Here is a 115,343-nt window from a genome sequence, read left to right on the forward strand (position 1 = left end):
GTCTAGTTTTGAGAGCACCAGTTCTCAATAGTGTGGTGGCGATAGCCTGAAGGATACACCTGTTCCCATGCCGAACACAGCAGTTAAGCTTCAGCACGCCAAGAGTAGTTGGGGGATCGCCCCCTGCGAGGGTAGGACGTTGCCACGCTATTTTATTCCGGCATAGCTCAGTTGGTAGAGCACCTGACTGTTAATCAGGTTGTCGACGGTTCGAGCCCGCCTGCCGGAGTCATAATTTAAGTAATGCCGGCTTAGCTCAGTTGGTAGAGCATCGGTATCGTAAACCGAGGGTCGGGGATTCGAATTCCTCAGCCGGCATCTATTCAACTGAGAGAAAACACTAACGCAAAAGCGTTAGTGTTTTTTTGTCGTTAAAGAATCAAAGCAAGTACCTATATAGTAAGCACATAAACAAGTAACAGTAGGGATTTTACAATTGGTATAGATGTTAAAAGCTCATAAACTAGGCTTATATAATATTATTTACACTTGTGGTATATGTAAAATGGTGGTAACCTAAAAACAATGTAAGCGCTAATACATAACGCGAAAAATTTTGGAGGTAAAATATTATGACAACTGCATTGATTATCTGTTCTAGTGGAATTACGAGTCAATTACTTCAAGAAACCGCCCAGCGATATACTGAAGCTTACCATGCTAACATCACATTTGAGGCAACCAGTTTCGCTGCAGCTAAAAAGGACGGTTTAGAAAATGCGGATTTAGTTTTAGTTGCGCCACAGGTTGGTTGTAACTATGTAAACCTAAAGCAAATTAATCCGCGTTTAGAAAAAATTCCTGATAATATTTACGCTTGGGTCAATGGTGAAAGCTTGGTTAAATTTGCCATGACAGAATTAGATAAGAATAAAGTTGCTGGTTAAATTAACGTACGACAAAGTCCGATAAATAAACTTTTTTACTAGACATCATTCTAGAATAATCGCTATTATCCAGTGTTTTATGCCTTGAATGAGATTGCGTTAGAGCCATTCGGGCGTATAATACTCCATATGTTTCAATTAGAATATTATGAGGAGCGGGACTTCCGCTCCTTTAATCATCACTTCGGTAAATAAATGGTATTGCTTAAGTGAGAGACGTCTGGAGGTTTTTTTTTGGATAACCAAGGAAACAATCAATTAGATCGTTCTTTCTTCGGTCAGCCACGTGGCTTATCTACGCTGTTCATGACTGAAATGTGGGAACGGTTCAGTTACTATGGTATGAAAGCAATTTTGATCTACTACATGTACTTCTCAATTGCAAAGGGTGGACTTGGCATGGACAAGGGGCTTGCCGCCTCAATCATGTCGATTTATGGGTCATTAGTTTATTTATCTTCAGTACTCGGTGGCTTTTTGAGTGACCGAATCTGGGGTAGCCGTAAAACCGTGTTTTACGGTGGTGTTTTGATTATGTTTGGTCATATTTGTCTGTCTTTACCAGCGGGTAAAATTGGGCTATTTTTCTCTATTTGTTTAATTACCATTGGTACTGGTTTACTGAAGCCAAACGTTTCTGAAATGGTTGGTACTTTGTACACACCAGAAGATACTCGTCGTGATTCTGGCTTCACCATTTTTGTTTTTGGGATTAACTTAGGGTCATTAATTGCACCAATCGCAGTGCCAGCAATGTGGTCGACATTTAACTTCCACGCTGGTTTCTCATTGGCTGCGATTGGTATGTTCTTTGGCTTAGTATCGTACTGGTACGGCGGTAAGAAGTATCTGAGTGCCGATTCACTGTATCCAGATGATCCGCTGGAACCAGGGGATGCTAAAAAGTTATCATTCCGTACAACTTTGGGTGTTATTGCCTTTGCTCTAGTATTACTGATTATGTACGTTTTTGGTGCGTTCAACATTGCCAACTTTATTACACTGCTCAGTATTATTGCGGTTGTCACACCAATTGTTTACTTCACGGTTATGCTGACAAGCAAGAAAACTACCAAGCATGAACGTTCACGTGTTTGGGCATACGTGCCATTATTTATTGCCGCAGCGATTTTCTGGGCAATTGAGGAACAAGGGATGGTCGTGCTGGCGTTGTTTGCACAAGAACAGACTAACAACACCGTTCACATTTTTAACTGGGTCATTCACATTAATCCAGCTAACTACCAGTCATTGAACCCACTATTTATCTTAATTTACACGCCAATCTTTGCTACTATGTGGACGAAGCTGGGTAAGAAACAGCCTTCATCACCTGCTAAATTCTCCATGGGGATGGTTGTTACTGGGTTCTCATATTTATTGATGGTGATTCCAGTCGCAATGTTTGGACCATATGCAAAAGTTAGCCCATTTTGGTTAGTTGGCAGTTGGGCAATTGTTGAAATCGGTGAATTGCTGATCTCGCCAATTGGCCTCTCAGTAACGACAAAATTGGCGCCAAGAGCGTTTCAGTCATCAATGATGAGTATGTGGTTCTTAGCTGATTCAGCTGGACAAGCTGTTAACTCACAAATCGTTAAATTCTACACACCTGGGAATGAGGCTGTTTACTTCGCCGGCAATGCACTTGTTGCCATTGCTGCTGGTATTGTTCTCTTCTTCATGATTAAGCCAATTAAACGCTTAATGGAAGGTGTTCTATAAACTAGTTCATTCAAAGTTGTGTTACGATACCCTCGTAACACAACTTTTTTAATAGGAGCAAGATGATGGTTAAAGTTGCAATGGTGAGTGATATTCACCTGGACATTAATAAAGTGGACGTTGAACAGGCCCTTAAACAGCAAAGCAAGTGGTTGGTGGAAAACCAAGTAGGGGTTTACTTAATTGCCGGAGACTTATTCAACCACTTTAACCGGTCATTGTCATTTACAGAAAGGTTGCAAAAAATGACCCCTAACACCATTATTAGATTCATTGCTGGGAATCATGACATGGTTAATGATATTAGTTATGATGAACTGCAGCAGGACCTGTCGGCAACTTATCTTCACCGAAAACACTTTGATATTCCAAACACTGACTGGCGGATCATTGGTAATAATGGCTGGTATGATTATTCGTTCTCGTCTGTACTGCATCGGCCTGACGCTGAATTTTTGAACTGGAAGCGCGCGTATTGGATCGATGGTGCTATTGAACAGCCGATGAGTGATCCAGCAAGACTGAAACAAGAATTACGGGTGATTGAAAAACAATTGGAGCAGGCACGGATGGATCATAAACGGGTGTTATTCATGACACACTTTGTACCACGAATTGAATACTTAAGAATAACGTCAGACAATCGGTTTTGGAATATGGCTAACGCTATGTTAGGCAGTGTTCAAACAGGGTATCTTCTGGCTCAATATCACGTTAAATACGTCTTGTTTGGTCATATGCATATTCACCCAGCTCCCAGAGAACTTAATGGTGCAATTTATTTTAATCAAGCAGTGGGGTATGGTACTGCCAGGAGACACGAATGGCTGACCGATAATTTTCACTCTGAATGGTTGAGACGCGTACGCATAATCAATTTAACCAATAAAAGGGTGTAAAAGTCATTTTTTGTGAGAAATAACGGTAAACCAGCTTGACGAGGCTGATTGGTTTTTGGTATTATAATTAAGTTGATTTATGGTAAATCAATTATGGATGGGTAGCGAAGTCTGGCTAAACGCGGCGGACTGTAAATCCGCTCCTTCGGGTTCGGTGGTTCGAATCCACTCCCATCCATCTCTTATTGGGCTATAGCCAAGTGGTAAGGCAACGGGTTTTGATCCCGTGATGCGCTGGTTCGAACCCAGCTAGCCCAATCAACCAATTATGTGTTGACTGGATATACAAAATGCTGTATAGTTATTGATGTTGTTTTCGTTTCAAATTATGGATGGGTAGCGAAGTCTGGCTAAACGCGGCGGACTGTAAATCCGCTCCTTCGGGTTCGGTGGTTCGAATCCACTCCCATCCATCTCTTATTGGGCTATAGCCAAGTGGTAAGGCAACGGGTTTTGATCCCGTGATGCGCTGGTTCGAACCCAGCTAGCCCAATCAATTTACTAAAGAAGCTCACCGGCTGTTTGGCTGGTGAGTTTTTTGCTATTTTCAGACTGGTATCATCAGAAATTGATTAAGTTTTAGAAAATCTGTGGCTTAACTGAATCTTTGATATAATGTAATTAACGTCATTACAGTAAAATTCAGACTTTTAGGAGTGATACTTATGAAGATTGGATTCATTGGTGTTGGCGGTATGGCGCAGGCGATTGTAACTGGTCTGCTTAAGCAAACCCAACTTGCTCCGTCAGATATATTGATTCATAGTGCCCATGCTTCGACTTATGAAACTTTTGCTAAGAAAACGGGGGTTACCGCAACTGGGTCTAACGCTGAGGTAGCCAAGACCAGTGACGTCGTTGTCTTAGCTGTAACACCTAACGTGGCAACACCCGTCTTGCAGGAGATTAGAGATCAGCTTGATCCAAAGACAAAAACGTTGATTTCCATCGTTGCTGGATTATCACTGGAACGGTTAGAAGAGCTGGCGGGCTATGATTTACCAATTCTTCGTACACTTCCTAATTTAAACGTTGCGATTGGGGCGGGGATGACAGCAGTTCATGCCAATGAAAATCTAACTGGAGAGGCTAAAGAACAGGCGGTTAAATTGTTCGATGACATCGGCAGCACGGTGACTTTACCCGAAGCAGATTTTGCGACTTTTTCAGCTCTCGCGGGTTCCAGCCCAGCATACGTATACTTCTTTATTGATAGTTTAAGCCGTGCGGGTGTCAAACACGGACTAACCAAAGCAGCAGCAACTAAGATTGCTGCACAAGCAGTGATGGGTTCAGCCGAAATGGTCCTGAATTCTGATGAAAATCCCTTTGGCTTGATTGACCAGGTCTCCTCACCGGGCGGCAGCACCGTAGCTGGTTTGCTGGCAATGGAAGAAGCCGGGTTCATGACCTCAGTTGTAAAGGGGATTGACGCCACGATTGACCGGAACAACGCTGAGTAAAGCTGCTCTATAGCGTCAACTCGGTAAATAAAACGCGATTCAACACCGATGCAACAGGCTTGCAACATGGTCTATACCAGTATATAATAAACCCGTAAACTTAATCGAGTACATGAGAGTTGATTAGGAGGAAGAGTTTATGAGTATCGTGTTGAAACACGCGACAATTTACACCGGTGAAGACGTCATTACGGATGGTTATATTCGGTTTGACAAAACCATTGAGGCAGTTGGTTCGATGAATGATTATCGGGCACAACCTCATGATGAAGTTAAATTTGTGAACGGTAAGGTAATTGTTCCTGGATTCATTGATGTTCATACCCACGGTGGATATGGCTTTGATTCGATGGACGGTGATGCTGATCAGATTAATGAAATGGTTAACCACATGGTTAAAGAAGGGATTACCACCGTGTTCCCTACAACCATGACGCAGTCAAATGATAATATTGCCCACGCCATGACCGGGATCAAAGAAGCGGCCAAAGTTAATCCAGTTATTAAGGGCATTCACCTTGAAGGACCGTTTATTGCGGCCATTTACAAGGGTGCTCAACCAGAGAAGTACATCAAGGATCCGGATGTTTCGTTGCTGGATCATTGGAATGAACTTTCTGGCGGCATGGTTAAGTTAATTACTTATGCACCAGAAGACGAAGGGTCAAGAGCCTTTGAAGATTATTGCTTAGCTCATAACATTGTTCCGTCAGTCGGTCATAGTAACGCTACCCGGGCACAGATGCTTGCTAGCCGCGCAACCCACGTTACCCATTTGTACAACGCTCAACGGGAATTTAAGCACCGTGAACCAGGGGTTACTGGTCATGCTATGCTTGAAGATAATATGTATGCTGAGCTGATCTGTGACGGCTTCCATATCGTTCCAGATATGATTAAACTGGCTTATGAACAAAAGGGGCCGCACCGGATCGAATTAGTGACTGATTCGATGCGTGCTAAGGGCATGCCTGAGGGGATTAGTGAACTTGGCGGTCAAAAAGTGATCGTCAAGGATAAGCAGGCCCGTCTTGAAACCGGTAATTTAGCCGGTTCGGTACTGCGCTACGATGATGCTTTCCGTAACGTAATTGCCTTTACTGGCTGCGCTATTGAGGATGCCGTTCAAATGGCGTCGGTTAACCAAGCTGAGGAATTTGGCTTAACTCAAAAGGGAAAGCTGCTGCCTGGACTTGATGCTGATTTAAACATCTTTGATCGGGCACTTAATTTGCAAACAACCTATAGTTATGGCCGCGAATTTGACGCGAGTCAAACTGATTAGTTAGGTAAGAAAGGTCGTAAATCTTATGGGATCACCTGTATATATTCAAATTCATAATGAGATCAAGAAAGCAATCGAAGCCGGCAAGTGGTCTGTTGGCGATCGGATTCCCTCGGAACGTGAGTTAGCTGTTCAATTCCACGTTAGTCGAATGACACTCCGACAAGCTATTCAGACGCTGGTTGAAGAAGGAATTTTGGAGCGCTTTGTTGGCTCAGGTACTTTCGTCGCTAATCAAAAAGTACAGGAAAAGATGTCAGGGGTCACTGGATTTACCGATCTAATGCTTGCTCAAGGTAAACAACCTTCCAGTAAGACAATTTCTTACCACGTGATGAGCCCATCACTAAGTGAAAGCGAAAAGCTCAAGCTTAAAGATGATACTCAAGTTCTCCGAATGGAGCGGGTTCGTTATGGGGATGACGTGCCGATTAGTTTTGAAGTGGCAACCATTCCGCTAGAAATTGTGGAGGGACTCTCAAAACAAGAAGTTTCTGAATCACTGTACCGAACCCTGGAAACCAAAAAAGGGTTGATTCCCGGTCACGCTAAACAAATGGTCTCCGCTTCGTCCGCATCAGAAAGAATTGCGGAATACTTGGACATTAAACGCGGTGATGCTATTTTACGATTACGGCAAATTTCGTACTTGCAGGATGGCCGGCCGTTTGAATATGTTCGGACTCAGTACGTTGGGGAACGATTTGAATTTGTACTAGAAAAATAATAAAGAACCTAGGAACGATCATATGACCGCTTCTAGGCTCTTTTCGTACACAAAGTTATTTTTGATGATGTGCTGATTCTTTAACGGTTTTTAAGTAACGAGGCAGTACCATCATCCGTTTTAGGCGAGTGGGTTCGGTGATCAGCCGGTAGAACCATTCTAAATGATGCTGCTGAAAGAACTTTGGTGCTCGCTTGGTGTGTCCGCTAAGAACGTCAAAGCTGCCGCCGACTCCCATCCATAAACCGTTGTTTTGGTGACGGTAATCAGCAATTAGCTGTTCTTGTTTGGGAAAGCCGACTGCTAAGAAAACCATGTCAGGGTGAGTGTTAGCAATATCGTTAGCAATGGGTGCGAAATCATCAAAATAACCATCGTGAGTGCCCACTACGTTTAGATCCGGATACCGGGCTGTCACAACGGCTTTGACATCAGTAATCACCTCCGGCTTAGCTCCAACTAGATAGACGGATTTATGCTGCTCATTACCCCATTTGAGTAACGCTAACATGGTATCATAGCCAGTAATTCGTTCGGTCATTGGCTCACCAAGAATTTCCGCGCCCTTTAGGATACCAATTCCATCAGGAGTGATGTAGTCCGCATTTTCCAGGATGTGCTGGTAGTTAGAATCGGTTCGAGCGTACATGACAATCTCTGGGTTCGCCGTGACAATAAACGTATTCTGACGCTGATTAATGCGAGCTTCTACTGTCGTTAAAAAGGCGGCTTGAGTTGTATTGATAAACGGAACGTTTAAGACCTTGATTAAGGGGAATTCTTTAGACATAATAACCATCCATTCTAGAAATAATTTAAAAAATATCGGTTTAACTGACGATAATTCGGATTAATGATAGAATAGTTCTGATAAGCACAAATATCAATCAATCGAAGGGGTTACAGACATGGCAAAGCAGTATCCAGATGATAGCACAACTTTGCATACGGATGCATATGAATTAAGCATGATCCAAACTTACTTTGCAAAGGGAATTCAAAATAAGCGGGCTATTTTCGAAGTTTATTTCCGCGATATGCCTTTTAAAAACGGATTCGCTGTTTTTGCGGGACTAGAACACATTGTTCATTATATCGAAAATTTGCACTTTTCAAAAACTGATATTGACTATTTAAAAGAAGCAACGGATTATTCACCTGAGTTTCTTAACTATTTGAGTGAGTTTAAGTTTAAAGGGACCATTCGCTCCGCAGCTGAAGGCGAGCTGGTTTACAGTAATGAACCAATGATGCAAGTTGAAGGTCCATTGGCTGATTGTCAGTTGATTGAAACGGCTGTGCTGAATATTGTGAACTATCAAACGCTGATTGCAACCAAAGCTGCCCGGATTCGTTCCGTGGCTGGTAATGACGGCATCATGGAATTTGGAACACGCCGAGCACAGGAATTTGACGCTGCAATTTGGGGGACTCGGGCAGCTTATATCGGAGGCTTTGATGCGACTTCAAACGTTCGTGCTGGTAAAATGTTTGGTATTCCAATCAGCGGAACCCACGCTCATGCACTGGTACAAACTTATGGCAATGATTATGCTGCGTTTCGGGCTTATGCGGAAACCCATAAAGATTGCGTTTTTTTGGTTGATACTTACGATACCATTAAAAGCGGAGTACCCAGTGCGATTCGGGTGGCTAATGAAATGGGTGACCAGATCAATTTCTTGGGTGTTCGAATCGACTCTGGTGATATGGCTTACCTGTCAAAACGGGTTCGCGAGCAGTTAGACGAGGCTGGTTATAAGGATGCCAAAATCTATGCGTCAAACGATTTAGACGAAAAAACCATCATGTCATTGAAGATGCAACGGGCCAAGATTGACGTTTGGGGTGTCGGTACAAAACTGATCACCGCCTTCGATCAGCCTGCTTTGGGTGCGGTTTATAAGATGGTTTCCATCGAAAGAAATGGTAAAATGGAAGATACCATCAAACTGTCCAACAACGTTGAAAAGGTTTCAACCCCTGGGCGAAAACAAGTTTGGCGGATTACCAAAAAGGAAAGCGGTAGATCCGAAGGCGATTACGTTGCGCTTTCTAGTGAAGATCCACGACAGCAAGATGAACTGTACATGTTCCACCCCAACTACACGTATATCAACAAAACAGTGACTGAATTCGAGGCACGGCCAATTTTGCAGACCATTTACGATAAGGGCCGGTTAGTTTATCAGTTGCCAGAATTAGTTGATATTAAGAAACGATGCTCAGAGACGTTAGATAATCTTTGGCCAGAGTACAAGCGGGATCTGAATCCGCAAAAGTATCCGGTCGATTTGTCACAGAAGCTTTGGGATAACAAGATGAATTTGATTAAAGAAATCCATGAATACATCAAAAAATTAGATTTTGATAATGAGTAAGAGGATGAAACGATGAGAGAACTACAGCAAAAAATTATCGCGGCTTTGAAGGTTCAGCCTCAAATTGACCCTGAAGCAGAGATTAGACGCAGTGTTGACTTTTTAAAGGCATATTTAAAGAAGACTGGCTTAAAAACGCTGGTATTAGGTATTTCTGGCGGTCAGGATTCGACTCTGGCCGGTAAGTTATCAGAAATGGCTGTAACGGAACTCCGTGAGGAAACTAATGATGACAGTTACCAGTTCATTGCGGTTCGTTTACCATACGGCAAACAGGCGGATGAATCTGATGCCATGGCAGCCATCGACTTTATGAAAGCCGATCAGGTTGACCGCGTCGATATTAAAGCAGCTACGGATGCAACCGTAGCAGCGGTTGAGGCTAATCAGGAAACCATCTCCGATTTCAATAAGGGAAACATTAAAGCGCGTCAACGGATGATTGCCCAGTTTACGATTGCCGGTGCTAATCAGGGCGCCGTTGTGGGAACCGACCATGCTGCTGAAGCGGTGACCGGCTTTTACACAAAGTTTGGTGATGGTGCTGCTGACATCACACCAATTTGGCGGCTAAATAAGCGTCAGGGCAAACAGCTGCTTGAAGTGCTGCATGCACCGAAGCATCTGTATACCAAGGTACCTACAGCGGACTTGGAAGACAATCGGCCAGCATTGCCTGACGAAGTTGCACTTGGTGTTCATTACGACGACATCGATGATTATCTAGAAGGTAAAACAGTTTCAGACAAAGCGGCAGAAACAATTGAAAGCTGGTACTTAAAGACCCAGCATAAGCGTCATTTACCCGTGACGGTATTTGACACTTTTTGGAAGTAAGCTTCACGAGACTGCATGATACGATGAGGGAGTAATCGGCAGAATCTTCTGTGACCAACCCGTCAGCAAGGGATACTGTCTCCGGGAAGGTCTTAATCGATGAGACTTATAACGAAAATAACAGGTTTCATAAATAACAGGAGGATTTTATATGACAGACAAACCATGGTACCAGCAGACAACGGATGAATTGTTCACTAATTTAGATACGCAGGAACAAGGACTCACCGAAGCGGCTGTTAAAGAGCGACTGGAGAAATACGGCGAAAATAAATTAGAAGCTAAACGTCAAACGACGTTATTAGAAAAATTCATTGCCCAGTTTAAAGATTTTATGATCATTGTGCTGATTGTTGCCGCAGTGATTGCTGGTGCAACTGGCGAGTTAGTTGATGCGTTAATTATTTTAGCGGTGGTCGTATTGAACGCTATTTTTGGTGTTTTTCAGGAATCAAAAGCTGAAGATGCCATCAATTCATTGCGTGAAATGGCGGCGCCAGTCGCTCACGTTGAGCGTCACGGACAGGTTATCACGGTTAAAAGTGATGAACTGGTGCCTGGCGATATTGTCCACTTAGAGGCTGGTGACATCGTGCCCGCTGATATTCGCTTAGTCACGGCCAACGTGATGAAGGTCGAAGAGGCAGCACTGACTGGTGAGTCGGTGCCGGTTAACAAGACCAGCGATGTGCTGGATGAGGATGATTTAGCGCTGGGTGACCGGGACAATCTGGTTTACATGACAGCCAATATTACCACTGGTCGCGGTACCGGTGTCGTTGTGGCTACCGGAATGCAGACTGAGGTTGGTCAAATTGCCGGTATGATTGAAGATACTGCAGAAACTAAGACGCCGTTGCAGGACAACCTGAATCAGTTGGGTAAGTGGCTGACGATATTGATTTTAGCCATTGCGGTCTTAGTTTTCGTGATTGGTATGGTTCGTGGCGAGGAAACATTAATTAATATGCTGCTGACAGCCATTTCTTTAGCCGTAGCGGCTATTCCAGAGGGACTGCCAGCTATTGTCACAATTACACTGGCACTGGGCACACAGCGGATGGCAAAGCGGCATGCGTTGATTCGAAAATTGCCGGCTGTGGAAACTCTGGGGAGTACAGACATTATTGCCTCGGATAAAACCGGGACGCTGACTCAAAACAAGATGACGGTCGAACAGCTGTATGAAAACGGTCAGCTCGTCGATGCTAAACAGCAGAAGGTTGATTTAACGGATCCGCTGGCGTTAGCAATGCTATTGAACAACGATAGTAAATTTACTGACGATGGTTTAGCAGGGGATCCCACGGAGACAGCTCTAATCCAGTACTATCTGGATCAGGATGAACCGGCAGCTGCAACCATTAGTAATAATAAGCGGGTCGGCGAGATTCCGTTTGATTCCGAACGGAAATTAATGTCGACTTTCAACTCGGACCAGACTGGTAGCGTGACCCAATACGTTAAGGGGGCACCAGATCAGTTATTGAAGCGAGTGGATCGCATCCTCATTAATGGCGAAGCGCGGAGTATTACGGACGCTGATAAGCAGCAGATTATGACCACTAACCATCAGTTAGCGACCCAAGCGCTACGGGTTTTAGCGTTTGCTTATAATCAGGTTGATTCAGTGCCAACTGATTTGAGCAGTGAAACAGCCGAGCAGCACTTAATTTTTGTCGGTTTAATTGCCATGATCGATCCGGAGCGGCCAGAAGTCGCTCAAGCGGTTGCTGAAGCACATTCAGCCGGTATTCGGCCAATTATGATTACCGGTGATCATCGGGATACCGCGACGGCCATTGCAAAGCGGCTGGGTATTTTAGATGAAAATAGCAGTGCTGATCAAGTCATTACTGGAGCTGAACTGGATAAACTCAGCGATAAAGAATTTGATCAGAATGTTGATCAGTATTCAGTTTATGCCCGGGTGGCACCTGAGCATAAGGTGCGAATCGTGAATGCCTGGCAAAAGCGTGGTAAAGTGGTGGCGATGACGGGTGACGGCGTGAATGATGCACCGGCCTTAAAAGCCGCGGATATTGGTGTTGGTATGGGAATTACGGGTACTGAAGTGTCAAAGGGTGCCAGTGATATGGTACTAGCGGACGATAACTTCTCCACCATCGTTGTTGCGGTTGAAGAGGGACGCAAAGTCTTCGCTAACATCCAAAAAGCATTGCAGTACCTCTTGTCTGCTAACATTGGTGAAGTTCTAGCACTGTTCGTGATGACGCTGTTAGGGTGGCAAATTTTGGCACCAGTGCAGATTCTCTGGATCAACCTGGTGACTGATACTTTTCCAGCAATCGCACTTGGCTTGGAACCCGCAGAACCAGATATTATGAAACGCAAGCCAAGGGGACGGTCATCGAATTTCTTATCCGGTGGTGTGTTCGGCAACGTGCTGTATCAAGGACTGCTGGAAGGGCTGATGACACTTGGTGTATACGATTTATCCCTACAGTTCCCAGTTCATGCCAGTGAGCAGTTAGCTCATGCTGATGCCCTCACAATGGCTTTTGCAACACTTGGCTTGATTCAGCTGTTTCACGCTTTTAACTCTAAGTCGATTCATGAATCAATTTTCAAAGTTGGTCTCTTTAAGAACCGCTCGTTAAACTGGGCGATTCTGACGGCGTTCTTATTATTAGCAATTACAATTGTTGTCCCCGGCTTCAACACCGTTTTCCACTTAACGGAGCTTAATTTGCTTCAGTGGGGAGTTGTCTTTAGTGCCGGTATTCTGATGATTGCAATTGTCGAAATCGTCAAGGTTATTCAACGGCGGTTTGAGAAATAGGAGGAATTTCAATGAAACCCAAAACAATGGCAAGTTATTTACCTGCTTTAAGCAAAGTGATTGAAGATACTGAAAAAACCGGTTCGGATATGAACCCTGATTTTGAAAAATTGCGTCAAGCAATTGATGATAAAACGGTTGCTGATTTGGGAACGGAAACACTGACTGACATTAAGTCAACTTTCCAAAAGGGTACGGATGCCTACACTGAGAACTTGAACCGGCTTCAGCAGGCTTCAGTTCCCGTCCGAATCTTGGGAAAACACAAACAGTTAGTCGCTGCTTACCGGAATTACGCTCAAGCTTGTCAGGCAATGGTTGATGCCATCGATGCTGATGCTCAGACGGTAAACGTTGAAGCCTTTAATGATTCTGAACACGAACAAGAAAACATGATGTCAAAAATCACCTCCGCAGCACAGCGAATTATGGCAATGGTGATGTAAAAAGGAATTGATAATAGAGCGTGTGGCCGTATCATCAAAGGTTGCACGCTCTGTTTTTGTGGCTTTGATTTGATGACTGCATGGTATAATGAATTCACTACACGTAAGGATGTTGAATAATGGAAACTGAAACGTTAAAACTGATTAAACAGGCACTCCCAGCCTATAAAAGCCATCAAATCGACGTGACGCTGGATTTATTAAATGATAATAATACAGTGCCGTTCATTGCCCGGTACCGAAAAGAAATGACTGGTAATCTTGACGAAGTTGAGATTCGAGAAATTCAGGATGAAGCTCACCGAATCAGTAAGCTGCAGCAGCGAAAGCAGGAAGTTCTGAACCAAATCTCCGAACAAGGGAAATTGACGCCTAAACTGTCGGTAACTATTAATGCTGCAACTCAAATGCAGCAGGTCGAAGATTTGTATTTGCCTTATAAGCAAAAACGGCGAACCAAAGCAACCATTGCTAAGGACGCCGACCTCTATCCGTTAGCACAGTGGGTTTTGCAATTTAAGGCGGCAGACATTGAAACGGTGGCGGATCAGTACACAAACGAGCAAGTGCCGGATCTGGATAGTGTGCTGGACGGGGTTCATGAAATCCTTGCTGAAGCCATTGGCGAACGAGCTGGGTTCCGTGAATGGGTTCGGCACTACACGCAGCATAACGGAATTTTGACCAGTAAATTAAAGCGTAATGGTCAGGAAAAGGATGAAGATCAGGTTTATCATATTTACTATGACTTTCAATCCGCTTTGAAAAAGCTAAGCCCATACCAAACTCTGGCTTTGAACCGCGGTGAAAAAGCGGGTGTTTTAACCGTTAAAATTAGCGTTGATACAGCAGCGATTGAGCGGTATCTGAAGTTTCAATTAATTGGCCGCCATCAGGGCCCATCGGTTGCCATCGTTGAGTCAGCATATCAGGACGCCTATAAACGGTTCATTGGTCCCGCTATTGAACGTGAATTGCGGCGGTCACTGACAGAAACCGCCCAAGCTCATGCCATTCAAGTCTTCGGTAATAATCTGTACCATCTGCTGATGCAAGCACCGCTGAAAAATCACGTGGTGATGGGCTTTGACCCGGCATATCGAACCGGCTGTAAACTGGCAATTATGGACGGTAACGGCAAGTACCTAGCTAAGCAGGTGATCTATCCGCATAAGCCGGCCTCAGCTACTAAGCGTGCACAGGCTATGCCAGCGTTTATCAAATTATTAAACGATTACCAAGTTGATATGATCGCCATCGGTAATGGAACGGCCAGCCGTGAATCCGAGCAATTTGTGGCGGAAGCCATTAAGCAGGTCGAACGAGATGTGAGATACACTATTGTCAATGAAGCGGGTGCTTCGGTTTATTCTGCCAGCGCGGTGGCCCGTGCGGAATTCCCCAACTTTAACGTTGAGGAACGTTCTGCGGTCAGCATTGGCCGCAGACTGCAGGATCCGTTGGCTGAACTGGTAAAAATCGATCCTAAATCCGTGGGTGTTGGTCAGTATCAGCATGATGTCCCGGAAAGCGGCCTCGATGAGCAGCTGAACCGGGTAGTTGAAACGGCAGTTAACCAAGTTGGCGTTGATTTGAACCGTGCCAGTGTCGAATTGTTGGCACATATTTCAGGTCTTTCAAAACAAACCGCAATCAACATCGTGGCTTATCGAGAAGAAAATGGCAGCTTTAGCAGTCGGCCAGAACTTAAACAAGTGCCACGACTGGGACCTAAGGCTTACGAACAGTCGGTTGGCTTTTTGCGGATCATTAACGGTAAAAACGTGTTGGATAACACTGATATTCACCCCGAAAGTTATCCGGTTGCCAAACAAGTGTTAGCTAGCTTGGGCTTAAAATTGAGTCAGGTGGGAACGCCAGCAATGGCATCGGCGTTGGAAAACATTGATGTTAAAGGGCTAAGTCACCAGTTAAATGTCGGAACAGCGACACTGCAGGACATTTTGAAGAGTCTTCAACGGCCAGGACGTGACCGCCGTGATGAGATGCCTGCACCAATTTTACGGACGGATGTTTTACAGATAAGCGATTTGAAACCAGGCATGAAACTGCAAGGCACCGTCAGAAACGTGGTGGACTTCGGCGTTTTCGTTGATATCGGGGTCAAACAGGATGGTCTCGTGCACATTTCACATCTATCAAAATCGTACGTCAGCAATCCGGCTGCGATTGCTTCAGTGGGTGACATCGTGACGGTGTGGGTCCTTGAAGTTGATGAACAGCGGCACCGGATTCAGTTAACCATGGTGGCGCCAAATGACTGATCGAGAATTGCAGCAGTTAGTTGAACGCATTTCGTTGCAGTCATTTGGTAAACCGTTTAGGCATACAGCGGTTTTTAACGGCCGGTTGAAAACTACCGGTGGCCGGTATCATTTGCAGGACCACCATATTGATATTAATCCGCGGATGCTGACGATGTTTGGTGAAGCAACGTTGGAGGGAGTCATCAAGCACGAGCTGGTGCATTATCACCTCCATCTAGCTGGCCAATCCGGTCAGCACCGAACCAAGGCGTTTAAACAGCTGCTGCGAGCTGTTGGCGGTTTGCGTTACGCACCACGGCAGCCCCAGCAGGCTAAGCCAGCTAAATATCTAATTTATCGCTGTGAACAATGTGGTCAGATATACCAGCGGAAACGGCGAATCAATACACAAAAATTTGTTTGCGGTAAATGTCACGGTAAATTAATGTTTCAAAAAACGATCATTCAAAATAACCGCTGAATTAAGTAAGCGGGATTGAAATTTAAATTAATGTACTTGATAATAGTTAGTGAAAACTGAGATTGTTTCTACGAAGTGACAATTCAGTATTGGAGGGTTAATTTATGGGTAAAATTGTTATTCGAGTTCCAGCGACATCGGCTAATTTAGGGCCGGGATTTGATTCTATCGGCGTTGCGCTGCATTTATACCTGACTGTAATTGTGGAAGAAAAAACGGAAGAGTGGCGTGTGAACCATGCCCTGGGGCCGGATGTACCAAACGACAAGCAAAATTTGATCGTTCAAGCAGCGTTAGCAGTGAACCCCAAGCTTAAGCCTCATCAGCTCACTGTGATGTCAGATATTCCCGTTGCCCGTGGCCTTGGGAGCTCTTCTACCGCTGTGATTGCGGGGGTTAAAATTGCGAATGAATTAGGCGAAATGGATCTTTCGTTAGCTGATCAAGTGACCATAGCCGCAAAGATAGAGGGACATCCAGATAACGTTGCACCTGGATTACTTGGCGACGTTGTTGTTTCTGACTATGATGGAGAAAGTGCTACAACCGTTAAATTAGGAATGCCAGAAGGGTTAAAGATGCTGGCGTTTATTAAAAATGAATCATTATTAACATCTGAAAGCAGAAAAGTGCTTTCGGATGAACTTCCTCGTAAGCAAGCGGTTGTTGGCAGCAGTGTTGCCAACGTCATGGTTGCGGCCCTTGCGACTAATAATTGGGAATTAGCTAGTCACATGATGGAACGCGATCAATTTCATGAAATTGCCCGGACAAAGTTGGTTCCGGAACTGCCGATGATTCGTGAAACAGCCCATAAGTTTGGCATCTATGGTACTTATCTAAGCGGTGCTGGGCCTACGATTGGCACCTTTGGCACGGAGCCTCAGCTGATCGTTTTACGACAGAAATTATCAGATATGGACGTGAAGGGCAGCCTACGGATTTTTGATATTGACCGGCAAGGCGCAACGGTAAATGCAGAGTAAATATGAATATTTTCCAAATAACCATTGAAAACAAGTTATAATTCTGGTATATTATTTCTTGTTGATGCGGCCATGGCGGAACTGGCAGACGCGCAAGATTAAGGATCTTGTCGGGGTTTTCCCGGTGGAGGTTCGAGTCCTCTTGGCCGCATACGTAAACTCGGAATGATTGACCAGTTTTGGTTAAGTATTCCGATTTTTTTTATTGAATCTTTTTTCGGAGGTCACAATTAATGAAAAATTTTATTTTTGATGTGGATGGCACCTTACTGGATACTGAAGCAATGTATATGAAAGCCCTGGATAAGGTCCTCCGTCAGCACCAAATTAAGCACCCTTACAGTGAGTTAGTCCGAACGTTTGGAATTACTAGTCTTGACGCGCTTAAGCAACTGAAAGTGCCAGCAGATCTCATTCAGACGATTCTGAATGAATGGGCACAGACGATTCCAGAATTTCAACCTTTAACTCACGTTTATGATGGTATCGAAGAAATGCTTTCAGGCTTAAACCAGCAGCCAGGGGTACAGCTCGCTATTATGACGTCAAAACAGAACTATGAGTTTAAACGTGACGTGACCCCGCTTGGACTGGACCAGTACTTTAGTCAGTTTGTGTTCTTTGAGGATGCTAAACGGGGTAAGCCAGCGCCGGATCCTATTTTGGTGGCAATTGATCGCTTAAAAGCAGATCCTGAGGAAACCGTTTACATTGGTGACACTAAATATGATCTTCAGGCAGCTCATGCTGCTGGCATTAAATGCGGTCTGGTTACCTGGCAAAACGGTCCAGTTCAAAAAATTGAGGGTGCAGACTATGTGTTTGCAGCACCGAAGGAAATCCTCACCTTGGCTCGCTAGTTTTGTTAAACGGAAAAGCATGAGTTGGGCCAATGTGCTATGATGATACCAAATGAGCGTAATTAAAAATGCTAAAAATTTTTTTGTTGAATGATGAGGAGGCAATGTCGTGATTGCCATTGTGATTGCCAGCCACGGTGATTTAGCTGAGGGACTTCTGCAGTCTGCAACAATGATTTTTGGGAAGCAGACAAACGTTGCAACTGTGATTTTTAAAGATCGAGAAACATCCGATGACTTAATGATTAAATTTAAAACCGCACTTAGTAAGTTTGATGCTGCGGATTCAGTGTTATTTTTAGTTGACCTATGGGGTGGGTCACCATTTACTGTTGCCGGGCAAATTGTTAGTCGGCAACCCGAACAGATGGCCATGATTTCAGGGGTCAATTTACCGATTCTGATGGACGCGTTTACCATTCGGGACCAGCCACTAGATAAAGTAGTAGCACACTTAGAAAGAAGCGGTCAAAAGGGCATCCGGCATTTTGAACCGGAGACACATAACGAAGGGGAATAACCGTTATGACAATGGATATCCAGTTAGCACGTATTGGCAGCCGCCTGTTACCGAGTCAAGTCGCTCGCGGATGGGTTAAAGTTACCATGCCTAACCGAATCCTAGTGGTATCGAATCGGGTGGCAAAAGACCCTCTGCGGCGGACTTTAATTCTCCAGTCCGCACCATTGGGAATTGAAGCTAACGTACTGACCATCAAAAAGATGCTAGCTATCTATCAGAACTCCCGCTTTGATAAGTTTCGTCCCATACTGCTAACTGAAACTGCTAAAGACATGGCTAAACTGGTTAAAGGCGGTATCAATCTCAGCGAGGTTGGTATTAATTTAGGTATTCTGGCCTTTCAAGACGGGATGAAGATGCTAATGGACGGTGTCGCCGTTGATAAAGACGAAGCAAAGGCCCTACGTTACTTAACTACGGACGCGAAGTTAAAGGTAGTCGTTCAAGAAAAGCCGACCGATAAACAAAGGGATATCAAACCATTTTTAGATCAACTGACTTTTTAAAATGACATCAAAAAAAGAGCTTAGCGCAAGGCGCTAAGCTCTTTAATTATTAGTAGCCTGAACTATTACTCGATGACGTATAGTTACTGTCGTCACCAGTACCGGTAGAACTTGATGATAATTTGGAAGATTCGTTCAGATCTAATGTGTGGCGAATGTTATTTGAAACTTTTTGTAATTCTGAAAGCGGGGCTACCTGGTAAGAGACGCCGTTAATCATGGCGTCCTGCCCCTGTAATGTCTGTGATTTAATATGGTGACTAGCATTACCATACTTCGTCCGAATAGCCAACATGTCGTTAAACGTCATATCCGTTTTCATATTACCGTTTAATGACGTTAAAATTTGCTTATAGCGCGGAATCGAAGTAATCCCAACACCCTTAACAACTAACTTTTGAAGGACTTGTCGCTGACGTCTTTGACGGCCGTAATCACCCAGTGGATCTTCTTCACGCATTCGTGAATAATCCAAGGCTTCTTTACCATTGAGGTGGATTTTTTGACCCTTAACCACGTTGGCATTGCCATAGTGGAAGGTCATTGGTGGAACGACATCAACCCCGCCAACGGCGTTGACCATTCTTTCCAGCCCGCCCATGTTAACGATAGCGTAAAAATCAATTGGAATATCCAATAGATTTTCGACGGTCGAAACTGAGGCTGCTGGGCCGCCAATGGTGTAGGCGGCGTTAATCTTTTCGTACGGCTGTGAATCTCCCTTTACTTGAACCCGGGTATCACGAGGAATACTGGTGAGGTACGCCGTTTCTTTTTTAGGGTTAATGGTGGCAACAATCAAGGTATCTGTTCGGCCAACATCATTTCTGCCTAGGGCACCAGTATCGGTTCCCATTAAGAGAATGGAGAAAGGCTTGCCTTGCTTAATAACGTCATCGACATTTCTAAGTTTATTGGTTTGACCAGCTTGAAAAGTGTTATCAAAAGTTTTCTTAGCCTGATTATAGGCGTGGTAGCCATAAGCGATTCCGCCAGTAAGCAGGATCAAGACTACGATCAGAATGCTCCAGAGTAAACCGCGGTGCTTTTTTCGACGTTTAAAGTGTGAATAATCACTGCGTCGTGTTGGTTGGTTATTTTGATTTGGATCGAAATTATTTGATGCCATTAGTTTCCCTCGCCTCTGTAAAATCTCTTTGCATTATAGGTCTAATTGTTAAAGTCGTGTCAATTTTAAATGAAGCTTAAGTCGTTTTTAAGAAAAAGGTCAGACATTTATTCGCCTAACTGTACTATTACATCACAAATTATGGTTCCCGTAAACCGTATAATGAAGAAAGCTATCTTTACTGCCAAAAAATATTCGTCCAGTGAATGCAGAGGATGATGTTATTTAGAAGGTTGTGAAGTCAACGTTATAGAATTATGCTATAATGAATATTAATTTTTGATGTGAAAGAGGGGTTAACACACAATGTTGCTATTATTCGCCCGAAGCGTTGCGGGCGTAGTTGAAATTCTTTTAATGATTGCGTTAGGTTACCTTCTGACTAATCTCGGCTGGTTTAACGAATCAGCTAGTAAATTAATTGCTCGATTAGTGACTCAGGTAGCCTTGCCAGCATATATGGCATACACCATTACCAGCAAGTTTACGTTTAAGCGGTTAGTTGAAACGTTGCCAGACTTGCGTTTCCCAGTAGTCTCAATGATGATCCTATTTGGGATTTCAATCATTGTCGCTAAAGTTCTACATATTAGGGAAAGTCATCGCGGACTTTTCGAATCAATGTTTTTTAATTCAAATACGGTGTTTGTCGGTCTGCCCGTTAACGTGGCATTATTTGGTGCTGCCAAAAGTTTACCGTACGTTCTGGTTTACTACATGGCAAACACCACGATTTTTTGGACTTTAGGAGTTTACTTGATCCAGCGTGATGGTCAGGGTGATTACCACTTTAGTCTAGGTCAGACCCTTAAAAAGGTTTTCTCACCGCCATTGCTAGGGTTCATGGTTGGTGTGGTATTGGTCCTGCTGAAAATTCAACTACCCAACTTTATCATGGCAGATTTGAATTACATTGGCGGCTTGACCGTACCGCTTTCCATGATTTTTATTGGGATTGCGATTGCTAATGTTGACCTGCACGACTTAACGATCAACCGCGGCAGTTTAGGTATCCTCTTCGGCCGGTTTATTCTGGCGCCTGCTTTAATGGCACTTCTGGTTTTGCCTACGGGTATGCCGGTGATGATGAAGCAGGTTTTCATTATTCAATCAGCGATGCCGGTAATGACTAATGCACCCGTTGTGTCGAAACTTTACGGGGCTGATTCGAGCTTTGCGGCGGTTATGGTAACTGAATCAACGCTGCTGAGTTTACTGGTTATTCCAATTTTGATGCTGCTATTAAATGCGGCTCATTAAATTTAATTTAGGGATCTCGACTTAATGGCGGGGTCCCTTTATTGAATTTAGCGCCGGTGATATACTGTTATGTGAATGTAAGAGCATGAGAAGAGAGGATCAGGTTTATGGTTAAATTAGTCATTTTGCGCCATGGCGAAAGTCAAGCCAATCGCGATGGCGTGTTTACTGGTTGGAGTGACGTGCCGCTGACGGAAAAGGGAATCAACCAGGCGCATCAAGCCGGAAAAGCCATTAAACAGACAGGACTGCAGTTTGAACACTTGCATACCTCCATGTTGAAACGGGCAATCATGACGGCTAACATTGTGCTGGGCGAAATTGACCAGTTATATATCCCGGTAACGAAATCCTGGCGTCTGAATGAACGTCACTATGGCGCGTTACGCGGCAAAAAGAAGGCTACGGTAAAAGCCGAAGTCGGTGAAAAACAGTTTAAGCTTTGGCGGCGTAGTTATCATGTGGTACCGCCACTGTTGGACAAGCCTGATCAAGATCCGCGATACATTCCCTTAGGTGTGACGGAGCCAAGGGGCGAAAGCCTTGAAATGGCCTATGATCGTCTGATGCCATACTGGCAGGATGAAATCGCACCGCGGTTGCTGGACGGACACAATCAATTAGTGGTTGCCCACGGGAGTACGTTGAGAGCGCTGATTAAATATATCGACCGCATCAATGATTCAGATATTGATCATTTGGAGGTTCCAAACGGTGTCCCCATTATTTATGATTTTGATACCAAACTTAACGTAGTTACTAAAAAAGAGCTAAGTTAAAGGGCAGAAAGTCGTTTGAGTTCAAAAAACAGCCTGATTATCAGTCGGCTATGACTGATAATCAGGCTGTTTAAATTTAAGCGATTAAGCGAGTGCACCCATTGGATCCCATGGTGCTAAGACGGTTGGTGCTTCTTTTTGCGCCTTGCGCAGTTCAGGACTAAGGTACTTCTTGTTAACAACAACTTGGTAGCAGTATTCTTCCATCCAGCTGTCGCTCATCACGAAGTAGCCTTTGGTGCCTACTTTTTCACCCCAGCTGTTTTCAACTTTCCACTTGGTCGGTTTGCCGTCAACCAGATCAACACCGGTGATAACCATGGCGTGGGTCATCAGACTTTCACCGTAATCCAAGCGTTCTGCCTTCGTCATGGACAGGTCCATGTCCAGCAGGTCGTTCTTGTTGTAAGCGTTGGTGTCCATGATTCCCTTTTGACGGTCTGAACTTTGGCCAACATCGCAGCCGAACCAAACACTTTGACCATCTTTCAACTGGGCGATGGCGAGCTGCTTGAAATCGTCCATGGTGACGTTTAAGTGTTTGACCTCACGGCCGCCAACAACGTTACCCAGCATTTCAACGGTATAAGTTTTGTTGTAGGGCTTATCCGAAGTGGGCGAGTTGATGATGGAAACGTAATCGGTCAAGTTCCAGCCAACGTATTTATCGTAAAACGACTTTGGCGTTAAACCACGGTCGAGGTGGTAGTTCTTGTCGTCATCGCGATATTCAAAATCAAATTTCTGTGCGGGTTCACCTAACGTGTAGCAAAGCAGCCGGTAAACTTCGCCCAGCATCTTGTCGCGGGCAGCCGTAATTTCATCATCGCTGGCACCTTTGGCCGTTAAGCCACGGAGAGTAACGGCATCCTTACGTAGCTTCTTGTTCAAAGTACTGTTTAGTTCGCTTGATTTGGAACTATTATAGGTTTCAGGCATGACTGACTTTGGTACGATACCATACTTTTCAATAATGGCGCATAGCATGTCCCATTGACCGCCATCCTGTTGTGGTGTGGCCATGAGAAAGGCCACTTTACGGCTGGTCAATGGCTGATCAGCGGTATCCAAAACGTTTTGGTAAAAGTAGTTCGCCTTTTCGAATTTATCCCAGAAGTTAGTGTAGTTTTGAGAGAGTTCAAAATCGCTAAGATTGAATAGGTCAGCTAGATGATGGCGCATGGTGTTTAACGCCGCAAACATCCAGCAACGGCCACTTTGCTTTTGATTGGCTACTTTGCCAGTGTCTAGCTCTACGGAAAAAACGGGCGTCATATCAGTGTCCGAAGCAAAATCGGCACTGGTAGCTAGGATACCTTGATGGGAAACGGCACGTTCCACCACTTTGGCATCCTTACGGTCGTTAAATAAAGTCTGATAACGGGTAATTTGATCACTGCTGATTGCAGCTGTTTTATCATTACTCAAATGGATCACACTCCTTCTCGTTTCATAGTCATTATTGTACAACATTTACCGGTGAAAGTGAGCTTACTATGAGCAACTTTTGGGGTGTTTTCCAGCCCCTTTATAGTGTAAGATAAAACACATGCATGAAAGGGGATAATGACATGACACGAGGGTTTGAAATTGTTTCTTCATACGTTAATGAAGGACTGCATATACCGTACCGAGCAACTAAACGAGCGGCAGGATACGACTTCGAAAGTGCCGTTGATTTTAAAGTACCAAGCATCTGGAAAATGAATTTTTTAAAGGTACTGTGGGCGATTCGTCATCAAGAAAACGTTGATGACAGCACACTTCAACGAGCTAAGAAGATTCTTAAACCGTTTTTAATTCCAACGGGGATTAAAGCTTATATGGGCGACGACGAGGTTTTGATCTTAGCCAACCGCTCCAGTAACCCACTTAAGCGCAGTTTGGTGATTCCTAATGGGATCGGTGTTATCGATGCCGACTACTATAATAACGACAGCAACGAGGGCGAAATTTTTATGCAAGTCCTTAATTTTGGGTTAACGGATGCCAAGATTGCTAAGGGCGACCGAATTGGTCAGGGAATCTTTATGCACTACTTAACGGTTGATGGTGAACAAAAGCCGCAGCAGGAACGGCAAGGCGGTTTTGGTTCTTCAGGCAAGTAATTAAAAAGAATTTAAGCTCAGTGGTCTAAGCCTGCAAAAGGTTTAGACTATGCTAAAATAAGATTGGTTAGTATTAGTCAAAGTGTTACCGGAAAGGATTGAATCGATTGGCGAAGGAAAAGACACAGTTTGTCTGTCAGGAATGCGGTTATCAAGCACCCCGCTTTTTGGGCCGCTGCCCTAATTGCGGCAAGTGGAATACGTTCGTTGAAGAAGTGATCGCGCCAGCGACCACGACGGCGAAAACAGCGACTAGTTTGAGTGGCGGAACAGTAACTAAGCCAGAAAAATTGGCTGAAGTTTCGATGCAAAAGGAGCCGCGAGTTAAAACTCAGCTGGGTGAACTCAACCGTGTTTTGGGAGGCGGTGTCGTTCCCGGATCATTGATTCTAATTGGCGGGGATCCAGGAATTGGTAAGTCGACCTTACTGCTCCAAGTTTCCGGCCAGCTGAGTCAAACTGGCGGTAAGGTGTTATACGTTTCTGGTGAGGAAAGTGCCAATCAAATTAAAATGCGTGCTAACCGATTAGGGGTTGCCAGCGACAATCTTTACTTGTATCCTGAAACCGATATGAGCCGGATCCGGGCGAATATCAACGAAATGAAACCTGACTACGTCGTGATCGACTCAGTTCAAACCATGTCTGAACCAGAGATTACTTCAGCTATCGGTTCCGTTTCACAAATTCGGCAGGTGACTGCCGAATTGATGCGGATTGCCAAATCACAGGGCGTTACAATCTTTGTGGTGGGGCATGTGACTAAGGGCGGAGCTATTGCCGGTCCAAAAGTTTTAGAGCACATGGTGGATACTGTGCTTTATTTTGAAGGTGATCTTCACCATACTTACCGAATTTTACGAGCTGTTAAGAACCGTTTTGGTTCAACTAATGAGCTGGGAATCTTTGAGATGCAGGAAGACGGTTTGAAAGAAGTTAAAAATCCTTCAGAAATCTTTTTGGAAGAACGCTTGAAGGACGCGACTGGTTCTGCAATCGTTGTCTCAATGGAAGGGACCAGACCAATTCTAGTTGAAATTCAAGCGCTATTGACACCTTCTGTATTTGGCAACGCTCAGCGGACGGCTTCCGGTCTTGACCGAAATCGAGTATCATTGATCATGGCAGTTCTTGAAAAGCGGGCCAATTTGATGCTGCAAAATCAGGATGCTTATTTGAAAGCGGCTGGCGGTGTTAAACTGGATGAGCCTGCCATTGATTTGGCATTAGCAATTAGTATTGCCAGCTCCTATCGTGATAAGGGGACTAACCCTAATGAGTGTTACGTTGGCGAAATTGGGCTTACTGGTGAAGTTCGCCGGGTCAATCGGGTTGAAGACCGGGTCAAGGAAGCATCTAAACTTGGTTTTAAGCGAATTTATATCCCCAAAAACAACCTAAAGGATTGGACAGCGCCAACTGACATTGAAGTCATTGGCGTGGCTACGCTTGGAGAGGCATTGCACAAAATTTTAGCATAATGAAGTTGGAGGTGAATTGATTGAATAAGAAACGAGCAATCATTCAGGGAATTTTTGCGTTTATTGGTATTGGACTTGGGGTTGTATACCTGCCCTTAGTCTGGGCAGGCTTCGGTTATTCGACGCGAACCTGGTTTAACAACGAGATCTCAAACGCCGTCATTGGTGCGCTAGTGTTTTGGCTATTATCCCTTATTTTTTCAGGTTACATCGAGCGCCTAATCAATCGCTTTGAGAAGTCGTTGACCTCAAAGAGTCCGGCTTATTTACTGTTCGGCAGTGTATCAACGATTGTGGGATTAATTTTTGCAATTTTGATTTCCACTCCGCTGTACCGGTTGAACTCGCCGATCTTCAGCGGGGTAGTACCGATTATCCTGATGATCTTATTTGGTTGGTTAGGGTTTCGGCTGGGAACCACAAAGCGGGATGAATGGCGTAAACTGTTTACGTTCCGAAACAAGAAAAATGACGACGACAGTGACAGTATCATTGACCGGCCAATCGATGACAACTACCACCATTACAAAATCCTGGATACCAATATTTTGATTGATGGCCGGATCTATGACTTAGTGAAAACGGGATTCATTGAAGGAACGCTGCTAGTTCCTAATTTTGTTCTGTACGAGTTGCAGTACATTGCTGATTCTAGCGACAGTATTAAGCGGGTCCGCGGCCGTCGAGGTCTGGATATTCTCAATAAGCTGCGTGAGGAAAACATTATTCCGGTTGAAATGTATGAGGGCGATTACGATGATATTTCTGAGGTCGATAGTAAGCTGATTCGGCTGGCCAAAGAAGTTGACGGTGTGATTGTCACTAATGATTACAATCTGAATAAAGTGATTGAATTTCAAAAGGTTCAGGTGCTTAACATCAACGCCTTGGCTAACGCTTTGAAACCGCGAGTGATTCCAGGGGAACACCTAGACGTTATGGTAGTCAAGAACGGGACGGAGCGTCAGCAAGGGGTTGCCTATTTGGATGACGGGACCATGGTGGTTGTTGAGGATGGTCGCTTCTACCTGAACGAACATCTAGATGTGATCGTTACGTCTGCTATTCAAACGGATGCCGGGCGGATGATCTTCGCTAAACCAGCTCATTCGACTCATGAAATTAATGAGGAAAATGAAAAAAAAGAAAACGCTAATCGAAATAATGCTGGAAAGCAAAAAAACAATAAGAAGAAGTCAAACTAACTTTTCTTTTCGGAAGTTCCATTGTACACTTAGAAAAGATAGCGATTCTTTGGTACACTAGAACATTGTATGAAGTGTTCGCTGACAGGGGATGCATCAATCGGTGTATCCCTTTGTTGACGAGCAAACTGAGTTTCAAATCGAAATATTTTGAAAGAGGCGGAATAGATATTGGCAAATGATTCAATTCGCGTTCGGTATGCACCTAGTCCTACTGGACATCTGCATATTGGTAACGCACGGACAGCACTATTTAATTACTTGTTTGCGCGTCACTACAAGGGTAAGTTTATTATTCGAATCGAAGATACCGATACAAAACGAAATGTGGCTGATGGTGAAAAGAGCCAGTTGGACAATTTACGCTGGTTAGGGTTGGACTGGGATGAAGGCCCTGATAAACCAGGCGAATACGGTCCTTATCGTCAATCAGAACGTTTTGACATCTACAAGCCTTACATTCAGCAGCTGCTGGATGAAGGCAAAGCCTACAAGTCTTACCGCACTGAAGATGAACTTGAAGCAGACCGTGAAGCACAGCGTGCCAGACACGAAATGCCTCACTACGAATACGAATATGCTGGTATGTCGGATGATGAGATCAAAGCTAAGATGGCTGAATCTGAAGCTAAGGGCTTGAAACCGGTTATCCGGTTCCGCGTTCCTGAACATAAAACCTATGCTTGGGATGACATGGTTAAGGGCAAGGTTTCCTTTGATTCCGACACCATTGGCGGTGACTTTGTCATCGTTAAGGCTGATGGTATTCCAACCTACAACTTTGCGGTTGTTTTGGATGACCATTTGATGAAGATTTCTCACGTTTTTCGTGGCGACGATCATGTTGCCAATACGCCTAAGCAACTGATGGTATACGAAGCCTTTGGCTGGACACCACCGAAGTTTGGACACATGAGTCTGATCATTAGCAAGGATACTGGTAAGAAGTTGTCTAAGCGTGACGAAACGGTTCTCCAATTTATTGAACAGTACCGTAAGTTAGGTTATTTACCAGATGCTTTGCTGAACTTTATCATCTTGCTTGGCTGGTCACCAAAGGGTGAGGATGAAATTTACTCACTGAAGGAATTCGTCAAGATGTATGACGAAAAGCGGTTAAGCAAGTCACCCGCTACTTTTGATAAGAAGAAGCTGGAATGGATCAACAACCAATACGTGAAGTCTTCTGATGAGGATGTTGTGGTTGACTTAGCCTTGCAGCAGCTGATACAAGCGGGTAACGTTCCAGAAAATCCGGATGCTAAGACCCTTGAATGGGCACGTCAGCTGATTAACCTGTATAAGCAGCAAATGAGCTACATGGCTCAAATCAATGACATGGCCAGCGTCTTCTTTGAGGAACCTGAAGAGGTCAGCGGCGATGCATTGGACGAAATTTCTAACGATACAGCTCCGGTTGTCCTGAAAGAATTCTCTGAACGGATCAAGAAATTACCAATTTTTGATAAAGTTCAAATTTTGGCAACAATCAAAGCAATTCAAAAAGACACTGGAATCAAAGGACGGAAACTTTGGATGCCAATCCGAATTGCCGTTACTCATGAAATGCACGGACCAGAATTACCAGAATCAATTGAATTAGTCGGTCGTGACAAGACGTTAGAGCACGTTGCTCAAACGTTGGCACAACTGGAGAATAACTAGTTAAAGGTTTAGAAGGCTTGATTGCAGGTAAGCAAATCTGCAGCCAGCCTTTTTTGCTGTTTATAGACGTTTAAAACGGTTATTGTAGGTCATGAATCCTAATTAATTTTAATGATGTCTCTAAAAACGTCGGAACAGAGATTAATTATGATAAAATATACTTACGATTAATCAGAGAGGAGTTCGCACATGCTTAAGGTATTCAACACACTTACACGACAAAAAGAAGTGTTCACACCCATTACTTCGGGGATTGTAAAAATGTACGTTTGCGGACCAACTGTATATAATTACATCCATATTGGTAATGCGCGCAGTGCCATTGCATTTGACACTATTCGTCGCTACTTCGAATATAAGGGCTATCACGTTAAATACGTTTCTAACTTTACGGATGTTGACGATAAAATGATCAAGGCTGCTAAGGAAGCTCACACCACGGTTCCTGCAATAGCAGACCGTTTTATTGCGGCTTTTATGGAAGATACGAAGGCGCTGAACATTGAACCAGCAACCAAGCACCCCCGCGCAACCGAAAACATTAAAGATATTATTGAGTTTATTCAGGACTTAATCGCAAAAGGTTATGCTTATGAATCTGAGGGTGACGTCTATTACCGCGCCCGTAAGTTTGCCCACTATGGTCAGCTGTCTCACCAAAACATTGACGATCTTGAAGTGGGAGCCAGTCAGCACGTGGATCCTGAAGAAGTTGACCGTAAGGAAGACCCAGTGGATTTTGCACTGTGGAAAGCGGGCAAACCGGATGAAATCTCATGGGATTCACCATGGGGTAAAGGTCGGCCAGGCTGGCACATTGAATGTTCCGTGATGTCTACCAAGTATTTAGGCGATACGTTTGATATTCATGGTGGCGGGCAGGACTTGACCTTTCCGCATCACGAAAACGAAATTGCTCAGAGTGAAGCTAAGACCGGTCAAAAATTTGCTAATTATTGGTTACACAACGGGTTTGTGACTGTTGGCGATGACAATGAAAAAATGAGTAAATCACTAGGAAACTTTGTGACGGTTCACGATATTTTGAAGACCGTGGACCCGCAGGTATTGCGCTTCTTTATGGCAACAACCCAGTATCGTCGGCCAATTCAATATACGCAGGGCAACCTTGATGATGCCTCCAATAATCTAAAACGGCTGCAAACTGCCTTTAATAATTTGAATTATCGGCTTAAGGATGCAGAACTGGGCAGTGATCCTAAAATTGAACAGGAAATTCGTCAAATTGAGGCTGATTTTGTTGACCAAATGGATGATGATTTCAACGTGCAAAATGGGATTACTCAGGTTTATGAATTGGCTAAGTTAGGCAATGTTTACGCAGAACGACCAGTGGTTTTTAAGGATAGTCTGGCCTTTATTTTAAAGACCTTATCCGAACTAGTGAATATTTTTGGAATTGAATTTAAACACGAAACGCTCAACGACGACGGCATTGAATCTTTAATCAGCGAACGGTTAGATGCCCGCAAAAACCGTAATTTTGAGCGCAGTGACGAGATTCGTGAACAGTTGAAGGCGCAGGGGATCATTCTTGAGGATACGCCTCAGGGGACCCGCTGGCACCGAGACGATGGGAAAGGAAACGCATGAGCGAACAAACACAACAGGATTATCGGCAGTTGAACGGCGTCGTGTTAGCATACATGGGCGACGCAGCCTACGAAGTATTTATTCGGCGGCATTTAATTGAACAGGGGCTCACTAAACCCAATAAATTACAGCATACGGCAACGATGTACGTCTCAGCTAAGGCACAGGCTGGCCTGATTGCCTTAATGCAACAAGATGAATACTGGACTGAAGAAGAAGAATATTACTTTAAACGTGGCCGGAATGCTAAAAGTTACACACACGCCAAAAACACCAGTGTGATGACGTATCGAATTTCTACTGGATTTGAGGCCATTTTCGGTTATTTAACGCTGAGCAATCAAACGGATCGTTTGGCTGAAATGGCACAATGGTGTATTGAACAAGTCGAAGCAGGGAGATTACCAAATGAGAGATAATGAACAGAATTCGGAAGAACCTTCTGAATTTATTTTTGGTCGCCATCCGGCCATTACGGCTTTAAAGAGCGATCAGGAAATCAACAAGGTTTTTATTCAGGATGGGTTGAAGCACGAACTGATTGGTGAAATTATCAAGCTAGCTAAAAAGCGGTCCTTGGTGATCCAGATGGTTCCTAAGTCAAAGCTGGAACGACTAGCACCTCATGAGAATCACCAGGGAGTTGTACTGGCTGTTTCAGCTTATAAGTACGCTAGTATTGATGATTTATTTGACCGTGCTCAGGAAAAGGATGAACAGCCATTTTTCTTAATCCTGGACAACATTAATGATCCGCATAATTTAGGTTCCATTATGCGGACGGCCGATGCAGTGGGTGCACACGGGATTATTATTCCTAAGCGCCGCTCAGTGGGATTGACCGGCGTGGTTGCCAAAACTTCTACGGGTGCCATCGAGCACGTACCGGTTGCTCGCGTGACTAACTTAGTGAATACGGTGAAAGATTTGAAGGACCGGGGGCTTTGGGTATTTGGTACGGATATGAACGGTACTGACTACCGCCGCTTTGATGCTAAAGGTCCGGTGGGAATTATCATCGGTAACGAAGGTAAGGGGATTTCGCCATTGCTGAAAAAAACGGTGGATGAAATGCTGACGATCCCGATGGTCGGTCACGTGCAAAGTTTGAATGCCAGTGTGGCTGCTAGTCTTTTGATGTATCAAGCCTTTTCTTCTCGTCACCCACTGAATTAAATGAATTGGGTGAACTAATTGAAAAAAGATATTTTAATCGTGGATGCCTACAATATGATCGGCAATTGGCCGGACTTGAACCGGCTAAAATTAGCGGGCCGTTTGGAAGAAGCCCGCGATAATTTACTGACGATTCTATCGGAGTATCACAAGTACCAGCGGATCGAAATGATCGTGGTCTTTGACGCGATGTATGTTCCAGGGATGTCTAAAAAGTATGATCACTACGGCTTGGAAGTTGTTTGGACGGGCCAGGATCAAACTGCTGACGAGTATATCGAAGCGCTGACCAAACAAAAGCAGACCCGTTTCACGCAGGTAACGGTTGCTACAAGCGACCAAGCCGAACAGTGGACCGTCTTTTCTGCAGGGGCGCTGAGAATTCCTGCGGGTGAGTTGCTGACGGACATTAACCAGACTCGAAAAGAAGTTCATACGCAAGCTGTGAAGTTTGCCGATAAGGGTCAGGTTCGTCATTCACCTTGGAGTGAAGGGCAGCTATCGAAGCTGGAAAAGTTGCGCGACCATTTAGGTGACGACGATCATACGCGTAAGTAGCCAAAAAAATTTAATAGGATTAAAAAACAACCGATTTGAATTTGGACTAGCTCAACAAAACGTGAGTTACCTGTTTTGTTAGCCCAAAATCAGGAATCGGTTGTTTTTATTATGTATAATTAGGTTTTCTGTTTGGTATACACCAATCCTGCCGGTTGTTATATTGTTTCCATCAAATATTAAAAAAGATCGGAGAACAAAATGTATATCAAAACAGAGGCTGATTGGGTTCTAGTCAAGAAGGCCCGCGAAGGAAGTGAAAGTGCCTTGAAAGAATTAATGGACCGTTATAATCCGCTGATTCTTAGTATTCAGAAACGTTATTATCTCCAAGAGTTAGAACTGTCAGAGTGGCTGCAGGAATCGCGAATCGTACTGTGGGAGGTTGTTAAGCGTTTTGACGTCACCAGAACCCACGCATTTGGTTCCTATTTAAAAACGGCTTTGCTGAATTGCCGGCGTGATTATACCCGGCGAATTAACGCTAAAAAGCGCAAAGCCACCGGCCCGGTGACTTCCATTGATGCTAACCCAACGTTCTTTGCTGAAACGTTAGCCGATGAGCGACTGTTTTCTTCCGAAAATTTGGTGATCTTTCAGCAGCAATTCTTTGAGACCGTCAAAAAGGAAATGTCGAAAATGGAAAGATCAGTTCTGATTGCGTTATTATCAGGTGAAACTGAAGCAGAAATCTGCCAACGGTTTCAGATTGACCACATTCAATTTCACAATGCTAACGAGCGTATCAAGCGAAAAATCCGACAAAACAGATAGATGACCTTCAGCGGACACACGCCTTGACACAGTCTTTACTTAGATGATACTATGAAACTTGCTATAAGGAGGTGTTAGACGTGGCTCAAAAGAAGGTTGCGTTAGCATGTTCTGTCTGTGGATCCCGGAACTACACGGTCCCGGCTAGTCCTAATCGTAAAGTTCGACTTGAAGTAAAAAAGTACTGTAAGTATTGTGGTAAGCATACGTTACATCGGGAGACCCGGTAACGCGCGAATACCCGGTGTAAGGAGGAGCTCATGCGCTTTTTTAGATTTTTAGTTGCTGTTAAAGACGAAATGAAGCAGGTCTCTTGGCCTGGCGCCAAACAGACGCGGAAGGATACAAGCAGCGTGATTTTTGTTGCCTTATCCATGGCGATCTTTTTGGGGGTTATCGACTATCTGGTTCAAATGGGATTAAAGTTTTTGGCTTAATGCCACTAGACGGTAATCTATGCTATAATAGTTTTCGACGAAAACTTCGCGCTGTCGAAGTTTTTTTATTTTGATTAAATGACTGTATCAGTCCCTTTAGGAAAGGATGGAACAAAATGGTTGAATCAGCTGAAAAGCAATGGTATGTCCTTCATACTTATTCTGGCTATGAAAATAAAGTAAAGATGAACTTGGAATCACGTGCCCAATCGATGGGGATGCAAGACTACATTTTCCGGGTAGTCGTTCCCGAAGAAGAGGAGCGTGAAGTTAAAAACGGTAAGGAAAAAATCAAGATGGATAAGACTTTCCCTGGATACGTCTTGGTTGAAATGGTGATGACGGATGATGCTTGGTACATTGTTCGTAACACACCAGGTGTTACCGGTTTTATCGGTTCTCATGGTCAAGGTTCAAAGCCAACACCATTGCTGCCTGATGAAGTTGAACTGATTTTGAAACGATTAGGTATGAGCAGCCGTCACGAAGATCTTGATGTGGACGTTGATGATACGGTCAAAATCGTTGATGGTGCCTTTTCAGGTATGGAAGGCAAGATTACCGAGATCGATCACGAAAAGGGTAAGCTTAAGGTTAACATTAATATGTTCGGTCGTGAGACGAGTGCCGAGCTTAATTTTGATCAAGTAGATCCAGTTGCCTAAATAATCTGAAGAATCACTTGGCAAGTCGTTATAATTGTGGTAGTTTATATGAGTATGTTCTGCATACACGTGTGGGAGGAGAAATCTGCTCTCCATTTACCACAACACGGACTCAAGGAGGTATGTCTCGTGGCTAAAAAAGTAGCTAACATTGTTAAATTGCAAATTCCTGCGGGTAAAGCAACACCAGCTCCACCAGTTGGTCCAGCATTGGGCCAAGCCGGAATTAACATCATGGGCTTTACGAAGGATTTTAACGCTCGTACTGCCGATCAAGCTGGGATGATCATTCCAGTTGTTATTACGGTTTACGAGGATCGTTCATTCGACTTCGTAACTAAGACTCCGCCAGCAGCCGTTCTTTTAAAGAAGGCCGCCGGTGTTGAACACGGTTCAGGCGAGCCTAACACGAAAAAGGTTGCTAAGGTAACCAAAGATCAAGTTAAGCAAATCGCTGAGACCAAAATGCAAGACCTAAACGCTGCTGATGTAGAAGCAGCTATGCGCATGGTTGAAGGTACTGCTCGTAGCATGGGCTTCACTGTAGAAGGTTAATCCCAGCTACTAACACTACGGATACTTTGTTAAAGCAAATGTATCAAGTGGGAGGCCAAGCCGTTATAACCACATTTGCAAGGAGGAATTCACAAGATGGCTCATAAAAGAGGTAAAAAGTATCAAGACGCTGTCAAGCAAGTAGAAGCTGAAAAGAACTACGCACTTGATGAAGCTGTTGATTTAGTTAAGAAGATTGATTTTGCTAAGTTTGATGCAACGGTTGAAATTGCATTCAAGCTTAACGTAGATACTAAGCAAGCTGACCAACAGCTCCGTGGGGCAGTTGTTCTGCCAAACGGTACTGGTAAAGATCAGACTGTTGTTGTATTTGCTAAGGGTGACAAGGCTAAAGAAGCTAAGGCCGCTGGCGCTGACTTTGTTGGTGAAGACGACTTAGTTGCCAAGATTCAAGATGGCTGGTTGGACTTCGATGTTGCTATTGCAACACCTGATATGATGGCCCAAGTTGGTCGTTTAGGTCGTGTCCTTGGACCTAAGGGCTTAATGCCTAACCCTAAGACTGGTACTGTTACCATGGACGTAACGAAGGCTGTTAACGATTCTAAGGCTGGTAAGGTGACTTACCGGACTGACCGTGACGGTAACGTTGCTGTTCCTGTTGGTAAGGTATCATTCGATGCTGACAAGTTAGTTGAAAACTTGAAGACAATTGCGAACGTGGTTGTTTCAGCCCGTCCTGCAGCTGTTAAAGGGACATACGTACAACACGTATCAATCTCATCAACCTTTGGCCCAAGTGTCAACGTTGATGTCGCATCCCTTTAATTAAATAGAAAATCCCGTATTGACTTTTGTTCTAGCATTCGGTATGCTTAACAAGTTGATATTTGTTCTGCCCAAGACTCAGGTGGCGAAAGCCTCAATCTACCTGCCGAGGAAGATGTGAATTTAGTTTTACATTTCTCTCTATGCCTGGCGGACATAGGGATTTTTTATTCCTAAAAGAATTCAGGAGGTGAAACTAATGAGTAAGGAAAACATTGCAATCAAAGCTAAGGCAGTTGACGAAGCCACTGAACGTTTTAATAACGCACAGTCAGCTATCGTTGTTGACTACCGTGGTTTAACGGTTGCCGAAGTTACTGACTTACGTAAGCAATTACGTGACGCCGGTGTTTCAATGAGTGTTATCAAGAACAAGGTTTTGACCCGTGCTGCAGAAAAGGCTGGTTACGAAGATTTAAAAGATACTTTCGTTGGCCCAACTGCCGTTGCTTTTTCAGACGAAGATGCAATTGCACCCGCTAAGATCTTGAAGAAGTTTGCTGACAGCCATGATGCTCTGACCCTTAAGGGTGGTATGGTTGAAGGTAAGGTTGCTTCACTTGATGAAATCAACACTTACGCAACGATGCCAAGTCGTGAAGACCTGTTGTCAATGCTTGCTAGTGCCTTGTCTGATCCTATGCGTAAAATTGCGCGTGCGGTTAAGGCTATCGCTGACAAGGGTGAAGGCGAAGCTGCCTAACTCTGTATCTCAAATAACTATTTCAATATAAAATGGAGGAAACAAAAATGGCTTTTGATAAAGATGCTATCATCGCTTCATTAAAAGAAGCGTCAATCTCAGATTTAAACGACCTTGTTAAGGCAATCGAAGACGAATTCGATGTTTCTGCTGCTGCTCCAGTTGCTGCAGCTGCTGGTGGTGCCGATGCTGGTGCTACTAAGGACTCATACGATGTTGAATTAACTGAATCAGGTGACCAAAAGGTTAAGGCTATCAAGGCTGTCCGTGAGATCACTGGTCTTGGTTTAAAGGATGCTAAGGGTCTTGTTGATAACGTACCTTCAGTTATCAAGGAAGGCGTTTCAGAAGACGAAGCTAACGATCTTAAAGCTAAGCTTGAAGAAGTTGGTGGCGTGGTTACCCTTAAGTAATTTAAGGCTACCCGTTCAAAAAAGCACTGTGCAATTGCACAGTGCTTTTTTTGTTATCAGGTTGAGACTTCAAAATTCGATTGGTATCAACTTCTGCATTAAGTCATGACCATTTACTTGAATGTAACGTTAAGTTGGCTAAGAGTGCTATTTTAAGCTGCTTGCGATAAGTAGCTGATGAGTGTTTTCCAAAAGTAACGGTCAAAAAAGGGATAAAGCCTTTACACAAGGTTTCATCCCTTTTTGAGTTTAAAAGATTTAGTGTTTAAATATCGTAATCCCCATCTTGCATGGCTTCAACGTTTCCTAAGAGGTAGCCGTTACCAACTTGGGAGAAGAAGTCGTGGTTAGCAGTGGTAGTTGAGATCCCGTTCATAACGATTGGGTTGACATCGTCCGCTGTATCAGGGAAGAGCGGGTCTTGACCCAGGTTCATCAACGCTTTGTTGGCGTTATAACGAATGAAGGTCAAAACTTGGTCAGTCCAACCGACTTGGTCATAGACTAAGTGGGTGTACTTTTCTTCGTTTTCATACAGCTCATACAGGAAGTTAAACATCCAGTCCTTTAATTCCTGCTGTTCGTTTTCACCTAACTGATTATAGCCGATTTGGAACTTGTAACCAATATAGGTGCCGTGGACGGATTCATCCCGCAGTATCAATTTAATGATTTCAGCCACGTTAGCTAGCTTGTTGTGTCCTAAGTAATACAGTGGGGTAAAGAAACCGGAATAGAAGAGGAAAGTTTCCAAAAAGACGTTGGCAATCTTTTTCTTCAGTGGGTGACCGTCATCATGATAAAGGTCACGGATTCGCAGCGCCTTGTTTTGCAAAAATTCTTCAGTATCGCTCCAGTTAAAGATCTCATCGATTTCATCTGGCGTATTTAAGGTTGTGAAGATTGATGAATAGCTCTTCGCATGAACGGATTCCATAAACTGAATATTATTTAGGACTGCCATTTCGTGTTGTGTTTGAGTGTCTTTTCTTAAGGATGCCATACCGTCTTGCGACTGCAAAGTATCCAGCAAGGTTAACCCACCAAAGACGTGACCAACGACCCATTTATGAGTGTCGTCGAGTCCGCGCCAGTCATCGAGATCGTTTGAAAGCGGAATCCGAGTGTCTAGCCAAAATTGTTCCGTTAATTTTTCCCAGGTGGCCTTATCAATTTGATCGTCCACCGCATTCCAGTTTATTGCATGATATGATTCTGTCATTTTTAAGCTCCTTTAGCGTCTGATCACAACGATTATAATGACTTCTGCAAGCGTGTTTTAGATGACGCAGCTCTCGCATTGGTTAGCGCCGATTTCACCTTCGTCGTCGGTAAACGTCCGAACATAGTAAATTGATTTGAGCCCTTTTTTGTGAGCGTAGTTCCGTAGGATACTGAGATCCCGGGTGGTCATTTTATTCGTACGGCCATTTTTCCATTCGTACAGGCCTTCAGGAATAGTTGAACGCATGAAGAGCGTCATACTCATTCCTTGATCCACGTGCTGCTGTGCGGCAGCGTAAACGTCAATCACTTTACGCATATCAGTATCATAGGCTGACTTGTAGTAAGGTAACGTTTCGTTTGACAGGTAAGGTGCTGGGTAATAAATATTACCGATCTTTTTTTCTTGCCGTTCTTCGATCCGGTTGATGATAGGGTGCAGGCTCGCGGTAGTATCATTGATGTAAGAAATCGAGCCGTTAGGTGCCACAGCCAAGCGGTTTTGGTGGTACAAGCCATCCTTCATGACCGACTGCTTAAGTTTTTCCCAGTCAGCTGCAGTTGGGATGAAGACGTCTTTGAAAAGTGATTTTACTTTATCAGATTGGGGCATAAATTCACCGTTTTGATTGGTGTACTTATCAAAGTAACTGCCATCTGCGTAGGCACTCTTTTCGAAGTTATAGAAGGTCGTGTGGCGTTCCTTAGCAATTTGATTAGAAGCGACTAGGGTCCAATAGTTGAGTAACATGAAATAGATATTAGTGAACTCAACCGTTTCGGGATCGCCGTACATCATCTTATTCTTAGCAAAGAAACTGTGCAGCCCCATGCCGCCAAGACCAATAGTATGGCCAAGCTTGTTACCGTTTTGAATGGATGGCACTACGTCAATATCGGAATGATCCGTGATGAAAGTTAACGCACGAACCATGGTTTCAACGGAGTGACCGAAGTCGGGACTAGCCATTAAATTAACGATGTTGGTTGATCCCAAGTTGCATGAGATATCACGACCAAGCTGAACGTAAGTCTGGGTATTATCAACCGTCGATGGTGTCTGGACCTGCAGAATTTCTGAACAGAGGTTACTCATGACAATGCGGCCGTCAATAGGATTATCCCGGTTAGCGGTATCGATATTAATAATGTAAGGATAGCCAGACTCCTGCTGCAGTTTACCAATCTCGGTTTCTAGTTCACGTGCGGGTAGCTTCTTCTTGCGGATCGAATCGTTGGCAACCAGCTTGTCGTATTCTTTAGTAATGTCAACGTAACTGAATGGCACGCCGTATTCACGTTCAACATCGTATGGACTAAAGAGGTACATATCCTGATTATCACGGCACAGTTCGTAGAATTTATCGGGAACGGTGATACCTAGAGAAAGGGTCTTGAGCTGGATTTTCTCGTCTGCGTTTTCCTTCTTAGCTGATAGGAACGCAATAATATCTGGGTGAAACACACTCAAGTACACGACACCGGCACCTTGACGCTGACCCAACTGGTTGGAATAAGAGAAACTATCTTCCAGTAACTTCATGACGGGAACAACACCGCTGGCTGCGCCCTCAATGTTTTTAATTGGATCGCCGGCACCACGCAAATTGGATAGGTTAATGCCGACCCCGCCACCGATCCGGGAAAGCTGCAGGGCGGAGTTGATTGTTCGGCCGATGGTATTCATATCATCGGTTGTTTGGATCAAGAAACAGGAAACCAGTTCACCACGCTGCTTTCGGCCAGCATTTAAAAAGCTGGGGGTAGCAGGCTGATAGCGCTGATGAATCATCTCATCCGCAAGATCCATGGCGAGCTGTTCGTCGCCATCCGCAAAGTACAGCGCGTTCATTGCTACACGATCAATGTAGTTTTCCAGGTAATAGTCATTATCGTTCGTTCGCAGTGCGTACTGAGCGTAAAACTTATAAGCAGCCATAAAGGAATTAAAGTGAAAGTTTTGGGATTTCAGATAATCGTATAACGATTGAATAAACGTAAAGTTGTACTTATTATAGAAACCAGATTCAATGTAGTTGTTGTCCAGCAAAAAGTTGAACCGGTCTTGCAATGAATCAAATTTTTTCGTGTTAGGCTCAACGTTTTGTGTTAAGAATGCCTGAAGAGCTTCTTGATCTTTATTCAGTGGAATCTGTCCGTTTACCGGGATATTAATTTCATTATTGAGATCGTAATAAGTTACGTCTTTAAGCTCTTTTAAACTCATTTTTAAAACTCACTCTTTTCTATTAAGGTCAAATTAAGTAAAATAAAAAAGGTGGCGTTTTCTGGTATCCAGAATACGCCACCTTAATACCTGCGTATGTTAAATGGCCAGTTGCTGTAATTTGTCTGGTCTGAAGCCGCTAAATTGTGTATCGGCAGTTTCGATGACGGGCAGGGATTGAAAACCGCGGTCCTTGAGATAATCAACGTACTGCGGACTTTCGTTAATGTTGTGTTCAATAAAATCAACGTGATGTTCGGTTAAAAAGCGTTTCGTCATTTTGCATTGCATGCAATTGTTCCGTGAATAAATCGTTACTTTTGCCATGTGAATCACACTCCTATGTAATCTCGATAAATAGAGTTTACACCAGTCAGCAGAAATTTCAACCGTCAGACCCCCATATTTTGTGGCTGATTTCCAAATTGAATACCAAATATGGGTAGGAACGGCATTTATAGTTACTTTTAGTCAGTAAAAAAATAATTACCAGTGATAGCAACTAAAGAAAGGAGACGTGGATTATAGAAGAAGATGAGCGTTACATGCAAGAGGCGCTATTAGAGGCCCACAAATCAGCTTTAATTGGCGAAGTGCCGATTGGGGCGGTGATCGTGAAAAATGGTAAAATTATTGGTCGCGGCCATAATCTGCGTGAGCACAGCCAGCAGGCAGCGGATCATGCTGAAATGATGGCTATCGGTGATGCCAACCGGAAGTTGCGCAGCTGGCGATTAGTGGATTGCACACTGTACGTTACGTTAGAACCCTGTGTCATGTGCAGCGGTGCCATCATTAATTCGCGTATTGACCGGGTCGTTTTTGGCGCCCGCGATCCGAAAGCCGGTGCGGTTGCCACACTATATAGTGTTTTAAACGATTCCCGGTTGAACCATCAGGTGAAAGTTAAAGAAGGCGTTTTAGCAGACCAAGCCAGTGCTGTATTAAAGCGTTTTTTCAAGGCAGCTAGAAAACGGAACAAGCAAAAGAAACAACGGCACTAAGCCAATAAAACATGATTATATGTGATTTTGGCTAGCATTCATTTTTTAAATATGTTAAAGTAGAAATTGCCGCAAGGCCTTGGGGCAAGGGTGACCTTACGAATCGTGTCAGGTCCGGAAGGAAGCAGCACTAAGTATGTGTGACTTTGTGCTCCAAGTTGATATGACTTTAATGAGGGCGGAACAAAACATTTAGTTTTGTTACCGTCCTCTTCTTATACAATTTTTAACGGTCCGAATGTGTAGTATTTGAACAATAAACACTATATAATGTTTATCAGTAAGTTTTACGAGATTAACCAAAGAGAATCGAGGGAAATAGTCATGAGTTACCAAGCCTTATACCGGGTGTGGCGGCCACAGCGCTTTGACGAAGTGATCGGGCAGAAACTGATTACCCAAACTCTGAAAAACGCCGTTAAAACTAAACAAATTAGTCATGCCTACCTGTTCGCCGGGCCGCGGGGAACAGGTAAGACCTCGATGGCAAAAATATTCGCCAAGGCGGTGAACTGCAGGCATCAAGAAGATGGTGAACCCTGCAATCAATGCGAAACCTGCAAAGCAATTACTAAGGGAACAATGAATGATGTGATTGAAATCGATGCTGCCTCCAATAACGGGGTGGAAGAGATCAGAGATATTCGTGATAAGGTCAAGTACGCACCGACCGAAGCCGATTATAAAGTTTATATCATTGATGAAGTTCATATGCTTTCCACGGGCGCCTTCAACGCGTTGTTAAAAACCTTGGAAGAGCCACCGGCTAACGTGATATTTATCTTAGCTACCACTGAACCTCACAAGATTCCAGCTACCATTATTTCACGGACTCAACGGTTTGATTTTAAGCAGATTCAAGCTAAAGATAGTCTGTCACGGATGGCTTATATTCTAAAAGAAAAGGATCTTTCTTACGATGATGAAGCCCTTAAAGTGATTGCCAAAGCTTCTGAAGGCGGTATGCGGGATGCACTCAGTATCTTGGATCAGGTCATTTCCTTCGGTGATGATAAGGTCACTTTGGATAATGCGTTGCTGGTTACCGGTGCGGTTCGCAAGCAGTTATTAGTGACGTATTTAACCCAAGTCACTCATCAGGAGACGCAAAAAGCGCTGATGACGGTTCAAGAGATTTTAGACGAGGGTAAGGATCCGGAACGGTTTACGGAGGATCTGGTGAATTTAACCCGAGATCTGTTGCTGTATCAGCAGTCGCCAGAACTTGTGACCCAAATTGAAATGGATCAGGTCGATTCTGATTTTAAACAGCTGGCAACTGAAATAAAACCGCAGCAGCTATATGACATTATTGATGATTTAAATGATATTCAGCAGCAAATGCGGTTTACAACTCACGAAGACGTGTATCTGGAAGTCCTCACGGTGCGGCTGGCGGGACGACAGGCACAACCTGTGCAATCTGGTGCGACAGCTCAGGTGGATAATACCGTTATTGACCGACTGGAAGCTGAGGTCAGCAGTTTGAAAAAAACGGTGGCTGAGCTGCAAAAAATACCGGCAGCCGGTTCGACGCCTAGCAAACGGCCAGCAGTGATGAAGACAGTCGCTAAACCTAAGCGGACCCAGGTCAATCTGAGTCAGGTTTACCCAATTTTGGGGGCAGCTACGCGACAGGATCTGTCAGCCTTGCAAGAGGTTTGGCCGGATTTGATGAACATTTTATCAATTCCGCAGCGCTCAATCATGGGCGTTTCAAAACCGGTTGCTGCCAGTCCTGATGGCGCAATTATTGCCTTTGACTACGCGTTTTTGCAGCAGCGAGCCAATGCTGATCAGGAGTTAAATGACGCACTGGAAAACGGCTTAGATCGATTGACGCATAAGGTGCCAAAACTAGTCTTTGTGCCTACTGATCAGTGGCCGCAGATTCGTAAGACTTATTTGGAACAGCACCAAGTAACTGGTCAGGATAATCAAGAGGCTGACTCTTCATCCCAAGATGATGGTCAGGCAAGTACCGGTGAAGCACAGTCCAAAGACGAACCGGTGGTTGATAAGGCGAAGGAACTTTTTGGGAATGATATTATTGACGTTAAAGCCGATTAAGCAAAATAACTTACAGAGGATGGTAAAAACACTATGATGCGCGGAATGGGTAACATGGGCAACATGATGAAGCAAATGAAAAAGATGGAAAAAAAGTTGGCCGAAGAACAAAAAGTGATGGAGGCCAAGACTTATGTCGGGGTTTCTCCCGATGAAATGGTGAAAGCAACCTTCACTGGAAAAAGGGAAATGACTGACCTTTCCATTGACCCAAAAGCAATTGATCCAGATGATCCGGATATGCTGAGTGATTTGGTTTTAGCAGCGGTTAACTCTGCGTTGAAGCAAATTGATGAAGAGGGTAAGCAGACCTTGGGTAAGTACACCAACAATATTCCGGGGATGTAGAATTAAGGGAGTGAATGGCAGCAATGCAATATCCAGAACCGATTGCACAACTAATTGATAGTTATATGAAGCTGCCAGGAATTGGACAAAAAACTGCCACACGATTGGCGTTTTACACCATTGATATGGACAGTGATGATGTAACTCGATTTGCTAAATCGTTGATTTCGGCAAAGCGGGATCTGCATTTTTGTTCAATCTGCGGTAATATAACTGAGAATGATCCGTGTGATATCTGTCGTGATAAAACCCGTGATCAGAGTCAAATCCTGGTTGTTGAACAGGCTAAAGACATTATGACCATGGAGAAAATGAAAGAGTATCACGGCCTATACCACGTTTTAAATGGTGTTCTGTCGCCCATTGAGGGCAAGGGCCCAGAGGACTTGAATATGTCCAGCCTGTTGAAACGGCTGCAAACTAATAAAGACGTTAAAGAAGTTATTGTGGCAACCAACGCCACACCAGAGGGTGAAGCGACTGCAATGTATCTTTCCCGGCTGATCAAGCCTGCTGGAATTAAGGTAACTCGTTTGGCCCACGGCCTTTCAGTTGGATCAGATATTGAGTATGCTGATGAAATGACACTGTACAAGGCGGTTGAAGGCCGAACCGAAATGTAAGTAAGGAAGTGACAACTTGTTTGGTGCGCGTAAGCAACACATTAGACAGCAGTTTGATGAGCAATTGTTAATGACGATCGAACGTGCTAAAGAAGAATGGGATCAGGCCAAACAGACTGAACTTGCTGTTGCGGATGTGGATGAAGAAATTACTGCACAGACCGCATTAGCTAGGCAAAAGTACCTCTTCTTATACCGTGAAGCCCGGTTACGGAAAGTACGCGGAGACCATATTCAGGCGTCCGTTTTTGATCATTAGATAAGGTGCCGTACAGTTATCGCTTTTAAAGCGGTAAATTGTGCGGCTTTTTTATGGCTTTGAATCCGGTGAGCACTTGGCTAAGCGCTTGATTCCACAGCGCTAATCAAGTACAATTGCTAGTGTCGTATCAGCTTGAAAAATGGCCGCGTTGGCACGGTATTTTACCGCGTGGTCCCATTATTAATTGTAATCGAGGTAACCAACTTGGCAGGATTATTTATTTCATTTGAAGGACCCGACGGTGCCGGTAAAACAACGGTTTTAAGCGCTATTACAGAACGTTTTAAAGCGGCAAAGCGGACTGACATTCTGGTTACCCGTGAACCTGGTGGTAATCAGATTTCAGAAGCAATTCGAAACATCATTTTGGATCCGAAGAATACCCAAATGGATGTGCGGACCGAAGCGTTGCTGTACGCTGCCTCACGGCGCCAGCTTATTCAAGAAACAATTCGGCCCGCTTTGGCGGCTGACAAGGTTGTTTTGTGCGACCGGTTTGTTGACAGTTCAGTAGCTTATCAGGGTGCTGGCCGTCAGATTGGTGAGGATGAAGTCTATCAAATGAACCAGTTTGCTACTGAAGGGCTTACTCCTGATCTGACAATTTACGTTGACGTGCCGTCTGAGGTTGGCTTGGCACGGATTAAAGCACACCGTAAAAACGTCGATCGGCTGGATGCAGAGGCACTTAGTTTTCACAAGCGGGTTCGAGCCGCCTACCTGAGACTGGCAGAAAGATTCCCAGAACGAATCGTGACGATTGATGCCACACAGCCAGTGGCAGACGTGATTGATCAGGCAATGACTTTGATTACTGATAAAATGAAGCAACGTCAATAGAAAGAGGGATTGAATATGAAACTAGTGATTGCAATCGTGCAGGATAAAGATGCTAATCGTCTCCGCAGTGAATTTGTGAAGGCGGGTATCGGTGCAACACGGTTATCAACGACCGGTGGTTTCTTGAAGTCCGGCAACACGACCTATATGATTGGAATTGAAGATAAGCGCGTTCAAGAAGTACTTGATTTGATTCACGAGACTTCCAGAACCCGCCAGCAATTCATGACCCCGCCCGTTAGTATTGATGCTCAAATGGACAGCACTTCAGGTTATCCAGTTGAAGTTGAAGTCGGCGGTGCAACCGTATTTGTCTTACCAATTGAGCAATTTCATCAATTTTAATTTTAGTGGAGGCAGGTCGTGGCAGAACAGAACTTAATTGAACAAGCTGAAAGCAAACAGCCGCAATTGTTGCAGCATTTTATTCACCTTGTAACGACAAACCAGCTGAGCCACGCCTACCTGTTTTCTGGTTTACCAGGTTGCGGCAAGCGGGCAGTTGCACAAGTGGTTGCTATGAGGTTGTTTTGTCAGAATCCCGATGCTGATGGTATGCCTTGCGGTCATTGTGCGGAATGCGGCCGAATTTTGGCTGGTGATAACCCCGACGTAGTGACAGTAGAGCCTGATGGACAGCGAATTAAAGTTGATCAAGTCCGTTATATTAAGGATGAATTTGCTAAAAGTCCGGTGGAAGGTTCAACTAAAGTCTTTATTATTGAAGGCGCTGAGACGCTGACCACCAACGCGGCAAACGGGCTATTGAAATTCATTGAAGAACCCGTTGCTAATCGGGTCATTTTTTTATTAACCACTAATAAGAGTATGATGTTAGCTACCATTCTCTCAAGAACTCAAATTGTTGAATTTCCGGCATTAACTGCCAAGGCGTTTGCTGAAACTTTACGGCAGCACCAGATTTCCGAAAATCAGATTCCGTTATTAGATGGTCTGACCAATAGCCTTGATGAGGCCAAACAACTGGTTGCCGATGATTGGCTAGCCAACTGTCAGCATGAATTAAGTCGCTGGTTTAGCCAGCTTGCTAAGCACGATGACATGGCGTTTGTCACCGTTCAAACTGGGTTAATGCCACTAGCTCATGACCGGGATCATCAAGCCGTGATTTTAGATGCCATCATACTGCTTTGGCAAGATACGCTGCAGACAAAGTATTTATCGGATGCAGCCCAATCGGGGTTCCCAGAACTGCAGACAACGATGGCTAAAATGACCCAATCGTTAACTAGAAATCAGTTATTAAAAATTTTGACAGCTGTACTGGATACCAAGAAGGCACTGGCAGGGAACATGAATATTCAGAGTATTCTAGAGACCTTGACGCTGCAGATCTTGGCTGATATGAAACAAAATGTCTGATAACCGCGAATGTTCCTATTAAGCAGAACATTCTTTACATATTGAATAATTAAAGAGGGTGCAATCTTGGCAAAGCGGGATGTTTATGAAGAGTTGAAAAACTTACAGGCTGAAATGCTGGAAATGATCTCGAAGTTTGAGCACGTTCAAGATGAAGTAACCAAAACGTTAGAGCAGAATGCTGAATTGAAAATTGAGAATCAGCATTTGCGCGAAGTTTTGCGTTCTGATCACAATGAAAACATAAACGGTAATAGTGCTGAGCCCCAACTGTCAAAGTCACGGCAGAACCTGGAAAAATTATATGAGGAAGGGTTTCACGTCTGCAATTTTGAATATGGTAAGCGACGGGAAAACAATGAACCCTGTGCTTTTTGTTTAGATGTTATTTATGGTGAACGGTAATTAGGAGGAACAGCTTGCAATCGCAATTAAGTTTTTCAAAAGAGAATAAAACAGGCACGCTATATTTAGTGCCGACCCCAATTGGTAATCTTGGTGATATGACTTTTCGCAGTGTTGATGTTTTAAAACAAGTTGATTTGATTGCAGCAGAAGATACGCGAAATACGCAGAAGCTGCTAAACCATTTTGAAATTGAGACGCCGCAGATTAGTTTTCACGAACATAATACGCAGGAGCGAATCCCGCAGTTGATTACTAAACTGCAGGCAGGAGAAAATCTCGCTCAAGTCAGTGATGCTGGAATGCCATCAATCAGTGATCCGGGACACGAATTAGTGGTTGCTTGTATTGAGGCAGCTATTCCGGTTGTACCATTACCAGGTGCTAATGCTGCGTTAACGGCACTGATTGCATCAGGGCTGGAACCGCAACCGTTCTATTTCTATGGCTTTTTGGACCGTAAACCTAAGCTTCAAGTGGCTGAACTAGAAGCGTTGAAGGACCGCTCAGAGAGTCAGATTTTTTATGAGGCGCCGCATCGATTGGCAAAAACATTACAGCATCTAGTAGATGTGTATGGCGGTGACCGTCAGGCATCGCTTTGCCGCGAGCTTACCAAAAAACACGAACAGTTTTTGCGTGGTTCCTTAACAGAAATGCTGGAATGGGCAACTCAGTCCGACCGAGTTCGTGGTGAGTTTGTTGTGATTGTTAGTGGTAATCCTAAGGGTGAAGAAGCAGAGCAGGAGCCTGATTATAGTGGCCTCAGCATTGAGGACCACGTTGATCACCTCATTGAAACCGGATTAAGACCGAATGATGCGATTAAGCAGGTCGCACATTTGCGACAATTAAAGAAACAGGAAGTTTATCAAATTTATCACCATCTTAATCAGAACTAAAAAGAATTAGGGGAAATCCGAATGGGCGCAAATATTTTTTCAGAAAAACATCAAATCACCTTTTACGAAACGGATGTCACGAATACCGTGACACCAGCCATGCTGATTAACATGATTATTTTGGCATCGGAAGACCAGACAGTTTCATTGGGTGTCGGTGCGGAAACGGTGGCTAAACTAGGTATCGGTTGGGTAGTCACCCAGTACAAAATTGACATTACCCGACTGCCAAAGCAGGGCGAAACCATTGAAGTATCGACTCAGGCGACCTGTTATAACCGTTACTTTGCTTTTCGGGAGTTCTGGGTTCACGATAGTGCGGGCCAGGAATGTGTTCACGTTGAAAGTATTTGGGTAACGATGAACCATGATACCCGTAAGATTGTCACGATTCCAAACGAAATTATTGCACCGTTTAACTCTGAAGAAGTCAAAATGATTCCCCGTTTGTCGCGCCCAAAACGGTTGGCAGACGATGATCAGTTGATGACAAAACAATATCGGGTTCGTTATTTTGATATTGATGGTAACGGTCACGTCAATAACTCGCGCTACTTTGACTGGCTGTTAGATGCTTTACCAATGAGCTTTCTCACCCGGCATAATTTAACGGGAATTAACATTCGCTTTGAAAATGAGGTTCAGTACCATCATATGGTGACCAGCGAAGCAACCTTGATGACCGATGTGCCCGAGTCAATCGTGACGAAGCACCGCATTACCATGGAAAACGGTGACGTTGCTACTGAAGCAGAATTTCACTGGGAACCAATCATTAATCACTCTGATCAAGCTTAGGTGGCAGATAAATAGGCTTGGGTGTATGATGATGGCTGGAGAATCAGAAAAAGAGGTATTGAAACGATATGAAAGTACTGGCACTAGACACGTCTAATCAAACGCTAAGTGTAGCGGTGATGTCAGATGACCAGGTTTTAACGACAACTACAGTGACAACAACTAAAAAGCATGGCACGCAACTATTACCAATCATTCAAGATGCCATGGCTACGGCCAAATTAAAACCGGCAGATTTGGACCGGGTGATCGTAGCGGATGGTCCTGGTTCGTACACGGGCTTGAGAATTGGCGTAACCACGGCTAAAACGTTGGCTGATACATTGAATATTGAACTAGTGGGCGTTTCGAGTTTGGCGACCATTGCTGCCAACGTTATCAGCGAAACACAGTTAGTAGCAGTCATGTTTGATGGTCGAAATGACAATGTTTTTGCTGGTGCTTACCGGATTGAAAACGGGGTGCCGGTTTCGGTGATTGAAGATCAGCACATCGCTTTCGAAAAATTATTACCACAAATCAAAGCGTTAGCAGAACCCATCGTAGTATTAGGTGATCTTGACGCATTTACGGAACGTTTGAAAACGGCGCTAGAAGCAAACTTTATTCATTATCCAACTGAACTGAGTCTTCCAAGCGCGGTGCAGCTGGGCCGGCTTGGCGAACGTAAGGCTCCTGTAAGCGACGTTAATGGTTTTGTGCCGCGGTATTTGCGGCTAACGAAGGCGGAAGCCGATTGGCAAAAGCAGCACCCGGAAGAGGATAGTAGCGACTATGTTGAAAAAGTTTAATCACTGGTTCCGACAACTGTTTCAAATTCAGGATACCAAGTATCAAGATATTTTAGATATTAAAAATCACGAAGTTCATATTCAAAACGTTGCTTATTTTTTAGCTAAGGCGCAATTTACTGATATTCCAGAAATGCTGGGGATTGAGCGGGCAGTATACGGCGGTAAAACACCGTGGGATTCTGCGGCGTTTGCCAGTGAGCTTCGGCATGAAACCGACCGGCTATACTTAGTTTTGCGGCGGCATGACCGTTTGCTGGCCTTTATTGGCTGCACGTTTAACGATACCAAAAGCGATGCCCACATTACCAACATTGCGGTGGTACCAGATTATCAAAATCGTGGGCTGGGGCATTTTTTAATTGCAGTGATGATTAAGAAGGCACGTCAGCTGGAGCTGAAGCAGGTTTCCCTGGAAGTTCGCTTGAGTAACGTTCGGGCACAGGCGCTGTACCAAGACCTTGGTTTTGAAAAGGCTGGTATCAAAAAGGGCTATTACTTTGGTGACCACGAAGATGCGGTTGACATGGTGATCACAATTGGAGATTCCGAAAATGTCGAAGCTTAAAATACAAGTGGTTACTAAATCGAAGTTGGTACCATTGGTTGAAGCTTGTGCACGCATAGCAAAACGCGCTTACCCAGCTGGAACGGGCTGGAAATTACAAGAGTTTCAAGCGGATATGGTTGCAGCACACCGGCTGTATGCGGTGATTTATGATGATGATCAATTAATTGGTTACGTTGGCGCTGTTAAGGTACTAGATCAGGTGGATATTACTGGTGTGGCAGTGGATCCAGCATACCAGCGGCAGGGTCGGGCATTGAAACTGATTAATGCCTTGATTGCATCATTGGAAGCCAATACACAGGTGTTTTTGGAAGTTAGAAAATCGAATGTAGCAGCTCGGCATCTCTATCAGCGGATCGGCTTTACCCCCATTAATGTGCGTAAAGCGTATTATACCCATCCGGATGAAGATGCTATTTTAATGAAACTTAGCGTGTCAGGCACGAAGGGAGAGAATTGAACGTGGAACGGAATTTAATCTTGGCCTTCGAGTCAAGTTGTGATGAAACCAGTGTTGCGGTGATCGAGAATGGTGAAAAAATTCTTTCCAACATCGTTGCCACTCAAATTAAGAGTCATCAGCGGTTTGGCGGTGTTGTCCCCGAAGTTGCCAGCCGTCATCACATTGAACAAATTACTGACTGTATTGATTTAGCCATGTCTGAAGCCTCAGTAACCTATGATGATCTGTCGGCAGTTGCTGTTACATACGGACCCGGACTGGTTGGTGCGCTGTTAATTGGCGTCACCGCAGCTAAAACAGTTGCTTACGCTCATGATTTGCCGTTAATACCAGTCAACCATATGGCTGGACATATTTATGCTGCTCGTTATGTGAAGCCAATCGAGTTCCCAGCTTTAGCTTTGCTGGTTTCTGGCGGTCACACCGAGTTAGTTTATTTGGCAGAACCGGGTCAATTTGAAATTATTGGTGAAACCCGCGACGATGCAGCTGGTGAGGCTTACGATAAAATTGGCCGGGTACTGGGAATCAACTATCCGGCAGGTAAAGAAGTAGATCGGTTAGCTCATTTAGGGAAGGACACCTTTAACTTCCCCCGAGCAATGGACGATTCCGAATCGTTTGATTTCAGCTTTAGCGGTTTGAAGAGTGCGTTTATCAATACCGTTCACCACGCGGACCAAATTGGTGAAACCTTGAGCCGAGAGGACTTAGCGGCTAGCTTCCAGCAGGCTGTGGTGGATGTATTAGCAGATAAAACAATTCGGGCTTTAGATGCCTATCCAGTAAAGCAATTGATCTTAGCTGGCGGTGTTGCTGCTAATCAGGGGTTGCGTGAACGCTTAGATTCAGAGCTGAAAGCCTTTGAAAACGTTGATTTTATTAAAGCACCCCTTAAGCTTTGCGGTGATAACGCCGCAATGATTGGGGCGTTTGGCTATGTTGGCTATCAGCTAAAACAGTTTGGTGACATGACTTTGAATGCAGATCCGAGCTTGGAATTTGATTGGATTGCGTCGAAGCAAAATTAAGGCAAAATAAAAAACAGATTTCCTTTTTGGGGAAATCTGTTTTTGTGTGTCTGTGTTAATCAGACAAGTCTTCTAAGGCTAATGATGCTTCTTCCCAACTATTTTCGGTTGCCTCAATTTGACGGTTGAGTTCTTCTAACTGGGTTTGAAGTTCGGCCATTTTGGCTTGATCGGTAAAAATTTCAGGTTTAGTCATAGTAGCCTCGACTTGATCCTTCTGATCGGTTAAATCAGTGAGCTGCTTTTCTAAGCTTTCAACCTGACGGGTCAGTTTGCGTTCTTGTTTCTGGCGTTCCTTAGATTGCTGATAATTTTGCTTTTTTAGACTGACTGGCTTTACAGCAAGACTAGGATCTTTTTCAACCGCTTCTTCCTGTTTCTTCTCCGCGATGGCGGCCTGTTCCTGTTTCTTTTCGATAAAGTAGTCGTAATCACCAAGAAAAAGTTCGGAGCCCTTAGCTGATAATTCAACCACCGAAGTTGCCACCTGATTAATGAAATAACGGTCATGTGACACGAACAAAATGGTACCATCAAAGTCATTCAAAGTATTTTCTAGAACTTGTCGACTATCGATGTCCAAGTGGTTAGTGGGTTCATCTAAAATTAAAAAGTTATCGTGTTTCATTGCGAGTTTGGTTAACAGCAGCCGGGCTTTTTCACCACCACTTAGACTGTGGACCATCTTATCCACGTCTTCACCGGTGAATAAAAAGCTACCGAGAATTGTCCGAATATCTTTTTCTGGTGTTGTGGGGTGATCATCCCAAAGTTCAGCCAGTACGGTTTTGTTGCTGTGCAGTGATTTTTGCTCTTGGTCGTAGTAGCCCGTATCGACACCCGTTCCAAAAGTTACGCTGCCGGCCAACGCTGGAATTTTGCCTAAAATGGTTTTTAAAAGCGTTGATTTACCCACTCCGTTAGGACCCACAATAGCAATGGCCTGGTGTTTTTTAACATCAATATTCACCGGTTGGGCTAATATTTTATTTGGATCATAGCCCACTGCCAGATCTTTTACCGTTAAGACGATATTGCCGCTTTGACGGTGAGGAGTAAAGGCAAAGTGAGCCACCTTATCGTCTGATTCTGGTCGTTCCATGCGATCCATCTTTTGAAGCTGCTTACGTCTGGCCTGTGCCCGTTTGGTGGTTGATGCTCGAACGATATTTCGATTAACAAAATCCTCTAATTGGGAGATTTTGTGCTGCTGTTTGTCATATTCTTTCCATTGCCGCTGCAGCTGGGCTGCTTTTTGTGTCACGTAGGCGGAATAATTGCCGTGAAAATGTGTGACGGTTCCCATGGACATTTCGTAAACTTCCGAGACCAATCGATCTAAGAAATAGCGGTCATGGGAAACAATCAGTAACGCACCTTTGTAGGATTGAATATAGCCTTCAAGCCAGGTCAATGTTTCAACGTCCAGATGATTGGTAGGTTCATCTAAAACTAACAGATCACGTTTTTCCAGCAGTAGTTTGGCTAATGCTAACTGGGTTTTTTGACCGCCAGAAAGCTCGTTGATTGAGCGGCCATAATCTGCCTCACCAAATTCAAAACCGTGAAGTACGCCGCGAATTTCCGCACGATAACCATAACCATTATTATTTTTGAAAGCCGTTTGCCGCTGGTCGTAGGTTTTCGAGAGCTGTTCAAATTCTTGTTTATCATTAATAACCTCAGGATCACTCATCCGTTCCTCTAAACGGTGCAATTCTTTTTCTTGATCCTGAAGATCTTGGAAGACACTGGCCATTTCTTCCCAGATTGATTTATTGGAGTCAAGACCGGTATCTTGGGCTAAATACCCAATGGTCATGCCTTTCTTATAGATGATCTGACCCTCATCTGGTGCGTCAATGCCCGTGATCATTCGAATCAAGGTTGACTTGCCTGCACCATTTCGGCCGACGAGTGCTACTCGGCCGTGTTCAGGAACATCTAAACTGACATTGTCAAAAAGAGTATCCGCGCCGAACCTGCGTGTTACTTGCTGAACCTGTAATAACATGTCGTATCAGCTACCTTTCTATTGTGAAACTATTCTACCATTAATTAGTGAGATTCTGATAGGGCAGATGAAATGTTCATGATTTTTTATTGAAAATTATTTCACAAATCGACTCGATATGCTACAATTAACGAGAATGATGTTTTCACAAACTTATTTATTTTATGAAATCTAAATAAACTTAATGGTTAAAAAATTAGCTTTTTAAGGTGTTTTTAATCAGTTAAATTCACAAGGAGGAGAAACAATTGGCAGAAACAAAAATTCCAAAGGCCACGGCCAAACGATTACCAATTTATTATCGTTATCTGAATATTTTACACGATTCTGATAAGAACCGGGTATCGTCAACGGAACTTTCAGAGGCTGTTAAAGTTGATTCAGCAACGATTCGTCGTGATTTTTCATATTTTGGTGCCCTCGGGAAACGGGGTTACGGCTATGACGTTGACAGTTTATTGAAGTTTTTCAAGAAGATTTTAAATCAGGATAAGCTGACTAACGCGGCCCTTATTGGTGTAGGTAATTTAGGTAATGCGCTTTTAAACTTTAATTTCCATCAGAATAGTAACGTACGGATCAGCGCTGCTTTTGATGTTCGGCCTGATATTGCAAACACTGTTCAAAGCGGTGTTCCAATTTACCCGATGTCAGAATTACGTAAGCAACTGGAAGACCAGCAAATTAAAATTGTGATTTTAACAGTGCCCGAATCCGTTGCCCAAAACGTCACGGACAGCGCTGTTGCCGGTGGCGTTCAAGGCATCCTGAACTTCACACCTCTGCGGGTGTCAGTTCCTGCTAATGTCCGGGTTCAAAACGTTGATTTGACCAATGAACTGCAGACGCTAATTTACTTCCTAGATCATTATAATGAAGAAAACTAGCAAAGTGCAAATTCATAAATGATTCATTTAAAACAGCTTGATTATCAGTTAATTGACTGGTATTTAAGCTGTTTTTGTTTTGAAACAAATAATTTGTTTTACTTTCATCTTTATAAAATTGAGTTAATCACTTTTTTTTAAGTAAATCTCTTGCAATTGGGTGGGAATAATTTTATAGTATTAATTGTGGTTAGCACTTATGTTAGGTGAGTGCTAATAGTGCTAAAACTTATATTTATTGGAGGGATTCAAGTGTTAAAACCATTAGGAGACCGTGTAATTTTACAAGCACAAGAAGAAGAAGAACAAACTGTTGGTGGCATCGTGCTAGCAAGCAACGCTCAAGAAAAGCCACAAACTGGCAAAGTTGTTGCTGTAGGTGATGGCCGTGTGCTTGACAATGGTGAAAAGGTTGCGCCAAGTGTTAAAGAAGGCGACACTGTCTTATTTGATAAATACGCAGGCACTGAAGTTAAGTATAACGGTGACTCTTATCTAGTTGTTCATGAAAAGGATCTTGTCGCAATCGTCGACTAGTTCAGAACGCAACTAGAACTAAATCTTTAAACTATATTATTTATGAGGTGAAGTTAAATTATGGCAAAACAACTTAAGTTTTCTGAAGACGCCCGGGCATCAATGCTGACCGGTGTCGATAAATTAGCTGATACTGTTAAAACAACTCTTGGACCTAAGGGCCGCAACGTGGTTTTGGAACAATCATATGGCAATCCAACCATCACTAATGATGGTGTCACAATTGCAAAGGCCATTGAATTGTCAGACCACTTTGAAAACCTTGGTGCTAAGTTAGTTGCTGAAGTTGCTTCAAAGACTAACGATATCGCCGGTGATGGTACCACCACTGCTACGGTATTGACTCAAGCAATTGTTAACGAAGGTATGAAGAACGTGACTGCCGGTGCTAACCCAGTTGGTATCCGTCGCGGGATCGAAAAAGCAACTAGCGCAGCTGTTAAGGCTTTACATGAAATGAGCCACAAAGTTGCTACCAAGAGCGACATTGCACAAATTGCATCAATTTCTTCTGCTGACCAACAAGTCGGTGATTTGATTGCTGATGCTATGGAAAAGGTTGGTAATGACGGGGTTATTACTATTGAAGAATCTCGTGGTGTTGATACCAGCTTAGACGTTGTTGAAGGGATGCAGTTCGATCGTGGTTACATGTCACAATACATGGTTACTGACAACGATAAGATGGAAGCTAACTTGGACAACCCATACATTCTGATCACTGATAAGAAGATTTCAAACATTCAAGATATCTTACCATTATTACAGTCAGTTGTTGAACAAAGTCGTTCACTCTTAATCATTGCTGATGACATTACTGGTGAAGCATTACCAACCCTTGTTTTGAACAAGATGCGTGGTACTTTCAACGTTGTTGCCGTTAAAGCTCCTGGTTTTGGTGATCGTCGTAAAGCTCAACTTCAAGATATTGCCGTATTGACCGGTGGTACTGTGATTACCGACGATTTGGGCTTGAACTTGAAGGATGCTACGATCGAACAACTTGGTCAAGCCAACAAGGTTAACGTTACAAAAGACGATACAACCATTGTTGAAGGTGCTGGTGCCAAGGAACAAATTCAAGAACGGGTTTCAGAAATCAAAACGCAAATCGATGCAACCACTTCTGATTTCGATCGTGATAAGTTAAAGGAACGTTTGGCTAAGATGGCCGGCGGTGTTGCCGTTATCCGTGTCGGTGCCGCGACTGAAACTGAATTGAAAGAACGCAAGTACCGTATCGAAGATGCTTTGAACGCTACTCGTGCCGCTGTTGAAGAAGGTTTCGTTTCCGGTGGTGGTACTGCTTTGATCAACGTTATTCCAGCCGTTGAAAAGGTTGAAAAGGACGTTGAAGGCGACGAAGCAACCGGTGTTGCTATCGTTCGTCGCGCCTTGGAAGAACCAGTTCGTCAAATCTCTGAAAATGCCGGTGTTGAAGGCTCTGTCATTGTTGAACACATGAAGACATTGAAGCCTGGCGAAGGTTACAACGCTGCCACTGACAAGTATGAGAACATGGTTGACGCTGGTATCGTTGACCCAACTAAGGTTACCCGTTCAGCGCTTCAAAACGCTGCCTCAGTTTCAGCATTGCTGTTGACTACTGAAGCCGTTGTTGCTGATGAACCAAAGAAGGATGATGCTGCTCCAGCTGCACCTGCACAACCAGGTATGGGCGGCATGATGTAACATCACGTTTAAACGGCTAACGTTTAAATTGATAATTAAAAGCACTTGGAATGGCTGACCATTTCAAGTGCTTTTTTTGCGGACTCACGACCAGAATTCATACTCTGCTGAAAGTTTTATTAGGGCTTGCAGTGAAACCCATTGGGATTGTTTTTTGACAGCTTGCTTTCGCGTGATGGTTTGTTGTACAATACCAATTGATTTTGCATACCCATTGCGGCATTCACTTATTTTAGATATTAATTTTCGAAAGGAGCTATCAGTCACTGCAGTCTCGTGGTTGATAGCTGCTATTCGTCGATAAAGGAGTAAAAATCATGTGGCGTTATTTGAAACGGTTACTCATTGGTAAACCGTTGAAGACGACGGATGAGGGTGGACAGGCTTTAACCAAGTTTAAAGCGCTGGCGTTGCTCTCTTCTGATGCGTTATCTTCAGTCGCATATGGGACTGAACAAATTACAACAGTTTTGATTACACTTTCTGCGGCTGCCTTAATGTATCAACTTTGGGTTGCTGCTTTAGTGCTGGTCTTACTGTTCGCAATCACGTTGTCATATCAACAAATTATTCACGCCTACCCTTCTGGGGGAGGTGCGTACGTTGTTGCAACAACTAACTGGGGACAACCAGCTGGCTTGGTTGCCGGTGGTTCACTGTTAGTTGATTATATGCTGACCGTGGCGGTTTCTGTTACTTCAGGTACTGATGCTATTATTTCTGCAATACCCGCCCTTAGCGCTCACCAAGTCGGTATTTCGATCATTTTAGTTTTGATGATTATGGGAATGAACTTGCGAGGGTTGCGAGAGTCAGCCTCGTTGCTGACGTTACCGGTTTACTTCTTTATCCTCATGATCTTTATCATGATTGGCTGGGGAATCTTTGAAATTGTTACCGGGCACGTTGCATACCACGCCTCAGCGGCCGTTGGTGCTCCAGTCCAGGGAATGACCCTGGTACTGTTCCTCCGTGCGTTTTCTAGTGGTTCTTCATCTCTGACAGGGGTTGAAGCGATTAGTAACGCGGTGCCTAATTTCCGGAAGCCTAAGAGTCATAATGCCAGTGCAACACTTGCCATTATGGCGGCAATTTTGGCGTTCTTCTTCGGTGGTATTACTTTCTTAAGTTACTATATAGGCATTAAGCCGATGGCTGATAACACCGTTTTGTCACAAATTGGTCAAGCTGTTTTTGGTCATGGCTTGATTTATTATCTGTTGCAATTAGCTACGGCTGCTATTTTGGCAGTTGCCGCTAACACTGGGTTCTCGGCTTTCCCAATTCTGGCTTACAACCTGGCTAAGGATAAGTTCTTGCCACATGCTTATTTAGACCGTGGGGATCGTTTAGGTTACTCAAACGGTATTATTTCACTTGCCATTGGGGCGATTTTCCTGATTGTCATCTTCCACGGAAAAACCAGCCTGTTAATTCCACTTTACGCCGTTGGGGTTTTCGTGCCATTTACATTATCTCAATCCGGAATGATACGGCACTGGTTTAGAGTTCGTGAGGGTAAGTGGCAACTTAAAGCCTGCATTAACTTCCTGGGAGCTTTCATTTCGTTTGCACTGGTTGTTTGTCTCTTCTTCCTGCATTTTCCTAACGTTTGGCCTTATCTGATTGTCATGCCTGCTGTGATCTACATGTTCTACCGAATTCATCGGCACTACATCAACGTCGCGCACCAACTGCGTGTGAGTGAAAATAGCGATGCGGTTAACCATCATTACGATGGTGCAACGGTGATCGTCTTGGTTAGCGATGTGACTCAAGTAACCGCTCACGCTATCGACTATGCCCGATCAGTAGGGGACTACGTGATCGCCATGCACGTGTCTTTTGATGAGAATCCGCGTAAGGAACATAAGACAGCTCAGAAGTTTAAGGTAGAATTTCCTGATGTCCGCTTTGTTGATATTCATTCGTCGTACCGGTCAATCATCACACCAACGTTACGGTTCTGTGATGTGATCGCCAAGCGAGCTGCTGAACGAAACTTCACCACCACCGTCTTGGTACCCCAATTTGTACCGCGTCGGCCATGGCAGAATGTTTTGCATAACCAGACTGCTTTGAGACTTCGTTCTGCTTTGAATACACGTCAGAACATCATTGTTTCCACTTATAGTTATCACTTAAAGAGATAGCTGTTTAAAGAGAGAAAAAGGGGACTGTGCCATAAGTCTATATTGATCAGTATTTCAATCAAATTTTTTAACTAAAATTCATTATGATTGTGTTTTTGTCCAGCACTTCAATATGGCCTAATCATGTGTCAAAACTCAGATTCCGGCCATTTAACGCAAATAATGCCTATTACGACAAGGTCCGCCGGAATAGGCATTATTTGCGTTAAATTCTGGAATCTACCGAGATTTGTCACACACGCTTGTGTTACAGCCGGTTCTTTGTAAGATGAATTTTCTCAGTATGAGATTGAATACCTTAGTTTGGCGATGATGCTGAAACTCGATTAAAAAGGCATTGCGATAGGTGTGGCTGTTCAGGTGGACAAGAAAAGCCGCCAGAACATCATCTGACGGCTCATTTGTTGAAATAGGATATGGCATCCTAAGTTTTTTGTAGTTTTGTAGTTGAGAAAATTTTTTTAAAATTAGTAGTTTATTTAGAACAAGCCCATCATGTGTGCAAATGGCGGAACGACGATGTCTACAACGATTGAGATGACAACAACGGCGATAGAAGCCATGGCACCTTGAATGGAACCCAGTTGAACGGCTTTAGCTGAACCAACCGTATGTCCCGCAGTACCTAAACCTAAACCAGCACCAACTGGATCGCTGTTTAAGCGGAAGATCTTGATTAAGAAATCAGCTAAGGCGTAAATTAAGACGGCGTTGATGATACATGCCATCGCGGTTACGGCCGGCACACCACCAACAGCACCAGAGATCGGCATTGCAATGGCAGTGGTTGCAGCTTGTGGTAACATAGAAGAAATCATGGCATTGTTAAGACCTAATGCCTTTGATACGTAGTAGATAGCGAATAATGAGATTACCATACCAATAATTAGTGATAAAATAATCTCTAACCAGAACTTTTTAACAACGTCGTTCCGACGGTAGAGTGGAATGGCAAAAGCAATGGTAGCAGGGTTCAGGAACCAAAATAGGATGTCACCACCGGGCTTGTAGGCTGATTGATAGAAGGTTGGTAATGATACGCCGAACCATTTAGCCATAAGCCAAAGAATGAAGATACCTAGAACCATACCAACGAATAATGGCTGGAATAAGAAGAAACCGTTTGAAATTTTAAATAAATATTGACCAATAAGAAAGACTGCCAGTGATAAGAAAATACCAAAGAATGCTATGCCACCAACTTTCGGATCTAAAGCATTACCGAAAAAGTTCACCCAGGTCATGTAACTCAATCCTTTCTATGCTTGAGAGGGTTTACTGAATTATTCAACATCAGTAGATTTGTGGAACACCTTACGACTGATAGCCATAAATCCAGCAGTAGTATATGCAACTACAACTAACAGAATGACTGTTGCCAAAATGATAGTTACAATGAGCATAACACCGGTCAAAACGCCGTCATCTGTAAATACGTTCAGTGAGTTAGCCATTTGAACACCAGATGGGACGAACAAGAAAGCAATTAAGCTAATCAAAAAGTCAGCCATCTTCTCAACTTGATATAGTTTTATGATGTGCGATGCTAACAGAACATACATCAAGATAAGACCAATAACCGGAGTTGGAACCGGGAAAGATTTGGGAAACAGTGGCGACAGCAGTGAAGAAACAAATAAAACGGTTGCAAAAATACACATTTGCTGCAAAATAGGAGCCGGTTCGTGCTCGGTTCCATCAGTTTTCGAAGCTTGCTGGTTACTTGCCATAATTCAACACTCCTTTCAAAAAGTCAGAAAATTTTCACAAACTAGTAAAGCGCTTTCGCTTCACAATGTAAGTATACTCACAATCAGATTTAAGCGCAAGGTAATAGCCCTAGTGTAATCGTTTACCCTGTTAAATTTACTTGTGTAATTAATACTTTAGTTGATTAGATTGCTCATTTTATTTAAGATTATCTGAAAAATTTTAGGGTGAGTGATTGTGTTTACTGAAAGCGGTTTGTATAATAGTATCAATGTGTCATGAAGAGAGGAAACCATTATGAAATTTGAAATCATCGTCAGTTTAGTTGCGACTATGATTTTATCCGCTATCCTGACACCGTTCGTCCGAAAATTGGCGTTCCGTGTAGGAGCAATCGATAAACCAAATGCAAGAAGAGTGAATAAAGTACCAATGCCTACTATGGGTGGTCTAGCTATTTTTCTTGCTTATACCTTTGCGACTGTTTTCCTATTAAGATTTCAAATCCCTACGCGTCAATTATGGGGAGTTCTCGCGGGGGAATGCGTTATTATTGCAACGGGGGTTATTGATGATATTTTTGAATTAAAGCCCCGTCAAAAGGTGCTAGGAATTTCAATTGCAGCGTTGGTCGTTTATTTTGCGGCTGGCGTCAAGATGAGCCACATTACGATTCCCTTTTTAGGACTGGTTTCATTAGGCTGGTTGAGCCTGCCGATTACATGGATCTGGATATTAGCCATTACTAACGCAGTTAACTTAATTGACGGACTGGATGGCCTGGCCACCGGGGTTGGCATTATTGCGCTCTCAACGATGGGGGTTACTGGATTATTTTTCCTGAACGTTGCTAATACCTTTGTTGGAATCAGTATTTTTGCATTGGTGGCCGCCATGATAGGCTTTTTACCGTATAACTTTTTCCCGGCACGGATTTATCTAGGAGATACTGGTTCACTGTTTATTGGGTTTATGATGTCGGTGTTTTCACTGTATGGTCTGAAAAACGTTACTTTTATTTCAGTGATCATCCCAGTGATTATTATGGGCGTGCCGATTACCGATACAGTTTACGCTATTTTGCGGAGGATGCTGAATCGGCAGCCAATTTCCCATGCCGATAAGCATCATTTACACCATCGGTTGATGCAAATTGGGCTGACTCACCGGCAAACGGTACTGGTTATTTACGGCATCGCGTTGATTTTCGCTTTTATTTCTCTGATGTACCCAATTTCACCAACGTGGGGGACGATTTGTTTAACTATCGCTAGTCTGGTTGGTCTAGAGCTGTTTGTGGAAGCCATCGGGCTGGTAGGTGTTAACCGTCAGCCGCTGTTAAATTGGATCAAACGGATCGTAAAGGGAACGACTTCCAAAAATTCACATTGATTTTAAACTGATGACTATCAAAAAGAACTGCCAATCTTTAAAGATGGCAGTTCTTTTATTTTGGCTGATTAATTTACCGCTGATTTATGGGTCAAACGCCGCAGCAGACGGTCAATCAAGTGATCAAACAGCCAGCCTAAAACTAACGTTGCGAGTAATACCAGCAAGAAAGCTAACCAAGGGATTTTCATGATGGCTTTATTTTGGATTAGAATCATGGGAATTCGTTGGAGAATGTACAGGGAAAACATGGCACTGCCACCGACGTATTTCAGAAATCGATTCTTAAACCGGACCTTCATTGCCAGTAAGACGAAGAGAAACGGGAAACTGATTGCAGCAATTTGGTAGTAAAGGTAATGAATCAAGCCTTGGCTAAAGGCGCACAGTAGGTAACTGCCGCAAAAGACGGCCAGGGTTGTTAAGCCCATAATCAAATAGTTGCGCCAATTCTTAGTGATTTGCGGCAGCCACTTCGTTTGATGGAGTGAAAATACAGTACCTGCAAAGTAGCTTAAAATGGTTTCGTGATACCAGCTTGGTAAAGTGAAATTGGCGATGATAATGTAGATAAACAAGCCGGTCAATAAGTAGATCAACGCTTTTCGGTGACTATTTGCTGATAATTTGAACGCAAAATAAGTCAAACAGTAAAGTAACAGTATGGCGAAAATGTACCAGCCACTGTTACCAATTGTGGTTAAGCCAAAGTAAGCTAGTAATATTCGCTGGCCTGAGTAGTGAGTGTGCAGCATAACCGCCAAAATAATAAAGAGTGTGACCGCAAAGAAAAATTTTGCCCACACAAATAAGATGCGTTTAACGGGGAAGGTGTTGATATAGGCGCTTCCCCGTTTTTGCAGCTGCTCCATGATGCCAAAACCAGAAAAGAATAGAAACGTGGTGACAATCAGTTCACCTTTAGTTGACATCCATAGTGATGAGAGCGGTGTTAAATGTGAAGCCGGCAAGTAGGTGGAAAAGTGACTAAACATGACTAGCAACAGGAAAAGGCCGTTGATTGTCGCCGTTGTATCACGATTCAGGTAACCCGGTTCCGGACCGGTTAGGTTTAACCGCATACTTGAAATGAAGAGCAGTGCCAAACAAATTAAAATGATATCCACAAGTTAACCTCCAGGTTGGTTCGTGTAATGATGGCTTATAGGTTAAAGCCGTATAAGAGAAGTGCATCAGGGTAGCTTTAGTCCTTAGCGTCCGGATAGACGGGAACATCGACTTCATGGTAATGTTCATCGCCTGATTTGATGGTGACCTGACCAGAAAGCAGGTTGGTAATTTCTGCTTGAACCGGTGCGGCATCATCGACATTTACGGCAATGGTGACATCAACGTTACTACCATAATTTGTATCAATCACGTTAATCTGTTTCTGCTGAAGATGGTAGTTTAATTTTTCGTAATTGGCATAAGAAACAGTAAGATTGAGATCACGTTGAAGAACTTTTTCAACTAAACCAACTTTTTCAATAGCACGTGAAGTGGCGTTGCTGTAAGCCCGAATCAAACCGCCAGCACCCAATTTAGTGCCGCCAAAGTAACGGGTGACTACGGCAACAACGTCATGGATTTTCATTCGTTTCAAAACTTCTAGGATTGGCACGCCGGCCGTTCCGGAAGGTTCGCCGTCGTCGCTTTCACGTTGCACCTCATCGTGCTCGCCTACCATGTAAGCAAAACAGTTATGGTTGGCTTTAGGGTTATCTTGGCGGACGGATTCAATAAAGGCATCGGCAGCTTCCTTTGTGGCAACCCGTTGTACGCTGCAGATAAAACGGGATTTTTTAATTTCCAGCTCGTGAGAACCGCTGGCTTTAATTGTTAAATAGTTTTCTGACATTGATTGAATTACTCCATTTCCTGCGTATGTAGTTAATAAGGGGTGAAAATAATGCAAACAAACCAATTATTTGGGCGGCAAGTTTTAGCGGATAAGCTGTCAGTGGAGACTGCTTGGCAGCCTAAGCTGATCCGCCGACCAACCATGATTATAACCGGACAGTGGGCCATTTGTCAGCGTTGCGGCCAGCGAATAGCTAAGCAAACGGTTCAGCTACCGCAGGAGGCTTACTACTGTCCGCACTGTTTTCAATTAGGACGGGTAACTTCCAATCAGTGGTTATGGTCATTGCCAGAACCCAACCTGTTTTCAAAGCGTACTGAATCACCGCTAAGCTGGACGGGGCAATTAACACCTGCCCAAAACGCTTGCAGTCAGCAGATCAATCATATTTTCGGTGCTGGTAAAACCCACCTGCTTTGGGCAGTTACCGGAGCCGGTAAAACTGAAATGCTGTTTTTGGGTATTGAACAAGCGTTAATGAAAGGGTTACGGGTGGCAATTGCTTCACCACGGGTGGATGTTTGCTTGGAACTTGCACCACGGCTGCAAGCGGCGTTTACTAGCATTCCGCAGATTGTCCTGCACGGCGAGATGAAGGGTGATTATGAGTACCGTCAGCTCACAATTTGCACAACGCATCAGCTCCTTCGATTTTACCATGCTTTTGACGTCTTGGTGATCGATGAGGTGGATGCTTTTCCGTTTGCCGCTGATCCTGGCTTGAATTTCGCTGCTGAACAGGCCAAAAAAGAGACGGGTGCGTTGCTGTATCTCACCGCGACACCTAGTAAGGAACTGCAGCGATTAGAGCGGCAACATAAGCTTACAGTCAGTTATTTGCCTGCTAGGTATCACGGCTATCCCTTGCCTGAAATTAAAGTGAAATTGACTCGGCGATGGCGCCAGACGCTGACTAAGAACCGCCTGCCAACAGCAGTTAAAGGATTGCTTAAACAGCTTGTATCCAATCATCGTCGTTTCTTATTGTTTGTCCCACACGTTAAGGATTTAGCCGCGCTTGAATCGGTTTTAAAACCACAGTTTCCCGGGTTGAAGCTGGCAACGGTTCACGCTGGAGATCCAGATCGGCAAGATAAGGTCCAGAAAATGAGAACTGGCGAATTGGATGGTTTGGTTACGACAACGATTTTAGAGCGGGGAGTAACGTTTACCAATATTGATGTGATCGTTGTAGGGGCGGATGATGCCGTTTTTTCAACCGCGGCACTGGTTCAAATTGCGGGACGAGCAGGCCGTAAAGCAGCTTATCCTAAGGGATTGGTAGCCTTTTTTGCAGATAGTCAAACGAAGACGATTAAAGAGGCCCGTCATCAGATTAGGTTTGTTAACCGAAAGGCCCAGCGTGAAGGATTGTTAGGGGGGTACAAATGAGTGAATGTCTGCTGTGCCACCGTGAAAATCTGCAGCAGCTGACTCTATGGCAGCTATTAAATTTTCAACCGGTGGTACCGGATTTGCTTTGTCAGGAGTGTATGGGTCAGTTGGAGCCAATTTCAGTTGATGAAGCGTGCAGCGGCTGCGGTCGAAAGTGTGCGGCACAATTTTGCAATGATTGCCTTTTGTGGAAAGCAGTCCCTAACTTTAGTAACCGCGCATTGTTTCAGTATAATGATTTACTTAAGCGATTTATGTCGCAGTATAAATTTTATGGTGATTATCGCTTAAGAAAAGTGTTTCAGGATAAAATCGAACGTGAGGTGCGCCAGTTTCATGCGGACCTAGTCCTGCCAATTCCGATCAATCCAGCGACCCAGCAGCATCGTGGCTTTAATCAGGTTGCCGGTTTTTTAGAACGGATTGAAACGGTTGATGGCCTGGTCACCCGAGACCGGGTGAAACAGCAGCCCCAGTCGGGGAAAAACCGTCAAGAACGACTGCGAACGGAACAGCCATTTACCCTGAATTTAAACAGCAAAAAATTTAATAAAAAACGGGTTTTGATCGTCGATGATATTTACACAACTGGCCGGACGATTCGTCACGCTGCTGAACTGCTGCAAAGTGCTGGTGCTAATGAGGTTATGGGACTTACTCTAGCTCACGGATAGCGAAAATAAGCGCAGAATAATACTGTTCTCTGCCCTAAACTATTGTGTATTGTAGCGCTTTCTATTATAATTAAGCTATAAACAAAACAAACATTTAAGCCGTGGTTTCAGGTATGCTTAAATTAACTTTTGTTTGTTGTGGAAGGGAGAGAAGTTCTATGCTCACATTCAATATTCGTGGTGAAAACATTGAGGTCACTCAAGCAATCCGGGATTATGTGCAAAAGCGGATCAGTAAGCTTGAGAAGTATTTTGAGCAAAGCGTGGATTCAACTGCTCATGTTAATCTGAAGGTGTACCAAAATAAGGATTCAAAGGTGGAAGTTACAATTCCGCTTCCTTATTTGACACTTCGAGCAGAAGAAACGTCTCCAGATCTGTATGCAAGTATTGATTTGGTTACGGATAAGCTAGAGCGTCAGATCCGCAAGTACAAGACAAAGGTCAACCGTAAGTCCCGTGAAAAGGGCTTCAAAAACCTTGAATTCACACCCGAAACTGCTGGCAACGAAGACTCTGATGACAACAACGCAAAGTTAGAGGTCGTTCGGACAAAGCGTGTTTCCTTAAAGCCAATGGACAATGAAGAAGCAATTCTGCAAATGGATATGCTAGGGCATGACTTCTTTATCTATGAAGACGCTGAAACCGATGCAGTCAATATCGTTTACCGTCGTAATGACGGCCGTTACGGTTTGATTGAAGCCGGCGATTAATGATTTAAGAACGTAATTGTAAAGGGATCGAAGCAGTTTTATTCAAGCTTCGGTCCCTTTGTATTCGCTTTGTAAAGCGGTTGTCATAGTTTCTTAAAAAATATAACCAACAGATGAGTTTTAAAACCTGCACATAAATGTTAGACTAGTTGTTGGTATGCAATCAAATGAATGATAATAATTGAGAACACATTAACAGAAGGGAATCAAGAATGGCTAACTTTTTAAAACGCTGGGTCGAAAGTGATAAACGAGAACTTCGACGTATCAGCAAAATTGCGGATAAGGTCAACGACTACTCAAAAGAGTACGAAAACTTATCTGATGACGATTTAAAAGCAAAAACACCAGAATTTCAAAAACGTTACCAAGATGGAGAAACGTTAGACGACTTACTACCAGAAGCTTTTGCGGTTGCTCGTGAAGGTGCTAAGCGGGTGCTTGGTTTATACCCATTCCACGTGCAAATCATGGGTGGTATCGTGCTTCATGAAGGTAATATTGCCGAAATGAAGACTGGTGAAGGTAAGACGTTAACTGCCACCATGCCAGTTTACCTGAACGCACTGTCAGGTAAAGGGGTTCACGTTGTCACCGTTAACGAATATTTATCAGGTCGTGACGCTGAAGAAATGGGTGAACTGTATAACTGGTTAGGATTGAGTGTCGGCTTAAACCTGACTGAAAAGTCACCTGAAGAAAAGCGGGCGGCGTATAACTGTGACATTACTTACTCAACTAACTCAGAAATTGGGTTCGATTATCTGCGTGATAACATGGTTGTCTATAAGGAAGACATGGTTCAGCGTCCACTGAACTTTGCGATTGTCGATGAAGTGGATTCGATCCTGATTGATGAAGCTCGGACACCGCTGATCATTTCTGGTCAATCTGAAGGGACTTCACAACTGTATCAGCGAACTGATCGGTTTGCTAAAACGCTTCACGAAGATACGGATTACAAGATTGATTTGGAATCTAAGAGTGTGTCATTAACCGAAGAAGGAATTGCGAAGGCTGAAAAGTACTTTAACCTTAAGAACCTTTTCGATACTGATAACACTGCGTTGACCCACCATCTGGATCAAGCTTTGCGGGCTAACTTCATTATGCTTCGCGATAAAGACTACGTGGTTTCTGATGGCGAAGTTTTGATCGTTGATTCGTTTACCGGTCGTGTTATGGAAGGCCGTCGTTACTCTGACGGACTGCACCAGGCGATTGAAGCCAAAGAAGGCGTGGATATTCAAGAAGAATCCAAGACCATGGCTAACATCACTTATCAAAACATGTTCCGGATGTACGATAAATTAGCCGGTATGACGGGTACTGCCCGGACTGAAATTGAAGAATTCCGCGAGATTTACAGCATGGAAGTTATTTCAGTACCAACTAACAAACCGGTTATTCGGATCGATGAACCGGACGTTTTGTACCCAACTTTGGAAGCTAAATTTAATGCCGTTGCGGCTCGGGTTAAACAGCTCCATGAAAAGGGCCAGCCCATTTTGATTGGTACCGTTGCGGTTGAAACTTCTGAATACATTTCACAATTACTGGATAAAGATAATATTCCACACGTTGTTTTGAACGCTAAAAACCATGCTAAGGAAGCCGATATTATTATGAACGCTGGTCAACGCGGTGCGGTTACGATTGCTACCAACATGGCTGGTCGTGGTACTGATATTAAGCTCGGACCCGGTGTTCGTGAATTAGGTGGCTTAGTTGTTCTGGGTACTGAACGACATGAATCACGTCGGATTGATAACCAACTTCGTGGCCGTTCCGGTCGTCAAGGTGACCCTGGTTTGACACAGTTCTACCTCTCGCTTGAAGATGATCTGATGCGTCGTTTTGGTACTGACCGGGTTAAGGGCTTCCTTGAACGGATGAACGTTGAAGGTGATGATGCGGTAATCAAGAGCCGAATGATCAGTCGCCAAGTTGAGTCTGCTCAAAAGCGGGTTGAAGGTAATAACTATGATTCACGTAAGAACGTTTTGCAATATGATGATGTGATGCGTGCACAACGTGAAGTTATTTATAACCAGCGAAACGAAGTTATCAATGAAGAGAAGTCCTTACGTTGGGTGATCAAGCCAATGTTTGACCGGACCATTGATCGCGTGGTTAACCTTCATACTCAAGGTGAACAAAAGGATTGGGACTTAAGCACGATTTTGGACTTTGCCATTTCTGCTCTGGTCAGTCCTGACAAGATCAAGTTGGACGACCTTAAGAACAAGAATGCTGATCAGATTAAAGACCTGCTTAAGGGCTTAGCTGACGGTGTTTATGAAGATAAAAAGAAACAGCTTTATGATCCAGCTCAAATGCTTGAATTTGAAAAAGTTGTCATCTTACGGGTGGTTGACTCTCATTGGACCGATCACATTGATGTGATGGATCAGCTGCGGACCTCAATTGGTTTACGTGGTTATGGTCAATTGAACCCATTGGTTGAATATCAACAAGATGGCTACCGGATGTTTGAGGAAATGATTGCTGATATTGATTACGACGCTACTCGTCTGTTCATGAAGTCAGAAATTCGTCAAAACATTAAGCGTTAAAAACTTCAGTCGGTATCAACGCCGACTAACTGAAAAATCTGTATGACTCACGTTAGTCATGCGGATTTTTCGTATCTAGCAAAAATAATCGCTTATTTGATATTAAAAAGATTATTAATCGTGGAGGTAACGGATAATGGAACTTAGCGACATTAAACGCGATATAAAAGCCATGACAAGTGAAATCGATGGCTTTGGGAGGTCTCTTTGACTTAGATGCCTTGAACGAAAGTATTGCTATCAACGAATCGAAAATGGCTGAGCCCGGTTTTTGGGATAATCAGCCTAGGGCACAAAAGTTAATTAATGAGACCAATCAGCTGAAAGCAAAATCAGAATCATACCAGGATTTGAAAAATCAGTTAGATGATATTTCAGTGGCAGTTGAACTACTGGAAGAGGGACCTGATGCTGAGGTTCAAAGCGAACTGGAAGATAATCTGGCTAAGCTCAAGAAAAATTTGCAGCAGTACCGGTTAAATCTGTTGTTAAATGGACCTTACGATGCTAATAATGCTATTTTGGAAATTCATCCTGGTGCTGGCGGTACCGAATCTCAAGACTGGGGCTCGATGCTGTTAAGAATGTATACGCGTTGGGCTGAGCAGCACGGCTTTACGGTAGAGACCCTAGACTATCAGGCTGGCGAAGTTGCTGGAATTAGTTCGGTCACGATCCTGATTTCTGGTCATAATGCGTACGGTTATTTACGATCAGAAAAGGGCGTCCACCGATTGGTACGGATCTCGCCGTTTGATTCTGCCGGGCGGCGGCATACATCGTTTGCGTCGGTGGATGTCCTGCCGGAACTGGACGATTCAGTGAACATTGAAATCAACCCGGCTGATTTAAAGGTTGATGTTTATCGCGCTAGTGGTGCCGGCGGTCAACACGTTAATAAAACGTCATCTGCGGTTCGAATCACTCACGAACCTACGGGGATTGTTGTGGCCAGTCAAGCGCAAAGATCGCAATTGCAAAACCGTCAAACGGCCATGAATATGTTAAAAGCTAAACTGTACGAACGGGAAGAGGAAAAGAAAGCCAAACAAAAAGCAGCTATTGAAGGCGAACAGTTGGACATTGGCTGGGGCTCCCAGATTCGATCGTATGTTTTCCATCCTTACACCATGGTGAAAGATCATCGAACAAACTATGAAACGGGTAATGGTCAGGCCGTCATGGATGGTGATTTGGATCCGTTTATCAACGCATACTTACAGTATCAGTTAGAGCAAGCTAACCCTGATTGATGACGGAAACGTCTGACATAATCTCTTTGAGAAGCGTTAGACGTTTTTTATTTCTGTTAAATTGGTTAACGCCCTATATCATATATGCTATCGTTATACTAAAAAGCGGTTGTAAAAGGTTTATGCTATACTGCTTTTAGATACAGATAATGAAAATGCAGGTGTTGATAATGACGATTGGATTATTAATATTAAGTTTGGTGGCTCAACCGGTTTGGTGGATTGGGTTAATTCGTGAATGGTGGACGGCTGATAGACGTATAAAACAGGAGCGCTTGAATTTTGGCAGTGCGGTTTACTCCGATAAATTTGAAGTTCGGCACTTTATTCTCATGAGCCTTTCGTTAGGGCTGCTCGTATCGATTGTTTCGTTTGCGGTGGGAATGACCGTGCCCATTAGTTGGTTAGTTTGCTATTCCTTGCTAGCAATAGTTGCAATTATCATTGGGCTAGGTTCACGACTTCCAATCACCGTTTTTGCCGGATCCGTGGTATTGTATGACTGGTTCAATAAAAGTAGTTTGAATCAACAAATCGTGGCGCCAATGCGCCAGTTTGGTTTTTCAAATGAAACGGTGACGATCGCAAACTTGGCGATTTTACTTGCAATTGTTGTGTTTGTGCTTGGTTTTTGGCTGAAAAGGATTGGCGGCCGGTTTGCCTCACCCAAAATTTTTGCTCAAAAAAGGGGTAAGCTGATTGCGGGTTACCCGTTTAATGAACTTTTAGTCGTACCAGCACTAGTTTTAGTTCCTGGCGATTTTATCAGCACTCATTTAGCCTTCTGGCCCGTTTTATCCATTGGCGATACCAGTGTTACACCGCTGTTTTTGCCGTTGCTGGTTGGCCTGAACTTAACTATTTTCAAGCAAAATCCCAAAACTGCATTTCAGCGACTGTCAAAAACGTTTTTAATACTCAGTGCCCTGGTTCTGGTAGGCGGAATTTTATCATTATTTGTAAAATCCGCCACGTTAATTGTATTAGGTTTAGCCTACGTCTGTTACGCGGGTTGCTTAATCAAAGCGCGCTGGCACGACCGTCGACAATCATTTTGGTTTTCAAAAGTTGACCACGGCGTAAGGGTATTGGGTATCAGACCAGAAACGCCCGCAGCCAAAATGGATATCCAAGTTGGCGATATTATCACTAGCTGCAATGGGAAGCCAGTTAGCTCAGAAACGAATTTTTATGAAACATTATTGTTAGATCCCACGTATTGTCACCTTAAAATTCAAACTCCAGAGGGTGATTTCAAAGTAACAGAGACAGCAATCTTTGACGGTGCACCACATGAAATTGGTATTGTCATGTTTAAAGATTAGGAGGACCTTATGCAAAAAGTCTTAGTTGTTGATGATGAACCAGCAATTGTTACGCTGTTAACTTATAATTTGGAAAAGGCTAATTATGAAGTAGACTCGGCCGTGAATGGTCCCGATGCAGTTCACCTAGCAATAGAGAAGCATTATGATGCTATTCTGTTAGATTTAATGCTGCCAGGATTAGATGGCGTGGAAGTGACCAAAAAACTGCGTCAGGAAAAAGTCGACACCCCAATTTTGATGATTACGGCGAAGACGGATGAGTTCGATAAGGTATTCGGATTGGAACTTGGTGCGGATGATTACATTACCAAGCCCTTTAGTCCGAGAGAAGTATTAGCAAGGCTAAAAGCCGTTTTACGGCGAACACAGGGAAGCTCAGAAAGGGAAACTGATTTTAACGACAGTCAGCAATTACACGTTGGTAATATTGTGATTGATCAATCAACAGTAACCGTGACTGTGGGTGGGCGAAAAGTTAAGTTGACACCCAAGGAGTTTGAGCTGTTAGTTTATTTAGTTAAACGGCCTAATCAAGTACTGAAACGCGACCAGATGCTCGAAGGCGTCTGGGGATTTGATTATGCGGGTCAAACCCGGATGGTGGATATTCATATCTCGCACTTACGGGATAAAATTGAAAAAGATCCGAAGCACCCGGTTTATTTGAGGACTGTTCGCGGGTTTGGCTATCGATTTGAGGCGCCGCAACATGATTAAACGGATTAGTTTAGAGTATTTGGTAACGGTAGCCATTAACATGGTAGTTTTTTTCCTCGTTGCACAGTTGCTGGATGGTCAAACGGTTAGTGCAAGCACTGGTATCCAGTTGCTGGAGTTAAACATTTTGATTTCAATGATTGAGGTTGGGGCGTTCAATTTGGCTTTTCGACACCGGCAACAACCGGTTACCGCGATGACACACAAAGTTGAGGGAATGCTTAAAGATGAAGAGCCAGCGCATATTCTTTTGCGAAAGGATAATGATTATTACGAATTAGCCATGGCAATCAATCACCTGCAGACCCATCAGCAAAAAGTTTTGCGTGCCAAGACGCAGCAGGGTGAGGAACTGCGCTTACTGTTATCGTATTTACCAATTGGCGTAATGGTGATCGACCGCTACCGTAAAGTTGAAATGGCCAATTCAGCAATGGCCGAATTTTTGCAGACGGAAATTCGCGAAAGACGGCATCCCTATACGCAGGATATTCACCAATTTGAATTGGTTTCATTGATCAGTCAGGTCTTTAGTAACAAGCAATCTCAGCGTAAAGTGATTACTTTGCCAGGGATGCCAACAGAAAAGCGAGTTGAGGCATCGGTGATCTATACGTCCACTTCGGAAGATTTTTTCCAGATCTTAGTTTTACTTTATGATGTAACGGAAATCTACGCGGTGGAAAAGATGCAAATGGACTTTTTGTCCAATGCTTCACACGAACTAAAGACGCCTGTAACAGCTATTTCCGGCTTCGCAGAAACGTTGCAAGCCGGCGCGAAGGATGACCCAGAAACGTTAAACCAATTTTTAGGTATTATTCAAAAGGAAAGCAAACGGCTGACTGAATTGATTCAGGATGTATTATCAATTTCACGCATTGAATCGCAATCAATTTCCCAGCAAAAGCTGAGTGATGTTGATATTTCTGAGTTGGTTGATGAGCAGCTGAGCACGCTGCAGCAAATGGCCTCGGTCAAACACATTGTTTTGGTCAATCAGATTCCTGCTGGAGAAGTGCAACGTACCGATGAAAGAAAATTAGTGGAAATTATTAAAAACCTGGTTTCTAACGCGATTAAATATAATCGTGAAGATGGGTCGGTTACGATTGACTACGAGGCCACTGAACGTGAATGGACTCTAAAGGTGACTGATACTGGTATTGGAATTGCTCAAAACGAACAGTCAAGAATTTTTGAGCGCTTTTACCGGGTAGACAGTTCGCGTACCAAACAAGTCGTCAATGGGACTGGTCTTGGTCTAGCAATTGTGTTGGAATTGGTCCAATCTTTACAGGGCCAGATTTCAGTTAAAAGTCAGCGGGGTGTGGGCAGTACCTTCTCCGTTACATTCCCAATTAAACAGCAACAATAATCTTGTCTTTGTTGGATCCTAGATATTCAGACCGTTGAATATTTTGGATCCTTTTTGTCTAATTTGATATTGGTATAGTAATTAATTGACAATATTTACATAACCTTTACAAAGAAATGTACATTACATTTACATTCCTTCGATATACTCATTTCGAAAGCTGAATTGGGAGGTTTGGATATGCGAAAAAAGCGGTGGCTTGAGTGCCTGTTATTGGTCGGCTTAGTTATTTTAGGCGGATGGGCGTACCAGACTAGGCAAGTGAATAAAGCAAACATGACGATTACCGCGGTGGGATCGACCGCACTGCAGCCACTGGTTGAAGCGGCTGGTGAAGATTACGCCACTCACCGCTTAGGAACTTTCATTAACGTTCAAGGCGGCGGGTCGGGTACCGGACTCAGCCAAGTTCAAGAAGGAGCAGTGGATATTGGTAACGCGGATGTTTTTGCTGAGGAGCAAAAGGGAATCAAGGCTGATCGGCTGAAAGACCACCGTGTTGCAGTGGTTGGCATTACCCCCATTGTTAATCCTGCAACCGGGATCGCACATTTAACCACTGCACAACTGATTGACGTGTTTACTGGGAAGGTGCATAACTGGTCGCAGGTTGGCGGTAAAAATCAAAAAATCGTTATCTTGAATCGTGCTCAAGGCAGTGGTACGCGAGCAACTTTTGAACGCTTCGGACTTAAAAACCATCGTAGTATAGCAGCCCAGGAGCAGGACTCTTCCGGGATGGTACGGCAAATTGTGGCAACTACGCCTGGATCAATCAGTTACGTGGGCTTTTCTTACGTCGATAAATCAGTTCGAGCAGTCAGTTTAAACGGTGTTCAGCCAATCAACCAAAACGTTGAGAATAATCAATGGCCGATCTGGTCTTACGAACATATGTATACGGGGAAACACCCTCAGCAGCTGGCGCAGCAATTTATTAAATACGTTCAATCTCGCAAGATTCAAAACACGCTGGTTCGGCGATTAGGTTACATCAGCATGGCCGACATGGAAGTGACACGTGATGGTCAAGGTAAAGTGCATAAGTTGGAGGTAAGCCATGAATAATAAATTACAAAAGCAGCTTCTTAAACGTTCCAAGGCATCTAAACTGGAACGGTTCGGCAAAACTATCAGTTTTCTAGCGTTGATGCTGATCACAGTGACCGTTTTTGCAATTATTATCTTTGTTGCTTCCAAGGGGCTTTCCACCTTTTTCTCGAATCACGTCAATGTGATTGATTTTTTAACCGGTAAGGATTGGAATCCAAACGTGACAAATTCAAAGGGGCAGCCCGAAGTCGGCGCGTTGCCGATGATCAGCGGCTCCTTTGTAGTGACAATCTTGTCAGCACTGCTAGCAACCCCCTTTGCCATCGGGACAGCAATTTTTATGAACGAGATTTCGCCTCATCGTGGTGCTAAAATTTTACAGCCAGTCATTGAGTTACTGGTCGGAATACCATCTGTGGTATATGGCTTTATCGGTTTAACCGTTGTCGTTCCAGCTATTCGCAGTGTCTTTGGTGGCAGTGGCTTTGGTATCTTAGCTGGTACTTTTGTCCTGTTCGTCATGATTTTGCCGACAGTCACTTCAATGAGCGTGGACGCGCTAAGATCGGTTCCGCGGTACTATCGGGAAGCAGCCCTGGCTTTGGGGGCCACCCAGTGGCAAACCATCTATAAGGTGGTTTTAAGGGCAGCCACTCCCGGAATGCTGACCGCCATTGTGTTTGGTATGGCGCGGGCTTTTGGTGAAGCGTTGGCCGTTCAGATGGTTATCGGAAACGCGGCTTTACTGCCAACCAGCCTAGTTTCGCCAGCTTCAACCTTGACTTCAGTCCTGACTACTGGTATTGGAAATACGGTCATGGGTTCGCTGCAAAACAATGCATTATGGTCGCTGGCACTGGTTCTGCTGATCATGTCGCTGATCTTTAATCTTGTGATTCGGCTGATTGGTCGGAAGGGGGCAATGTCGAAATGAATTCCAAAATAAGTAATCGAATCGCCATTGCAACACTGTACGTTATTGCCAGTACTATTGTGGTGATTTTGGCAGCGTTGCTGGGCTACATCATCATTAGTGGACTGCCTGCAATCAGCTGGCACTTTTTAACTTCCCCGGCCAGAGCGTTTACTAGCGGCGGTGGAATTGGTATTCAGCTCTTCAATTCGTTTTACCTGCTGATTTTAACGATGATTATTTCTTTTCCAATCGCGTTGGGCGCCGGTATTTATTTAAATGAATACGCTAAGCAGAATTGGGTCACGTCTTTGGTTCGAACATCAATTGAAATCTTGAGTTCACTGCCTTCAGTGGTCGTTGGTCTGTTTGGCTTTTTGATTTTCGTGGTTCAGTTTGGCTTTGGCTTTTCAATATTATCAGGTGCTTTTGCGCTGACGTTCTTTAACTTACCGTTATTGACACGGAGTATTGAAGAAGCCTTGGCGGCGGTACCGGATGAACAACGGGAAGGCGGCTTAGCACTGGGGCTTTCCAAATGGGAAACCGTGCTTCACATTATCGTACCGGCCGCTTTACCGACTATTTTAACGGGGGTCATTTTGAGTGCCGGCCGAATCTTTGGTGAAGCTGCTGCCCTGATCTTTACCGCTGGGCAGAGTGCACCGGCACTAAACTTTACGGACTGGAATCCGTTTAATATTTCTAGTCCGTTGAACCCTATGCGGCCGGCTGAAACTTTAGCTGTACACATTTGGAAAATAAATTCAGAGGGCATTATGCCTGACGCGAAGGCCATCTCTTCTGGTTCTTCCGCAGTGCTCGTGATTTCCGTTCTCGGTTTTAATTTATTGGCCCGGTTTGTCGGCCATCGCTTATTTAAACGATTAACAGCGGGTTAAAAAGCTATTCAAAAGTCATTATTAGGAGGCAAATGCAAATGCTGATCAACCCTTCAAGCCCGCACTCAGATGACGGGTGGCTGGATCGCAACATTGTCGATCCCAGCTTAAAAAGTGAACGACCAATCGTGCTGGAAACGAAACAACTTCACGTCTATTATGGTGACAATGAAGCCATCCATGAAGGTGATCTCAAATTTCCCGAACACCGAATTTCTGCACTGATTGGACCATCTGGCTCAGGTAAGTCAACCTACTTAAGATCGTTAAACCGAATGAATGACGGAATTGCCCAGGTGACGGGTGAAATTCTGTATCGCGGGGTTGACGTTAATCGACCGGAAATTGACGTTTACGAAATGCGTCGACGGATCGGCATGGTGTTTCAGCGGCCTAACCCGTTCTCCAAGTCAATCTATGATAATATTACTTTTGCTTTAAAACGGCGCGGAATCACCGATAAAAAGAAGCTGGATGAGATTGTTGAAACCAGTTTGAAACAGGCGGCCATTTGGGATGAAGTGAAAGATAAACTGAAGAAAAGTGCCTTGGCGTTATCCGGTGGTCAGCAGCAACGGCTATGTATTGCGAGAGCACTAGCTGTCAAACCGGACATTTTGCTGCTGGATGAACCGGCTAGTGCCCTGGATCCGGTTTCTACAAGCAAGCTGGAGGAAACGTTGTTAAAACTAAAGGAAGATTACACGATTATTATCGTGACGCATAACATGCAACAGGCTGCTAGAATCAGTGATTACACTGCGTTCTTTAATATGGGGCGCGCGTTGGAATACGACGAGACTTCACGGATCTTTACCAGTCCAAAAGTTCAGCTGACCAATAATTACGTCGCTGGAGACTTTGGTTAGGAGGGTGTCATGACTAAGCTATTAGAAACACGTGATCTGCACGTTTATTACGGCCAAAATGAAGCCCTTAAAGGGATTAATCTAAGCTTTGATGAAGGTGGCATTACGGCTTTGATTGGGCCTTCAGGTTCAAGTAAATCAACCTATTTGAGAACGCTGAACCGGATGAATGATTTGATTCCAAACGTGACGATCACTGGCGAAATTAAGTTTCGTGATCAGGACATTTACGCTTCCCAAACTGACCTGGTAACCTTACGTAAGGAAATCGGCATGGTGTTTCAGCAACCTAATCCATTTCCGTTTTCAATCTATGATAACGTCGCATTTGGTCTTAAATTGGCAGGTGAGAAGGATCGCGAACACCTTGATCAAGTCGTGGAAACCAGTTTGAAGCAGGCCGCCGTTTGGGATGAGGTAAAGGATCATTTACACGAAAGTGCGCTGTCCTTATCCGGCGGTCAGCAGCAACGGGTCTGCATTGCTAGAGTGTTAGCTGTTTCACCGCAGATTATTTTACTGGATGAGCCAACCAGCGCGCTGGATCCAATTTCCAGTAGCCAAATCGAATCGACTTTGTTAAAATTAAGAACCGATTATACGATTATTACTGTGACCCATAACTTGCAGCAGGCATCGAGAATTTCTGATCGGACCGTATTCTTTATGAACGGTGAAGTGATTGAAGCTGATGACACTAGAAAAATCTTTATGAATCCGGCTCATAAAGAGACTGAAGACTATATTAGCGGCCGTTTTGGATAAAACCTGAGGAGGGTATTAATGAGACGCTTATTTGATGAAGAATTAGATGAACTTGACAATGGTTTTACCGAAATGGGTATTCTAGTTAGTAACGTTGTGCAGCAGTCAGTTGATGCTTTTATTGATCACGACCGCCAAGCGGCACAGGCCATCATTGATCATGACCATGAGATTAACGAACGCGAGATCAACTTGGAGTCGAAATCGTTTGAAATTATTGCGCTGTATCAGCCGGTTACTTCGGATCTACGAGAAGTCGTGACCATTTTAAAGGCGGTATCTGATCTGGAACGGGCTGGTGACCATGCGCGTAATATTGCTCATGCAACCATTGAAGTTAAGGGCAATACGCGAGTTGCAGAAATTGAAAGTCAGCTAGCAGAAATGGGCCACTTAACTACTGACATGGTAAAGCAGGCTATTCAAGCCTACGTGGATAAGGATGAAGATGCAGCTAAGGCGTTGGTACCGGTCAATGATCGGCTGGTCGAATACCGTAATCAGATCATGCGTGACAGCTATAACGAAATTGCAACGGATGCGGATGTGCTGGTTGCAGCCATGAACTATAATAATGTCGCGGCTGACCTCGTCCGAATCGCTGATTATTTGACCAACGTCGGTGAGTGGATTGTCTACTTGAAAACGGGGCAAATTGTTGAATTAAAGTTAATGAAGTAAACTATTAGGGTCAGCAGTTGTTACAGATAACTGCTGGCCCTTTATGGAATGATTAATAAAGCACGATTGAATTGTCTATCACCACCGGAGTGGGTATAATGATTCTAGTGACGAAATTCAAGTTATTAGATAGAATGAGTTATGCAAACGATATTGGAAAAATCCCGCGCAGTTGTGATTATAAGATGTTAAAATCAAGGAACACAGTCGGTCTGCTTAGGGAGTTCACTTATCGAGTAACTAGAAATGAGGTGATTTTTTGATGAATAGCAAACGCCGACTAACACGTTCGTCGAAGCGAATATTGACTGGGGTACTTGGTGGAATCGCAGAGTACTTTGGAATAAGTGCCGCGATGGTTCGCATCATTTTTGTTATCTTAACGATTTATCCGGGGCATATTCTATTTGGATTGCTCGTTTACCTACTACTCACCGTATTGATACCAGAGGATTCTGGTACGATGCATCACTCGACTTTTTGGGGATCGGGGCAGCAGTCGCGTTCTCGAAAAGAACTTCATGATGTTACTGAAGAAGACACAGATAAAAAGTGAGTTGCTGACATGAAATTTTGGGTTCGAATTTTGATTAATGCAGTGTTATTTATGGCACTTGCTGGATTTTTAAAAGAGAGTTTTTACGTTGCCAGTCCGTGGGTTGCATTGCTTGCAAGCGTCGTTTTGTCGCTGTTAAACGCATTAGTGAAACCATTTTTGGTGGTGTTATCATTGCCAATTACGGTGGTGACTTTGGGTCTGTTTAGTATTGTGATCAACGGTGTGATGCTTCAGCTGACTTCGACGTTAGTGGGCAATGACTTCCACTTCAATTCGTTTGGGACGACGTTATTAGTTGCCGTCCTGATGTCAGCTTGTAATGCAGTGATTTCCAACTATGTTGGGCATGGGCACAGCAACAGTTAAAATTGTTATATTGAGATCCTTATCTCCGCGGTTTTTATTAGAACCAGATTTAGAAAGAAGGGCGAACCACTACTGGCTAGTGTTAGCTAAACCGGTTTTAATGAAAGACAGTTTCAGCGGAGAATCGATCATACCCGATGGCTAACCGGGACAGCTAGAGTGGTAGCGCTTTAGTGAAGATGCACATGGTGTACCAGTAGTGGTCAATAATTTGGCAGATAGTGTAACAGTTGCTGATTTAGTTAAAAATATTCGGCTTGACGTACTTTATGGTGATGATTTCTTAGACAGCCGTAAAATCTCAACTAGTGATATTTCACGGCCAGGGCTTGAATTAACGGGGTACTTTAACTATTATCCGGCTAAACGGATACAGCTTTTAGGGATTACTGAGACCTCTTTTGCAAAGGGTATGAGTCACGAAGATCTGTTAAAAGTTATGCGGCAGATGTGTCAGCCGGAAACACCGGCCTTCGTAATTTCTACGCAGCTTGAACCACCAGAGGAATTACTGCAAGCGGCTAAGGAAACTGACATTCCAATCCTTGGAACCAAAATGACGACTTCTCGGGTTTTGAGTAATATGACCAACTACCTTGAAGGCAAATTAGCTGAGCGGCAGTCACTGCATGGTGTTTTGGTTGATATCTACGGTGTTGGTGTTCTGATCACTGGCGATTCCGGGGTCGGTAAGAGTGAAACTGCGCTGGAACTAGTTAAACGTGGTCACCGATTAATTGCGGATGACCGGGTAGAGGTCTATCAGCAAGACGAACAGACATTGGTTGGTGCGGCACCAGCAATCTTGTCTCATTTGTTGGAAATTCGTGGGATCGGTATCATCGACGTCATGAATTTGTTTGGTGCTGGTGCCGTTCGTAGTGAAACGGACATTGAATTGATCGTCCATCTTGAAGCATGGACACCAGACAAGAAGTTTGATCGGCTAGGCAACGATTCAGAAACCCAAAAGATCTTCGATGTTGAGATTCCAAAGATCTCCATCCCGGTCAAGACCGGTCGTAATCTTGCCATTATCATTGAAGCTGCTGCTATGAACTTCCGGGCACGCTCTATGGGTTATGATGCAACAAAAGTCTTTGATGAAAACCTTAACCGGTTGATCAAGAAAAATTCGAATCAAAATTAAACTCATTTATTTTATAATTGAAAGTTAAGAGGTGGCACCCTTGCGGGGAATTCTTGCAGCACTAAATCCCATTGCGTTTCACTTGGGACCGATTCAGGTTCATTGGTACGGCATCATTATTGCCAGTGCCGTAATTATTGCGGTAACCTTGGCAGTTCGCGAAGGCGGTCGCCGAAACGTCGACGCCGATGATATTTACGATATGATTTTATGGGCGTTACCGGCGGCGATTATCGCAGCGCGTATTTATTATGTTGCCTTTGAATGGCCTTATTACTCGCAGCATTTATCGGAAATCATCCAAATATGGGATGGCGGTATCGCAATCTATGGTTCGTTGATTGGCGCTGGATTAGTAGTCTTTTTCTTCTGCCGATCACGGCTTATTCCCGTGTGGCTGATGCTGGATATTGCTGCCCCAACCGTCATTATGGCTCAGGGAATGGGCCGTTGGGGCAACTTTATGAACCAAGAAGCCTTTGGTCAAATTACCAGTTTAAGCTTTCTTCAGGGTTTGCATATCCCGCACTTTATTATTTCGCAAATGCTGATTAACGGTGCTTATCGTCAACCAACCTTTTTGTATGAATCGACCTGGGATATTTTAGGCTTTATTGTTTTGATGAGTTTACGACATCGACCGGGACTTTTTAAACAAGGTGAAGTATTCTTAAGTTACGTGATCTGGTATTCATTCGGTCGTTTCTTTATTGAAGGAATGCGGACCGATAGTTTGATGCTGTTTAACACGATTCGGGTTTCTCAGCTGTTATCCGTGATATTGTTTATTGTCGCAATTGGACTCATTATGTATCGTCGGCGACTTGGCAGTCAGGTTCCAATGTATCTGGACGGTAATCCATATTCAAAAAAGGCCCAGCAGGCTAAAAATTAAGGAGAAATTACTATGTCTGAAAAAATTGCAGTATTAGGTGCAGGTTCTTGGGGTAGTATTTTGGCAAATCTACTGGATGAAAATGGCAATGAAGTTTCACTTTGGTCGTATAATCCGGATCAGGTCAAAGAGCTTAATGAAAAGCATACCAATACGCATTATATAAAGGATTTTACGTATTCTGAAACCCTTAAAGCCTATTCAGATTTAAAGCAGGCACTAACGGATGCCACTACAGTATTGTTCGTTGTACCGACGAAGGCGGTTCGTTCAGTGGCAAGTGACACCAAGGCCGTTCTGGAAGAATTGCATACTAAACCGCAACTGATTCACGCCAGCAAAGGAATCGAACAGGGAACCTACAAACGGGTTTCTGAAATTTTGGCCGAGGAAATTCCAGCAGATCTCAGGAAATCCATTACGGTTCTGTCTGGACCAAGTCATGCTGAAGATGTTGCCAAACGAGATATTACGTTAGTGACGGCTGCTAGCGCCGATTTAGATGCTGCTAAGCACGTTCAGCAATTGTTTATGAACCGTTACTTCCGGGTTTATACCAATAGTGATGTTATTGGCGTGGAAATTGCGGCTGCTTTGAAGAACATTATTGCTCTGGGTACGGGTGCCTTAAACGGGTTAGGCTATGGTGATAACGCTAAAGCAGCCTTGATGACCCGTGGGCTTGCTGAAATTTCACGGTTGGGTGCTTCCTTTGGCGCTAACCCGCAGACCTTTACTGGTTTGGCCGGTGTCGGAGACATCATCGTTACCGGGACCAGTCAGAACTCACGGAACTACCGTGCTGGTGATGAGTTAGGTAAAGGCCAGACTTTGGATGAAGTCATCGACACTATGGGAATGGTGATTGAAGGGGTCGCAACTACCAAAGCCGCCTATGAACTTTCGAAGCAGCGCGGAGTGGAAATGCCAATTACCGAAGCTATTTATCAAGTGCTTTATGAGGGCAAAGACATTCGCAAAGCAATTTCAGATTTAATGATGCGTGAAGGCCGTTCAGAATTTTAAGCGGTTGGCCTTATTACTCGACAAACTTACAAAAAGATAGTAAACTGAGTCTCGTCTTTTAATTACAGAGGTTGAACAAATTAATTAGTGTCGCATTCGTTGCGCTTGAAAGGGGAAGTAGTATGGCTAAACAGTATGATGTAATTGTGATTGGTGCAGGCCCTGGCGGAATGACCGCAGCGCTTTATGCATCCCGTGCCAACTTGTCCGTACTCATGTTAGATCGCGGTATTTATGGCGGTCAGATGAACAACACTGCGGCAATTGAAAACTATCCCGGTTTCTCTTCAGTCCTCGGACCGGATCTGGCTGAAGATATGTATAAGGGTGCGACTCAATTTGGCGCCGAATATGCTTATGGCAGTGTGGAATCCGTTGAAGATCACGGTGCTACCAAGGTTGTGACCACTGATACGGATACCTTTGAAGCTAAAGCCGTGATTATTGCAACCGGATCAGAGTACCGTAAATTAGGGGTTCCTGGTGAAGAAACCTATGGTGGCCGTGGAGTTTCGTACTGCGCGGTATGCGATGGTGCTTTCTTTAAGGGCCGTGAAGTCATCGTGGTCGGTGGTGGTGATTCTGCCGTTGAAGAGGGCCTTTACTTGACCCAGTTAGCTTCTAAAGTTACGGTTATTCATCGTCGTGATCAACTACGTGCTCAAAAGATTATTCAGGATCGAGCATTTGCTAACGATAAGATGAACTTCGTCTGGAACAGTAACGTTAAGGAAATCCTCGGGGATGACCAAAAGGTAACTGGCGTTAAAGTTCTGAACAATAAGACTGGTGAAGAAACAACCATTGATGCTAGCGGTGTCTTCATTTACGTTGGTATTTTACCTAAGACTGAGCAGCTTGCAGGCCTTGGTATTACCGATGATATGGGCTGGATTGAAACTAATGACCATATGGAAACGAAGGTTCCCGGTATTTTTGCCATCGGTGATGTTCGGGTTAAAGATCTTCGGCAGATTACAACTGCTGTTGGTGATGGCGGTGTTGCTGGCCAGCAAGTCTTTAAGTACATTGAATCACTGGCTGACAATGGTGCAGCTGTTAAATAAATTTAAATTAAAACGTTTAAAAATGGAATGGTCACTGACCATTCCATTTTTTAATCAGATAAATTCGGTCGTTTTTCTAGTCAGTTACTATATAATGAAGAAGAACTGTAAAATATAAAGGGGACACAAACATGCAGACACTTGCGAAACAATTATCCAACCAGCTTTCCTACGACGTACGGGAACTAACTCACGAAGATGAAGATCAAATCTATCATTTGCAAAAACAGCACAAAGCTTTCTTTGATTTATTCTTAGATCATCAATTAACCAAGCGGGAAGCCATTTCTGATCTTGACGAAGTGCCAAGTGAGGCAACCGTTGCACAGAAACATTACTTGGGTTTGTTTGCCGGTGATCAATTAGTGGCCACCGTTGACTTAACTATCGATTATCCACTGCCTCAACTAGTTTGGCTGGGGCAATACTTTGTTGATGAAACAGTCATTTCGGTAAGTGAAAAAGCTAAGATTCTAAATCAGATTCTTATTGTTCTTAAAAAGCTGATGGCTGTACAGGTTCAATTATTGGTACTCAAGGCCGATCAAGCCAGTCAAGCTTTCTATGACAAGGCCCAATTTGAAAGGCTAAGTGACACCAGAACTCAAGTTGGAAAGGTGTTTATGGACGCGGTTATTTATCAAAAAACACTGTAGTCAGCTCAGTGAGCCAAAGACTGCTATATCAGCCTTTATACCGGATTTATTTGAAGCTGATTCTTTCGTTGGCGAAAATACGTTCGCTATGTTAGAATAGACAAACGCATGTGGGAAGGCACTCGCTTTCCTGCTTTTAACGTGTACTGAATTTAAGGGGGTAAGCCATTTATGATTGAACGGCAGGAAAATCGTCAGTTTGACCTAGTTTCAAAGTATCAGCCCACCGGTGATCAGCCTGAGGCAATCAAAGAATTAACTGAAGGCATCGAAGAGGGCAAAAAAGCTCAAGTGCTGCTGGGTGCGACTGGAACGGGGAAAACATTTACCATTTCCAACGTGATCAAAAACGTGAATAAGCCAACGCTGATTTTGTCTCATAACAAAACGTTAGCTGGCCAACTTTATGGCGAATTCAAAGAATTCTTCCCCAATAACGCGGTTGAGTATTTTGTCAGTTATTATGATTACTACCAGCCTGAAGCCTACGTCCCATCAAGTGACACGTACATTGAAAAGGATTCATCCATTAATGATGAGATCGATAAGCTGCGTCACTCTGCCACCAGTTCGTTACTTGAACGCAACGATGTGATTGTGGTGGCGTCAGTTTCTTCAATCTTTGGTTTAGGGGACCCAACTGAATATAAGAATCACACGGTAACACTTAGAGTTGGTGAGCAGATTGAACGCAACGATTTAATGCGTAAGTTGGTTGATATCCAATTCGAACGCAATGACATTGATTTTCAACGCGGTCGTTTCCGGGTTCATGGAGATGTGCTGGAAATTTTTCCAGCTTCTCATGATGAACACGCGTTACGAGTGGAATTTTTTGGTGATGAAATCGACCGAATTCGTGAGGTTGATGCCTTAACCGGCGAAATTATTGGTGATCGGGATCACGTTGCCATTTTCCCAGCCACCCACTTTATGACTAACGACGATATTATGGATCACGCAATCACTGGTATTGAAGCTGAGCTGAAGGACCGGTTGGCCTACTTTGAAAAAGAGGGTAAGCTGCTGGAAGCACAGCGGTTAAAGCAGCGGACCACTTACGATATTGAGATGTTACGGGAAATGGGTTACACCAACGGAATTGAAAACTATTCACGGTTTATGGATGGCCGTAAGCCCGGTGAACCACCGTATACGCTATTGGATTTCTTCCCGAAGGACTTCCTTTTAGTAGTGGATGAATCTCACGTTACTATGCCGCAAGTTCGTGGTATGTATAATGGTGACCGTTCCCGGAAGCAGCAGCTGATCGATTATGGTTTCCGGCTGCCAAGTGCGCTGGATAACCGGCCGCTAAAGCTTGATGAATTCGAAAAACACGTTAATCAAGTGGTTTATATGTCAGCCACCCCTGGTGACTACGAAATGGATCAGACGAACACGGTTGTCCAGCAAATCATTCGACCGACTGGCTTGCTGGATCCAACGGTTGAAGTACGCCCAATTATGGGCCAAATGGATGATTTAGTTGGTGAGATCAATAAACGGATTGACGCCAATGAACGGGTCTTTGTCACAACTTTGACCAAGAAAATGGCTGAAGATTTAAGTGAGTACCTGAAAGATTTGGGGATCAAAGTGGCTTACTTACACAGTGATATCAAGACGTTGGAACGGACTCAAATTATCCGTGATTTACGCCTGGGTAAGTATGACGTACTGGTCGGAATCAACCTGTTGCGTGAAGGAATCGATGTGCCTGAAGTCTCATTGGTTGCAATTTTGGATGCTGATAAGGAAGGCTTTCTCCGTAATGAACGGTCATTGATTCAAACGATGGGTCGGGCTGCACGGAACGAACATGGAGCGGTTATCATGTATGCTGATACCGTGACTGATTCCATGAAAAAGGCGATGGATGAAACCGCCCGCCGGCGTAAGATTCAAACGGCTTATAATAAGAAACATGGCATTACTCCGAAGACGATTAAGAAGGATATTCGCGATTTGATTAGTGTTACCAAGCCAGATGAGAGCGCTGGTAAGAAAGATGATTTCGTGGAAAGCGACTTTGAATCCATGACACTTGAACAGCAGCAAGACATGATCAAACGGCTGGAAGACGAGATGCGCAGTGCGGCTAAGAAGCTCGATTTCGAGCACGCGGCAACGTTGCGTGATACCGTCTTGGAACTAAAGACCGAATTAGATGGGTAATAAGGGGGACATTGTTTTTGGCAAACGATTATATTGATATTCACGGGGCAAGAGCCCATAACTTAAAGAACATTAACGTCAAAATTCCTAAAAATAAACTGGTCGTTATCACTGGTTTATCAGGCTCTGGGAAGAGTTCTCTGGCTTTTGATACGCTCTATGCTGAAGGTCAAAGACGTTATGTTCAAAGCTTATCTGCCTATGCCCGTCAATTTTTAGGTCAAATGGATAAACCGGATGTAGACTCTATCGATGGGCTATCACCAGCAATTTCAATCGACCAAAAAACCACCTCGAAGAACCCCCGTTCAACGGTGGGAACCGTCACGGAAATTAATGACTATCTCCGATTGCTATGGGCTCGTGTCGGCACACCCATCTGTCCCAATGACGGTACTGAGATTTCCAGTCAGTCCGTTGAACAGATGGTGGATAAAGTCCTCTCACTGCCTGAACGGACGAAGCTGCAAATTTTGTCACCAATTGTGCGGGAGAAAAAGGGCCAGCATAAAAAGGTGTTTGATAAAATTAAGCGCGAAGGTTTTGTTCGGGTTCGTATCGATGGCAAAGTTCACGACGTTGACGAAGAAATTGATTTGAATAAGAATCAGATGCATTCCATTGATATCGTGGTTGACCGAATTATTGTCAAGAGAGGGATTCGTTCTCGCTTGTTCGATTCCTTTGAAGCCGCACTGCGACTAAGCGGCGGTTATGCGGTTGCTGACTTGATCGATGGCGAACCCATCATGTTTTCGGAACATTACGCCTGCCCAGTTTGCGGCTTCACTGTGGGTGAGCTGGAACCGCGTTTGTTTTCATTCAACGCACCGTTTGGCGCTTGCCCTGACTGTGATGGGTTAGGGATGAAGCTGGAAGTAGACCCGGATCTGATTGTTCCTGACACCACTAAAACTCTGCGTGAAGGCGCACTTGCACCGTGGGATTCCAGTTCCAAATATTATCCAGAAATGCTGCGTCAAGCTTGTGAGCAGGCGAATATTGATATGGATACGCCCTGGGAGAAGATGCCTGAGGATGCGAAGCAGTTTGTCCTTTATGGTTCAAAGGGGAAGAACTACCACTTTGTCTTGGACAGCGATTTTGGCGGTGTTCGGGAAACGGACGCGCCCTTTGAAGGTGTCATCAATAATGTGGAACGCCGCTATCACAACGGCTCTGATTTTACTCAGGGTCAGATGCAGCAATATTTTCGCGAGCTGACCTGTCAGACCTGCCATGGCTATCGGCTGAATCGTAAAGCGTTGGCGGTTAAAATTGGCGGCCATCATATTGGCGAAGTTTCTGATTTAGCTATCAGCAAGGAACTGCCTTTCTTTGAAGACCTCCATTTTAGCGAGCAAAACGAAACCATCGCTAAACCAATTTTAAAGGAAATTCGTGACCGGTTGACCTTCTTGGAAAACGTTGGACTGGATTATCTGACGCTTAGCCGTTCTGCCCGAACATTGTCCGGTGGGGAAGCCCAGCGGATTCGTTTGGCAACTCAGATTGGGTCAAATTTATCCGGTGTGCTCTACATCTTGGATGAACCCTCTATTGGTTTACATCAACGTGACAATGATCGACTGATTGCTTCCCTGAAAAAGATGCGCGATTTGGGCAATACGCTGATTGTCGTGGAACATGATGAAGATACCATGCTGGCGGCCGATTATCTGATTGATATTGGTCCGGGAGCTGGTGCCAACGGTGGTGAAGTCATGGCTGCAGGAACACCTAAACAGGTGACGCGGGTTAAGAAATCTTTGACCGGTCAGTACCTGTCCGGAAAGAAGTTTGTGCCAGTGCCAACTGAGCGTAGTAAGGGCAATGGTAAGAAGATTCGCATTACTGGTGCGGCTGAAAATAACCTCAAGAACATTACCGTGGATTTCCCGTTAGGTGAGTTTGTGGTGGTGACCGGGGTTTCCGGTTCTGGTAAATCGACACTGGTCAACACGATTTTAAAGCGGGTACTGGCTCAAAAATTGAACCATAATTCCGAAAAGCCTGGCAAGTATAAATCAGTTAGCGGGATCAAGAACATTGAGAAGATCGTTAACATTGATCAAAGTCCCATCGGGCGGACACCACGGAGTAACCCGGCAACGTATACCGGTGTGTTTGACGATATTCGCGGCTTGTTTGCTCAAACGACTGAAGCTAAGATGCGTGGTTACCAAAAAGGCCGGTTCAGCTTTAATATTAAAGGCGGCCGTTGCGAAGCCTGCCACGGTGACGGTATTTTAAAGATTGAAATGAACTTTTTGCCCGATGTGTACGTGCCTTGTGAAGTTTGTCATGGCACCCGCTATAACTCAGAAACGCTAGAAGTCGAATATAAGGGTAAGAACATTGCGGATGTTTTGAATATGACCGTTGACCAGGCGTTAGATTTCTTTAGCGCCATTCCCAAGATTACCCGCAAGCTCCAAACGATTCATGATGTGGGACTGGGCTATGTGACTATGGGCCAATCCGCAACGACCTTATCCGGTGGTGAAGCGCAACGGATGAAGCTGGCTGCCGAACTGCAAAAGAAGGCGGATGGCAAGAACTTTTACATTCTTGATGAACCAACTACCGGTTTGCACACGGATGATATCAAACGGTTGCTGGAAGTTTTGCACCGGCTGGTCGATAAAGGGAATACCGTTTTAATTATTGAACATAATTTGGATGTCATAAAAACGGCTGATTACTTGATCGATTTAGGACCAGAAGGCGGTGACGGCGGTGGCCAAGTGGTCGCTACTGGTACGCCTGAAGACATTGCTAAGGTGAAGGAAAGCTACACCGGACAGTACTTGGGGCCAATCCTTGAACGCGATAAAAAGCGGATGGCCGAGACTCAAAAAGCCAAGACCGTTAAAAGTAAATAATGCACAATTAAAAACCGTTCCAGAATGATGAGATTCTGGAACGGTTTTTGTCGTTAAATGCAAATTAAAGTAAGACTGAAATTAAAATCAAAGCGCTAGCAACTTGGATGAGCAACAGACCACCGCCGTAAAGTGCCAGTTTTTTGCCAGCTTTAATGAACGCTGCGAAGTTTAATCGAAGGCCAATTGCTGCAAGGGCCGTGACTTCGCACCAGCCCGATAATCCGTGGGCCAGTCCGGAAATTGCCGGATTAAAATGGAACCATGAGTTAAGTGCGCAAAGTACCACGAACCCGATGACATACCAGGGCAGCGCGCGGCGCCAGCTACTTTGGATCGTGGATTCAACCCCTTGGGTGGCTTGATGATGCTGATGAATTTGGCTAAAAAGCAGGACGACCACTACCAGCATAATGATCCGTAAGATTTTAAACAGTGTCGCGTAGGTCGTAGTGGGTTCATTGACCATGGTCGCACTAGCAATCACTTGACCTACGGATTGAACTGTACCACCAATCAAAGCACCACGTAGAAAGTTATTGTGGTGAAAGGCTAATAAACTAATCACGGGCAGGGTGAGCATCAAAATGGTGCCCATAAGGTTGACCAGCGTGACGGCCAGCCGTTTTTCTTCGTCTTTAGCTTCGATGGCAGGCGTGATAGCAGCAATGGCTGAAGAACCGCAGACGGCGTTGCCACCAGCCATTAACAGCGTCATTCCTTCAGAAAAGTGCAGCATCTTTCCCAATAATAGGGCACCGCAAATGGTAATGGTCATCTGCAGTAAGATGAACGCTACACCGGTTAAATGCAGCTCACGGATGGTTTGAAAGGTGATGGTAGCGCCCAGTAAAAGGACCGAGTATTCCAGCAGCCGCTTTTCAGACCAAGCAGTTCCGCTGGCCCACATAGGTTGATGGATGATGGTATTTCCTAGCAAGATGCCAATTAGCAAGGCGACCGTTGGTGCACCAATGCCCTTGATTAAAAATGAATTGATCAGCTGACTAATAATTGCAATGATAAAACTAAGAATGAGTCCTGGTAAAACGGCACGTTCTGGTTTCATAAACAATGTTCCTCCCTCTTTTGTACTTGTTGAAGTATACAGAAATTGCTATCATTAATGAAATATCAAATTGTAATGGTTTCTATTAAGAATACTAATTAAAGGAGGTACGGTGGTGGATAAGCTTTTAAAAACCTTTATGGCAGTTTATGAGACCCGGAATTTTTCGCTAGCAGCTAAGCAGTTATTTATTTCTCAGCCCAGTGTTTCCGTGCAGATCAACCAGTTGGAAAAAGAACTGGGTGTGAGTTTATTCGATCGCAGCGGACATCGACAAGTGCAGCCCACACCAGCCGCCGTTAAGCTTTATGGCACTGCAGAACAGCTGCTGCAAACCTGGGAAAAAGGGGTTGCACAGTTGAAACAATCCGCCGAACGGCCGCAAATTAAAGCTGTTTTAGGTTTCTCGCAAACGACTTCGGTGGAATTACTACCGAAAATTATTCAACCGTTATTGAGGGATACTCGGTTTCAATTTGAAATTAAAACGATGAATTCGGAAAATATTTTGCAAGCCGTGGTTGACCGGCGGGTGGCGTATGGCATCATTGAAAAGCCGATCGTTGCCGATTATGTTCAGCAAACGGAACTCCCTGGTGATCAGCTGGTGCTGGCAGGGAAAGCAGATGAAAGGCTCTGGCTGTTAAGAGAACCCGGTTCAGGAGTACGACATTACACTGACGCGTATTTGCATGAGCAGGGAATCGTACCGCAGCGAACCCTCGTGGTGGACAGTAACCAAAGTATTATTGGTTTATTGACTCAGGGTATCGGCAAAACGCTGATGTCAGCAGGCGTTTTACCTGATCAAGTCACCCGCCAGCCTTTAGGGGAGCAGTATCGTCGCCACTTTTATCTGGTTGGACTGGACCAGCAGCCAAATGTTCAACTGGCGGCTTTGAGGGGAGTACTTAGCCAAGTTATGCTGAATCAATAACTGGATTTTACGGACATAAGTTGCCCTTAATCCTCACAATCGCTATGATATAACTTATAACAACTAGTTTATACAGAGTAGGAGTGAGGGATATGTTTAGTTTGCGACCTCGTTGGGGGTTTGATTGGCACGAATTGATTACGGGGGTTTTAAGCCTCGTTGCGGCTTATGCGGTCATCTGTATGCCAAGGGTTAGTCTGACGGCATTGGCATTGATTTTTGGCTTTCTAGCTATACTCAGTGGTTTAACCACGTTATCTGGCCTCGATAAATTACGGGATTTTGTTGGTAACTGGGCTAACGCTGCACTGGTATTTGCCGTAATTGATTTGCTGATTGGCCTTTTCTTTATCATTAAGCCCAGCAGCGGCATTGTGGTTCTAGGCTATGTGGTAGCCTTCTGGTTCATCATCGATTCAGTTGAGCGGCTAATGGTTGTCGGCCACTTACGCGATTTTGGGACGGGTTATTTTGTGACGTCAATCGTTTTGGATGTTTTATCACTGCTGTTAGGCATTTTGCTGCTGATTAACCCAGTAATTGCCATGATGTCAGTTACTTGGCTGATTGGGTTCTACCTGATTATTTTTGGCATTAACGCCATTGTTTTAGCCTTTGCAAGACGGTAAATAGGTTTAAAAGACTGCCAGTGAGCATTAAACACTTGGCAGTTATTTTTTTTGCAAAACACCCGGTTGAAATTAGTAATGACACACCTGGTGTGTTAGAATGTTTAAATGATTGATTTGATTGGAGATAGAACTATGAACAATGATGTGCAACTGGTCATTATTTCTGGAATGAGCGGTGCTGGTAAAACAGTTGCCATGCAGGCCTTTGAAGATCTAGGGTATTTTTGTATCGACAATATGCCGCCGTCGTTAATGAATAAGTTCTGGGAGCTGGTTCGAGAAACTGGCAAAATCAAAAAAGTAGCCGTCGTCATTGATTTACGTGCAAAAGCGTTTTACGACGAAATTGTGCAGATGACGGATGATATATCAAACCTGAATCGGTCAGATGCCGCCCAAATCGTCTTTTTGGACGCGGACGATGAGACGCTGGTTTCCCGCTATAAAGAAACTAGACGCTCACACCCGCTGGCTCGTAATGGCCGTGTGGTGGATGGCATTAAAGAGGAACGTAAACTGCTGGCGCCGCTTAAGCAGGCTGCTCAATTAGTCATTAACACGACTCAGTTATCACCACGAAAATTACGTGAAGAAATTTTTCACAATTTCGAAGCTGGGGATATTGAAAAATTCCACGTTGAGTTAATGTCATTTGGCTTTAAGTATGGTCTGCCAATCGATGCTGATATCGTGATGGATGTTCGGTTCTTACCTAATCCGTACTATCGATCAGAGCTAAAGAATCTCACTGGTTTGGATCAGCCGGTTTACGATTACGTCATGAAACAGTCTGAAACCGAGGCCTTTTACAAGCAGTTTTTAGGTTTATTGGAGTCCATTATGCCCGGTTATAAACGGGAAGGTAAAAATAATTTAACCATTGCTATTGGCTGTACGGGTGGACAGCACCGGTCAGTGGCACTAACTGAGCGGTTGGGTAATGCACTGGGCGAAAATTATCCGGTGCACATTACTCACCGTGACATTTCAAAGCGAAAGGAATCAAATTAACTATGATGGAAGAACGACATCGACCTAAGATCGTTGTGATTGGCGGGGGAACAGGCCTGCCAGTTATTCTTCGAAATCTTAAGGAGCAAGATGTAGACATCACTGCCGTGGTTACCGTGGCAGACGATGGTGGCTCATCTGGAATTATTCGGAACTACGTAAACGTCGTGCCGCCTGGTGATATTCGAAACGTTGTGGTTTCATTGTCACAGCTATCACCGTTGGTTCTGCAGCTGTTTCAGTACCGTTTTGACAGCAAGGATCAATTCTTTGCTGGCCACGCCCTGGGGAACTTGGTGATTGCAGCCTTATCCGAAATGAAGCACGGCATCTTTGATGCAGTTCAGGAACTCTGCGACATCATGCAGGTTGATGGTCACATCTATCCGGCTGCTAATGAGCCGCTGGAGCTTAACGCAGAATTCTCGGATGGCACCACAATGACTGGGGAGTCTGAAATCACGGCTGCTCATAAGCTGATTAAGCACGTGTGGGTCACCTCCAGCACGCATAAGGACGTTGCACCGCAAGCGGTTGATGAAGTGATCGATGCAATTATGGATGCTGACCAGATTGTTTTGGGACCTGGTAGTCTATTTACCAGTATTTTGCCTAACTTAATGATTGGCAACGTCGGCGATGCGCTAAGAAAAACGCAGGCGGAAGTCGTTTATATCTGTAATATCATGACTCAAAAGGGTGAAACGGAAAAGTTCACCGATGCTGATCACGTTCGGGTGCTGAACCAGCATTTAAAACAAAACGTGATCAACACTGTTTTAGTGAACACTCAAAAAGTACCAGATGAATATATTGATTACCAGCGCTGGAACGAAATGTCACGTCAGGTGGTTCATGATTTTCATGGCCTACGCGAGCAAGGCTGCCGAGTGATTTCTGCTGATTTCTTGGAATTACGGGACAATGGTGCCTTTCATAACGGCGAACTGGTGGTTAACGAACTCATGAACCTGTTGGGGCAGGTTACGTCGAGGTTTGCCGAGGGGAGGTAGTGCCAATGTCATTTGCCAGTGAAGTTAAAAAAGAACTGACAACTCTTGAAGTTCACCGTGATAACGCCAAGGCTGAATTAATTGCGCTGATCCGGATGAACGGCTCTATTGCAATTTCTAATCACCATTTTGTGCTGAATATTCAAACGGAGAATCCCGCGATTTCACGTCGTATTTATCAGCTTTTGAAGCAGTTTTACGATGTGGAAAGTGAATTAATGGTTCGCCGGAAGATGAAATTAAAGAAAAATAATCTATATATTGTTCGGGTGAATGAAGGAACTGAAAAAGTCCTCGCTGACCTGGGGATTTTTAAGGATGGTCAGCTTACCGAGAAGGTTTCTCCGGAACTGCTGAAAAACGACGGGCAGGTGCGTTCGTATTTACGGGGAGCCTTCTTAGCTGGCGGGTCTGTTAATAATCCGGAAACGTCACGCTATCATTTGGAAATTTACTCCGTATACGAAGACCATAATCAGATGATTGCTGAAATGATCAATCGGTATGATTTAAATGCGCGGACAACTGCCCGCCGTGGCGGTTTCATCACCTACCTCAAAGAGGGGGAGCGAATCGCTGATTTTCTCTCGCTAATTGGGGCTTCCAGCGCCATGCTGAAGTTTGAGGATGTCCGGATCATGCGCGATATGCGTAATTCGGTCAACCGCTTAGTAAACTGTGAGAATGCCAACATGGATAAGGTAGCTAATGCTTCCAGTAAACAGATTGAAAACATTGAGTTTATTCAGTCAACGGTTGGGTTGGACCAGTTACCGCCAAAATTACGTGAAGTTGCTGAAATTCGCTTAGCTAATCGCGAAGTGAGTCTGAAGGAACTTGGCGCAATGCTGCCGAGCGGATCAATTTCGAAGTCCGGTATCAACCACCGGTTACGTAAGATCAGCGATTATGCTGATAGTCTGCGAACAGCCAAGGTTGTTTAATCCCAAAAATAAAACTAGCGCTTCAGAAAATCGATATTGATTTTCTGAAGCGCTGGTTTTATTTTTGAGTACAAGAATTGGCGGCTGTTGCCGCACTACACCGGCGGATATTCAGCAGATTACACTGCAATGTTCGGTCACAAAAAAGACGAGCTCATTGAGCCCGCCCTTTGTTACGCGTTGAAAAATTATTTACGATCTTTTGTGCTGGTCATAATTGAATCAATCAAGCCGTAATCAACAGCTTCTTGGGCTGTCAAATAATTATCACGTTCAGTATCGGAATTGACCCGGTCAATTGGCTGACCTGAGTTTTCTGATAAGATTTCGTTGATCATCTTACGAGCTTTTAGAATTTCTTCAGCCGCAATTTCAATCTCAGTTTGTTGCCCTTGAGCACCACCTGATGGTTGGTGAATCAAGACTTGTGAGTGTGGTAATGCGAAACGCTTGCCCTTGGTACCAGAAGATGCCAGAACACTAGCCATTGAAGCAGCCATACCAGTAACGATGGTCTGGACGTCAGACTGGATAAAGTTCATGGTATCGTAAATGGCCATACCAGAAGTGATTACACCACCTGGTGAGTTGATGTAAAGGTAAATATCTTTTGTTGAATCTTGTGCATCCAGGAACAAAAGCTGAGCGATGATAGCGTTAGCCATATCGTCTTCAATCGGACCGGAAAGCATGATGATTCTATCCTTTAATAGGCGAGAGTAAATATCATAAGCACGTTCGCCGCGGGAAGATTGTTCAATAACCGTTGGGACTAAGTTCATAGCTTTACAGCCTCCTTATGATCTGTAGTTTATTAGTCGTTTTGACTAACTGATTTGTAGTTTAACCTAAAGGTCAAAAAAGGTCAAACAAAATCACTCGATGGTAAAAATCATCTTGTTAGCCTTTATGCCCAAGGTTTAGGATAACATATTTTGCGTGGTGATACCCCCCGAATACCCTTATTCATTATGTTTTCAATTGGATAAAGCTAGTATTGACACCAGTTTAATCGGTTATCATACTAGATACTAAAATCTGCTGTTTTACAGGGGGAAGTTTATGACGTGGATACTGGTCTTTTTTCCGGCTTTACTGGCTGGATTGATTCAAGGCTTGACTGGTTTTGGTGCCGTCATTATTATGATGATCTTTTTCCCATCGATTTTACCAATGGCGCAGGCCGCTGGAATCGGCGGGATAATAATGCTGCTGAGTGAAATATCGCTGGTAATTCATTACCGTCAGGCCATCAAATTCAAACGGGTGCTACCTGCATTTATTGTCTATGCTGCAGTGGCAACTTGGTCCGTTCATCTGGGGCTCATATTGAATACCCATATTTTACGCATTATGTTAGGCGCGTTATTAATTGCATTATGTATTTATTTCTTGAGTTCAAAGAGCGCGGGGAGTCGTCATTATCCTTGGTACGTGGCACTTTTCTTTATGATGATTTCCGGCTTCTTTAACGGTTTATTTGGTATTGGCGGTCCTTTAATGGCGCTTTATTTTCTGTCATTATCTAAGTCAATGCCCGAATACATCGGGAACGTTCAAATCTTTTTCCTGATTGATGGCTTCTATATCACTAGTGTTAGAATTGCTAGCGGTATTCTTGGCACTCAAATCATACCGTACGTTCTGGTTGGGATGGTGGCCGCAATTATTGGAACCATCATTGCGGCCCGCTTATCAGCAAGGTGGGATTTAGCTACGGTTAAACCATGGATCTACCGGTTCATTGGGTTAGCTGGTTTATACTATTTGATATTTTAACGGGTGATAAAAAACAGGGTACCGTTTTTAGGTATCCTGTTTATCATTATTATTGAGCCAACGTCTCTAATAGCTGTATGTTCTCCATGACCGAAAAAATAATTTAGAATTGTCGATGGTTAAGGAGAAGGAAGGGGCTAGGCGGTGACAAATTCACTTCCTGCTACACACTAAGGAAATAACTGCAGTTTTGTGATTAAAATAATACACAAAAAAATCACCGATAATGCTGGTAATTATCAGCATTGTCGGTGACCTTTTTTATGAATAAGGAATCTCTTATGCGCCCGGAGGGAATCTAATTTATCTCGTATAAACGTTGATATAGAGCGGTTCTACCTATTGCTTACAGAAATTTACAGAGCTTTTTTCTGCAAAACAAGTAAATTTTAGTTCCAAATTACAACCCCACAAAGTCAGCAAATTGTTTGGCGGTATCTTTTTTCATTTGTTCGTCAAGGTGGGTGTAAGTATTCAAAACTGTATCTAAATCACTATCACCTAATTGTAACTGGACTTGTTTTAGAGTGGCACCACTTTCACTTAAAACCGTAGCGAGCGTGTGGCGTAATCCATGAGGTGTAATAGGCTTCAACCTCACATCATTTTTCTGAGTGTGATTTTTGTTGTATCGGTCTATAATATTGCTGAGCCACTTATTCGGTTTCATTGGACTTAACAAAGTATTTTTGGTACTTGGGAAAAGCAATTGATTTGGTTTGTCTTTGATATTAAAGCCTAAAATAAACATCTCTTGACGTTCAGCCAACAACCACTGATTCAAAATGCGTACTGTCTTCTTATCGAGGTAGAGGGTACGGTTCCCGTTAGTGGTTTTTGTTTTGCCCACCGTGTATTTGTGGTCAACAGTAAGGGTTACAGTCTTATTGATCTGAATAGAACCGGTCTTAGAATCGTAATCATTTATCTCTAAGGCCAACAACTCGCCTTTACGGGCACCAGTGACAGCCATCAGACGCAAAAAAGTGTACATTTTAGCGTTGTTGGTACAATGCTGGTCTAATTCATCAAGAAATATCCGTAATTGCTCACGCGTCCAAAAATTATCATTTTGTTGACGTACATTTTTGGGATAAGTGACAAATTCCATTGGATTCTTTTGAATGAAATCCAACTTCATAGCATACTTGAACACCATGCCTACATAATTGCCAACTTTACGCACATCTTTAATAGTTTCAGACAGCTTGGTAACAAAGCCTTGGCAGTAAACCACGTTTATATCAGCTATCTTACGATGGCCGAAATAGTCAATCGCATGATGTTTGAAAATTCCTTTAACACGGGATAGGGTGCTTTCAGTAACGGTAGTCGCATAAACGGGCAGCCAAAGGTTGTATACATCTTCAAAAGTGATTTCACTATTGGAGTGAGCCATTGAATGCTGAAATTCATATTTTAAACGATCTAACACAATGTGTGCCTCTCTTTTGGTTTTGAAGCCAGAGCGGGACACACTTTTTCTTTTACCAGTAATTTGGTTCGTACCTAAATAAGCTTGGAACTTGTAATAGGTTTTGCCTTTTTTTGAATAAGAAACAATTTCCGTCATTTTGATTACCTCTCTTTATCGCCGGTACTTGATGAGGGCAAGGCATAAATTGAGGTATGTATTTAGATTGACGGGTTAATTATTTTGATCATCTCGAATTTGATTTATTTGTTCGAGTAGTTGTTTAAACTGGTCAACCAATTCAGACTGATTGACACTTTTGCCATCTTCTAAATGGTCGAAGTCGGTTAAAGCGTCTAGTTTAGTAATGATATTACTTAGTAATTCACTGGCTTTCGCGAATGAGCCGAGGCTTTGCAATGTATACAGAAATGAATCTAAATTAAGCCGTTCTCTTTCATCAAGATTACGAGGATCCTTAATTACTTTCATAATATGTTTAGTAATCTCTAATGCCACATCGCTAATTGGTGTTGGTTCGTCTGATATTCCCTGTAAGTAAGGTACGGACACACCAAAAAAATCAGCTAATAATTTCCAAGTATCCACTGGTAGTTTTGGATAGCCTTCTCGAGAATCTCTTTCCCAGTTGCTGAGATTTTGGTTAGACGTGCCGATTACGGCAGCAACAGCCCGTAACGAAGCACCGTTTTGTTCACGAACTTTTTTCAAACGATTCATGGAAATCACCTCTTTAATTTTTATTATAAATGAAAAATAAATATTTGGCAAAATAATTTGGCGAATATGGTTGACTTGCAAAAATAATTTGGCTAAAATGTATTTGTAGCAAAAATATTTTGGCAATATAGTTTGGAGATGATAAAAATGCCAGTGGTATCAGATGTGATGATAAATGCAATTAGACGCAAACGTGGGGAATTAAATCTCAACGTTGAACAATTATCGAAGGAAACAGGCGTAAGTAGATGGACATTGGATGACTTACTCAAAGATAAGAGGTCGAAAGTTCAGAATCGAACCATGCACCGTTTAAATGATTGGCTCTACAAACAGGTTTGAATATGGAGAGGTGAAAAGATATGGCAACAGTAAACATGGAGCTACCTGAGGATTTCACTCGTGGACTTACGGAGACTATTAAACAATCCGCTCTGGAAGCTTTTGGCGAAGTAAAAGAACGAGCAACAACGTATCCCGAATACATGACGATTAATCAGGCTTGTGAATATCTCAATGTATCGCGGAGTACATTGAACTCGAAATTTATCCCCGCTGGGTTACACATCGTACAGATTGAAACGTTGATGCGAGTCAGCAAGACCGAATGCAATCGCTTTATGGCAGAAAATCAAATTTGATTTGAATAAGCCGGTACCAATGATGAGGGCAAGGCGATTGAGGGTTACATTTTTGAAAGGGTGTACACGATGGACATTTTTGATTTATTACTACTCGGTTGTTTGGCAAGTCTCACCTTGGGCATGTTTGTGGGTTCGTTACTGCACCTTCAAATCACGATCAAGCGAGGCAAATGATATGAATAAATTTAGACACAAAAAAAGTTCGCACACCGGCAAGTGAAGGCGAACTTGATTAGCCACTTTATAGAAAGAGGTCTTACTAATGACATTTTACCAAAAAATAACCGATTACGGAAGTATCGGAGCAGAGTTGTATCACAACATTGCCATGCTTCAAGCCGCAGCGTTAAGTATTGAAGATTTGCACGGCGCGGTTACTCAATTAAAAGATAATCGGAATCCAGAGAGTGAAAGTCGAGTGGTCAACGCTGCTGGCCATTCTGTTCTCGCTATTGCTGAATGTTTAGATCAAGTCATAGCAAACTTGATTGGTTTAAATGCACAGGCGGAAAAGCTCGACAAGATTCACTTATATGATTCAGATAACAAAACATACAAATTAAAGGAAGCCAATAATTCCACGAGTGAACAAACTGATGGAGAGGGCTGATTTAATTGATTTATACGCATACTGGAAAAAGAGGGAATGAGTTAGTTCCCCAGAACAATAAAGAACCTGATTTTGAATTTTTGATTCAGTACCAACCCCAGCGGTGTTTGAGCGACAAAGCTAGTGAATTAAGTGACTTCAAAGATTCCAACGCAAGTTATTTTATTGCTGGAACTCTGAAAAAGTTGAAACGAAATAATGACAACTTGGTTACCCGTTCATTAGTTCCAATCGACTATGAGAACACAGGTCTGAGTTACGATCAGTTGGTTAAAAAAGTAGAAACAGCACTTGCTGGTTATCGTTATCTGATTTATCCAACAATTAATGATGGTGTAAAAGATGCTGAGCGGGGTGCACGAGCCAGAGTAATTGTCGATTTATCAGGTGAAATTCACGAACGTGATTATAAGCCCGTGAAAAAAGCTATTACGGATTTAATCGGGATTCCCGTTACTGATAGTACTAACGACACGTGGTCACAACAATATGGTTTCCCAGTTAAAACCAAGGTCAATAAACAGCATAAAATCATCCACCACAACACTGGTTCGCGGTTTGATGTTAGTCCTTATCTAGCTGTAAGCAACGATGTTCAAAACCATTTGAACGAATACATTGTTGGTGCGTCAGAGTTAGATGAATTAGAAAATCATCGTGCCCAGTTGGATGTTAAAAGCGCTCTTAGATTGATTGAAAGTTACGCTCAAACCCATGTTGATTTTTTACAAGATGAACCTAACTTCACTAAAGTGTTGTTGTTCCTGATTGCTAGCTATCAGGCGAATGAGATTACTTTTCCTGTTGTCGAAAGTGCAATGGACTTACTTGCAGTCGGGGCACCTGACACTGGTACTAAAAGACAGTGGAGCGAAGACAACCGGCGGAAGTTACAAGCTCATTTAGGGCGTAAATACACTAATCCGTGCTCGTTTTTGGACTTCTTTAAGGGAACATACAGTGACATAGCTGTAATAGAACCTGGTGCAGTTTCAAAAGCATGGGTGGTTAATCAGTTACTGGTTGAAAAAACAGCCTTGTTGAAAAGAATAAATGAAGTTCTAGATCAAGAGGGACGTCACAGAGAAGTTATCAAATTGCAACCTTACCAAGTTGCTCAGTTGTTGGCTCGATATTTACCAATGGCTATCGTAGAACGCTCAGAACACCCGGCCATTTATGTATACAACTTTAAAGCCGGTATTTATAGTTCGAGCGGATATGAACTTAACCAGTGGATAAGGTTGCTAGAACCTCGTTTAAAGATGGTTGATTATCGTGAAGTCAATTTTCAGTTAGGCAGTCTATTACCACTATTTGAACCATCAAATAATGAAAATCTGATTATTTGCAATAACGGCATTTTTAATCTGAATGACAATAAACTCCACCCATTTAGCCCTTCATATTTTTTAACGACAAAGATTGCAACTAATTATGTTGAAGATGTACCTGAACCTAACATTAACGGTTGGAAGCCATCACAATGGATCAGTGATTTGGCTGATGGTGATAAAGAAGTTGGAAAATTATTGTGGCAAGTGATAGCAGCCGCTGTTAATGGCAACCACAGCCGCGGTAAAGCGGTATTCCTTGTGGGAAATCAGGAAGCTAAATTAGCTAACGGGTCAAATGGTAAGGGAACTTTTCAGGAATTGCTACGGGCTATCGTTGGCAAAGACAATACCACAAATATACGGGTGAATGAGTTTCAAGAAAGATTTGCTACATCACGTTTGGTTGGTAAATCTCTTGTTATTGGCGATGACGTTTCTCCGGGCACATACATTAGCGATTCGGGGAACTTCAATTCAGCAGTTACTGGTGATTGGTTGCCGGTGGAAGCAAAGGGCAAGGATGCCCATGAGTATTTATTTTCAGGACTAATTTTACAGTCGATGAACTCACTTCCTAACTTCCGAAACTCGACTCTCGGAACGTACCGCCGAATTGTGATTGTACCTTTTAATGCTCAGTTTCAAGGTGAGGGTGAAAACCAAGCCATCAAAAATGACTACATTCATCGCAAAGAAGTGCGGGAATATTTTGTATCACGGGCTGTCCAAATCAAGTTTGATAAATATGATATTCCGGCTGCTTCTAAGCAAATGATGGAAGATTACCAGCTTGAAAACGACACAGTCAAAACGTTCCTGTATGACTTTTTGATTGAATCGCCACAGGCAAGGCTTGCTACGTCAACACTCTACAAATACTACACCACGTGGTGCCAGCTAAACGGATATAGCAAACCGGTTGCACAACCGACACTAACTAAAGAAATCAAGCAGATTTTGAACACCCATGCCGGTGAGGTAACAAAGATTTCAGTTCAACAATGGAACGAGATCGCAAAGACAGATGATGCTGAATCATTAATTGCAAAATATACCCCATTAGACCGAATACAGTTTCAATTTAAGATGACGCGGTTTAAGCCTCAATATTCTCTTTGGACTGATATATCGCATGTAATGCAATATGATGTTGAATCGGTTGAACGGGGGCGCGGCTTTACCTTCCCACTTAGAGAGAAGATTATTGATGCTCACCTAGTTAGTAGGAATCTCTCCAATGATGGTGAACTCAAGCACACCCAAGAATTAAAATTACAGCGAATGATACAAGAATTTGTCGAGTAGTGTTCACACGTGAGAACCCTAGTGTGAACAAAAGAAAATCCCTCTATGACGGGGATAAACAAATATTTATTACAAAATGAGTGTTCACAAGGGGGAAGCATAGCGATGACAGAGTAAAACCATTGGTGCGACTGGGATAGAGATACCCTTGTTCACACTGTTTCACTAAATACTAACTCTTTATATATTTTAATTTTGAATAGTCATATATATACAATGACTTGGTAACTACCGATGACAGTGTGAACAAGCGCTTGGAATCCCTTACCAATATTGGCTTTTAGCCTGTCACGCCTATGTGTGAACAAAACAACATTTGTCACACCCACGTGTGAACAAAAAAAGAAAGATGTTGATAATAATGCCAAAATTTAAACCTGTCGAAACAGTGAGAGTGGACGGTACTCTATATAGCACCGATGGTAAAACTACCGTTTTTATAGATGAAACACCCGTACCGATCTTTATTGATAGTATCTGCGTTGATGAGACGTATACCCTTGTTCAGATAAAAGGTATTTCAGTAGAAGGTGGTAAGCCCTACACAATGATATTGAATACCGCTACAAACTTAACAACATTCGATGATGAATAAGCTTAGTTTCAGTGTTTCATAACAATAAAACTATTTGTTTGAAGGTGGTGCTACCGATTGGACGGCAGACAATATCTTGTTGAATACCAAAAGATTTTGAAGCGGCTTGAATATTTTAACGATCAACTAACCGAAATCAGATCAAGGACAGACCTACATTCTGCTGCGCTCACTGGTTTACCAACCGGTAAGGGCAGTGATACCACCGAAATAGTAACTGCAACAATGGTGAAATCTGAGGTTGTCGAAACCACTTTAAAGAAGTTGGTTGCTAAATCAAAAGAGCTGTTGGTAGAAATCTATTCAAGGTTTGCTGTGATGGACAACCCGAAAGAAATAGAAGCATTGCAACTGATTTATCTGGACGGTTTAACGATGGAACAAGCAGCAGAGCAAATGAACTTTAGTATCAGGCAATTTTCTCGATTCAAGCAATCAGGACTAAAACATTTCGATGATCTGGAAAATTTGACCAATTGATTTACGCCTTTGAAATTTCAAATCCCCCCACCCCAAAATAATTTTTCGAGGGCACGGGAAGGATAGGTTAGCATGGGGTCATTCACGCAGTTCTGAGAGATTTTCAAAGCGTAGAGGGTGCATTTGTGAGGAACACTTAAACACGCTTACAGGCTGATTATTTGACGGTTACGGGCAACGAAAGGGGGTGGAACCTATGAGAAACGAAGGCATGAAAATTAGTGACAAACGCAGTCAACTTACCGATTATGAGGCTCGGGTTATGGATTTTGTTAAAGCCTTTCATGATGGCAAAAAGCTGAATCCGGAACAGTTAAGAACTAAGGCGGAAATTGACCGAAACAACCAAAAATCTCAGCTTATGACTGAGATTCGCAAGGGTTTGGGACATGATCAGCGTTCGAATCATCAACGGTTGGTAGCTGAAACCCAAAAGATGATTCAACAAGCTCTTTCTCGGTAATGTGTCAATTTAAAGCAGTGGTGGGAGTGGTGGTTGAAATGGTGGTGAAATATTTTGTTTAGACACAACGGATTGCACGGGTTCAAAATTCGTACCCATGACCAATTGATTCATCAAATCGAAAGAAGCGGAGTTCAACATACCACGGTAGCCATTGCCATGCGTGAGGCACGGCGAAAGGCTATCCAACGATCAATTAAACTTGCAACAACGAAGACAAAATAAAAGCGCTACTCGTTTGGCAGAACGAATAACGCTGGTAAAAAAGATTAAATAAAATATATAACCTATAAGGAGTTTAACAATCATGACAGAAATTTTAAAGGGTGTCATTACAGAAACACGTAACGTGCAAAGCAACACTGGTTTGGTTAATACCAGACTTTACAAGGAATTAATCAGCACCACACAAGCCCAAAACTCATTGCGGAAGCTTGGCACAGTTATCACGAGTGCAGACGATCAGTTATTACTTGCGATTAACCAATTATCAGATGCAACTACGTTTGTTGGCAATAACAGTAGTCAGCCAATGGAAGTGAACAGTTTTGGTGGCAAGGCGGTTAAATCAAGTCAGGTTCAAATTCGAGTTTATCAGCCATTTTATCGCAAGATGCTTATTAATTGGGGTGATAAAGGACTTTCGGACATGGTTGTAAGTTCCCTTACAAATAAAATCGTAAAGGCGGAAATTGATTACATGTTGAATGGTGTAGTTGATGAATCAAACAAGAGCCTTTTGGTGTTTGATGATGCTAACCAAGTTACGAGCAATCCAAACTCACTATTCAATTCGGCATTTGATTTCAAACCAACAGGAACGGACAACAATGCTAAAATGTTAGGACTACTTTCAGCTCCCAATACGGACGTACTTAATCGGGCAACCTTTATTATTAACAAGGCGGCATTGCAACTTGCTTCCACATTGAAATTCGATAGTGGCGAACCAATGTTAAAGGCCGTGCCAACCTCAAACTTATCCGGCGCTCAGTATCAAATTGCCGGTTATCCGGCCTTGGTTCAAAGTGGTATGAAGACTGCAGCAGACGATAAAGCATTATTCTATTTTGGTAATTTCAAAGCTTTCTATATTCAAGATGATCCAAGTTTAATCAGTTCTGAAATTCTGACCGAGGCTAGCGGACTTACACGTAACGAGATGGCTTTAAGCGTTGAGGAATTTACAGATGGCCGTTTGGTTCAATCCGATAATGACCCGCAAGTGTTCAAAATGGAAGTCTAAGAGGTGATTGTTATGGGGGTTAAAGAGTGGTTTAAATCGTTTCAACGATCAGCTGGAGACAAACAACAAGGTGATGAGACTGTAGTTGCACCACCTAAGCCAAAACCAAAAAAGTATGTTCCACCAACTAAGGCGGAACAACGGGCATTAATGACGATGAATGAAAGGGAAGCAAAAGAATTCGTTTTAAGACGGATACCTGAATATGTTCTACTCGATTCCTCATCAACTCGCTTGAATTGGTGGCGTAAATCGGGCAATGGAATATGGGGAAACCGGCCAAATTTAAAATATCAGTATGATTATATTACTCTGGATGATTTATTTAACGATTATCCCAATTTTGAATTGTATGGTTCTCTTTCATTCTTAGGGGGTTACAAAGTAGGCGACAACCGTTTGAAAGGTAAAGCTTGGAAAGCTTGGCGTGATAAGTGGGAAAAGAAGCTGGTAGAATAGCCAAAATGCACATCTAAATTAACATAAAAAGCCCTAGTAGAAATACTAGGGTTTTGTTATGCTTCAATATAGAAGGTTGAGTGATCAAATTGTTTATTTTAATCAAAATGTACAAATTTATTGAATTACACTGGAAGTATGGAGTTGGTATTCTGATAGCAGTATCCGCACCACTAGCATTACAACATTTTATGACTCATGGGATTTGGAAGATCACTCTAGGGGGTAGTAATAATGGTTGGTTAGGATTCTGGGGTGGATACTTAGGCGCAATTATCAGTGTATTGGGTGTTTATTATCAAGTTTCCAAGGAATTAAAAGCTAATAAAAGCCAATTTGAAATTTCTAAGTATCCTAAAATTAGGATAGTTTTGGGCACAATTCAATTAAATAATATTAACCCAAAAATTATTCAACAGTACCCAAGCGAGAGTGATCATGACCGAATTAATAGATATAGATCTTTTACTAGAATATGGAGAGAAGATAGCCAAAGAATCGCTGGCATAAGTTTTGCCAATGTTTCTCAAAATAGGTTTTATGATGCAATTGTACTTGTAGAATATAGTCCTAAAGAAATATTGGAAAATGATTTCAGATTCCATGGAAGAATGAGGATTCGTAGAAGTGATAGATTTGCAATCCCAGAGATGGGTGAAAGTTCAAAAGAGGTAACAATCCTCTTTGTTCCATACCTTTTTAACGCTTACTTTGATAATTCGGTTAAAAAGGTCAAACGGTTAAAGAAATTAAAAGAATTACGATTTACGGTCAGACAGAAACCGGTAGGATTATAAAGTTAAAGTTTAATAATATTCGCCCGTATAACTATATTTCTCGTGAAATTGAAACTGGTGAGGCTGTAGAGAATGAATATAATAAATTGAAGAGTGAAGATATTTTTCCACTAATAAAATTTAAAAAAAGTTACGGTGAAAAGTGGGATGCTATAAGAAATCTAAGAGATCAACTTAACGTATGGATTCGTAAAAGAAGAAAAAGAGATACTTTACTGAAGCACTCAGGTAGTCAATCAAGAGAGCGGTGATTAAGCTCCAAAATCGAAAAGAAATAAAATTTAAAAAACTACATCCAGATAGTTGTAAATAACAGTAAAAGTACTAACGGTACTCAATAGATTAGTTTGAGCGCATTACTGTATATAATTATCAGAATTATCAATCATCGTTATTAATTTGTTTAGTTATATACCAATTATGTTTGCTCTGAGAGTATTTAAAGTCAGTTTCATCTCCGGTTTTAGGATTGAAATATTGCCATGTATCAGTCATTTTGACGGTCTGACTGTATTTCAAAAGAACAGAATTAGTGTCGTTAGGGTTTACAGATGACCACACGTTTTTACCGCTTACAGAGGTATTGTATTGAGTGATATCTTCCTCACCCACTTCTGGGTCAGCACCGGTAAAATAAGTTTTACCATTGTAATCCACTTGAACCATTGTCCATGGTGTGTCAGTTCCATCAAGTCCAGTATATTTAAATACTTTTTTAAGTGTCATTTGGACACCCATATTAGAAAAATTATATGAAAAGTTCTGGTTGCTGTAGTCTTGAGGACTGTCAGCAATACCCATATTATAATTAGTTGTTGAAAAAACGGGTTTATTGATAGATTCTTTCAGAGTTTTAGCAGCATGAGGGAACTTCAAATTTGAATTTACATGTTTATAATACTGATCTGTTTGCATATCATTACTTGAGTGAACCCCCACATAGAAATAGATATTTGGACGGTGAAGTCCGTTAGTCTTGGCGTTGTCAATGAGAACTTCAACCCCTTGCATGTTAGAGGGCTGTAAATAATAGTCATTGGAATATCCTCTATACTTATAAGCAGTCACATGGTGGTAACGACCACGTGTTGACCATTTCCAAGAATGTTTAGTAATGTGCATGGTTTCACCAAACCCAGAATCAGAAAAATATTGATGCCAAGTGCCCTGTAGTGATTTTGGAACCGATTTTAAACGGACAGATTTAGCTTGTGCATCGGTTGAAAATGATATGAATAAAATAGCCGTAACAATTGCAAATAGTAATCTTGAAATGTGTTTCAATTTTCTCTCTCCTTAAAAATTTAATAATTGCAATAAAAAATGGCCATTAGTCGAATGACTAAATGACCATACGATTATATTATTCTTCACAAGCAGATAATACAACAGATATATTTGTGATTTAATACGATGATAATATAAAATTATTAATCCATTTGAAAGGTGAAGTGTATATTGTATCGATGATACGAAAAAAATTAAACAGGGAAACACAACATGTGAAAGATAGGGATGATGGCGATAACAAGTCTAATTGGTATAATTGGAATTAGAGGAGTCGCCAGTGTGAATAGGACGACAGTTTAAGCTTTAACTGGTTTCCATAAGATTTCGTTCTACTTCACTTGGACGCTTGTATACCATTGCCGTAGTGTTTCTGTTGATATGTTATTAAGAATCAAAGAAAAGCCGCAAACGATGTATTCACGGCTCTTCCTGTTTGTTTTGTATTTATTTGTCTTTGCGAATCAATTATGCGCCATAAAATAGATTGATATTAGTAGAGTGAGCACTAACACTGTTAATAGATAACTAAACAACAGTTTGCTACCGATAGACATTTCACTAAATTTTTTATTTGGCTCTCCATGAAATGTAAACGATAGCCCGTAGACAAATAAAGCTATAAAAGAATATCCTATAAGTCCCACAGCACTGAAACCTAGTAGATTAACTCGTAGATCGGAAGTAAACCAGTCAGTAAACCAACTTGCGAACACTATTGCTATCAAAATGAATGTTGGGGTTGCTACTAATATATTTTTCATTGTAGGCACCTCTAACTTAGCCTTTATCTTGAGGTTTCTTGTTCAGCTTATTAAGTCGATGTTTTGTAGCACTCGAAACGGTATACACAAGTACGAAAGTTACGATACTGATTGAAACTTCCGTAAATAAACCAGTAAGAAATGCGTGGTCTCAATCAACTTCATACGTAGTATATAGCTATTAGACATAGTAGACATAGTAAACCAGCAAGTAGAGCCGTTAAAACGTGCTTAAATTGATTAACAGGGAAAATAGCAATAATGGCAGTTGTCGCTCTGTCGCTTAGCTATCCGATTCTTTGTTGTACTCCATAATGGACTTGATAACTACTGAGTAATTAACAAGACAGTTTCAAAAAAGCACATGATTTGATTTTGCCTAATTATTTGCGATAGGGAAGATGACCCCAAAAAGTCAAACTATTGATATAATAACAGTAGCTAATCATGAAACTCGGGAATCATGATCAAGCTCCTTGAAGTTAACCTCTTTTACGACAAAAGTCCAGCTATTCTAAGATAGTTGGGCTTTTTGAGTGCTGTCAAACGCGATTTGAAGCATGGTTCATGGATTAGAGGGGCAGTTGTTCGCTGGTGTGATTGTATCGTTGCGTATTTAAGAAGAGATTGATGGGTTAAGCTAGTCAGTGTAGTTGTACCGTACCATAACCGATACATTTAGGCGTACATATAATAGGAAAAGAAAAGGCTTTCATAAGTTAAATAGGGCAACAAAAAAGAGCGATGGTAGAAACACCATCACTCTAGTATGTACTTGCCCTCATCACTCGCGATAACAATTCCATTTCTTACAGAGTTTTTACAGAAAAAGGATTGAATTTACAGAAGATTACGCAATCCCTTAAAAAAGGAATGCTGTTATATCAACGCTTTAGGGACTGTACATTAACGAAATAACTCTCTTATGCGCCCGGGGGGAATCGAACCCTCATTTCAAGAACCGGAATCTTACGTGCGATCCATTACACTACGGGCGCAGGTTAACTGCTTTTCAACACTAGAATACTATACCTGAAATTGAATATAAATACAAGGGTAAATCTCTTAAATGGGTTGAGTGATTGACAGCAGATTGTTTGTACGGTTAGTTTGCATTTGGATAGGCCGCCTGCTATAATCTTGGTTGTGGGTAGCAATAAGCACCCATTAATTTTTGACCTCTATGGGTCACATTACGTCACTATGGGACATAACCTGTCCCATGATGATGGAGAGAGTTGGTTAAGACTATGGATCTCGAGTGGAGATGGGTGAACGCGGTTGTACCGAAGATGACCCAGAAGCTGCTCAGACGGTATTCATTGCTGTCAACGATTAGGCAGATGCAACCAGTTGGCCGTCGTTCATTAGCCGACAAGATGGCGTTAACCGAGCGGACGGTTAGAACTGACTTGGATAGCTTGGTCGATACCGGTCTAGTTTCGATGCAGACCAACGGTGTTTGGCTGACTGACGATGGTCAAAAAGCAATTCTTAACTTGCAGCCGTTAGTAGCTGATCTGACAGGTCTTCGTAAGAAGGAAACCATGCTTAAAGAGCGTCTTGGATTACAGAACTGTTTGATTGTTTCTGGTGATTCAGATAGTCGCCCAGACGTTAAACAAGCAATGGGTAAAGCTGCTAATGACTTGCTGCAGCAACAGTTACCAACTGGCGAAAGCATTATTGCTGTCATGGGTGGTACGACAATGGCTGCGGTTGCTAGCACGCTGTCTTCTGCGATGGGTGATGGTCGGCAGTTAACCTTTGTTCCAGCCCGGGGCGGCATGGGTGAATCACCCAAGATTCAAGCAAATACGGTCTGTGCACGAATGGCTGAAGCAACTGATGGCCGTTTTCAAGCCTTGTACTTGCCTGAATTGAGCTCAGAAGCAGCGTCAAGTTCACTACGTCATGAACCTGCAATTGCGCAGACCCTTGATTTGATCGATCACGCTAACGTGGCGATTCATTGTGTGGGTGACGCGATGGCAATGGCGAAAAGGCGTCAAATGTCCAACGAGGTAACAGCAACGTTAATTAAGCGACACGCAGTAGGAGAGGCATTTGGTGATTTCTTTGATCAGGATGGTCAAATTGTTTACCGAGTACCTAAACTAGGCTTGTCAATTTCTGATTTAGACCGAATGGATCTAGTCGTTGCCGTTGCTGGTGGCCACAGTAAGGCTGCCGCCGTTGAGGCATATTTCAAAATTCCTCCGACCAAAACATTTTTAGTTACGGACGAAGGATTAGCTGACATGATTTTAAAGTAGTGATACTATGTATTAGTGTCGCTGTTTAAAATAATTATTTTTTACTTCCTAAAGGAGGAAAACACAGTTATGACTGTAAAAATTGGTATTAACGGTTTTGGCCGTATTGGACGTTTAGCATTCAAGCGGATCCACGAACTTCATTCTAACGACATCGAAGTGGCAGCAATCAATGATTTGACTACCCCTTCAATGTTAGCTTACTTATTAAAGTATGATTCAACACATGGTCGTTTCCCTGGCGAAGTTTCAGCAACTGATAAAGGTATCGTTGTTGATGGCAAGGAAATCCCTGTATATGCAGAACCAAAGGCTCAAAACATTCCTTGGGTTAAGAACGACGGTGTTGACTTTGTTCTCGAATGTACTGGTTTTTACACTTCAGAAGAAAAGTCACAAGCTCACTTGGATGCCGGCGCAAAGCGGGTCCTCATTTCAGCTCCTGCTGGTGCCGTTCGTACTGTTGTTCCAGGTGTTAACTTGGATACTTTACAAGCTGACGACAAGATCGTTTCAGCTGGTTCATGCACAACCAACTGTTTAGCACCATTAGCATACTTCATGAATGAAGAATTTGGTATCAAGGCTGGTACTATGACTACTATCCACGCCTTCACATCAACTCAACAAATTCTTGATGGCCCTCGCGGCAAGAAGATGCGTAACAACCGTACTGCAAGCATTAACACTATTCCTCACTCAACTGGTGCAGCTAAAGCTATTGGCTTAGTTATCCCAGAATTGAATGGTAAGTTACAAGGTCATGCACAACGTGTTGCTGTTGTTGATGGTTCATTGACTGAATTAGTTGCTGTTCTTGACAAGAAGGTTACAGCTGACGAAATCAACGCTGCAATCAAGAAGCACACAGTTAACAACGATGCTTTCGGTTACAACGATGATGAAATTGTTTCAACTGATATCATTGACGACCCTCATGGCTCAGTATTTGACCCAACTCAAACTGAAGTTACGACTGCCGGTGATACTCAAATCGTTAAGACTGTTGCTTGGTACGACAACGAATGGGGCTTCACTTGCAACATGGTTCGTACATTATTGCACTTTGCTTCACTTTAATATTTAATTCGTAAAAAACTAAAAGGCGGAGGAGGGAGACTTTCTCCGCTTTTTACAACAATTGACTTGTACCAGAGGTCACAATGATCAACTTGATATAAATCAGGAGGACTTTTAAATTGGCTAAATTAACAGTTTCAGATTTAGATGTAAAGGGTAAAAAAGTCTTAATGCGTGTGGACTTCAACGTGCCCATTAAGAACGGTGTGATTGGTAACGATAACCGGATCGTTGCTGCATTACCAACCATCAAATACGTGATTGAACACGGCGGCAAAGCCATCTTGCTTTCTCACTTAGGCCGGATCAAGTCAGAAGACGACAAGCCGGGCTTATCAATGCGTCCAGTTGCAGAACGTCTTTCAAACTTATTGAACAAGCCCGTTACCTTTGTTCCTGCTACTGAAGGTGCACAGCTTGAAGATGCCATCAACAAGATGAACGATGGCGACGTCTTAGTGATGGAAAACACCCGTTATGAAGACGTTAAGAACGGTGAACAAGTTAAGCGCGAATCCAAGAACGATCCAGCTTTAGGCAAGTACTGGGCCTCACTCGGTGATCTTTTCATCAACGATGCTTTCGGTACTGCTCACCGTCAACATGCTTCTAACGTTGGGATTGCTTCCAACATGCCACAAACCGCTGCTGGTTTCTTAATGGAAAAGGAAATTAAGTTTATCGGTGGCGCGGTTTCAAATCCAGCTCATCCATTCGTTGCCATCTTAGGTGGTGCCAAGGTTTCTGATAAGATCGGTGTTATTGACAACTTATTAGACAAAGCCGACAAAGTCATTATCGGTGGTGGTATGACTTACACCTTCTATGCTGCTAAAGGCATGAAGATTGGTAACTCATTAGTTGAAAAGGACAAGATCGATTTAGCTAAAGAAATCATGGACAAGGCTGGCGACAAGTTAGTATTGCCCGTTGATTCCGTTGTTGCTGAAAAGTTCGATAACGACGCTGCCCACAAGACTGTCGAAGGCGACATTCCTGATGGCTACATGGCTTTGGATATCGGTCCTAAGTCAGTTGCCCAATTTGAAGACGTTTTGAAGTCAGCTAAGTTAGTTGTTTGGAACGGCCCAATGGGTGTGTTCGAAATGAGCAACTACGCTGAAGGAACGCTTGAAATCGGTAAGTACTTAGGTACTTTGACTGATGCTACAACCATTGTTGGTGGTGGTGACTCAACTGCTGCTGTTCAACAACTTGGTGTTGGCGACAAGTTAACTCACATTTCTACCGGTGGCGGTGCTTCATTGGAATACCTTGAAGGTAAGACTTTACCTGGTATTGCTGCTATCAGCGAAAAGTAAATTGGTTAAAGAAGCTGGGATGATTCCTGGCTTCTTTGCGCATTTTCAGTGATTCTGACCGTTTTCTTAAATTGATAGTGAGCTTCACTAGCTAAAACTTTTTCATTCCGATAGAATGGTGTTGTTATAAATGACTGAACAAAAGGAGCGTTTACTGTGCGGATACCACTTATTGCGGGTAATTGGAAGATGAATAAGTCTGTCGATGAGGCCCGTTCGTTTATGCAAATTGTTTCAGATCAGCTGCCTGAACCTGATCAAGTGGAGACGGCAATTGCAGCGCCTGCTATTTTGTTAGAAACAATGATTGAAGCTAATGGTGCAGATCGATTAAGAATTGGTGCTGAGAATTGTTACTATGAGGATGCAGGTGCGTTTACCGGCGAGACATCACCGCAGGCGCTTGCCGAAATGGGCATTCCATACGTAATCGTTGGTCATTCTGAACGACGAAGTTATTTTAACGAAACGGATGACATTATTAACCGTAAAGTGCATGCGGTCTATCGTAATCATATGACGCCGATTCTGTGCTGCGATGAAACGATGGGTCGACTGGAAGCCGGCGAAAAGATTCACTGGGTAGTCAGCCAAGTCACCGGTGCTTTAAAAGACATCAGTGAAGACTTAGCTCGTCAGCTGGTGATTGCCTATGAACCAAGCTGGGCAATCGGCAGCGGTAAGTCGGCTTCAGCTGATCAGGCCGAAGAGGGCTGTTACCTGATTCGGCAGACTATTGCTGATATTTATGGTGATGATGTTGCCAATGAAATGCGTGTTTTGTACGGTGGCAGTGTCAACCCGGAAAACATTTCTCAGATTATGGCTAAGCAAAATATCGACGGTGTTTTAGCCGGTGGCGCTAGTCTTGATCCGGAAACCTTTCTGCAATTGGTACACTACCAAAAATAAACTCAAATAGTAATTGCAAGTTCAAAGGTAAACTAATAAAATAGACTGCGGGGAACTGTTTCCCGCTAGGTTAAACTTTCATAAGGAGAGAATACAATGTCAATTATTTCTGATATTTACGCACGCGAAGTCTTAGACTCACGTGGCAACCCAACTGTTGAAGTTGAAGTTTACACAGAAGCCGGTGCAGTTGGCCGTGGAATCGTACCTTCAGGTGCTTCTACTGGTGAACACGAAGCTGTTGAATTACGTGATGGCGACAAGAATCGTTTCGGTGGCAAGGGTGTTACTAAAGCCGTTGACAACGTTAACAACATCATTGCTAAGGAAATTGTTGGCTACGATGTAACTGACCAAGTTTCTATTGATAAAGCTATGATCAAGTTAGACGGTACACCTAACAAGGGCAAGCTGGGTGCAAATGCCATTTTAGGTGTTTCATTAGCTGCCGCACGTGCTGCTGCTGACGAACTTGAAGTTCCGCTATACAACTACTTAGGCGGTTTCAATGCTCACGTACTTCCTACTCCAATGATGAACGTTATCAATGGTGGGAAGCATGCCAACAACAAGGTTGACTTCCAAGAATTCATGATCATGCCTGTTGGTGCTCCAAGTATCAAGGAAGCTATCCGGATGGGTTCAG

General features: G+C 43.3%; 116 protein-coding genes, 8 tRNA genes, 1 rRNA gene, 1 other RNA gene and 1 other annotated feature (1 of these 127 running past the window's edge). Of the genes, 108 read left to right on the forward strand and 18 right to left on the reverse strand.

The annotated features are described in order from the left end of the window. The first annotated feature begins 31 nt into the window (after positions 1-31). The 13 genes from rrf to JUE95_RS04465 all read left to right on the forward strand — a co-directional run bounded on the left by rrf (position 32) and on the right by JUE95_RS04465 (position 6,986). A 5S ribosomal RNA gene (gene rrf / locus JUE95_RS04405) occupies positions 32-148 on the forward strand. An 8-nt stretch (positions 149-156) separates the two neighbouring features. After that, positions 157-229 (forward strand) — tRNA-Asn (locus tag JUE95_RS04410). A 16-nt stretch (positions 230-245) separates the two neighbouring features. Beyond that, positions 246-318: transfer RNA gene (locus JUE95_RS04415), tRNA-Thr, on the forward strand. 254 nt (positions 319-572) lie between these two features. Then, positions 573-887 carry a PTS sugar transporter subunit IIB gene (locus JUE95_RS04420; protein WP_203649490.1) on the forward strand — a complete coding sequence of 105 codons (315 nt, stop codon included), beginning with the start codon at positions 573-575 and terminating at the stop codon, positions 885-887. A 234-nt stretch (positions 888-1,121) separates the two neighbouring features. Next, the gene (locus JUE95_RS04425) at positions 1,122-2,612 is read left to right on the forward strand and encodes a peptide MFS transporter (RefSeq protein WP_203649492.1); all 1,491 of its coding nucleotides are present in this window, start codon (positions 1,122-1,124) and stop codon (positions 2,610-2,612) included. A 65-nt stretch (positions 2,613-2,677) separates the two neighbouring features. Beyond that, positions 2,678-3,511: a metallophosphoesterase gene (locus JUE95_RS04430; RefSeq protein WP_235995199.1), complete on the forward strand. Its 834-nt coding sequence runs from the start codon at positions 2,678-2,680 to the stop codon at positions 3,509-3,511. Between the two features lie 95 nt (positions 3,512-3,606). Then, positions 3,607-3,689: transfer RNA gene (locus tag JUE95_RS04435), tRNA-Tyr, on the forward strand. Positions 3,690-3,697: 8 nt separating this feature from the next. Then, a tRNA-Gln gene (locus tag JUE95_RS04440) sits at positions 3,698-3,769 on the forward strand. A 72-nt stretch (positions 3,770-3,841) separates the two neighbouring features. Next, positions 3,842-3,924 (forward strand) — tRNA-Tyr (locus tag JUE95_RS04445). A gap of 8 nt (positions 3,925-3,932) precedes the next feature. Further along, positions 3,933-4,004 (forward strand) — tRNA-Gln (locus JUE95_RS04450). A gap of 172 nt (positions 4,005-4,176) precedes the next feature. Next, complete coding sequence (gene proC, locus JUE95_RS04455) at positions 4,177-4,974, forward strand: pyrroline-5-carboxylate reductase (RefSeq protein ID WP_203649494.1); 798 nt, start codon at positions 4,177-4,179, stop codon at positions 4,972-4,974. Between the two features lie 139 nt (positions 4,975-5,113). Further along, positions 5,114-6,259 (forward strand): N-acetylglucosamine-6-phosphate deacetylase, encoded by a 1,146-nt coding sequence (gene nagA, locus JUE95_RS04460; protein ID WP_203649496.1) that lies wholly within the window; start codon positions 5,114-5,116, stop codon positions 6,257-6,259. Positions 6,260-6,284: 25 nt separating this feature from the next. After that, positions 6,285-6,986 (forward strand): GntR family transcriptional regulator, encoded by a 702-nt coding sequence (locus JUE95_RS04465; RefSeq protein ID WP_203649498.1) that lies wholly within the window; start codon positions 6,285-6,287, stop codon positions 6,984-6,986. A 55-nt stretch (positions 6,987-7,041) separates the two neighbouring features. Here JUE95_RS04465 and JUE95_RS04470 read toward each other — a convergent pair whose 3' ends face one another. Next, entirely contained in the window at positions 7,042-7,776 is a 735-nt protein-coding gene (locus JUE95_RS04470; RefSeq protein ID WP_203649499.1) for a WecB/TagA/CpsF family glycosyltransferase, read from the reverse strand. A 118-nt stretch (positions 7,777-7,894) separates the two neighbouring features. Between JUE95_RS04470 and JUE95_RS04475 the strand changes: the two genes are divergently transcribed. The 11 genes from JUE95_RS04475 to JUE95_RS04525 all read left to right on the forward strand — a co-directional run bounded on the left by JUE95_RS04475 (position 7,895) and on the right by JUE95_RS04525 (position 19,076). Beyond that, entirely contained in the window at positions 7,895-9,367 is a 1,473-nt protein-coding gene (locus tag JUE95_RS04475; RefSeq protein WP_203649501.1) for a nicotinate phosphoribosyltransferase, read from the forward strand. Between the two features lie 12 nt (positions 9,368-9,379). After that, a complete protein-coding gene (gene nadE / locus JUE95_RS04480) occupies positions 9,380-10,204 on the forward strand; it encodes an NAD(+) synthase (protein WP_203649502.1) in 825 nt (274 codons plus the stop codon). A 151-nt stretch (positions 10,205-10,355) separates the two neighbouring features. Continuing rightward, positions 10,356-13,007, forward strand: a complete 2,652-nt coding sequence (locus JUE95_RS04485) for a cation-translocating P-type ATPase (RefSeq protein WP_203649503.1) — start codon at positions 10,356-10,358, stop codon at positions 13,005-13,007. Between the two features lie 11 nt (positions 13,008-13,018). Continuing rightward, entirely contained in the window at positions 13,019-13,453 is a 435-nt protein-coding gene (locus JUE95_RS04490) for a hypothetical protein (protein ID WP_203649504.1), read from the forward strand. Between the two features lie 119 nt (positions 13,454-13,572). Beyond that, a complete protein-coding gene (locus tag JUE95_RS04495; RefSeq protein WP_203649505.1) occupies positions 13,573-15,738 on the forward strand; it encodes a Tex family protein in 2,166 nt (721 codons plus the stop codon). Then, positions 15,731-16,201 carry a SprT family protein gene (locus tag JUE95_RS04500; protein WP_203649506.1) on the forward strand — a complete coding sequence of 157 codons (471 nt, stop codon included), beginning with the start codon at positions 15,731-15,733 and terminating at the stop codon, positions 16,199-16,201. Before JUE95_RS04495 ends, JUE95_RS04500 begins: the two co-directional genes overlap by 8 nt. A gap of 104 nt (positions 16,202-16,305) precedes the next feature. Continuing rightward, positions 16,306-17,187 carry a homoserine kinase gene (thrB, locus tag JUE95_RS04505; RefSeq protein ID WP_203649507.1) on the forward strand — a complete coding sequence of 294 codons (882 nt, stop codon included), beginning with the start codon at positions 16,306-16,308 and terminating at the stop codon, positions 17,185-17,187. A gap of 66 nt (positions 17,188-17,253) precedes the next feature. Next, positions 17,254-17,338: transfer RNA gene (locus JUE95_RS04510), tRNA-Leu, on the forward strand. Positions 17,339-17,420: 82 nt separating this feature from the next. Continuing rightward, positions 17,421-18,047 carry an HAD family hydrolase gene (locus JUE95_RS04515; protein ID WP_203649508.1) on the forward strand — a complete coding sequence of 209 codons (627 nt, stop codon included), beginning with the start codon at positions 17,421-17,423 and terminating at the stop codon, positions 18,045-18,047. 109 nt (positions 18,048-18,156) lie between these two features. Next, the gene (locus JUE95_RS04520) at positions 18,157-18,567 is read left to right on the forward strand and encodes a PTS sugar transporter subunit IIA (protein WP_203649510.1); all 411 of its coding nucleotides are present in this window, start codon (positions 18,157-18,159) and stop codon (positions 18,565-18,567) included. 5 nt (positions 18,568-18,572) lie between these two features. Further along, positions 18,573-19,076, forward strand: coding sequence for a PTS sugar transporter subunit IIB (locus JUE95_RS04525; RefSeq protein ID WP_203649513.1), 504 nt, complete (start codon positions 18,573-18,575; stop codon positions 19,074-19,076). Positions 19,077-19,125: 49 nt separating this feature from the next. Here JUE95_RS04525 and JUE95_RS04530 read toward each other — a convergent pair whose 3' ends face one another. After that, positions 19,126-20,205, reverse strand: coding sequence for an LCP family glycopolymer transferase (locus JUE95_RS04530; protein WP_203649514.1), 1,080 nt, complete (start codon positions 20,203-20,205; stop codon positions 19,126-19,128). A 306-nt stretch (positions 20,206-20,511) separates the two neighbouring features. Here JUE95_RS04530 and JUE95_RS04535 point away from each other — a divergent pair, with 306 nt between their 5' ends. Next, positions 20,512-21,465: an AEC family transporter gene (locus tag JUE95_RS04535; RefSeq protein WP_203649515.1), complete on the forward strand. Its 954-nt coding sequence runs from the start codon at positions 20,512-20,514 to the stop codon at positions 21,463-21,465. A gap of 107 nt (positions 21,466-21,572) precedes the next feature. Next, positions 21,573-22,244 carry a 2,3-bisphosphoglycerate-dependent phosphoglycerate mutase gene (locus JUE95_RS04540; protein ID WP_203649516.1) on the forward strand — a complete coding sequence of 224 codons (672 nt, stop codon included), beginning with the start codon at positions 21,573-21,575 and terminating at the stop codon, positions 22,242-22,244. An 84-nt stretch (positions 22,245-22,328) separates the two neighbouring features. Here the strand turns inward: JUE95_RS04540 and JUE95_RS04545 are convergent, their stop codons facing one another. Further along, positions 22,329-23,672, reverse strand: coding sequence for a C1 family peptidase (locus JUE95_RS04545; protein ID WP_373305664.1), 1,344 nt, complete (start codon positions 23,670-23,672; stop codon positions 22,329-22,331). Between the two features lie 143 nt (positions 23,673-23,815). Here JUE95_RS04545 and JUE95_RS04550 point away from each other — a divergent pair, with 143 nt between their 5' ends. The 16 genes from JUE95_RS04550 (at position 23,816) to rplL (ending at position 36,387) form a co-directional block, all read left to right on the forward strand. Beyond that, positions 23,816-24,352 carry a dCTP deaminase/dUTPase family protein gene (locus JUE95_RS04550; RefSeq protein ID WP_203649517.1) on the forward strand — a complete coding sequence of 179 codons (537 nt, stop codon included), beginning with the start codon at positions 23,816-23,818 and terminating at the stop codon, positions 24,350-24,352. Positions 24,353-24,459: 107 nt separating this feature from the next. After that, entirely contained in the window at positions 24,460-25,833 is a 1,374-nt protein-coding gene (radA, locus tag JUE95_RS04555) for a DNA repair protein RadA (RefSeq protein WP_203649518.1), read from the forward strand. Between the two features lie 20 nt (positions 25,834-25,853). Then, positions 25,854-27,038 (forward strand): PIN/TRAM domain-containing protein, encoded by a 1,185-nt coding sequence (locus tag JUE95_RS04560; protein WP_203649519.1) that lies wholly within the window; start codon positions 25,854-25,856, stop codon positions 27,036-27,038. Positions 27,039-27,209: 171 nt separating this feature from the next. After that, positions 27,210-28,703: a glutamate--tRNA ligase gene (gltX, locus tag JUE95_RS04565; protein WP_203649521.1), complete on the forward strand. Its 1,494-nt coding sequence runs from the start codon at positions 27,210-27,212 to the stop codon at positions 28,701-28,703. Positions 28,704-28,892: 189 nt separating this feature from the next. After that, positions 28,893-30,317 carry a cysteine--tRNA ligase gene (gene cysS, locus JUE95_RS04570; protein WP_203649524.1) on the forward strand — a complete coding sequence of 475 codons (1,425 nt, stop codon included), beginning with the start codon at positions 28,893-28,895 and terminating at the stop codon, positions 30,315-30,317. Next, entirely contained in the window at positions 30,314-30,736 is a 423-nt protein-coding gene (locus tag JUE95_RS04575) for a Mini-ribonuclease 3 (protein ID WP_203649526.1), read from the forward strand. Before cysS ends, JUE95_RS04575 begins: the two co-directional genes overlap by 4 nt. Then, positions 30,726-31,493 (forward strand): 23S rRNA (guanosine(2251)-2'-O)-methyltransferase RlmB, encoded by a 768-nt coding sequence (gene rlmB / locus JUE95_RS04580; RefSeq protein WP_203649528.1) that lies wholly within the window; start codon positions 30,726-30,728, stop codon positions 31,491-31,493. Before JUE95_RS04575 ends, rlmB begins: the two co-directional genes overlap by 11 nt. An 18-nt stretch (positions 31,494-31,511) precedes the next feature. Then, positions 31,512-32,051, forward strand: coding sequence for an NYN domain-containing protein (locus JUE95_RS04585; RefSeq protein ID WP_203649529.1), 540 nt, complete (start codon positions 31,512-31,514; stop codon positions 32,049-32,051). A 201-nt stretch (positions 32,052-32,252) separates the two neighbouring features. Then, entirely contained in the window at positions 32,253-32,825 is a 573-nt protein-coding gene (locus JUE95_RS04590; RefSeq protein WP_203649530.1) for a sigma factor, read from the forward strand. Between the two features lie 80 nt (positions 32,826-32,905). Beyond that, positions 32,906-33,055, forward strand: a complete 150-nt coding sequence (gene rpmG, locus JUE95_RS04595; RefSeq protein ID WP_089088234.1) for a 50S ribosomal protein L33 — start codon at positions 32,906-32,908, stop codon at positions 33,053-33,055. A 30-nt stretch (positions 33,056-33,085) separates the two neighbouring features. Further along, positions 33,086-33,262 (forward strand): preprotein translocase subunit SecE, encoded by a 177-nt coding sequence (gene secE / locus JUE95_RS04600; protein ID WP_203649531.1) that lies wholly within the window; start codon positions 33,086-33,088, stop codon positions 33,260-33,262. 116 nt (positions 33,263-33,378) lie between these two features. Next, entirely contained in the window at positions 33,379-33,927 is a 549-nt protein-coding gene (gene nusG, locus JUE95_RS04605) for a transcription termination/antitermination protein NusG (protein ID WP_089088232.1), read from the forward strand. A 129-nt stretch (positions 33,928-34,056) separates the two neighbouring features. Beyond that, positions 34,057-34,482, forward strand: coding sequence for a 50S ribosomal protein L11 (gene rplK, locus JUE95_RS04610; protein ID WP_089136453.1), 426 nt, complete (start codon positions 34,057-34,059; stop codon positions 34,480-34,482). A gap of 96 nt (positions 34,483-34,578) precedes the next feature. Continuing rightward, positions 34,579-35,271 carry a 50S ribosomal protein L1 gene (gene rplA, locus JUE95_RS04615; RefSeq protein WP_203649532.1) on the forward strand — a complete coding sequence of 231 codons (693 nt, stop codon included), beginning with the start codon at positions 34,579-34,581 and terminating at the stop codon, positions 35,269-35,271. A 52-nt stretch (positions 35,272-35,323) separates the two neighbouring features. Next, positions 35,324-35,449 (forward strand) — a sequence feature (ribosomal protein L10 leader region). 21 nt (positions 35,450-35,470) lie between these two features. After that, on the forward strand, positions 35,471-35,974 hold the full coding sequence (rplJ, locus tag JUE95_RS04620) for a 50S ribosomal protein L10 (RefSeq protein WP_203649533.1): 504 nt from the start codon (positions 35,471-35,473) through the stop codon (positions 35,972-35,974). Positions 35,975-36,021: 47 nt separating this feature from the next. After that, complete coding sequence (rplL, locus tag JUE95_RS04625) at positions 36,022-36,387, forward strand: 50S ribosomal protein L7/L12 (RefSeq protein ID WP_203649534.1); 366 nt, start codon at positions 36,022-36,024, stop codon at positions 36,385-36,387. Positions 36,388-36,652: 265 nt separating this feature from the next. On the opposite strand, the gene nrdF is transcribed toward rplL, so the two are convergent. The 3 genes from nrdF to nrdH all read right to left on the reverse strand — a co-directional run bounded on the left by nrdF (position 36,653) and on the right by nrdH (position 40,165). Continuing rightward, positions 36,653-37,609: a class 1b ribonucleoside-diphosphate reductase subunit beta gene (gene nrdF, locus JUE95_RS04630; protein ID WP_089088227.1), complete on the reverse strand. Its 957-nt coding sequence runs from the start codon at positions 37,607-37,609 to the stop codon at positions 36,653-36,655. 57 nt (positions 37,610-37,666) lie between these two features. Next, positions 37,667-39,838 carry a class 1b ribonucleoside-diphosphate reductase subunit alpha gene (gene nrdE, locus JUE95_RS04635; protein WP_203649535.1) on the reverse strand — a complete coding sequence of 724 codons (2,172 nt, stop codon included), beginning with the start codon at positions 39,836-39,838 and terminating at the stop codon, positions 37,667-37,669. Positions 39,839-39,937: 99 nt separating this feature from the next. After that, positions 39,938-40,165: a glutaredoxin-like protein NrdH gene (nrdH, locus tag JUE95_RS04640; protein WP_089088225.1), complete on the reverse strand. Its 228-nt coding sequence runs from the start codon at positions 40,163-40,165 to the stop codon at positions 39,938-39,940. Positions 40,166-40,359: 194 nt separating this feature from the next. Between nrdH and tadA the strand changes: the two genes are divergently transcribed. From tadA to tsaD, 16 genes are all read left to right on the forward strand, one after another. Next, positions 40,360-40,842: a tRNA adenosine(34) deaminase TadA gene (gene tadA, locus JUE95_RS04645; RefSeq protein ID WP_203649836.1), complete on the forward strand. Its 483-nt coding sequence runs from the start codon at positions 40,360-40,362 to the stop codon at positions 40,840-40,842. A gap of 76 nt (positions 40,843-40,918) precedes the next feature. Further along, an RNA gene (gene ffs, locus JUE95_RS04650) (signal recognition particle sRNA small type) lies at positions 40,919-41,005 on the forward strand. A gap of 161 nt (positions 41,006-41,166) precedes the next feature. Then, positions 41,167-42,912: a DNA polymerase III subunit gamma/tau gene (dnaX, locus tag JUE95_RS04655; RefSeq protein ID WP_203649537.1), complete on the forward strand. Its 1,746-nt coding sequence runs from the start codon at positions 41,167-41,169 to the stop codon at positions 42,910-42,912. Between the two features lie 33 nt (positions 42,913-42,945). Next, a complete protein-coding gene (locus tag JUE95_RS04660) occupies positions 42,946-43,260 on the forward strand; it encodes a YbaB/EbfC family nucleoid-associated protein (RefSeq protein ID WP_203649539.1) in 315 nt (104 codons plus the stop codon). A 23-nt stretch (positions 43,261-43,283) separates the two neighbouring features. Beyond that, positions 43,284-43,883, forward strand: a complete 600-nt coding sequence (gene recR, locus JUE95_RS04665) for a recombination mediator RecR (RefSeq protein WP_203649541.1) — start codon at positions 43,284-43,286, stop codon at positions 43,881-43,883. Positions 43,884-43,899: 16 nt separating this feature from the next. Further along, positions 43,900-44,142 carry a YaaL family protein gene (locus JUE95_RS04670; protein WP_203649543.1) on the forward strand — a complete coding sequence of 81 codons (243 nt, stop codon included), beginning with the start codon at positions 43,900-43,902 and terminating at the stop codon, positions 44,140-44,142. A 207-nt stretch (positions 44,143-44,349) separates the two neighbouring features. Beyond that, positions 44,350-44,985: a dTMP kinase gene (tmk, locus tag JUE95_RS04675; protein ID WP_203649545.1), complete on the forward strand. Its 636-nt coding sequence runs from the start codon at positions 44,350-44,352 to the stop codon at positions 44,983-44,985. 15 nt (positions 44,986-45,000) lie between these two features. Next, positions 45,001-45,330, forward strand: coding sequence for a cyclic di-AMP receptor DarA (darA, locus tag JUE95_RS04680; RefSeq protein ID WP_203649546.1), 330 nt, complete (start codon positions 45,001-45,003; stop codon positions 45,328-45,330). 18 nt (positions 45,331-45,348) lie between these two features. Further along, positions 45,349-46,368 (forward strand): DNA polymerase III subunit delta', encoded by a 1,020-nt coding sequence (gene holB / locus JUE95_RS04685; protein ID WP_203649548.1) that lies wholly within the window; start codon positions 45,349-45,351, stop codon positions 46,366-46,368. Between the two features lie 66 nt (positions 46,369-46,434). Then, positions 46,435-46,773: a DNA replication initiation control protein YabA gene (locus JUE95_RS04690; RefSeq protein WP_203649550.1), complete on the forward strand. Its 339-nt coding sequence runs from the start codon at positions 46,435-46,437 to the stop codon at positions 46,771-46,773. Positions 46,774-46,787: 14 nt separating this feature from the next. Beyond that, positions 46,788-47,675: a 16S rRNA (cytidine(1402)-2'-O)-methyltransferase gene (rsmI, locus tag JUE95_RS04695; protein ID WP_203649552.1), complete on the forward strand. Its 888-nt coding sequence runs from the start codon at positions 46,788-46,790 to the stop codon at positions 47,673-47,675. A gap of 21 nt (positions 47,676-47,696) precedes the next feature. Then, positions 47,697-48,473 carry an acyl-[acyl-carrier-protein] thioesterase gene (locus tag JUE95_RS04700; protein WP_203649554.1) on the forward strand — a complete coding sequence of 259 codons (777 nt, stop codon included), beginning with the start codon at positions 47,697-47,699 and terminating at the stop codon, positions 48,471-48,473. A gap of 68 nt (positions 48,474-48,541) precedes the next feature. Beyond that, positions 48,542-49,264, forward strand: a complete 723-nt coding sequence (gene tsaB / locus JUE95_RS04705) for a tRNA (adenosine(37)-N6)-threonylcarbamoyltransferase complex dimerization subunit type 1 TsaB (RefSeq protein ID WP_203649556.1) — start codon at positions 48,542-48,544, stop codon at positions 49,262-49,264. Beyond that, positions 49,248-49,832 (forward strand): ribosomal protein S18-alanine N-acetyltransferase, encoded by a 585-nt coding sequence (gene rimI, locus JUE95_RS04710; protein WP_203649557.1) that lies wholly within the window; start codon positions 49,248-49,250, stop codon positions 49,830-49,832. Before tsaB ends, rimI (JUE95_RS04710) begins: the two co-directional genes overlap by 17 nt. Next, a complete protein-coding gene (rimI, locus tag JUE95_RS04715; protein ID WP_203649559.1) occupies positions 49,819-50,295 on the forward strand; it encodes a ribosomal protein S18-alanine N-acetyltransferase in 477 nt (158 codons plus the stop codon). The genes rimI (JUE95_RS04710) and rimI (JUE95_RS04715) overlap by 14 nt, the downstream gene beginning before the upstream one ends. Further along, on the forward strand, positions 50,292-51,329 hold the full coding sequence (gene tsaD, locus JUE95_RS04720) for a tRNA (adenosine(37)-N6)-threonylcarbamoyltransferase complex transferase subunit TsaD (RefSeq protein WP_203649561.1): 1,038 nt from the start codon (positions 50,292-50,294) through the stop codon (positions 51,327-51,329). The genes rimI (JUE95_RS04715) and tsaD overlap by 4 nt, the downstream gene beginning before the upstream one ends. 55 nt (positions 51,330-51,384) lie before the next feature. Here the strand turns inward: tsaD and JUE95_RS04725 are convergent, their stop codons facing one another. Continuing rightward, positions 51,385-53,343: an ABC transporter ATP-binding protein gene (locus tag JUE95_RS04725; RefSeq protein WP_203649563.1), complete on the reverse strand. Its 1,959-nt coding sequence runs from the start codon at positions 53,341-53,343 to the stop codon at positions 51,385-51,387. A gap of 248 nt (positions 53,344-53,591) precedes the next feature. Between JUE95_RS04725 and JUE95_RS04730 the strand changes: the two genes are divergently transcribed. From JUE95_RS04730 to kimA, 4 genes are all read left to right on the forward strand, one after another. Continuing rightward, positions 53,592-54,230, forward strand: coding sequence for a redox-sensing transcriptional repressor Rex (locus JUE95_RS04730; protein ID WP_203649565.1), 639 nt, complete (start codon positions 53,592-53,594; stop codon positions 54,228-54,230). Between the two features lie 252 nt (positions 54,231-54,482). Further along, positions 54,483-54,767, forward strand: a complete 285-nt coding sequence (gene groES, locus JUE95_RS04735; RefSeq protein ID WP_203649567.1) for a co-chaperone GroES — start codon at positions 54,483-54,485, stop codon at positions 54,765-54,767. A gap of 60 nt (positions 54,768-54,827) precedes the next feature. Next, positions 54,828-56,459: a chaperonin GroEL gene (gene groL / locus JUE95_RS04740; RefSeq protein ID WP_203649568.1), complete on the forward strand. Its 1,632-nt coding sequence runs from the start codon at positions 54,828-54,830 to the stop codon at positions 56,457-56,459. A gap of 317 nt (positions 56,460-56,776) precedes the next feature. Continuing rightward, on the forward strand, positions 56,777-58,612 hold the full coding sequence (kimA, locus tag JUE95_RS04745; protein ID WP_203649570.1) for a potassium transporter KimA: 1,836 nt from the start codon (positions 56,777-56,779) through the stop codon (positions 58,610-58,612). A 479-nt stretch (positions 58,613-59,091) separates the two neighbouring features. Here kimA and lrgB read toward each other — a convergent pair whose 3' ends face one another. Together lrgB and JUE95_RS04755 are read right to left on the reverse strand one after the other, a co-directional pair. After that, positions 59,092-59,856, reverse strand: coding sequence for an antiholin-like protein LrgB (gene lrgB, locus JUE95_RS04750; RefSeq protein WP_203649572.1), 765 nt, complete (start codon positions 59,854-59,856; stop codon positions 59,092-59,094). Between the two features lie 39 nt (positions 59,857-59,895). Further along, on the reverse strand, positions 59,896-60,342 hold the full coding sequence (locus JUE95_RS04755) for a CidA/LrgA family protein (RefSeq protein WP_203649574.1): 447 nt from the start codon (positions 60,340-60,342) through the stop codon (positions 59,896-59,898). Between the two features lie 277 nt (positions 60,343-60,619). Between JUE95_RS04755 and JUE95_RS04760 the strand changes: the two genes are divergently transcribed. Beyond that, positions 60,620-61,714: a glycosyltransferase family 4 protein gene (locus tag JUE95_RS04760; protein ID WP_203649576.1), complete on the forward strand. Its 1,095-nt coding sequence runs from the start codon at positions 60,620-60,622 to the stop codon at positions 61,712-61,714. 68 nt (positions 61,715-61,782) lie between these two features. Here JUE95_RS04760 and JUE95_RS04765 read toward each other — a convergent pair whose 3' ends face one another. Continuing rightward, a complete protein-coding gene (locus JUE95_RS04765; RefSeq protein ID WP_203649578.1) occupies positions 61,783-62,841 on the reverse strand; it encodes an acyltransferase family protein in 1,059 nt (352 codons plus the stop codon). A gap of 77 nt (positions 62,842-62,918) precedes the next feature. Next, on the reverse strand, positions 62,919-63,575 hold the full coding sequence (locus JUE95_RS04770; protein ID WP_203649580.1) for a YigZ family protein: 657 nt from the start codon (positions 63,573-63,575) through the stop codon (positions 62,919-62,921). Between the two features lie 51 nt (positions 63,576-63,626). On the opposite strand from JUE95_RS04770, the gene JUE95_RS04775 reads away from it, so the two are divergent. The 23 genes from JUE95_RS04775 to uvrA all read left to right on the forward strand — a co-directional run bounded on the left by JUE95_RS04775 (position 63,627) and on the right by uvrA (position 89,580). Next, positions 63,627-64,970, forward strand: coding sequence for an ATP-dependent helicase ComFA (locus tag JUE95_RS04775; protein ID WP_203649581.1), 1,344 nt, complete (start codon positions 63,627-63,629; stop codon positions 64,968-64,970). Further along, positions 64,967-65,647, forward strand: coding sequence for a ComF family protein (locus JUE95_RS04780; RefSeq protein ID WP_203649583.1), 681 nt, complete (start codon positions 64,967-64,969; stop codon positions 65,645-65,647). The genes JUE95_RS04775 and JUE95_RS04780 overlap by 4 nt, the downstream gene beginning before the upstream one ends. A gap of 158 nt (positions 65,648-65,805) precedes the next feature. Next, positions 65,806-66,363: a ribosome hibernation-promoting factor, HPF/YfiA family gene (hpf, locus tag JUE95_RS04785; RefSeq protein WP_203649585.1), complete on the forward strand. Its 558-nt coding sequence runs from the start codon at positions 65,806-65,808 to the stop codon at positions 66,361-66,363. Positions 66,364-66,575: 212 nt separating this feature from the next. After that, positions 66,576-68,939 carry a preprotein translocase subunit SecA gene (gene secA, locus JUE95_RS04790; RefSeq protein WP_203649586.1) on the forward strand — a complete coding sequence of 788 codons (2,364 nt, stop codon included), beginning with the start codon at positions 66,576-66,578 and terminating at the stop codon, positions 68,937-68,939. A 136-nt stretch (positions 68,940-69,075) separates the two neighbouring features. Further along, positions 69,076-70,192, forward strand: a protein-coding gene (prfB, locus tag JUE95_RS04795; protein ID WP_203649588.1) for a peptide chain release factor 2 whose coding sequence is annotated in 2 segments (ribosomal slippage) — positions 69,076-69,135 and positions 69,137-70,192 — 1,116 coding nt in all. Because the reading frame shifts where the segments join, the coding sequence is not laid out codon by codon here. Positions 70,193-70,362: 170 nt separating this feature from the next. Then, entirely contained in the window at positions 70,363-71,517 is a 1,155-nt protein-coding gene (locus tag JUE95_RS04800) for a PDZ domain-containing protein (protein ID WP_203649590.1), read from the forward strand. A gap of 9 nt (positions 71,518-71,526) precedes the next feature. Continuing rightward, on the forward strand, positions 71,527-72,237 hold the full coding sequence (locus JUE95_RS04805; RefSeq protein ID WP_203649592.1) for a response regulator transcription factor: 711 nt from the start codon (positions 71,527-71,529) through the stop codon (positions 72,235-72,237). Further along, the gene (gene pnpS, locus JUE95_RS04810) at positions 72,230-73,615 is read left to right on the forward strand and encodes a two-component system histidine kinase PnpS (RefSeq protein WP_203649593.1); all 1,386 of its coding nucleotides are present in this window, start codon (positions 72,230-72,232) and stop codon (positions 73,613-73,615) included. Before JUE95_RS04805 ends, pnpS begins: the two co-directional genes overlap by 8 nt. 180 nt (positions 73,616-73,795) lie before the next feature. After that, positions 73,796-74,683, forward strand: coding sequence for a phosphate ABC transporter substrate-binding protein PstS family protein (locus JUE95_RS04815; RefSeq protein WP_203649595.1), 888 nt, complete (start codon positions 73,796-73,798; stop codon positions 74,681-74,683). Further along, positions 74,676-75,602, forward strand: a complete 927-nt coding sequence (gene pstC / locus JUE95_RS04820) for a phosphate ABC transporter permease subunit PstC (RefSeq protein ID WP_203649597.1) — start codon at positions 74,676-74,678, stop codon at positions 75,600-75,602. Before JUE95_RS04815 ends, pstC begins: the two co-directional genes overlap by 8 nt. Then, positions 75,599-76,483, forward strand: coding sequence for a phosphate ABC transporter permease PstA (gene pstA, locus JUE95_RS04825; protein WP_203649599.1), 885 nt, complete (start codon positions 75,599-75,601; stop codon positions 76,481-76,483). Before pstC ends, pstA begins: the two co-directional genes overlap by 4 nt. 38 nt (positions 76,484-76,521) lie before the next feature. After that, positions 76,522-77,352: a phosphate ABC transporter ATP-binding protein PstB gene (gene pstB, locus JUE95_RS04830; protein WP_203649601.1), complete on the forward strand. Its 831-nt coding sequence runs from the start codon at positions 76,522-76,524 to the stop codon at positions 77,350-77,352. A gap of 9 nt (positions 77,353-77,361) precedes the next feature. Then, positions 77,362-78,117, forward strand: coding sequence for a phosphate ABC transporter ATP-binding protein PstB (gene pstB, locus JUE95_RS04835; RefSeq protein WP_203649603.1), 756 nt, complete (start codon positions 77,362-77,364; stop codon positions 78,115-78,117). Between the two features lie 18 nt (positions 78,118-78,135). Further along, the gene (phoU, locus tag JUE95_RS04840; RefSeq protein ID WP_203649605.1) at positions 78,136-78,798 is read left to right on the forward strand and encodes a phosphate signaling complex protein PhoU; all 663 of its coding nucleotides are present in this window, start codon (positions 78,136-78,138) and stop codon (positions 78,796-78,798) included. A gap of 262 nt (positions 78,799-79,060) precedes the next feature. Next, positions 79,061-79,354, forward strand: a complete 294-nt coding sequence (locus tag JUE95_RS04845; RefSeq protein WP_203649607.1) for a PspC domain-containing protein — start codon at positions 79,061-79,063, stop codon at positions 79,352-79,354. Positions 79,355-79,363: 9 nt separating this feature from the next. Beyond that, positions 79,364-79,723, forward strand: a complete 360-nt coding sequence (locus JUE95_RS04850; protein ID WP_203649608.1) for a phage holin family protein — start codon at positions 79,364-79,366, stop codon at positions 79,721-79,723. 211 nt (positions 79,724-79,934) lie between these two features. Further along, a complete protein-coding gene (gene hprK, locus JUE95_RS04855) occupies positions 79,935-80,873 on the forward strand; it encodes an HPr(Ser) kinase/phosphatase (protein WP_203649610.1) in 939 nt (312 codons plus the stop codon). Positions 80,874-80,913: 40 nt separating this feature from the next. Then, positions 80,914-81,768 (forward strand): prolipoprotein diacylglyceryl transferase, encoded by an 855-nt coding sequence (lgt, locus tag JUE95_RS04860; protein ID WP_203649612.1) that lies wholly within the window; start codon positions 80,914-80,916, stop codon positions 81,766-81,768. A 12-nt stretch (positions 81,769-81,780) separates the two neighbouring features. After that, a complete protein-coding gene (locus JUE95_RS04865) occupies positions 81,781-82,794 on the forward strand; it encodes an NAD(P)H-dependent glycerol-3-phosphate dehydrogenase (protein ID WP_203649615.1) in 1,014 nt (337 codons plus the stop codon). Between the two features lie 122 nt (positions 82,795-82,916). Further along, the gene (trxB, locus tag JUE95_RS04870; protein ID WP_203649616.1) at positions 82,917-83,861 is read left to right on the forward strand and encodes a thioredoxin-disulfide reductase; all 945 of its coding nucleotides are present in this window, start codon (positions 82,917-82,919) and stop codon (positions 83,859-83,861) included. 131 nt (positions 83,862-83,992) lie between these two features. After that, positions 83,993-84,517 carry an acetyltransferase gene (locus JUE95_RS04875; RefSeq protein WP_203649618.1) on the forward strand — a complete coding sequence of 175 codons (525 nt, stop codon included), beginning with the start codon at positions 83,993-83,995 and terminating at the stop codon, positions 84,515-84,517. A gap of 171 nt (positions 84,518-84,688) precedes the next feature. Beyond that, positions 84,689-86,695 (forward strand): excinuclease ABC subunit UvrB, encoded by a 2,007-nt coding sequence (gene uvrB, locus JUE95_RS04880; protein WP_203649620.1) that lies wholly within the window; start codon positions 84,689-84,691, stop codon positions 86,693-86,695. Positions 86,696-86,712: 17 nt separating this feature from the next. Then, positions 86,713-89,580 (forward strand): excinuclease ABC subunit UvrA, encoded by a 2,868-nt coding sequence (gene uvrA, locus JUE95_RS04885; protein ID WP_203649621.1) that lies wholly within the window; start codon positions 86,713-86,715, stop codon positions 89,578-89,580. A gap of 64 nt (positions 89,581-89,644) precedes the next feature. Here uvrA and JUE95_RS04890 read toward each other — a convergent pair whose 3' ends face one another. Then, positions 89,645-90,649, reverse strand: coding sequence for a YeiH family protein (locus tag JUE95_RS04890; RefSeq protein WP_203649623.1), 1,005 nt, complete (start codon positions 90,647-90,649; stop codon positions 89,645-89,647). 115 nt (positions 90,650-90,764) lie between these two features. Here JUE95_RS04890 and JUE95_RS04895 point away from each other — a divergent pair, with 115 nt between their 5' ends. The 6 genes from JUE95_RS04895 (at position 90,765) to JUE95_RS12885 (ending at position 95,370) form a co-directional block, all read left to right on the forward strand. Next, positions 90,765-91,586 carry a LysR family transcriptional regulator gene (locus JUE95_RS04895; RefSeq protein ID WP_203649625.1) on the forward strand — a complete coding sequence of 274 codons (822 nt, stop codon included), beginning with the start codon at positions 90,765-90,767 and terminating at the stop codon, positions 91,584-91,586. Positions 91,587-91,678: 92 nt separating this feature from the next. Next, positions 91,679-92,215 carry an HdeD family acid-resistance protein gene (locus JUE95_RS04900; RefSeq protein ID WP_203649627.1) on the forward strand — a complete coding sequence of 179 codons (537 nt, stop codon included), beginning with the start codon at positions 91,679-91,681 and terminating at the stop codon, positions 92,213-92,215. Positions 92,216-92,350: 135 nt separating this feature from the next. Next, entirely contained in the window at positions 92,351-93,229 is an 879-nt protein-coding gene (gene rapZ, locus JUE95_RS04905; protein ID WP_203649629.1) for an RNase adapter RapZ, read from the forward strand. 2 nt (positions 93,230-93,231) lie between these two features. Then, positions 93,232-94,242 carry a gluconeogenesis morphogenetic factor MgfK gene (gene mgfK, locus JUE95_RS04910; RefSeq protein ID WP_203649630.1) on the forward strand — a complete coding sequence of 337 codons (1,011 nt, stop codon included), beginning with the start codon at positions 93,232-93,234 and terminating at the stop codon, positions 94,240-94,242. A gap of 5 nt (positions 94,243-94,247) precedes the next feature. Further along, positions 94,248-95,186 (forward strand): DNA-binding protein WhiA, encoded by a 939-nt coding sequence (gene whiA / locus JUE95_RS04915; protein ID WP_203649632.1) that lies wholly within the window; start codon positions 94,248-94,250, stop codon positions 95,184-95,186. Between the two features lie 64 nt (positions 95,187-95,250). Next, positions 95,251-95,370, forward strand: a complete 120-nt coding sequence (locus JUE95_RS12885) for a homocysteine S-methyltransferase family protein (RefSeq protein ID WP_203649634.1) — start codon at positions 95,251-95,253, stop codon at positions 95,368-95,370. Between the two features lie 4 nt (positions 95,371-95,374). Here the strand turns inward: JUE95_RS12885 and JUE95_RS04925 are convergent, their stop codons facing one another. Next, the gene (locus JUE95_RS04925; RefSeq protein WP_203649636.1) at positions 95,375-95,968 is read right to left on the reverse strand and encodes an ATP-dependent Clp protease proteolytic subunit; all 594 of its coding nucleotides are present in this window, start codon (positions 95,966-95,968) and stop codon (positions 95,375-95,377) included. Positions 95,969-96,248: 280 nt separating this feature from the next. On the opposite strand from JUE95_RS04925, the gene JUE95_RS04930 reads away from it, so the two are divergent. Continuing rightward, positions 96,249-96,965 carry a sulfite exporter TauE/SafE family protein gene (locus JUE95_RS04930; RefSeq protein ID WP_203649638.1) on the forward strand — a complete coding sequence of 239 codons (717 nt, stop codon included), beginning with the start codon at positions 96,249-96,251 and terminating at the stop codon, positions 96,963-96,965. 400 nt (positions 96,966-97,365) lie between these two features. Here the strand turns inward: JUE95_RS04930 and JUE95_RS04935 are convergent, their stop codons facing one another. Together JUE95_RS04935 and JUE95_RS04940 are read right to left on the reverse strand one after the other, a co-directional pair. Continuing rightward, on the reverse strand, positions 97,366-98,538 hold the full coding sequence (locus tag JUE95_RS04935; RefSeq protein ID WP_203649639.1) for a site-specific integrase: 1,173 nt from the start codon (positions 98,536-98,538) through the stop codon (positions 97,366-97,368). A gap of 75 nt (positions 98,539-98,613) precedes the next feature. Further along, positions 98,614-99,120, reverse strand: coding sequence for a helix-turn-helix domain-containing protein (locus JUE95_RS04940; protein ID WP_203649641.1), 507 nt, complete (start codon positions 99,118-99,120; stop codon positions 98,614-98,616). A 168-nt stretch (positions 99,121-99,288) separates the two neighbouring features. Between JUE95_RS04940 and JUE95_RS04945 the strand changes: the two genes are divergently transcribed. From JUE95_RS04945 to JUE95_RS04990, 10 genes are all read left to right on the forward strand, one after another. Next, the gene (locus JUE95_RS04945) at positions 99,289-99,462 is read left to right on the forward strand and encodes a helix-turn-helix domain-containing protein (protein ID WP_235995210.1); all 174 of its coding nucleotides are present in this window, start codon (positions 99,289-99,291) and stop codon (positions 99,460-99,462) included. Between the two features lie 20 nt (positions 99,463-99,482). Next, the gene (locus JUE95_RS04950; RefSeq protein WP_203649645.1) at positions 99,483-99,761 is read left to right on the forward strand and encodes a helix-turn-helix domain-containing protein; all 279 of its coding nucleotides are present in this window, start codon (positions 99,483-99,485) and stop codon (positions 99,759-99,761) included. Between the two features lie 265 nt (positions 99,762-100,026). Next, positions 100,027-100,374 (forward strand): hypothetical protein, encoded by a 348-nt coding sequence (locus tag JUE95_RS04955; RefSeq protein WP_203649647.1) that lies wholly within the window; start codon positions 100,027-100,029, stop codon positions 100,372-100,374. Positions 100,375-100,379: 5 nt separating this feature from the next. After that, positions 100,380-103,016, forward strand: coding sequence for a DNA primase family protein (locus JUE95_RS04960; protein ID WP_203649649.1), 2,637 nt, complete (start codon positions 100,380-100,382; stop codon positions 103,014-103,016). A 361-nt stretch (positions 103,017-103,377) separates the two neighbouring features. Next, complete coding sequence (locus JUE95_RS04965; protein ID WP_203649651.1) at positions 103,378-103,611, forward strand: hypothetical protein; 234 nt, start codon at positions 103,378-103,380, stop codon at positions 103,609-103,611. Positions 103,612-103,668: 57 nt separating this feature from the next. Continuing rightward, positions 103,669-104,091, forward strand: coding sequence for a hypothetical protein (locus tag JUE95_RS04970; RefSeq protein WP_203649652.1), 423 nt, complete (start codon positions 103,669-103,671; stop codon positions 104,089-104,091). A 196-nt stretch (positions 104,092-104,287) separates the two neighbouring features. Continuing rightward, positions 104,288-104,554: a hypothetical protein gene (locus JUE95_RS04975; protein WP_203649653.1), complete on the forward strand. Its 267-nt coding sequence runs from the start codon at positions 104,288-104,290 to the stop codon at positions 104,552-104,554. Between the two features lie 307 nt (positions 104,555-104,861). Beyond that, positions 104,862-105,800 (forward strand): phage major capsid protein, encoded by a 939-nt coding sequence (locus JUE95_RS04980; protein WP_203649654.1) that lies wholly within the window; start codon positions 104,862-104,864, stop codon positions 105,798-105,800. A gap of 12 nt (positions 105,801-105,812) precedes the next feature. Beyond that, positions 105,813-106,259 carry a hypothetical protein gene (locus JUE95_RS04985; RefSeq protein ID WP_203649655.1) on the forward strand — a complete coding sequence of 149 codons (447 nt, stop codon included), beginning with the start codon at positions 105,813-105,815 and terminating at the stop codon, positions 106,257-106,259. 89 nt (positions 106,260-106,348) lie between these two features. After that, complete coding sequence (locus JUE95_RS04990) at positions 106,349-107,056, forward strand: hypothetical protein (protein ID WP_203649656.1); 708 nt, start codon at positions 106,349-106,351, stop codon at positions 107,054-107,056. A 381-nt stretch (positions 107,057-107,437) separates the two neighbouring features. Here JUE95_RS04990 and JUE95_RS04995 read toward each other — a convergent pair whose 3' ends face one another. From JUE95_RS04995 to JUE95_RS05000, 3 genes are all read right to left on the reverse strand, one after another. Further along, positions 107,438-108,340, reverse strand: coding sequence for a hypothetical protein (locus tag JUE95_RS04995; RefSeq protein WP_203649657.1), 903 nt, complete (start codon positions 108,338-108,340; stop codon positions 107,438-107,440). Positions 108,341-108,807: 467 nt separating this feature from the next. Beyond that, complete coding sequence (locus JUE95_RS12890) at positions 108,808-109,107, reverse strand: LasU family protein (RefSeq protein ID WP_373305665.1); 300 nt, start codon at positions 109,105-109,107, stop codon at positions 108,808-108,810. A gap of 926 nt (positions 109,108-110,033) precedes the next feature. After that, a tRNA-Arg gene (locus tag JUE95_RS05000) sits at positions 110,034-110,105 on the reverse strand. A gap of 252 nt (positions 110,106-110,357) precedes the next feature. Here JUE95_RS05000 and JUE95_RS05005 point away from each other — a divergent pair. The 5 genes from JUE95_RS05005 to eno form a co-directional block, all read left to right on the forward strand. Continuing rightward, positions 110,358-111,383, forward strand: a complete 1,026-nt coding sequence (locus JUE95_RS05005; RefSeq protein WP_203649658.1) for a sugar-binding transcriptional regulator — start codon at positions 110,358-110,360, stop codon at positions 111,381-111,383. A 69-nt stretch (positions 111,384-111,452) separates the two neighbouring features. After that, a complete protein-coding gene (gene gap / locus JUE95_RS05010) occupies positions 111,453-112,463 on the forward strand; it encodes a type I glyceraldehyde-3-phosphate dehydrogenase (protein ID WP_203649659.1) in 1,011 nt (336 codons plus the stop codon). A gap of 119 nt (positions 112,464-112,582) precedes the next feature. Further along, positions 112,583-113,785 carry a phosphoglycerate kinase gene (locus JUE95_RS05015; RefSeq protein ID WP_203649661.1) on the forward strand — a complete coding sequence of 401 codons (1,203 nt, stop codon included), beginning with the start codon at positions 112,583-112,585 and terminating at the stop codon, positions 113,783-113,785. Between the two features lie 156 nt (positions 113,786-113,941). Continuing rightward, complete coding sequence (gene tpiA / locus JUE95_RS05020) at positions 113,942-114,697, forward strand: triose-phosphate isomerase (protein WP_203649663.1); 756 nt, start codon at positions 113,942-113,944, stop codon at positions 114,695-114,697. Between the two features lie 96 nt (positions 114,698-114,793). Next, on the forward strand, positions 114,794-115,343 hold the 5' portion of the coding sequence (gene eno, locus JUE95_RS05025) for a phosphopyruvate hydratase (protein WP_203649664.1). Its footprint extends 770 nt past the window's final position; the window shows 550 of its 1,320 coding nt (coding positions 1-550); its start codon is at positions 114,794-114,796; its stop codon lies off the right edge, out of view.

The sequence above is a fragment of the Secundilactobacillus yichangensis genome, assembly GCF_016861565.1.
GTDB lineage: Bacteria > Bacillota > Bacilli > Lactobacillales > Lactobacillaceae > Secundilactobacillus > Secundilactobacillus yichangensis.

Excerpts from the sequence above, each read along its gene's own strand:
- JUE95_RS04420 (WP_203649490.1), top strand. The coding sequence starts at position 573 with ATGACAACTGCATTGATTATCTGTTCTAGTGGAATTACGAGTCAATTA.
- JUE95_RS04430 (WP_235995199.1), top strand. The coding sequence starts at position 2,678 with ATGGTTAAAGTTGCAATGGTGAGTGATATTCACCTGGACATTAATAAA.
- proC (WP_203649494.1), top strand. The coding sequence starts at position 4,177 with ATGAAGATTGGATTCATTGGTGTTGGCGGTATGGCGCAGGCGATTGTA.
- nagA (WP_203649496.1), top strand. The coding sequence starts at position 5,114 with ATGAGTATCGTGTTGAAACACGCGACAATTTACACCGGTGAAGACGTC.
- JUE95_RS04465 (WP_203649498.1), top strand. The coding sequence starts at position 6,285 with ATGGGATCACCTGTATATATTCAAATTCATAATGAGATCAAGAAAGCA.
- JUE95_RS04470 (WP_203649499.1), bottom strand. The coding sequence starts at position 7,776 with ATGTCTAAAGAATTCCCCTTAATCAAGGTCTTAAACGTTCCGTTTATC.
- JUE95_RS04475 (WP_203649501.1), top strand. The coding sequence starts at position 7,895 with ATGGCAAAGCAGTATCCAGATGATAGCACAACTTTGCATACGGATGCA.
- nadE (WP_203649502.1), top strand. The coding sequence starts at position 9,380 with ATGAGAGAACTACAGCAAAAAATTATCGCGGCTTTGAAGGTTCAGCCT.
- JUE95_RS04485 (WP_203649503.1), top strand. The coding sequence starts at position 10,356 with ATGACAGACAAACCATGGTACCAGCAGACAACGGATGAATTGTTCACT.
- JUE95_RS04490 (WP_203649504.1), top strand. The coding sequence starts at position 13,019 with ATGAAACCCAAAACAATGGCAAGTTATTTACCTGCTTTAAGCAAAGTG.
- JUE95_RS04495 (WP_203649505.1), top strand. The coding sequence starts at position 13,573 with ATGGAAACTGAAACGTTAAAACTGATTAAACAGGCACTCCCAGCCTAT.
- JUE95_RS04500 (WP_203649506.1), top strand. The coding sequence starts at position 15,731 with ATGACTGATCGAGAATTGCAGCAGTTAGTTGAACGCATTTCGTTGCAG.
- thrB (WP_203649507.1), top strand. The coding sequence starts at position 16,306 with ATGGGTAAAATTGTTATTCGAGTTCCAGCGACATCGGCTAATTTAGGG.
- JUE95_RS04515 (WP_203649508.1), top strand. The coding sequence starts at position 17,421 with ATGAAAAATTTTATTTTTGATGTGGATGGCACCTTACTGGATACTGAA.
- JUE95_RS04525 (WP_203649513.1), top strand. The coding sequence starts at position 18,573 with ATGACAATGGATATCCAGTTAGCACGTATTGGCAGCCGCCTGTTACCG.
- JUE95_RS04530 (WP_203649514.1), bottom strand. The coding sequence starts at position 20,205 with ATGGCATCAAATAATTTCGATCCAAATCAAAATAACCAACCAACACGA.
- JUE95_RS04535 (WP_203649515.1), top strand. The coding sequence starts at position 20,512 with ATGTTGCTATTATTCGCCCGAAGCGTTGCGGGCGTAGTTGAAATTCTT.
- JUE95_RS04540 (WP_203649516.1), top strand. The coding sequence starts at position 21,573 with ATGGTTAAATTAGTCATTTTGCGCCATGGCGAAAGTCAAGCCAATCGC.
- JUE95_RS04550 (WP_203649517.1), top strand. The coding sequence starts at position 23,816 with ATGACACGAGGGTTTGAAATTGTTTCTTCATACGTTAATGAAGGACTG.
- cysS (WP_203649524.1), top strand. The coding sequence starts at position 28,893 with ATGCTTAAGGTATTCAACACACTTACACGACAAAAAGAAGTGTTCACA.
- JUE95_RS04575 (WP_203649526.1), top strand. The coding sequence starts at position 30,314 with ATGAGCGAACAAACACAACAGGATTATCGGCAGTTGAACGGCGTCGTG.
- rlmB (WP_203649528.1), top strand. The coding sequence starts at position 30,726 with ATGAGAGATAATGAACAGAATTCGGAAGAACCTTCTGAATTTATTTTT.
- JUE95_RS04590 (WP_203649530.1), top strand. The coding sequence starts at position 32,253 with ATGTATATCAAAACAGAGGCTGATTGGGTTCTAGTCAAGAAGGCCCGC.
- secE (WP_203649531.1), top strand. The coding sequence starts at position 33,086 with ATGCGCTTTTTTAGATTTTTAGTTGCTGTTAAAGACGAAATGAAGCAG.
- nusG (WP_089088232.1), top strand. The coding sequence starts at position 33,379 with ATGGTTGAATCAGCTGAAAAGCAATGGTATGTCCTTCATACTTATTCT.
- rplA (WP_203649532.1), top strand. The coding sequence starts at position 34,579 with ATGGCTCATAAAAGAGGTAAAAAGTATCAAGACGCTGTCAAGCAAGTA.
- rplJ (WP_203649533.1), top strand. The coding sequence starts at position 35,471 with ATGAGTAAGGAAAACATTGCAATCAAAGCTAAGGCAGTTGACGAAGCC.
- rplL (WP_203649534.1), top strand. The coding sequence starts at position 36,022 with ATGGCTTTTGATAAAGATGCTATCATCGCTTCATTAAAAGAAGCGTCA.
- nrdF (WP_089088227.1), bottom strand. The coding sequence starts at position 37,609 with ATGACAGAATCATATCATGCAATAAACTGGAATGCGGTGGACGATCAA.
- nrdE (WP_203649535.1), bottom strand. The coding sequence starts at position 39,838 with ATGAGTTTAAAAGAGCTTAAAGACGTAACTTATTACGATCTCAATAAT.
- nrdH (WP_089088225.1), bottom strand. The coding sequence starts at position 40,165 with ATGGCAAAAGTAACGATTTATTCACGGAACAATTGCATGCAATGCAAA.
- dnaX (WP_203649537.1), top strand. The coding sequence starts at position 41,167 with ATGAGTTACCAAGCCTTATACCGGGTGTGGCGGCCACAGCGCTTTGAC.
- JUE95_RS04660 (WP_203649539.1), top strand. The coding sequence starts at position 42,946 with ATGATGCGCGGAATGGGTAACATGGGCAACATGATGAAGCAAATGAAA.
- recR (WP_203649541.1), top strand. The coding sequence starts at position 43,284 with ATGCAATATCCAGAACCGATTGCACAACTAATTGATAGTTATATGAAG.
- darA (WP_203649546.1), top strand. The coding sequence starts at position 45,001 with ATGAAACTAGTGATTGCAATCGTGCAGGATAAAGATGCTAATCGTCTC.
- JUE95_RS04700 (WP_203649554.1), top strand. The coding sequence starts at position 47,697 with ATGGGCGCAAATATTTTTTCAGAAAAACATCAAATCACCTTTTACGAA.
- tsaB (WP_203649556.1), top strand. The coding sequence starts at position 48,542 with ATGAAAGTACTGGCACTAGACACGTCTAATCAAACGCTAAGTGTAGCG.
- rimI (WP_203649557.1), top strand. The coding sequence starts at position 49,248 with ATGTTGAAAAAGTTTAATCACTGGTTCCGACAACTGTTTCAAATTCAG.
- rimI (WP_203649559.1), top strand. The coding sequence starts at position 49,819 with ATGTCGAAGCTTAAAATACAAGTGGTTACTAAATCGAAGTTGGTACCA.
- JUE95_RS04725 (WP_203649563.1), bottom strand. The coding sequence starts at position 53,343 with ATGTTATTACAGGTTCAGCAAGTAACACGCAGGTTCGGCGCGGATACT.
- groL (WP_203649568.1), top strand. The coding sequence starts at position 54,828 with ATGGCAAAACAACTTAAGTTTTCTGAAGACGCCCGGGCATCAATGCTG.
- kimA (WP_203649570.1), top strand. The coding sequence starts at position 56,777 with ATGTGGCGTTATTTGAAACGGTTACTCATTGGTAAACCGTTGAAGACG.
- lrgB (WP_203649572.1), bottom strand. The coding sequence starts at position 59,856 with ATGACCTGGGTGAACTTTTTCGGTAATGCTTTAGATCCGAAAGTTGGT.
- JUE95_RS04755 (WP_203649574.1), bottom strand. The coding sequence starts at position 60,342 with ATGGCAAGTAACCAGCAAGCTTCGAAAACTGATGGAACCGAGCACGAA.
- JUE95_RS04760 (WP_203649576.1), top strand. The coding sequence starts at position 60,620 with ATGAAATTTGAAATCATCGTCAGTTTAGTTGCGACTATGATTTTATCC.
- JUE95_RS04770 (WP_203649580.1), bottom strand. The coding sequence starts at position 63,575 with ATGTCAGAAAACTATTTAACAATTAAAGCCAGCGGTTCTCACGAGCTG.
- JUE95_RS04775 (WP_203649581.1), top strand. The coding sequence starts at position 63,627 with ATGCAAACAAACCAATTATTTGGGCGGCAAGTTTTAGCGGATAAGCTG.
- JUE95_RS04780 (WP_203649583.1), top strand. The coding sequence starts at position 64,967 with ATGAGTGAATGTCTGCTGTGCCACCGTGAAAATCTGCAGCAGCTGACT.
- hpf (WP_203649585.1), top strand. The coding sequence starts at position 65,806 with ATGCTCACATTCAATATTCGTGGTGAAAACATTGAGGTCACTCAAGCA.
- secA (WP_203649586.1), top strand. The coding sequence starts at position 66,576 with ATGGCTAACTTTTTAAAACGCTGGGTCGAAAGTGATAAACGAGAACTT.
- JUE95_RS04800 (WP_203649590.1), top strand. The coding sequence starts at position 70,363 with ATGACGATTGGATTATTAATATTAAGTTTGGTGGCTCAACCGGTTTGG.
- JUE95_RS04805 (WP_203649592.1), top strand. The coding sequence starts at position 71,527 with ATGCAAAAAGTCTTAGTTGTTGATGATGAACCAGCAATTGTTACGCTG.
- pnpS (WP_203649593.1), top strand. The coding sequence starts at position 72,230 with ATGATTAAACGGATTAGTTTAGAGTATTTGGTAACGGTAGCCATTAAC.
- JUE95_RS04815 (WP_203649595.1), top strand. The coding sequence starts at position 73,796 with ATGCGAAAAAAGCGGTGGCTTGAGTGCCTGTTATTGGTCGGCTTAGTT.
- pstC (WP_203649597.1), top strand. The coding sequence starts at position 74,676 with ATGAATAATAAATTACAAAAGCAGCTTCTTAAACGTTCCAAGGCATCT.
- pstA (WP_203649599.1), top strand. The coding sequence starts at position 75,599 with ATGAATTCCAAAATAAGTAATCGAATCGCCATTGCAACACTGTACGTT.
- pstB (WP_203649601.1), top strand. The coding sequence starts at position 76,522 with ATGCTGATCAACCCTTCAAGCCCGCACTCAGATGACGGGTGGCTGGAT.
- pstB (WP_203649603.1), top strand. The coding sequence starts at position 77,362 with ATGACTAAGCTATTAGAAACACGTGATCTGCACGTTTATTACGGCCAA.
- phoU (WP_203649605.1), top strand. The coding sequence starts at position 78,136 with ATGAGACGCTTATTTGATGAAGAATTAGATGAACTTGACAATGGTTTT.
- JUE95_RS04845 (WP_203649607.1), top strand. The coding sequence starts at position 79,061 with ATGAATAGCAAACGCCGACTAACACGTTCGTCGAAGCGAATATTGACT.
- JUE95_RS04850 (WP_203649608.1), top strand. The coding sequence starts at position 79,364 with ATGAAATTTTGGGTTCGAATTTTGATTAATGCAGTGTTATTTATGGCA.
- JUE95_RS04865 (WP_203649615.1), top strand. The coding sequence starts at position 81,781 with ATGTCTGAAAAAATTGCAGTATTAGGTGCAGGTTCTTGGGGTAGTATT.
- trxB (WP_203649616.1), top strand. The coding sequence starts at position 82,917 with ATGGCTAAACAGTATGATGTAATTGTGATTGGTGCAGGCCCTGGCGGA.
- JUE95_RS04875 (WP_203649618.1), top strand. The coding sequence starts at position 83,993 with ATGCAGACACTTGCGAAACAATTATCCAACCAGCTTTCCTACGACGTA.
- uvrB (WP_203649620.1), top strand. The coding sequence starts at position 84,689 with ATGATTGAACGGCAGGAAAATCGTCAGTTTGACCTAGTTTCAAAGTAT.
- JUE95_RS04890 (WP_203649623.1), bottom strand. The coding sequence starts at position 90,649 with ATGAAACCAGAACGTGCCGTTTTACCAGGACTCATTCTTAGTTTTATC.
- JUE95_RS04900 (WP_203649627.1), top strand. The coding sequence starts at position 91,679 with ATGTTTAGTTTGCGACCTCGTTGGGGGTTTGATTGGCACGAATTGATT.
- rapZ (WP_203649629.1), top strand. The coding sequence starts at position 92,351 with ATGAACAATGATGTGCAACTGGTCATTATTTCTGGAATGAGCGGTGCT.
- mgfK (WP_203649630.1), top strand. The coding sequence starts at position 93,232 with ATGATGGAAGAACGACATCGACCTAAGATCGTTGTGATTGGCGGGGGA.
- whiA (WP_203649632.1), top strand. The coding sequence starts at position 94,248 with ATGTCATTTGCCAGTGAAGTTAAAAAAGAACTGACAACTCTTGAAGTT.
- JUE95_RS04925 (WP_203649636.1), bottom strand. The coding sequence starts at position 95,968 with ATGAACTTAGTCCCAACGGTTATTGAACAATCTTCCCGCGGCGAACGT.
- JUE95_RS04930 (WP_203649638.1), top strand. The coding sequence starts at position 96,249 with ATGACGTGGATACTGGTCTTTTTTCCGGCTTTACTGGCTGGATTGATT.
- JUE95_RS04935 (WP_203649639.1), bottom strand. The coding sequence starts at position 98,538 with ATGACGGAAATTGTTTCTTATTCAAAAAAAGGCAAAACCTATTACAAG.
- JUE95_RS04940 (WP_203649641.1), bottom strand. The coding sequence starts at position 99,120 with ATGAATCGTTTGAAAAAAGTTCGTGAACAAAACGGTGCTTCGTTACGG.
- JUE95_RS04945 (WP_235995210.1), top strand. The coding sequence starts at position 99,289 with ATGATAAATGCAATTAGACGCAAACGTGGGGAATTAAATCTCAACGTT.
- JUE95_RS04950 (WP_203649645.1), top strand. The coding sequence starts at position 99,483 with ATGGCAACAGTAAACATGGAGCTACCTGAGGATTTCACTCGTGGACTT.
- JUE95_RS04955 (WP_203649647.1), top strand. The coding sequence starts at position 100,027 with ATGACATTTTACCAAAAAATAACCGATTACGGAAGTATCGGAGCAGAG.
- JUE95_RS04965 (WP_203649651.1), top strand. The coding sequence starts at position 103,378 with ATGCCAAAATTTAAACCTGTCGAAACAGTGAGAGTGGACGGTACTCTA.
- JUE95_RS04975 (WP_203649653.1), top strand. The coding sequence starts at position 104,288 with ATGAGAAACGAAGGCATGAAAATTAGTGACAAACGCAGTCAACTTACC.
- JUE95_RS04980 (WP_203649654.1), top strand. The coding sequence starts at position 104,862 with ATGACAGAAATTTTAAAGGGTGTCATTACAGAAACACGTAACGTGCAA.
- JUE95_RS04985 (WP_203649655.1), top strand. The coding sequence starts at position 105,813 with ATGGGGGTTAAAGAGTGGTTTAAATCGTTTCAACGATCAGCTGGAGAC.
- JUE95_RS12890 (WP_373305665.1), bottom strand. The coding sequence starts at position 109,107 with ATGAAAAATATATTAGTAGCAACCCCAACATTCATTTTGATAGCAATA.
- JUE95_RS05005 (WP_203649658.1), top strand. The coding sequence starts at position 110,358 with ATGGATCTCGAGTGGAGATGGGTGAACGCGGTTGTACCGAAGATGACC.
- gap (WP_203649659.1), top strand. The coding sequence starts at position 111,453 with ATGACTGTAAAAATTGGTATTAACGGTTTTGGCCGTATTGGACGTTTA.